The sequence below is a fragment of the Actinomadura luzonensis genome, from assembly GCF_022664455.2.
Lineage (GTDB): Bacteria > Actinomycetota > Actinomycetes > Streptosporangiales > Streptosporangiaceae > Nonomuraea > Nonomuraea luzonensis.
Map to the genome: position 1 here is coordinate 283,206 of NZ_JAKRKC020000001.1, position 109,990 is coordinate 393,195.

The window sequence follows — 109,990 nt, forward strand, 5'->3', positions numbered from 1 at the left end:
ACATGACGAAGATGTCCTGGCCGCGTTTCTTGCCCAGCTCCCACTGCTCGTTCCAGGCCATGCCGCGGGCCTCGACGGTGACGTTGAGCGGCTTCAGCGCGGCCTCCAGGCGGGTGGCGAGCAGCCGCCAGTCGGTGTCGCCCTCCCCGTACGTCAGCCGCAGCCGCAGCGGCCGCCCGCCCGGCCCGTAGCCGGCCCGGCGCAGCAGCCGCTCGGCGGCGGCGAGGTCCTGGCGCGGCACCCGGCCGGGGACGTGCCCCATCAGCCCTTCGGGGATGATGCCGCTGGCCGGGGAGCCGGCGCCCTTGAGGTCCTTGACGAGCCCGCGGTAGTCGACGGCCTTCTGCACCGCGCGCCGCACCCGCACGTCCTTCATGGGGCCGGCGGCGGTGTTGAACAGCAGCATCGCGGTCTGGAACGACGGCCGCTCGGAGGTGCGCACGCCGGGCGTGATCCTGGCCTTGGCGAACAGGCGGGGGTTGAGCCGCTCGACGAAGTCGACCTCGCCGCGCAGCAGCAGTTGCCAGGCGCGGTCGGCGTCGGGCACGACGCGGTACTTGACGCTGTTGTAGTGGGGTCTGTCCCAGCCGCCCCAGTACTTGTCGTACGCCTTGAGCGTGAGCTCCTCCTCCTTGCCCTTCTGCCAGCGCGCCACGGTGTACGGCCCGCTGCCGGCGTCCTTGCCCTGCCGGAAGTAGGCGGTGAGGTCGGGGGCGGCCTTGGTGTCGTAGATGTAGGCCGCGTACCCGGCCGAGGCGACGAGGTCGAGCGGCACCGGGTACTTGAGGGTGAACGTCACCGTGGCGGGGCCCTCGACGCGGATCGAGGAGACGGCGTCCCAGATGTAGGACGCGCCGGCCTTGGTCGCCATCGTGCGTTCGATGGACGCCTTGACCGCCGCGGCGTCGAGCGGCCGGCCGGTGTGGAAGGTGACGCCGGCGCGCAGGTTGAAGGTCCAGGTGCGGCCGTCGGCGGAGGCGCGCCAGGAGGTGGCGAGGCGCGGGGTGGACTTCTTGGTGACGGGGTTCCAGAGGGTGAGCGTCTCGTAGACGTTCTGGAAGGCGACGATCTCGTTGGAGTAGGACTTGCCGGGGTCCCACTCGGTGATGATGTCGAGGTTCTTGACGTAGACGAACGGCGCCTCGCCCGCGGGGGCCCGGGCCGGCTCCGGGGGTGAGGAGCAGGCCGCGAGAAGCGCCAGCGCGGCGGCCGCGGCGAGACGACGGCGCAACGCATCTCCCTCTGTCAGCGATGTGTCTCGGGCAACCTACTTCAAGATCATGAAAACCGGTGACACACGTCCAAAAGTCCCGAAAAATTGGGCAATTCAGTGATCGGATTGCTATTCTCGGGGCCTGTCCCGTCCGGGGTTGCCACCAGGGGACCAGGACCGGAGTGAGGTGCCATGGGTCGTAGCCGGACGATCCGCATGAAGATCATCGGACTACTGCTGGTGCCGCTGGCCTCCATGGTGGTGTTGTGGGGAGTCATCACCGCCGTCACCGCGACCGAGAGTTTGGAGCTGCGCGAATACAAGACACTCTGGACGAACCTGCGCCATCCCGCGTACAAACTGATCAGCGAGATTCAGCGTGAGCGTCTGGTCTCGGCCAAGCTCCTGCGCCACACGGCCGGCGCCGCCACCGTGGCCGCGCAGCGGACCCGCACCGACGCCGCACGGGACACGTTCAGGCAGCTCTCCAGCACGACCAAGAACCGATCGGAAGAGATCCGGACACAGGTGGACGCGGTGTACACGCAGCTCGACAGGCTCGACGCGATCAGGGGAGAGATCGACACGGGCCTGTCCGACCGTCTGCACACCGTGGAGGCGTACAACGCGATCATCGACACGGTCTTCGGCCTGCACCGGCACGTCGCGCTCATCGACGACATCCCGATCTACGAGCAGTCGCGCGTGGTCATCGACCTCGGCTACGCCAAGGAGCTGCTGACCCGGGAGCAGGCCATCGCGCTCGGCCCGGTCACCGAGAACGAGCGCCGGCTCTTCACCCAGATCGTGGGCAACCGGCGCTTCCTCGTCGACCAGTCGCTCGGCGAGCTCGACCGGCCGCTGCGGGACGCCAACGTGGTGCTCATCTCCTCCCCCGCCTACCAGCGCATGCGGATGATGGAGGACCAGATCATCGCCGGCCGGGTGCCGCGGAGCTGGCTCGACACGACCGACGCGCTGGCCAGGTCGTTCCAGTCGTCGCTCATGCAGGCCAGCGCCACGCTGAACGCGCGCGCCGAGCCGGTCGCGGACGAGGTGCTGCGGCGGGCGTTCATGCTGGCGGGCCTGTGCCTGGCGCTGGTGGTCGTGTCGATCGCGTTCTCGCTGCGGATGGGCAACCGGCTGTCGAAGGAGCTGGGCTCGCTGCGGCTGGCCGCGCTGGAGGTGGCCCAGGAGCGGCTGCCCCAGGTGGTGGCCAAGCTGCGGAGGGGCGAGAAGGTCGAGCTGCCGGAGCTGTCGGTGCCGAGCACCACCACCGAGATCGACGACGTCGGCCAGGCGTTCTCCACCGTCCAGCAGACCGCCGTGGAGGCCGCGGTCGGCCAGGCGCAGCTCAGCGAGGGCGTCGGGCACGTCTTCCGCAACCTGGCCCGGCGCAGCCAGGCGCTGCTGCACCGCCAGCGCATCCAGCTCCAGGACATGCAGCACCGGGCGACCGAGCCGGACGCCCTGGAGGACCTGTTCAAGCTCGACCACCTGACGACGCGCATGCGCCGCCACGCGGAGGGCCTGATCATCCTGTCCGGCGCCACCCCGGGCCGCGGCTGGAGCAGGCCGGTGCCGCTGCTCGACGTGGCGCGCGGCGCGGCGGCCGAGGTCGAGGACTACCAGCGGGTCACCGTCGAGCCGATGCCGGCCAAGCGCCTGGCCGGGCCCGTCGTCGGCGACGTGATCCACCTGATCGCCGAGCTCATCGAGAACGCGACCGTCTACTCCCCCGAGAAGACGCCGGTCATCGTGCGCGGGGAGACCGCGGCCCGCGGCTTCGTCTTCGAGGTCGAGGACCGCGGGTTCGGGATGAGCCCCGAGGAGCTGGCCGAGTACAACGCGCGGCTGGCCAGCCCACCGGAGTTCGACCTGGCCGACAGCGACCGGCTCGGCCTGTTCGTCGTCTCCCGCCTGGCCGCCAGGCACGACATCCGCGTGACCTTGCGCGGTTCACCATATGGAGGGACCACCGCGATCGTGTTGATCCCGGAAGAGCACGTGGCCGAGCCCGAGGCTCCCGCCGAGGAGCCCAAGCGCCCCATGCGGGTGGTGCGGAGTGAGTGACGAGCGCTGGCTGGACGAGGACGCCGGTCCGATCGTCCCCGCCTACCTGCTGACCCGGGGCCGCACGGTGCCCGCGAGCGAGGCGATCGACCTCATCGCGGTGATCATCACCGCCGGCGGCCTCACCCCGCCCGTGGGCCTCGGCCCCGAGCACCTGATCATCCTGCAGAAGTGCACGAGACCGACCCGCCTCGTGGACGTGGCCGCCGAGCTGAACCTGCCCATCGGCGTGGTCCGCGTGCTGGTGGGCGACCTCTACGCGCAGGAGCTCGTGCAGGTCGAGCACCCGCCGCCCGCGCCGGACGCGAAGGTCCTGCTGGAAGTGATCAGCGGGCTGAAGGCGCTGTGAGCGCCCGGCGGTTGAGCCGCCCGTAGACGAGGGCGAACGCCGTGGCCAGGACGCCGGCCACGGCGGCCGCCCCGAAGACCCACTGGTAGCCGGGCACGCCGGGCCGGGCGGCGAGGACGGCCGCGATCACCGCGCCGGAGACGCTGCCGCCGACGATCCGCACCAGCGCGTTCACGCCCGCCGCCACGGCGGTCTTGCCGGGGTCCACGTGCTCGACGGCCATCGTGCCGAGGGCCGCGTAGCCGATGCCGAGGCCGATGCCCATGAGCGAGGCGGCCACGTACAGGTGGACGGGGGCGTCGTGCAGGACCACCAGCCACAGGGCGGCCAGCGCGGTGACGGCGGAGCCCGCCGCGACCATCGTGGAGGCGGCGAAGCGGCGCATGAACCGGCCCGCGAACAACGAGATCACCAGCATGAACAGGGTGCTCGGCAGCAGGTAGAGCCCGACCTGGAGGGTCGAGGCGGAGAACCCGGCGGGCGACTGCGCGTAACCGGACATCCCGGTCAGCAGCGTGAAGAACCCGAACCCGAGCAGCATCGAGGCGACGGTCGCGCCCACCGTGCCCCGGTGCACCAGCATCGCCATCTCCACCAGCGGCTCGGCGACCCGGCGCTCCACCGCCACCCACACCGCCGCGAGCGCCACCGCGGCGGCGAACAGGCCCAGCACGCCCGGCGAGGTCCAGCCCCACGAGCCGCCCTCGCTGACGGCCAGCAGCAGCGCCACCAGCCAGGCCGCCATGAGCGCGCCGCCCAGCAGGTCGGGACGGCCCCGCCCGGCGGGCGCCCGGTCGCGGACGAGGACGGCGACCACGATCGCGGCCACCAGCGAGATCCCGCCGATGATCCAGAACACCAGGTGCCAGTCCCCCGACGCGAGGCCGGCCAGGATCATGCCGCCGCCGCTGCCGAAGCCCATCGTCGCGCTGACCACCCCGATGCCGGTCGCGAGCTGGTTGCGCGGCAGCACGTCGCGCACCACCCCGATCGACAGCGGCACCAGCGCGGCCACCGCTCCCTGCAGCACGCGGGCGGCCACCAGCCACGGCAGGGAGGGCGCCAGGGCCGCCATGACCGAGCCGGCCACCAGCAGGGCGAGCGCCGCGAGGATCACCGGGCGCCTGCCGTACATGTCGCCGAAGCGCGACAGCAGGGGCGTGGCCACGGCGGCGACCAGCAGGCTCAGGGTCAGCGTCCAGGTCACGGCCGCCAGCGAGGTGTGCAGCTCGCGTTGCAGGACGGGCAGCAGGGGCACCACGGCGGTGTTCTGCAACGCGGCGATGGAGGCGGCGAAGGCCAGGGCGACCACGCCGGGCCAGGGGTTCGCGGTCGGCGTCGCGCGTGGCGCGGCCGTCGTCACTGTCGCCATCTCGGCTCCTTTAGATACCTTGGGTAAGTAACCGAGGCACGACTATACATACGTAAGTTAGGTAAGTAAACCGATGGACGCAGATCTCGCCAGGACGGTGGCCGCCTTCCGCACGATCACGGCCTCGCTCAAGAGCGCCAAGACCCACGAGCGGCTGACCGAGGCCGCGGGCGTCCGCCTGGACCGGCCCGACGTGCAGATCCTCGTCCACCTCCTCGACGCGGGCGAGCCCCGCAGGATCGGCGCGATCGCCACCGGCCTCCAGGTCGAGAGCCCCCACGTCACCCGGCACGTGGCGGCGCTGGAGCAGCGCGGGCTGGTCGAGCGGGTCCGCGACCCCGACGACGGGCGGGCCTGGCGCATCGGCCTCACCGAGGCGGGCGCGACGGCCGCGGGCAAGTGCCAGCAGGTGACCTCGGAGTGGTTCGCGGGCGCGATGGCGAAGTGGCCGGAGGAGGACCGCGCCGAGCTGCGGCGGCTGCTGGAGCGCCTGTCGGACGACGTCGTCGCGCACCTCCGCGAGCAGGGGGCGGCTACGTGAGGACGTCCTCCGCGCGGTGACAGGCCACCTGGCGGCCGGCCAGCTCCCTGAGCGCGGGCGGCCGCTCGCACTGCGGCGCGGCCAGCGGGCAGCGCAGCCGGTACGGGCAGCCGGTCGCGGCCGGCACGGCCTCGGTCCGCCCGTTCGCGGCCGGCGGCGGCCCGCCGAGCCGCGGCACCGCGTCACGCAGGGCCCTCGTGTACGGGTGCGCCGGCCGCGCCAGCAGCTCCGCCGTCGGCCCCGACTCCACCACCCGCCCGGCGAACAACACGTGCGAGGTCCGGCACAGCCGCTCCACCACGGCGAGGTTGTGGGTGATGAGCAGGCGCTCGGTGTCGAGCCCGGCGAGCAGGTCGAGGATCCGCGCCTGCACCGTCACGTCCAGGGCGCTGGTCGGCTCGTCGAGGATGAGCAGGCGGGGGCCGACCGCGAGGGCGCGGGCGATGACCACGCGCTGCCGCTGGCCGCCGGAGAGCTGGTGCGGGCGGCGGCCGGCCAGCTCGGGGTCCAGGCCGACCTGTTCCAGCAGCTCCCCCACCCGGGAACGCTCGGCGCGCGGCAGGGCCTCGGCGACGGACGCGCCGATCCGCATGCGGGGGTCGAGGGCCTCGGCCTGGAAGACGGGCTGGACGTCCTTCCGGAACGTCCGCATGTCCGCTTTTTTGAGCGTCTGGTCGCCGTACCAGATATTTCCGGACATGGGGGTGAGCAGGCCCAGGAACGCCCGCGCCAGCGTCGTCTTGCCCGACCCGCTCTCCCCGATCAGCCCGACCCCGCCCGCCACGATGTCGAGGCTGACGTCGTGCACCACGGGACGCCCGCCGTACCCGAGGGTCACGCGCTCGGCTCTGAGCAGGGTCACGGCAGCGCCTCCAGCAGCTCGCGCGTGTACGGATGGGACGGCTCGGCCAGCACCCGCGCCGCCGGCCCCGACTCGACCACCGCGCCGTCCTTCATCACCAGCACCCGGTCGGCGATCGTGGAGACCAGGGCCAGGTCGTGCGAGACGAGCAGCAGCGCGAGGCCGCGCTCGGCGCGCAGCCGGCGCAGCACGGCGACCACCTCGGCCTGCACGGTCACGTCGAGCGCGCTGGTCGGCTCGTCGGCCAGGACGACCTCCGCGCCGAGCGCGATCGCCAGCGCGATCGCGAAACGCTGGGCCTGCCCGCCGGAGATCTCGTGCGGGTAGCGGCGCAGCAGCCCGGGGTCGAGCAGCACGGCCCGCATCGCCTCGGCCATGGCCGCCTCGCCCGCCTCCCTGCCGTGCAGCCGCAGCGCCCGCCGCATGAGCACGCCGAGCCGGGTGGCGGGGCCGAGCGCGGCCTGCGGCGACTGGATCACCAGCGCCGCCCTGGCCCCGCGCAGCTCGCGCAGGCGGCGCGGCGGCGCGCTCAGCACGTCCACGCCGCACACCCGGACCGAGCCGGTCACCTCGGCGTCGGTGAGCAGGCCGAGCAGCGCGAGCAGCGTCGTCGACTTGCCCGACCCGCTCTCCCCCACGATCGCCACGCACTCGCCCGCGGCCACGTCCAGCTCGGGCACGCCGGCGACGACCCGGCCGCCGTAGCTCACCCTGAGGTCGCGCACCTCGATCACTTCACGGCCCTCCGCGGGTCGAGGGCGTTGCGCAGCCCCTCGCCGAGCACGTTGAACGCGAACGCCGTCACGAGGATCGCCAGGCCGGGGAAGGTCACCACCCACCAGTTCGTGGTGAAGTACGACTGCCCCTGCTGCACCATCAGCCCCCACTCCGCGGTCGGCTCCTGCGCGCCCAGCCCCAGGTACGACAGCGCCGCCGAGGTCAGCGTCACACCGCCCGCGTCCAGCGAGATCTGCACCAGGACGGGGGTCAGCGAGTTCGGCAGCACGTGCCGCAGGACGATCAGCGGCGCGGGCACGCCGAGGCAGCGCGCGGCGTCCACGTACGGGCGGGTGGCGATCGAGGCGGCGGCGGAGGCGGCCAGGCGGGCGTACCAGGGCCACCAGGTGACCGCGATGGCCAGCACGACCGTGTTCACGCCGGGCTGCAGCACGACCGCCAGGGCCAGGGAGAGCAGCAGCGCGGGGAAGGCCAGGAACACGTCCGTGACCCGCATGATCACATCCCGCAGCAGGCCGCCCGCGTATCCGGCGACCACGCCGAGCGCCACCCCGGCGGCGGCCGAGACGGCGAGCACCGCGACCGCGACGGACAGCGAGGTGCGGGCGCCGTAGAGGATCTGGCTGAGCACGTCGCGGCCGACCTTGTCGGTGCCGAACCAGTGCGCGCCGCCCGGCGGCAGCAGCGCCTCCAGCGGCCGCGGGTCGGGCGGGTAGGGCGCCAGCCACGGCGCGAGGACCGCGGCCAGCGCCAGCAGCACGACGACCACCGCGCCCGCGGCGGCCAGCCGGTCGGGCAGCCGGGGCAGCGTGCGCCGCAGCGGGGTCCCGGTCACCGGGCCCTCACCCGCGGGTCCACGACGCCCTGGAGCAGGTCCACGATGAGGTTGGCCAGCGTGTACACGAGCGCGACCAGCAGCGTCACGCCCGCGATGGCCGGGGTGTCCAGCGCCTTGATCGACTCGGCGGCGTAGCGGCCGAGCCCGGGCCAGTTGAAGACCGCCTCGACGAGGAAGCCGTTGACGATCGAGTACGCGAACACCAGGGCCACGATCGACAACACCGGCGCCAGCGACGGCCGCAGCGCGAACCTGGTGAGGATGGCCGTCTCGCCGAACCCGAGCGCCCGCTCCATCCGCGCGTGGTCCTGGCCGGACTCCTCGATGAGCGTCGCCCGGGTCATCTGGGCGATCACGCCGGCGGGGTAGGCGGCCACCACGAGCGCGGGCAGCACCAGATGCCGCAGGGTGCTGGTGAGGATCGGCCAGTTGCCGGTGATGAGGGCGTCGACGATCGTGATGTTCGTCCACAGGGTGAGCGGGCTGGTGGTGTCGAGCGTGGCGTCGTACTCGCCGGCGATCGGGAACCAGCCCAGGTTGGTCGCGAAGACCAGTTGCAGGGTCAGCGCCAGCCAGAAGACCGGCACGGAGACCGCGAGCATGCTGGTGAGCCGCACGCCGAGGTCCGGCAGCCGCCGCTTGAAGCGGGCGGCGAGCACGCCGACCGGCACCCCGACGACGATCGCCAGCACCAGCGCCGCGCCGACCAGCTCCAGCGAGGCCGGGAAGGCCAGGTAGAGGTCGTCGCGGACCGGCTGCCGGGTGCGCAGGCTGGTGCCCCAGTCGCCGGTCACCAGGTCGCGGACGTAGGCGAGGAGCTGCGCCGGCAGCGGGTCGTCCAGCCCGAACCGCTCGCGGGCGGCGGCGAGCTGCTCGGGCGTGGCCTTCGGGCCGGCGTAGGCGACCGCGGGATCGCCCGGCACCAGCCGCATCACGGCGAAGGTGAGCACGACCACGCCGGCCACGACCAGGAGGGCCTGGCCGAGCCGGCGGGCCAGATGACGGGCCATGGGTCAGGCTGCGCGCTTCAGGTCGTAGAAGAAGACCACGTTGGGGTAGGCGGGGTTGTCCACGTACCCCTCGACGTCGGCGGCCAGCGCGCGCTGGTAGGTCTGCACGTACGGCACCGCCACCGCCGCCTTCTCCTCGATGATCTTCTTCTGCAGGTCCTGGTAGGTCTCGTCGGCCTTGACCTGGTTGGTCGCGGTCAGCTCGGGCAGCGCGTCGATGCTCGCGTCGATCTGGGCGTCCTTCAGGTACGACAGGTTGAACTGCGGCTTGTCGGCGCTCCTGAACACGTTGAGGAACCACGAGTAGGCGTCCGGGTAGTCCGGGTACCAGTACATGACGAAGATGTCCTGGCCCTGCTTCTTGCCCAGGTCCCACTGCGCGTTCCAGGTCATCGGCTTGGCCTGGAGCGTGACGTTGAGCTTCTGCAGCGCCGAGCTGAGCAGCGTGACCAGCAGCTTCTGGTCGTCGTCGCCCTGGGCGTAGGTGAGGGTGAGCTTCAGCTCGGGGTTGTCGGGGCCGTAGCCGGCCGCCTCCAGGAGCTGCTGGGCCTTGGCCAGGTCCTGCTTGGGCTGCAGCCCGGCGACGTGGCCGAGCAGGCCCTCCGGCACCAGGCCGCTGGCCTTCTGCGCCGAGCCCTTGAGCGCGGCCACCAGGCCGTCGTAGTCGATGGCCGCCTGGAGCGCCTGGCGCACCCGCTCGTCCTTCGCCGGGCCGGAGGCGGTGTTGAACAGCACCAGCAGGTTCTGGAACGACGGCGACTGCGAGGTGCGCACGTTCTCCGTCGCGCCGGCCTGCTGGAAGAGCTGCGGGTTGAGCCGCTGGACGAAGCTCACCTCGCCGCGCTGCAGGAGCTGCCAGGCCGTGGTGATCTCCGGGGTGACGCGGAAGGCGACCTTCTTGTACTGCTCCGGCTTCCAGCCGCCCCAGTAGCCGTCGAACGCCTTCAGCGTCAGCTCGGTCTCCTTGCCCTTCTGCCAGGAGTCGATCGTGTACGGGCCGGTGCCGGCGTCCTTCTCCCCGTCGGGGTCCACCGCGTCCACGTCGTAGATGTAGGCGGCGTAGCCGGAGGAGGCGATGAGGTCGAGCGGGGCCGGGTACTTGAGCTTGAACGTCAGCGTCGTGTCGTCCGGGGCCTCGATGGTGTCCACGGCGTCCCAGATGTAGGCGGCGCCGCCCTTCTTGTCGATCGTCCGCTCGATGGCCTTCTTGGCGGCGGCGGCCGTCATCGGGGCGCCGGAGTGGAACTTGACGCCCGGCCGCAGCTCGAACGTCCACTGCTTGCCGCCGTCGGCCGAGGTCCACTCCGTGGCGAGGCGCGGCTCGGCCTTGCGGGTCTGGGAGTTGTACCTGGTCAGGCCCTCGTAGATGTTGTTCAGCGCGACTATCTCGTTGGAGTAGGAGGTCGCCGGGTCCCAGTCGGTGATGACGTCGAGGTTGGGCACGTACACGAAGGTCTCGTCGTTGGCCGTGCCGCCGGACGGGCCGCTCGGGCTGGGGCCACCGCTTTGCTGGGGCGCGGGCGTGCCGCCGGCGCCGCGCACCTGGCCGCCCGCGCACGCGGAGGCGGTCAGGGCCAGGACACCGGTGAGCCCGGCGACGAGCAGACGCTTGTGCCAGCGCATGGTGGGGGGATCCTTCCGTTTCTTCACCGGGCGAGGGGTCCGGCTGCTTTGACGTGTACCCGCACGGCGGGCTCGGAGAGGTAGCTGAGCGGCACCTCCAGGAGATCGACGATCTCCACGAGGGCAGGGTCCGCCCCGGCCGCCACGGCTCGCGCCGCCGCCTCCTCCTTGGCCCTTTCGATGGCCTTCGACCGGCTATCTCCCGCAGGCAAGATCGTATCGACTCTGCCGCTCGCCAGCGCGATCGCGGCCCCGACGGCGTTGGCGACCTCGGCGTGCTCCGGGCGGATCACCTCGCCCGCCCCGGGCACCCGGGCGGGCAGCACGAACGCCCCGCCACCCACCGCGACCAGCGGCCGGTCGGCCCGGCCGAGCGCCATCCGGTCCACCGCGTCGGCGATCCGCGCGTCCGCGACGGCCAGCGCCCTTTGCAGCATGTCGGCGATTGCTGCCGAGGTGTCAACCCGCCAGCCGGTGACGTGCGGCGGGGTACGGCCGGCGGCCACGGCGGCGTCGGTCAGGGTCGGCGTGCTCCCGCCGAGGACCAGGGCCTCCTCCGCGATGCGGTAGCCGACCGAGTCCGGCCCGACACCGTGCTCGCGTACGACGGTGCCGCCGCCGAGCGCGATGGCCAGGATGTCCGGCATGCGGAAGTTGGTGAGCACGCCGCCGATCTCGACCGCCGCCGCCGACTCGCGCGGGAACCCGCCGGCCAGCACGCCGAGGTCGGTGGAGGTGCCGCCGACGTCCACGACGATCGCGTCGGCCGCGCCCGACAGGTACGCCGCCCCGCGCAGCGAGTTCGCCGGGCCCGAGCCGATCGTGGCGACCGGCAGCCGGGCGGCGTGCTCCAGCGTCATGAGCGTGCCGTCGTTCTGCGCCAGGTACGGCCGGGCGCCGAGGCCCCGCTCGGCCAGCGCGGCCGCCAGCGCGCCCGTCACGTGCGCGGCGACCCCGTACAGGGCGGCGTTCAGCACGGTCGCGTTCTCGCGCTCCAGCAGGCCGAGCGAGCCGATCTCGTGGCTGAGCGAGACCGGCAGGCCGTACTCGGCGGCGACCAGCTCCCCCACCAGCCGCTCGTGCTCGCCGCTCGCCGGGCTGAACACGCCGGTGACCGCCACCGCCTCCGCCTCGACGCCGTCGAGGAAGCGGCGGACGGCGTCCAGGCCGGGCGGGGCCAGCTCGCGGCCGTCCACGTAGTGGCCGCCGGGCAGGACCGCCTCCCCCGCGGAGACGGCCTTGCGCAGGTCCTCCGGCCAGCCGGTGAGCGGGGGGACGCCGGTCGTGGCGGGCGCGCCGAGCCGCAGCACGGCGACCCGGCCGAGGGCGCGGCGCTCCAGGATCGCGTTGGTGGCGTGCGTGGTGCCGAGCATGACGCGGGCCACGCGCCGCGCGGCGTCCGGCACCTGCGTGAGCACGGCGTCCAGGGCGGCCCGCAGGCCCTCCGTCACGTCGGGGGTGGTCGGGCGCTTGGCCTTGGCGATCACCCGGCCGGCCGGGTCCAGCACCACGGCGTCGGTGTTGGTGCCGCCGACGTCGATCCCGATCCTCAGGTCAGCCACGCGCGGTCAGCTCCTCCACCGGGACGTAGTCCAGCTCGTAGCCGAAGGCCCGCGGCCCGGCCGTCCCCAGGCCCTTCGGCGTGCGCCAGAGCGGGTCGCAGGGCCAAGCCAGCACGGTCACGCGCTGGCCGTAGCGCAGGCCCTCGGTCTGGATCGCGGCGGCGGTCTCGGTGTCGACGACCGTGATCAGGTCGGGCACCATCGCGAGCGGGCGGCCGTCCTCGACCGCGACCAGGTTCTCGTTCTGCAGCTCCAGCACCAGCGTGCGGCCCCGGTCCTCGCCGGTGCCCTCGATCGTCGCCGTGCCGCGGACGAAGCCGCCCGTGGTGCGGCGCTCGACGTCGGTGAGCTTGCCGGTGACCAGGCGGGCCGCCCCGAGCCGGTCCTGGAGCGCGCGCAGCGGGTCGGCGGCCCCCTCGGTGGCGCGGCCGATCTCCAGGGCGCGGGTGACCGTGCCCTCGATGACCGCGCCGCGCGCGCCGGCCGCCGTCAGCACGTAGTCGGCCATCAGCGCGGACGAGCCGGCCGCCACGCACACCGCCCTGGCCAGGCGCTCGGACCAGAGGCCGTCCACGGGGCGGATGGTGACCACGTTGCCCTGGACGTCCGACATGATCACCAGGTCGGCCGGCAGGCCCGCGACGTACATGGAGACCATCTGCACCTCGGGGAAGGCCCGGCCCATGCCGTCGGCGTCGAGCAGCGGCAGGCCGAGCTGGGCGGCCCAGGCGACCGGGGCGACGCCGTTGGAGCCGCCGATCTCGGAGGACATCACCGCGCCCGGCGGCCGGCCGAAGAGCCGTTCGACCTCCTCGGCGATGCGTCTGGGCTCGTCCTCGCTGTGGATCATCTCGTGGCTGACGGTCGGCGCGCCGATCCCGGACAGCGGCACCACCAGGGCGTCCTCGGGGAGGTCGGCCAGGCCGACCAGCGGGACGGGGCCGTACTCGCGGACGGCCCTGACGGCCGCGAGCGATCCGGTGCGCACGTCTCCCCCGCCGCCGGTGCCGAGGACGGCGCAGCCGCGGGCGAGGGCCGGGATGTCGCCGGCGTCGAGCGCCGCGTGAGTGCTGGCATCAATGCTCATTTGGCGACACAACCAACCACATAGCCGCTCATTCCGCCAGTCCACCGCGTGTCGCTGAGGTAAACGCCCCCCATGGAACGGATTCCGTCCTGTCGGCCCCGCCTGGTATGTGTGGACCGACACGAGGGAGGTCGCATGCGGATCTCGGTGGCCGCCGACAGCAGGGACGGCGTGGCCGAACGGGTCGTGAGCGAGCTGCGGCGGCGCGGCCACGAGGTGCTCACGCACGGCGCGCTCGCCGACGGCGAGCACGGCGAGCGGGGCGTCGAGCAGGGCGGCGAGCAGGGCGACGGCGAGCGTGACGACTGGGCGTGGGCCTGCGAGCGGGCCGCCCGCGACGTCGCCGAGGGCCGCGCCGAGCAGGCCGTCGTGTGCTGCTGGACCGGCACCGGCGCCTCGATCGCCGCCAACAAGGTGCCCGGCGTGCGCGCCGCGCTGTGCGTCGACGCCTACACCGCCGACGGGGCCCGCAAGTGGAACGACGCCAACGTGCTCGCCCTGAGCCTGCGGCTGACCTCCGACGTGGTGCTCGACGAGATCCTCGACGCCTGGCTGGCGGGCCGCCCCAGCACCGACCCCGCCGACGTCGCCAACATCGCCCACCTGGAGCAGATATGAGCGAGGACGTCCCCGGCCCGTACGGGCTGCACTGCACCCACTGCGGCGAGAACGCCCTGGAGGCCGGCTTCATCATGGACTCCGGCGAGAGCAGCAGGGGCTTCGCCCGGTGGGTCGAGGGCGCGCTCGAACGCGGCATCTTCGGCGGCGCCAAGCTGATGGGCCGCCCCCGGTGGGAGATCGAGGCCTACCGCTGCCGCGAGTGCCACCACCTGGAGCTCTTCACCCGGCACCCCGCCTGAGGGCCGCCGCCGACTCGGTGCGGGCCGGGAAGCGGGCCGGGGAGTGGGCCGGGAAATCGTCGGCCGCGGCGTCTAGGGTGCTGGCATGACCGACGTGCTGCTCCGCGGCGGGCTCCCCTGGGGGCTCGGGTCACCCGCCGACGTCCTCGTCCGCGACGGCCTGATCCACGCCGTCGGCCCCGCTCTCGCCGCCCCGGGCGCGCGGGTGATCGACATCACCGGCCAGCTCGTGCTGCCCGGCCTGGTCGAGGCGCACTGCCACCTCGACAAGACCCTGTACGGCGGCCCGTGGGTGCCCCACTCCGCCGACGACAGCCTGGCCGGCCGCATCGGCAACGACCTCGGCCGCCGCGCCGAGCTGGGCGTGCCCGACCCCGGTCGCATCACCGCCCTGCTGGAGCGCATGAGCGCGGCCGGCACCACCCACGTCCGCACCCACACCGACGTCGACCCGCACGTGGGGCTGCGCGGCGTCGAGGCCGTGCGCGAGGCCGCCGCCCGCGTGCCCGGGATCGAGGTGCGCCAGGTCGCCTTCCCGCAGCACGGCCTGCTGACCAACCCCGGCACCGCCGAGCTGCTGGAGGAGGCGCTGAAGAGCGGCGTGGAGGCGGTGGGCGGGCTCGACCCGGCCGGCGTCGACCGCGATCCGGTGCGCCACCTCGACCTGATCTTCGGCCTGGCCGAGCGGTACGGCGCGCACGTCGACATCCACCTGCACGACGGCGGCACGCTCGGCGGCTGGGAGCTGGAGCTGATCATCGAGCGGGCCAAGGCGCTGGGGCTGGGCGGGCGCGTGACGGTGAGCCACGCGTACGCGCTGGGCCAGCTCGACGAGGCCCACCAGGACCGGCTGGTCCACGGGCTGGCCGAGGCGGGCGTCGCGCTGGTCACCGCCGCCGTCTACAGCTTCCCGGTGCCGCCGGTGAAGAAGCTGCGGGCCGCCGGCGTCACGCTCGCCTGCGGGCACGACGGCATCCGTGACCTCTGGGGGCCGTACGGCAGCGGTGACATGCTGGAGCGGGCCATGCACGTGGCCTACCGCAGCACCTTCCGCAGGGACGAGGACATCGAGCTGGCGCTGGAGGCCGCCACGTTCGGCGGGGCGCGGGCGCTCGGGCTGGAGCGCTACGGGCTGGCCGAGGGCGACCGGGCCGACCTGGTCGTGCTGCCGTGCGGCGGCCCGGCGGAGGCCGTGGTCGTCCACCCTGCGCGCACTCTGGTCATGAAGGACGGCGTCGTCCTGCACAATTGACCGGCGGGACCATCGAAAGGCAGGCAAGTGCTCTCTATTCACCAGCGGATCGCCGCGGAGCTCGGCGTACGCGACGGGCAGGTGCAGGCGGCCGTCGAGCTGCTCGACGGCGGCGCGACCGTGCCGTTCATCGCGCGATACCGCAAAGAGGTCACCGGCGCGCTCGACGACGCGCAGCTGCGCACGCTGGAGGAGCGGCTGCGCTACCTGCGTGAGCTGGAGGAGCGCCGCACGGCGATCCTGGAGTCGATCGAGTCCCAGGGCAAGCTCGACGACGCGCTGCGCGAGCAGATCATGGCGGCCGAGACCAAGGCCCGGCTGGAGGACATCTACCTCCCCTACAAGCCCAAGCGGCGCACCAAGGCGCAGATCGCCCGCGAGCTGGGCCTCGAACCGCTGGCCGACCGGCTGCTCGCCGACCCGGCGCTCGACCCGGCCGCGACGGCCGCCGAGTTCGTCACCGAGGGCGTCGCCGACGCGGGCGCGGCGCTGGAGGGCGCGCGGGCCATCCTCATCGAGCGCTTCGCCGAGGACGCCGACCTCATCGGCGGCCTGCGCGAGCAGCTCTGGAACCGCGGGCGGCTGGTGTCCAAGGTGCGCGAGGGCAAGGAGGAGGCGGGGGCCAAGTTCGCCGACTACTTCGAGTTCGGCGAGCCGTTCACCAAGCTGCCCTCCCACCGCGTCCTCGCCATGTTCCGGGGCGAGAAGGAGGAGATCCTCAGCGTCGCGCTGGAGCCCGACGACAGCCCCGACTACGAGCTGCGCATCGCCTCCCGGTTCGGCATCTCCGACCAGGGGCGGCCGGCCGACAAGTGGCTGACCGAGACCGTGCGCTGGGCCTGGCGCACCCGCATCCTCGTGCACCTCGGCATCGACCTGCGGATGCGGCTGTGGCAGGCGGCCGAGGACGAGGCGGTGCGGGTGTTCGCCGCCAACCTGCGCGACCTGCTGCTGGCCGCGCCGGCCGGCACCCGTACGACGATGGGGCTCGACCCCGGCCTGCGCACCGGCGTGAAGGTCGCCGTGGTCGACGCCACCGGCAAGGTCGTCGACACCGCCACCATCTACCCGCACGAGCCCAAGCGGCAGTGGGACCAGTCGCTGGCCGTGCTCGGGGCGCTCGCGCAGCGGCACGGCGTCGAGCTGATCGCCATCGGCAACGGCACCGCCTCGCGCGAGACCGACAAGCTGGCCGGCGAGCTGTGCAAGCACATGCCCGGGCTCACCAAGATCGTGGTGTCGGAGGCGGGGGCGTCGGTCTACTCCGCCTCGGCCTACGCCTCCCAGGAGCTGCCCGAGCTCGACGTGTCGCTGCGCGGCGCGGTCTCCATCGCCCGCCGCCTCCAGGACCCGCTGGCCGAGCTGGTCAAGATCGACCCCAAGTCGATCGGCGTCGGCCAGTACCAGCACGACCTGGCCGAGACCAAGCTGTCGCGCTCGCTCGACGCCGTGGTGGAGGACTGCGTCAACGCCGTCGGCGTGGACGTCAACACCGCCTCCGCGCCGCTGCTGACCCGCGTGTCGGGCATCGGGTCCACGCTGGCCGAGAGCATCGTCCGGCATCGCGACGCCAACGGCCCCTTCCGCGCCCGCACCGCGCTGAAGGAGGTGCCGCGGCTCGGGCCGAAGGCGTTCGAGCAGTGCGCGGGCTTCCTGCGCATCCGCGGCGGCGACGACCCGCTCGACGTCTCCAGCGTGCACCCCGAGTCCTACCCGGTGGTGCGCCGCATCCTCGACACGGTCAAGACCGACCTCCCGTCGCTCATCGGCAACACGGCGGCGCTGCGCTCGCTGCGGCCCGGCGACTTCACCGACGACACCTTCGGCCTGCCGACGGTCACCGACATCCTGCGCGAGCTGGAGAAGCCCGGCCGCGACCCGCGTCCCGCCTTCAAGACCGCCACCTTCAAGGAGGGCGTCGAGAAGATCTCCGACCTGGCGTCCGGGATGATCCTGGAGGGCGTGGTCACCAACGTGGCCGCCTTCGGCGCCTTCGTCGACGTCGGCGTCCACCAGGACGGGCTGGTGCACGTGTCGGCCATGTCGCGCACGTTCGTCAAGGACCCGCGTGACGTGGTGAAGCCGGGGGACATCGTCCGGGTGAAGGTGCTGGACGTGGACATCCCGCGCAAGCGCATCTCCCTGACGCTGCGCCTCGAGGACGACACCACCGCCCAGCACGACGGCGCCCGCCGCCCCAACGGCGGCCGTGGTGAGGGCGCCCGTGGTGACGGCGCTCGTGGTGATGGCGCCCGGGGCGACGGCGCTCGCGGCCAGGGTCAGGGTCAGGGCCGGGGTCAAGGCGGGCGCGACGGCCAGCGTGACGGGCAGCGCGACGGCCAACGTGACGGCCAGCGCGGCGGACAGCGTGAGGGCCAGCGCGGCGGGCAGCGCGGCGGGCAGCGCGGCGGACAGCGTGAGGGCCAGCGCGGCGGGCAGCGTGACGGGCAGCGTGACGGCCAGCGTGACGGCCAGCGCGGTGGTGCTGACGGCGGGCGGGGGCGCGGCGACGGCGGGCGCGGCGGCGGCCAGCGCCGCCAGGGCAGCCCGGCCCCCACCGGCGCCATGGCCGAAGCCCTCCGCAAGGCCGGCCTGACAGGCGGCGACAACCGCTGACCACCCCCGGCCGCCCCAGCCGCCCCAGCCGCCCCTGTCGCCGCTGACAGTGCCGGCAGCCGGGCAGCCTCGGCGGCCGTCCTCCCAGGACGGCCGCCGACCGTGAGAAGAGGCGCGTGTGCCCACCCTCCTCGCCGAGCTCCTCGACCCGCACAAGAGGTCGGATCATCTGTACGGCGTCGCCGACGTCGAGGAGCCGTGGCACCTGTACGAGATCGACCTCGCCGCCGGCGACTGGGCCGGCGCCGCCGACAACGGCGTCGCCCTCCAGTGGCGCGCCGACACCCACCTGCTGAAGTACGAGCTCTGGGACGGCCCGCCCCCGCCGCTCACCACCTGGGACGCGACCTGGTCGGGGAGCGTGCGCATGGGCTGCGGGAGGGTGTCGGCCCTGAGCGGTCACGGCGGCGGCGTGTTCTCGGGGGCGGAGTTCGATCTGGGCCGGCGGGAGGCCGTCTGGCAGGTCAGGGTCCACCGCAAGTCCCTCGGCCACGAGGAGTTCACGGCTGAGCTCGTCGGCTGCACGGTGTTCAAGATCCAGTTCTGGGCGGCGCCGCCGGGCCGGTGAGCGGCGGCGGGGCGTTACGGTCGGAGGGTGAGCACTTCGACGTTCAGCACGGCGATCACGCAGGCCCGCGACCTGCTGAGGTGGCGTTCCCCGCTCCGGACCGAGCTGTGGGCGGCCCGGCTGGCGGGCGCGCTGGAGCCGGACCAGGCGGAGCCGTTCCTGCGGGAGCTGGTCGCGGACGGCGGTTCGGAGGCCCGCCTGACACTTGCCGCCCTGGCCGCGGTCACCGCCCCGGCCCATCACCCCGTCCTTGACCTGGGCCCTGACCCCGTCCCCGGCGGTGAGCCGGGCGGCGACGACGACAACGACAGCGTGACGGCCACGTCGGACGTCGCGGCGGCCGTTCGGCGGGCGGCGGCCGGGGCGCTGGACACGTTGCCGGAGTGGGCGCGGCGCATGGGGCGGGTGACCTGCGAGGGCGCCTGGTACGGCAAGGCGGACCCGTACGGCGAGCAGGTCCTCGCGGCGCTGAACTTCCGCTACGAGAACGGCAAGGAGCCGCACGTCCTGGTGGTCGGCATCGACCAGCCGCACGGCGGCCTCGCGGTGGACGCCCTGGTCGAGGAGGTCAAGTTCCTCGATGACCTCGGGCTGGCGGCGGCCGAGCCCGGGGTGGTCGCGGGACGGGTGCTGGACGCGTTCGAGCTGGGTGACCGCATCCTCGGGACGCCGGTGGCGGACACGCTGCCCGGGGTCCGTCCCCTGGCGGTGGCGCGGGCGGCCGGGGTTCCGGGGCTCGTGCGTGGTCCCGGCGACGACACTGCGGAGCGCTTCGCGGAGCTGCTGCCCGGCCTGCCGGGGGCGGGGGAGGCGTTCGCGAAGCTAATGGAGTTCGTCGGGGACCGGCCGCTGTGGTGGAGCCCGGCACGGGTGTCGCGGTTCCTGACGGTGTGGCTGCCGCGTGAGGCGATCCTGTCGGACGCGGCGGTCGCGGCGATGCCGGAGGTGGTGCGCGCCTGGACGCGCTTCCACGGCGACCAGCCCGCGGTGCTGCGGCGGATCGACGAGGACGCGCCGCGCCTGCCCGCCCTGATGGCCGACGACTCCTTGGCGAGCCTGGGCAAACGCCTGGCCAGGCAACCACGCGACTAGCGTTGCGGCGCGGCCCCTCTCGAATCAAGGGCGGATCCCCCGAAGGGCAGGCTCGTCAGGGACGGGCGCGTCAAAGACGGGCGCGGCCGGCCCGAGCGGCCGGGAGCGCCTCCGGAGCCAGGCCCGGCGCCAGGCCCGGAGCTGGCGACGGCCCGGCTCCGAGGGCCGCAGACGGCCGCGAGCCGCAGGGGACCGGGCAAGGGCCGGAGGCGGCTCGCTGGGCCGGACGCGGCTCGCTGGGCCGGACGCGGCTCGCTGGGCCGGACGCGGCTCGCTGGGCCGGACGCGGCTCGCTGGGCCGGACGCGGCTCGCTGGGCCGGACGCGGCTTGCTGGGCCGGACGCGGCTCGCTGGGCCGGGCGTGGAGGAGGGGAGGGTGTCAGGGGGTGAGGCGGCGGCGCAGCAGGCAGAACTCGTTGCCTTCCGGGTCGGCCAGCACGTGCCAGCTCTCCTCCCCCGTCTGCCCGACGTCCGCCGGCCGGGCCCCGAGGTCGAGCAGCCGTTTCAGCTCCTCGTCCTGGTCCCGGTCGGTCGCGTTGACGTCGAAGTGCAGCCGCAGCTTCTCGGTCTTGGGCTGGTCGGTGCGGGAGAAGACGATGGTCGGCTGGAGGCCGCCCCAGCCGGCCTCCGGCCCGATCTCGACGTCGTCCTCCTCGCGTCCGAGGACCTGGTAGCCCAGCACGTCACACCAGAACGCCGCCAGCCGCTCGGGCTCCCGGCAGTCGATCACGAGTTCACTGATCCGGCACGCCATGTCGCAGTTCTACCCGATCATCCGGTCAGAAGGCGTACCGGATGCGGCAGTACGGCAGTTTCGCCTCGATGAGCTCGGTGAGCGCGGCGACGTACCGGCCCTTGTGCCCGGTCTTGTAGCGGACGTTCCAGCCGCCGGTCTGCGACCGTTTCGGCTGCTGGAGCTCCGGCTGCCACAACACGTCCTCGGCCTTCGGGTGCCAGCCCAGGTTGACCTCGTGCAGCCGGTCGTTGTGGGTGAGGAAGATGACCTCGGCGGCGAGCTGGGCCTTGGCCTGCGGGCCGAGGCCGGCGTCGAGCTGGTCGAGCAGCTCGGCCCAGCTCTCCAGCCAGCCCTCCCGCACCACGACGGGGCTGAAGTTGACGTGCACCTCATAGCCGGCGGCGACGAAGTCGTCGATCGCGGCGATGCGTTCGGCGATGGAGGAGGTGCGGATGTCGAGCAGCTTGGAGTCGGCGGCGGGCATGAGGCTGAAGCGGACGCGGGTGCGGCCGCGCGGGTCCCAGTCGAGCAGGTCGCGGTTGACGTACTTGGTGGCGAAGCTGGCCTTGGCGTTGGGCAGGTCGCGGAACAGCCGCACCAGGTCGAGCACGTTGTCGGAGATCGTGGCGTCCAGCGAGCAGTCGGAGTTCTCGCCGATGTCGTAGACCCAGGCGGACGGGTCGACCTGGTTGGGCTCGGGCTTGACGCCCTGGCGGCCGGCGTGGCGGCGCACGTACCCGAGGATCTTGTCGATGTTGGCGAACACCGTGATCGGGTTGCTGTAGCCCTTGCGGCGCGGCACGTAGCAGTAGGCGCAGGCCATGGCGCAGCCGTTGGCGGTGGAGGGCGCGATCCAGTCGGCGGAGCGGCCGTTGGGGCGGGCGGTCAGCGACTTCTTGATGCCGAGCACCAGCGCCTCGGTCTTGATGCGCACCCAGCGGGCGACGTTGGTCTCGTCGCCGTACAGCTCGGGGATGCGGTGGTGGCTCTCGATCTCGACCAGCTCGGCGTCGGGGAAGCGGTCGAGGATCTCACGCCCGCGCGGCAGCCGCGCCGCCTCGGGCTCGACGTAGATGCGCCGGATGTCGAGCAGCCGCTGCGTCTGCATGCTCACCCCTCCCCCGGCTGGTCCACGGGACAAGCGTATGCGGTCCGGGAGGCGAGTTGCCAGGTCAGGACGGGTGTGCCGCATCGGCGGCAGTGCTCGCGCCGGTAGACCCAGCGCTCGTCGGGGTGGCCGGGATCGCTGACGACCTGCCCGGCGTCGCGCCCGAGGGCGAGGTACGCGGCCGCCGCGTCCCACAGCCGCCCGGCCCGCTCCGCGCCGACGTCGCGGACGCCGGGATGCAGGCCGACGAGGAACAGCAGCTCGGCCCGCCAGGCGTTGCCGATGCCCGCCCACACCTTCTGGTCGAGGATCGCCGCGCCGACCGGTCCGCCGAACGCGTCCAGCCGCCGCACGGCCTCGTCCCTGGAGGCGTCGGGGCGCAGCGGGTCGGGGCCGAGCGAGTCGCGGAGCGCCGCCACCTCCGCCGGTCCGTACGTCTCGCACTGGATGGGCGCGATGAGGTCGAACGCGACGTCGTCGGCGGCCAGCCGCAGCCGGGTCCCGCGCCGGGGCTCCTCGCCGGGGTCGTCGTAGCGCAGGAAGATGCCCCGCATGCCCAGGTGCACGTGGATGGCCGGGGCGTCCGCGAAGTGGTAGAGCAGGTGCTTGCCCAGGGCCTCGACGCGGGCCAGCGTCCGCCCGTCGTAGGGCCGCGCGTCGAACCGGCCCTGCGGCCCCGACGCCCGCAGCGCCCGCCCGCCCAGCGCCGCCTGTTGCTCGTCGGCGTGGCGATGAATGAGATGTCCCTCCGGCACACCCCTCCCCTACCCCGTGAGCTGCGACGATGCCGTCCGGGACGACTTGGCCGGGCCGCTCGGGTCGCGGGGCTCATCCGCGGCCCGCGGGCCGGGGCCGGCGGGGAGGCGCCGGGGGCCGGTCCGGGTTCTCCCCGCCCGGCCGGCTGAGGAGCTGGGCGGCGGCGCTGGAGAGGAGCATGTCGAGGGCGGTCGGGTAGGCGCTGTCGTTCATGCGGGCCACCAGGAGCGGGGCGGTGGCGGCGATGTGGGGGTGGGTGGCGGCGGGCAGGCGGGCGTAGGTGTCGCGCCAGACCTCCTCGTCGGCCTCGCGGGCGGCGGGCGGCAGGGCCAGGGTGGCGGCGTCCAGGATGGAGAAGGCGAGGCTCTGGTCGATGAAGGCGTGGTAGATGCGGACCGCGTCGGCGTCGGCGAAGCCGGCGCCGCGCAGGATGCCGAGGATGATCTCGTCGGTGGCGACCTCGTTGGGGCGGCCGGTGACGCGGCTGGCGGTCAGCACGGCGGCCTGCGGGTGCGTCAGGTACGCGTGGTGGATGCGCAGCCCCAGCTCCCGCAGGTCGGCCCGCCAGTCGCCGGACGGCGACCAGCCGTCCATCGCGTGCCCGAACAGCTCGTCGGCGATGGCGAGGACCAGGTCGTCCATGCCGCTGAAGTACCGGTAGACGGCGCTGGCGTCGGCGCCGAGGGCGAGGCCGAGGCGGCGGGCGGTGAGGCCGGCGGCGCCGTGCTCGCGCAGCATGCGGAGAGCTGTCTCCACGATGAGCTGATGGGTGAGGACCTGTCCGTGTTTGGTCGGCCGGCGTCGTCTGCGCGCCGCCTCCGGCACCACTCGCTTGGCCATCGTGGGCCCTCCTTATGCCAACGCCATTGACGTTGATGAGCGTAGTGCAGTTGGATTAACGACACAGCCCCCCAAATGCGTATAAAGGGGATTTTTCGTCATGCGTATCCTTCTTGTGGGAGCCGGCGGGGTGGGAACCGCCATCACCCGTATCGCCGCCCGCCGTCCGTTCTTCGAGCACATGGTCGTCGCCGACTACGACCTCCCCCGCGCCAAGGCGGCCGTCGCCGCCCTGGGCGCGGCGGCCGGCCGGTTCACCCCGGCCAGGGTGGACGCCGCCGACCGGGCCGCCGTCGCCGCGCTGCTCCGCGAGCACCGCTGCGACGTGCTGCTCAACGCCACCGACCCGCGTTTCGTGCTGCCGCTCTTCGACGCCGCCCTCGCGGCGGAGGCCGACTACCTCGACATGGCGATGTCGATGTCCCGGCCGCACCCGGAGCGGCCGTACCAGGAGGTCGGGATCAAGCTGGGCGACGAGCAGTTCGCCCGCGCGGCCGAGTGGGCCGCCTCGGGCCGGCTGGCGCTGGTCGGCATGGGCGTGGAGCCCGGCCTGGCCGACGTCTTCGCCCGCTACGCCGCCGACGAGCTGTTCGACGAGATCGAGGAGATCGGCATCCGCGACGGCGCCAACCTCACCGTCGAGGGCTACGACTTCGCCCCGTCGTTCTCCATCTGGACCACGATCGAGGAGTGCCTCAACCCGCCGGTCATCTACGAGAAGGACCGCGGCTGGTACACCACCGAGCCGTTCAGCGAGCCGGAGGTCTTCGACTTCCCCGAGGGCATCGGCCCGGTCGAGTGCGTGAACGTGGAGCACGAGGAGGTGCTGCTGGTCCCGCGCTGGGTGGACGCCCGCCGGGTCACCTTCAAGTACGGCCTCGGCGAGGAGTTCATCGGCACCCTGAAGACCCTGCACGCGCTCGGCGTGGACCGCACCGAGCCGGTCCCGGTGCGCGGCGACCACGGCGGCACGGTACGGGTCTCGCCGCGCGACGTGGTGGCCGCCGTGCTGCCCGACCCGGCCGAGCTGGGCGACCTCATGCGCGGCAAGACCTGCGCGGGCACCTGGGTGAAGGGCGTCAAGGACGGCCGGCCGCGCGAGGTGTACCTGTACCACGTGGTGGACAACCAGTGGTCGATGCGCGAGTACGGCTCCCAGGCCGTCGTCTGGCAGACCGCCGTCAACCCGGTGGTCGCCCTGGAGCTGCTGGCCGACGGGGCGTGGAAGGGCGCCGGGGTGCTGGGCCCCGAGGCGTTCGAGCCGCGCCCGTTCCTGGACCTGCTGGTCGAGTACGGCTCACCGTGGGGTCTCCGGGAGCAGTGAAAGCGGTTGCTGGATCATAAAAGGGCGACAACCGTACAGCGGAGGTAAGCCCCTTGAGCAGCATCGCCGACGACCCCGACCGCGCGCCCGCCCGATCCCACCTGTACGCCATGGGCATGTCGGAGGAGGAGATGCGCCGGCCCGTGGTCGGCATCGCCTCCACCTGGACCGGCACCATGCCCTGCAACCTCACCCACCGCGAGCTGGCCGCCCACGTCGCCGAGGGGGTGCGGGCGGCGGGCGGCACGCCGATGGAGTTCAACACCATCGCGGTCTCCGACAATCTCACCATGCACACCCCGGGCATGCGCGCCTCGCTCGTCAGCCGGGAGGTCATCGCCGACTCGATCGAGCTGATGGGCCGCGCCCACGGCTTCGACGCGCTGGTGGCGATCGTCGGCTGCGACAAGACCGTGCCCGCCGCGATCATGGCGCTGGCCCGGCTGGACGTGCCGTCCGTGGTGCTCTACAGCGGCACGATGATGCCGGGCCGGTGGCGCGGCCGGGACGTGACGATCCAGGACATGTGGGAGGCGCTGGGCGAGCGCGAGGTCGGCCGGCTGGACCAGGCCGACCTGGACGACCTGGCCCGGCACGCCTGCCCCGGCGCGGGCACCTGCGCCGCCCAGTACACCGCCAACACCATGGGCGGCGTGGCCGACTTCCTCGGCCTCGCGCCGTTCGGGGTCGGCGACATCCCGGCCGAGGCCGCGGAGAAGAACGCCGCGGCGCGGCGGGTCGGCGAGATCGCCATGGAGGCGCTGGCCCGCGACGCCCGGCCGTCCCGGGTGCTGACCGCGGACGCCCTGCACAACGCGATCGTCTCGGTGGCCGCGATGGGCGGCTCCACGAACGCCGTGCTGCACCTGCTGGCCATCGCCCGCGAGGCCGGGCTGCCGCTGGTCATCGACGAGATCGGCGAGATCTGCCGGCGGGTCCCGATCATCACGGGGCTGAAGCCGAGCGGCGGCCCGTACACGGCGCTGGACCTGTGGCGGGCGGGCGGCACCTCGCTCGTGGCGCGGCGGCTGCTGGAGGCCGGGCTGCTGCGCGAGGACGTCACGCTGGTGGACGGCCGCAGCCTCGCCGACGTGGCCGCCGACGCGGAGGAGACGCCGGGCCAGCAGGTCGTGGCGGACGCGGAGCGGCCGTTCAAGGCGCGCGGGGCGCTGGCGATCCTGCGCGGCTCGCTCGCGCCGGACGGCTGCGTGCTCAAGCTCGGCGGCAAGGACGACTTCCGGCACGAGGGCCCGGCCAGGGTCTTCGACTCCGAGAACGACTGCTACCGGGCGATCCAGGACGGCCGGATCGTGGCGGGCGACGTCATCGTGGTCCGGTACGAGGGCCCGGCGGGCGGCCCCGGCATGCGGGAGATGCTCTCCATCACCGGGCCGCTGGTCGGGCGCGGGCTCGGCACGTCGGTGGCGCTCGTCACCGACGGCCGCTTCAGCGGCGTCTCGCACGGCCTGGTGATCGGCCACGTGACGCCGGAGGCCTACCACGGCGGCCCGATCGCCCTGGTGCGGGACGGCGACACCGTGGTGATCGACAGCGCGGCCGGGACGCTGGACCTGCTGGTGCCGGAGGAGGAGCTGGCGGCGCGCCGGGCCGCGTGGCGGCGGCCGGAGCGGGAGGTCGAGCGGGGCGTGCTGACCAAGTACGTCAGGACCGTGGGGTCGGCCTCCGACGGCGCGGTCACCGCTTGACGGCGGCTATGCTGCGCATTGACGTTTCGGTCATGCCTTATAGGCGGGCATGCCCTCCCCAGGTGACGCGAAGGAGACTTGCGCGATGTACAAGGAGTTCGCCGTCGAGGCCGTGATGTGGGTCGTCCCGGTCGTCGTGCTGATCGGGGTGGCGCTCCTCGTCACCGCGTGAGCCCCGCAGGGGGCCGGCCGATCGCCCGGCCCCCTGGTCCACGCTCAGCGGTAGTACTTGTACGACACGTTCGTACGGGCGTACGGGCGTCCCTCGATGCGGCCGTCCAGGGCGGCGTTGTAGAGGTCGGCCAGCCTGGCGGTGCGCACGGTGCAGGCGGCGTAGCGGACCCGGTAGGGCCGGATGGTGCCGACGTAGTCGTAGCAGGTGCCGGCGCTGCGACCGTCGATGCTGAGCCGGGCGTTCAGGCGCACGTTGTAGAGGTACTTGCCGGAGACGTTCCTGATCCGGACCTTGATCTTGCACGTGTCCTCGCACCTGCCGAAGCTGACCTTCGTGCGGATGAGCTGGGCGGAGGACGTCGCGGCGGCGGCGGGCGCGGCGATGAGGGTGGTCGCGGCGGCCGCGGCTAAAGCGGTGGCGGCGAGGCGTCTGAACATGGTTCCCCCTGTGGTTGAGAGATCGTCGCTCCCCCCTGACGGCAGCGACTCGTACCTGTCCGACTACTACCTGATCTCGGACAGGTCATCGTGGGCGGTCGAAGATCCGATATAGAACGGTTATCCGCTTATATCGCCCTTATCCCGCTAAGTGTCGCTACGACGCCCAGGCCAGCAGCGGCGCCCCCCTCTTCAGCCGTTTCAGCGCCTGCTTCTCCAACTGCCGGATGCGCTCCCGGGTCAGCCCCAGCCGCGCCCCGATCTCCGTGTACGTCTGCACCTCCTGCCCGCTCAGCCCGTACCGCAGCCGGATGATGAACTGCTCGCGCGGCGGCAGCGTCGTGACCACCTGGTGCAGGTCCTCGCTCATCGCGCGGCGCTCGGTCCACTCCTGCACCTGGAGGCCGTCGTCGTCCGCGATCATGTCGCCGATGCGCCCCTCGCCGTGCTCCCCGACCGGGACGTCCAGGCTGACCATGTCCTGGCCGAGCGCCCGTAACGAGGCGACCTGGGCGAGGCTGCGCTCGGCCGTGCCGGCCAGCTCGGCGTCGGTCGGGTCCCTCCCCAGCTCGGTGGCGAGCTGCCGCTCCACCCTGATCAGCCGCGACAGCTCCTCGGCCACGTGGACCGGCAGCCGCACGGTCCTGCTCTTGTCGTGGATCCCGCGCTCGATGGCCTGCCGGATCCACCACATCCCGTACGTGGAGAACTTGTAACCCTTGCGGTAGTCGAACTTCTCCACCGCCCTGATCAGTCCGAGATTGCCCTCCTGGATGATGTCGAGCAGGGGCAGCCCGCGGAAGGAGTAGCGCCGCGCGGTCGCCACCACCAGCCGCAGGTTTGACCTGATGAGCAGGTCCTTGGCGCGCTGTCCGTCCAGCGCCACGAGTTCGAGCTCCGGCGTCGAGGCGCCGCGCTCGATCAGATGGCCTGCGTACAGTCCTGCCTCGATCCGCCGGGCGAGGTCGACTTCGTCCGCGGCGGAGAGCAAGGGGGTCTTTCCGATCTGCTCCAGGTACATGCCGAGCAGATCAGGCTCTTCGGCCGACATGCCGGGGCACTACCCGGTAAACGGCGGCGAATGCCCCTCTTCGTTCAGTTCGGCGATGGCCAGCTCCGCTGTGCTGCGGATGTCGAAGAACTTGTCCAGCGCGGTGATCGCGAACAGGTGCTTGCACCGGCCGTTGAGCCCCGACAGCAGCAGCCGGCCGCCGGACGCGGTGACCGCCTTGTGCAGGTAGACCAGCACGGACAGGCCCGAGGAGTCGCACACGCTGACGGCCTGCATGTCGATGACGAGCAGCGGGGGCTGGGTGAGGTCGAGCGCCTTGGTGACGCGGTCACGCACCTCGGCCGCCGAGCCGAAGTCGAAGTCTCCTGTCAGCCTCGCGATGACGCAGGGTCCCTGGAGCCCGAGGCTTATCGACAGCGCCTGCTCCGAAGTCACCCAGCTCCACCTACCCGCGTCGCTCTCCCGATCCACATACTTTACGAGAAGTAGCGCTTCGGGTTGAACACCAGCATCTGCTCGATCTGGTCGTCGGTCACACCCGAGTCGAGCAGTGCGGCCAAGACGTCGTCGTGGATGTGATCGTAGCGCCAGTTCGGCGCCATCGCCCGGCGAGTCTCCTCCCAGGCGCCGCCGAAATAGTCCATGAAGCAGGCGGTGTCGTGGCTGAGCACCATGCGGTCGGCGTAACCGCGCTGGCACAGGGCCGCGATGGTGGCCACGCGCTGCGGCGTCGGGTTGTAGAGGTCGAGGCCGAACCGGTCCATGCCGAGCGTGGCGCCGGTGTCGGCCAGGCGCATGAGGTAGTCGAGGTCGTTGCTGTCGCCGGCGTGGCCGACCACCACCTTCGTCAGGTCCACGCCCTCCTTGGCGAACAGGTCGAGCGCGATCAGCCCCGACCGCGCGGCCGCGTTGGTGTGGACGGTGATCGGCGCGCCGGTGCGCACGTGGGTGCGCGCGACGGCCCTGGCGATGCGCTCGACGCCGGGCGTCAGGCCCTTCTCCTCGACCACGCACTTGAGGAAGGCCGCCTTGACGCCGGTGTCGGCGATGCCGTCGGTGAGGTCGCGGACGAAGTCGTCCACCATCGGGTCCGGCAGGTCGGGCGACAGGGCGGGGCCGCGGTACTCGTACTGGTGGGGCAGCTCCTCGAAGGCGTAGATGCCGGTGGCGACGACGATGTGGAGGCCGGGCACCTGCTCGGCGACGCGCTGGATGCGCGGCAGGTAACGGCCGAGGCCCCACACCGTCGGGTCCACGATCGTGCGCACGCCCTTCGCGGTCAGCGCGTTGAGCTTGGTGACGGCGTCGGCGACCCGTTCCTCCTCGTCCCACCAGGCGCCTTTGCCGTAGTTGTCGAGGTGTTCGGTGGAGACGACGAAGACGTGCTCGTGCATGAGGGTCTGGCCGAGGTCTTCGACGTCCACGGGGCCGCGGACGGTCTGCACGGTGGGCATGGCGCCTCCATACCGGCTGGTCGGTTTGCGCCAAAGTAGACGTCCGGAAGTCCGGCGTCAATGAGCGGCGCCGGACAGCTTGCGGCGGTAGAGCGGCGCGGGCGGCCCCAGCCGGTCGCCGGCCACCGCCGCCGCCACCCGCGCCGCCGCGCCGGGCAGGAAGGGCGCCAGCTCGGCGGCGAGGTCGCGGCAGGCGCGGACGAGCGTGCCGAGCGAGCGCTCCCGCGCCGCGCCGGCCTGCCGCCAGGGCTGCTCGCGGTCGACGTACCGGTTGGCCTCCTCGACGATCGTCCACACGGCCGCGGCGGCGCGGCGGAAGTCGAAGTCCGCGAGGGCCGCGTGCACCTCGCCCGGCACCGCGCCGGACACCCCGGCCAGGGCGTCGCCGTCCGGGACGTGCCCGTCGAGGAACCGGCACACCATCGTCACCACCCGGTTGACCAGGTTGCCGAGGCCGTTGGCCAGGTCCTCGTCGTGCCGGGCGGCCAGGCGGCGCTCGGTGAAGTCGGCGTCGCCCACGCGGGGCACCTCGCGCAGCAGCCACCAGCGCACCGCGTCCGTCCCGTACGCCGCCACGAGCGCCACCGGGTCCACCGCCCCGTCCGCCGACTTGCTGATCTTGCGGCCGTCCACCGTGAGGTAGTCGTGCACGAGGAGGTCCGTCGGCAGCGGCAGCCCGGCCGACAGCAGCATCGCCGGCCAGTACACCGCGTGGAACCTGATCACGCCCTTGCCCATGAGGTGCGCCTTGCGCGGCTCGCGCACCCACCAGCGCTCGTACTCGGCGCCCTCCAGGGCGGTGACGTAGTTGGCGAGCGCGTCCCACCACACGTAGATCACCTGGCCGGGGTCGCCGGGCACCGGGATGCCCCAGCCGCGGGCGCGGGCGGCCGAGCGCGAGACGCTGATGTCGGCGAGGCCCGCCTCGACGAACGCCAGCACCTCGTTGCGCCGCGCGGCCGGCTCGACGCGCAGCCGCCCGCCGCGGATCAGCTCGGCGAGGGCGTCCTGGTAGCGGGAGAGCCGGAAGAACCAGTTCTCCTCCGACACCTCCTGCAGCGGCTCCCGGTGGCCGTCGGGGCAGGGGCCCTCCGGGTAGAACTGCTCGCAGCCGACGCAGTAGAGCCCGTCGTAGTGCCGCCGGTAGAGGTCGTGCCCGACGGCCCGCCAGATCCGCTCCACGCCCGGCCGGTGGCCGGGATGGCCGCTGGTGCGGACGAACGCGTCGAACGACAGCGCGAGCGGGCCGCGCAGCCCCTCGAACGCGGCGGCGTTGCGGTCGACCAGCTCGCGCACCGGCACGCCCTCGGCCTCGGCGGCCAGCACGTTCTTCAGCGAGTTGTCGTCGGTGCCGGTCTGGAAGCGCACCGGCTCGCCGCGCCGCCGGTGGTGCCTGGCCAGCACGTCGGCCTGCACCAGTTCGAGGGCGTGCCCCAGGTGGGGGCGGGCGTTGACGTAGGGGATGGTGGTCGTGATGTACATCGGGTGCCTCCCGTGGGGCCCCGGACACGACGAGAGGCCCCGGTTCGCAGGGCCTCAACGTGGACGTCGCCGGTGAACCCCGCTAGGGGGCCATCATCACCGGTGCGTACGTCATGCACCCATGCTAGCCGCGCAGCCCCCGGCCGGGCGAGGCGATAAACCCGCCTCGAACCCGCCTCAGCGCGGCGCGGGCCGGTGCCGCGCCAGCCAGGCGACGACCCCCACCGCGAACACCGCCAGCCCGGCCACCACGGACGCGAGCGGCAGCGTGGCCGCCAGCACCAGGCACAGCGCCAGCCCCAGCACCGGCACGACCTTCGGCGGCGCGCCCTCGGCGCGGCTCAGCGTGTACGCGCTGGCGTTGGCGAGCGCGTAGTAGACCAGCACCCCGAACGAGGAGAACCCGATCGCGCCGCGCAGGTCGGCCACCAGCAGCAGCACGACCACGGCCGCGCCCACCGCCAGCTCGGCCCGCCTCGGCACCTGCCGGACCGGGTCGACCGCGGCCAGCACGCCCGGCAGGTCGCGCTCGCGGGCCATGGCCAGCACCGTGCGCGAGACGCCGAGCAGCAGCGCCAGCAGCGCCCCGAGCGCCGCCACCGCGGCCCCCGTCTGCACGACCGGCACCAGCCAGGCGGCGCCCGCCCGCCGGACCAGGTCGGCCAGCGGCGCGGCGGACCTGGCCAGCGGCCCGTCGCCGAGCACGCGCAGCGCCGCGAAGGCGACCAGCGCGTAGACGACGAGGGTGACGCCGAGCGCGACGGTGACGGCCCTCGGGATGGTGCGGGCCGGGTCGCGGACCTCCTCGCCGAGCGTCGCGATGCGGGCGTAGCCGGCGAAGGCGAAGAAGAGCAGGCCGCCACCCTGGAGCACGCCCCGCAGGTCGAAGCCCGGCGGCTCGGTGAGCGGGGCGTAGGCGACCCAGGACTCGGTGACGCCGCTGGTCAGGCCCGCGACGACCACGGCGGCCAGGACCGCCAGCACGAACGCCACCAGCACCCGCGCCACCCCGGCCGAGCGCTGCACGCCGTACAGGTTGAGCACGGTCAGGGCCACGACCGCGCCGATCGCCAGCGGCCGGGCCAGGGCGGGGGCCGCGTACGCGCCGAAGGTGAGCGCCATCGCGGCGCAGGAGGCCGTCTTGCCGACCGTGAAGCCCCAGCCCGCGAGGTAGCCCCACAGGTGGCCGAGCCGCCGCCGGCCGTAGACGTAGGTGCCGCCGGACTCGGGGTAGAGCGCGGCCAGGCGGGCGGAGGACGTGGCGTTGCAGTAGGCGACCACGGCGGCGAGCGCGAGGGAGAGCGGCAGCCACGGCCCGGCGGCCGCCGCGGCCGGGGCGAAGGCGGCGAAGACGCCCGCGCCGATCATCGCGCTCAGCCCCACGACGACCGCGTCGGCGGTGCCGAGCCGCCGCGCCAGCTCTTCGGGCATGCCCGCCTCCTCACCTCCGGCTGATCCGCGGGCACCACTCTGCCGTATCGGGCCGACAGAACGCGGCCGGGAGGCGTCCGCCAGATGGACCGGAAGGGTCAGGCTCGGAAGGGTCAGGCTCGCAAGGGTCAGGCGTCGCCCTGCGGGGCGGGGACCACCAGGACCGGGCGGCGCGCGTGGTGGAGGACGCGGTCGGAGGTGCTGCCCAGCAGCAGCGAGCGCACCCCGCCGAGCCCGCGGGTGCCGGTCACGATGAGCGTGGCGCCGAGCTCGTCGGCCACATCCACGATCGTCGCCCACACGGCCACCGCGTCGGACTCGCACCGCGGCGTGGCCTCAAGACCGGCCTGTCTGGCCAGGTCGGCGCCCCGCTGCGCCAGCTCGCTCATCGCCTGCCCGATCGCCTCGTCGCCGGCCCCGTCGCCGTCGATGGTCAGCATGAGGCCCGCCGACGCCCGGGCCGAGCTCATCGCCAGCCGCTCCCACACCGTCAGCACGACGGCCCGCTCGCCCTTGAACATCTGGCCGGCGAAGGCGATGGCGGCCTTGGCGTCGTCGGAGCCGTCGTACGCAATCAGGATCGTCATGCCAGCACTCTTTCCCTGCCTGCGGCTTTCACGCCTGGCGGACTGCCGGGCGGGCGGCCAGGGCGCGTCCCGCCACCGGCCGCAGCAGCGACATCCCGGCCAGCGCCAGCACCCCCAGCTCGGTCACCACGACGGTCCGCTGGATGAGCCCGGCGGGGATGTCGTCGTTGGTGAGCGGGATGCCGAACATGCGCACCACGTACGGGACCACGACCAGCACCAGCGCCCCGAGCGCCACCAGGCACAGCACCCGCACCGCGCGGGCGTACCTGATCCTGGCCCTGGCCAGCAGCAGCCCCGCCACCGGCATCATCAGGAAGGCGGCGAAGGCGGCGTAGCGGTGGATGCCGCCCGACAACGACAACGGCACGCCCGGCCGGTCGGTGGGGAAGGCCCCGATGAGGAACATGCTCGCGCCCCACGCCAGCAGCAGCCCCACGACCCACCGGTTGCCCCCGGCCCGGCGCATCGCCTCCGCGATGAGCGTCGAGCCCACCGCGAACAGGGTCAGCGAGGCCGGCAGCAGCCAGCCGGACTGCTGGAAGGCGTACTCGCTGATCACGGTGTGCATCGGGTCGAGCCCCGCCTCGGCGTGCAGGGTGAGCATGGCGCCGGTCCCGGCGCCGACGGTCGCGAATCCACTGACGAGCAATCCCTTCATGCCTCTTAAGCTCGTGGAACGCGGCTTCCCGGAGTATCGGAGATCGGCCCGAAGCGGCCCTGAAGCTCCCCCTAGTACTTAAGTCTCGACATATCGGGATCAGGCGTACTGACCTGGGAGAAGAGGACCCTGGGTAGGGTTGCCCCCCTCAGGGTGGGCAGGGTTCGCCCTGATTTGACTTAGAGCGCACTCCAAGGCCCAAGCTGGATCCACAGCACTCACCCGGGACCTCGGCGTCCTGGACGAACAAGATCGACGCCTACAGGGGGATGGCATGAACAAGCGCACTCTCGGCACCGGCGGACCGGAGGTCTCCGAGCTCGGCCTCGGCTGCATGGGCATGTCCGAGTTCTACGGCCCGGCCGACGAGAAGGAGTCGATCGCGGTCATCCACCGCGCGCTCGACCTCGGCATCGACTTCCTGGACACGGCCGACATGTACGGCAGGGGCGCCAACGAGGAGCTGGTCGGCCGCGCCATCAGGGACCGGCGGGACGAGGTCGTGCTGGCCACCAAGTTCGGCGTGCGGCGCGAGGGCGCCTCCCGCTCCATCGAGAACAGCCCCGACTACATCCGCTCCGCCTGCGACGCCTCGCTGCGCCGCCTCGGCGTGGACCACATCGACCTCTACTACATGCACCGCCGCAACCCGGACGTGCCCATCGAGGAGTCGGTCGGGGCCATGGCCGACCTCGTCCGGGCGGGCAAGGTGCGCCACCTCGGCCTGTCGGAGGTGAGCGCGGAGACGCTGCGCGCGGCGGCCGCCGTGCACCCGATCGCGGCGCTGCAGAGCGAGTACTCGCTGTTCACGCGGGGCCTGGAGGCGGAGATCCTGCCGGCGGCCCGCGAGCTCGGCATCGCGCTGGTGGCGTACTCGCCGATCAGCAGGGGCCTGCTCACCGGCGCGATGCCGGTCGCCGACGAGCTGCCGGCCGACGACTTCCGCCGCCACTTCCCGCGCCTGTCGGGCGAGAACGCCGAGCACAACGCCCGGCTGGTGGCCGAGGTCAAGCGCGTCGCCGACGCGGCCGGCATCACGGTGGCGCAGCTCGCGCTGGCCTGGGTGCTCGCCCAGGGCGAGGACGTCGTGCCGATCCCCGGCACCAAGCGCCTGGCGTACCTGGAGGAGAACGCGGCGGCGGCCGACGTCACGCTCACCGCCGAGCAGCTCGCCGCGCTGGCCGCGGCCGTGCCCGCGGACGCGGTGGCCGGTCAGCGCTACCCCAGCATGGCGGAGGTCGAGCGCTGACCCGCGGCTCGCGGGGAGCTGGTCGAGCGCGGTCAGCCGGCGGCTCGCGGGGCGGCGGCCCGGTCGAAGTAGGCGCGGACGACGGTCGCGCCCGGCCGGGTGTGGACGCGTACGAGGTCGGCGAGCAGGTTGACGATGAGCAGGCCGCGCGAGCCCGGCAGGCGCGGGTCGACCGGCCTGCGCCCCGCCAGCGGGTCGCGGATGTGGCCCCGGTCGCTCACCTCGCACACCAGCCGATCGTCCTCGGCCCACACCCGGATCGTGCCGGCCCCGCCGCCGTGGTCGAGGCTGTTGGCGCCCAGCTCGGCGACGACCAGCCGGATGTCGTCGAGCCGGTCGCCGGCGAAGCCCAGCAGGGCGGCCCGGCGCGTGGCGAGGTGGCGCGCCGCCGACAGGTTGGTGTGGTCGAAGCGCAGGGCGAGGTATTCGGCCGGCTCGGGGAAGGGCCGGTTGTGCTCCTCGACCACCTGGCCGGGCGCGTAGTGGGCGCTGGGGCGCTCGCCCTCGTCGTCCCACAGCACCGGGTGGGTGCGCGTGGCCTCCTCGACGACCTCGGGGGTCAGCGCGGCCACGTCGTACGGGCACAGGATCGTGACGTGCCGCCCGGCGAAGGACAGGTTGATCAGCGCCTCGTGCTGCGCGCAGGCCGGGTATTCGGTCGCCGAGCGGCCGGGCCAGATGGGCTCGCCGATGATGCGCACGCGCCCGCCGGGGTGCGCGTCGGCGAAGTCGTGCAGGACGGCGGGCAGGATGCGCCCGGGGTTGCGCCCGGCCCGGCTCATGTCGACCAGTCGCACGGCGGCGGCGTCGGCGCCGAGCCCGTCGGCGATCAGCGCGAGGTTGGCGGCGGGCGCGGCGACCGCGACCGGCTCCCCCGCCGTCAGGCCCGCGCGCACGAAGGCCGTCGTGGCCGCGACGTACTCCCCTGAGCTGCGGTAGAACAGCGCAGGGTGCGAGAAGGGTCCGGCGAGCGTCATCGCCTCCCACGCTACCCAACGCTGATGAGTTCATGGCCAACAGTTGGGTACCACTTAGGTTGTGAAGAGAGTCCAGGTCATTCTCCGCCCCCGTCCGGTCCGCCGACCGGAGCCCCTAGATCTGCGGACCCCTTCCGGGCGACGGCTCCCGTTCTGAGCGTGCCGAACCTATGCTCGGACCATGTCGGATTTGCACATGCTGGTCTCCGATGAGGACCGTGAGCGGACGACCAAGCAGCTCCAGCAGGCTTTCGCCGAGGGCCGTCTCACGCGCCCGGAGCTGGAGGAGCGCATCGGGCTGGCCCTGACCGCCAGGACCTACGGCGACCTGCTGGGCCTGATCACCGATCTGCCGGCCGCGCAGGCCGTCCCCGCGCCCGAGGACGTGGTCGAGCTGGAGACGAAGAACGACCACGTCAAGCGCTCCGGCGACTGGGCGGTGCCGCGCCGGCTGCGGGTGGTCTCCAAGTACGGCGGCGTCGACCTCGACCTGTCCGAGGCGGTCATCCCTCACCCAGTGGTGGAGATCGACCTGGAGCTGGCCTACGGCTCCGCCAAGATCGTGCTGCCCGAGGGCGGCACGGCGAACGTGGACGGCGTCCGCAGCGACTGGGGCCGCGTCTCGACCGGCGACGTCCCCGGCCGCCCGCGGGCCGGCGCCGTGCACGTGGTGATCACCGGCACCGCCAAGTACGGCGGGGTCAGCGTGCGCTACCCGCGCAAGCGCTGGTTCACCCACTGATGGAACAGCGCGATGTGGTGCTCGCTCGGCACCAGCACCCCGCCCTCCCGGTAGGCGCGTGACGACATGCCGGGCTGGGTCCGCTCGCAGGCGTCGAAGTCCTGCTCGTTGACCCGGTGGAACAGCTCGACCGACCGCGACAGGTCGGCTCCCGAGGCCACCACGCCGGGGTGGTAGAGCCAGTCGCACTCGACGAGCGTGCGGTCCACGGCCAGCGGGAACATCCGGTGCAGGATCACGTGGTCGGGCACCAGGTTGACGAACACCTGCGGCTTGACGGTGATCGCGTAGTAGCGGCGGTCCTGCTCGGGTGACACGCCGGGCAGCTTGCCGAAGCCGGGGCCGCCGTCCACGGTGAAGCCCTCGGCGCGCTCGGCGAACTCGGCGCCGTGGCCGACGTAGTACTGGGCCGCGTAGCCTCCCGCGAACTCCGGCAGCACGGCGACCAGCTCCGGGTGGATGGTCGCGCAGTGGTAGCACTCCATGAAGTTCTCGACGATGAGCTTCCAGTTGGCCCGGACGTCGTAGCTGACGCGGCGGCCGAGCGCGAGGCCGTCCACCTGGTAGCGCTCGATGGCGGCGGGGTCGCCGAGCCGTTCGGTGGCCGCGCCGGTGACGCTCTCCTCGAACGAGGGCGGCTCCGCGGCCAGGCACACCCAGGCGTAGCCGAGCCATTCGCGGAGGTGGACGGGGATGAGGCCGTGGGCGACGCGGTCGACGTCGGGCATCCTGGCGAGATTGGGGGCGGCGGCCAGGTGGCCGTCGAGGTCGTAGGACCAGGCGTGGTAGGCGCACCGGATCGTCCGCCTGACCTCGCCGGCCGGCTCGTCGCAGAGCCGGGCGCCGCGGTGCCGGCAGACGTTGAGGAAGGCCCGCAGCCGGTGGTCGCGGCCGCGGACCACGAGCACGTTCTCCCTGCCCACCTGGACGGTCCTGAACGATCCCGGGCGCGGCGCGTCCTCGCCGCGCACGGCGCAGAACCAGAGGCTTTCGAAGATCTTGGCCTGTTCGTCGGCGAAGACGTCCGGGTCGGAGTAGGAGCGGCCGGGGAGCGTGGGGATCAGGCTCGACGTGGTGGTCAACCGGCACCGCCTTGTTGCGTATCACGCGACGAGTTGCTCTATATGCGACATCGTTAGCGGGCCGTCAGGAGGCTGTCAAGAGGTACGTGCTGGCCCGGCGCAACCAGGCGGTGTTGAGCCAGGTGGCCAGCCGGTCGGGGACCAGCCCGGCGGCGGGCCGGTGCATGTCGGTCAGCTCGGTCGCGGCCAGCCGGGCCGGCCGGCGGGCGACCTTCGCCCGGGCGCGCTCGTAGCCGCGCAGGTCGCCGAGCGAGCGGGCGAGCAGCCAGGCGTCCTCCAATGCCTGGTTGGCGCCCTGGGCCATGGTGGGCGGCATGGTGTGGGCGGCGTCGCCGGCCAGCGTGGTCGGGCCCTTGCCCCACACGTCCCTGACGGGCTGGCGGTAGTGCGGGAAGAAGTCGGGGTCGGACAGGTGCTCCAGCACCGCCGGCACCGGGTCGGCCCAGCCGCCGAAGCGCTCGCGCAGCCGCTCGGCGACGTGCGGGTCGCCGGCCCACAGCGGCTCGCCGGGCGCCGAGCGCACGTCGAACCACCACAGCAGCCGGCCCTCGCCCGCCGGGATCAGCCCGCACAGCCCCTTCACGCCGGACATCATGACCGCCGCCGACCCCTCGGTCAGCGCCGTGGGCACGGTGAGGAAGCCCTGCCAGGTGACCCAGCGGGTCAGCTCGGCCGGGTCCTCGCCCCACAGGGCCCCGCGCACCACCGAGCGCCGGCCGTCCGCGCCCACCAGCACGTCGCCGCGCACGGTGGTGCCGTCGGCCAGCCGCGCCTCGGCCCGCCCGGGGTCCACGTGCTCGACGCGGGCCCCGTAGGTGACCGGGACGCCCTCGGCGAGCAGTTCGACCAGCTCGCCGCGGGCGACGTGCACGGTGGGGTGCCCGTACCTGCGCTCGGCGGCCGTCAGGTCGACGGTGACCAGCCTGCGGCCGTCGGAGCCCCAGGACTCCAGGGTCTCCAGCCGCCGCCCGATCCTGGTGTGGTCGGCCTTGAGCTCGTCGAGGATGCCGGTGCTGCCCGGCCAGAGCGTGACCGAGCCGCCGGCGGTGCGGGGGCCGGGGGACTCCTCGTACACCTCGGCCTCGTGGCCGGCGGCGAGCAGGCCGCGCGCGAGCGCGAGACCCGCGACGCCCGCGCCCACCACTATTACTCTCATAACGTTCCCTGATTGTGAGACTCGGGATATCAGATACTAGGAGTATCAATATGTCCGCGCGCGGCCGCAAGCCCGACCCCACGGTCGATCACCGCATCAGGCAGGCCGCGGCCCGGCTGGTGCTCACCCATGGCTTCGACTTCACCATGGACGACGTCGCCGAGGCCGCAGGCGTGGGCCGGGCGAGCGTGTTCCGCCGCTACCCCACCAAACGCGACATGCTCCTCCAGACCCTCGCCGGCTTCATGAACACCCACGTCGCGATCCCCGACACCGGCTCGCTGGAGGGCGACCTGCGCGTGGTGGTCACCGACACGCTGGCCCTCTGGCACCGGCCCGGGATCTCCCGCATGGCCCGGCAGGTCTACGCCGAGGCGGGCCGCGACCCGGCGGTGGCCGAGATCATCCGCACCGGCATGCGCAACAGGATGGAGCGGTCGTGGGTGGTCTACGAGCGCGCGATCGAGCGCGGCGAGCTGCCGCCGAACGCCGACCTGTGGCTGCTCACGGACCTGTTCTCCGGTCTCGTGGCCTATCGCGGCCTGCTCGACCTGCCCTTTCCCGAGCCCGAGGAGATCGTGCACGTCCTGCTTCACGGCTTTACGCCGGCTTGATGCCTGTGGTGTTAGCGGGGTGCAAGTGGGGATCAAGTCCTGATTTCTAGTGTTATTTTCGTTCGCTCAACCACTTCGAAGGGCACCGGAAATGACTCCCCCTCGCCGTCGGCTGGCCATCGCCGCCGCGACGCTCACCCTTGCTGTTCTCGGCACCACCGCCTGCGGCGCGCTGGGCCAGACGGTCGACTGCAACACCGCGGCCAACGAGGCCACCAAGATCATGACGGACTGGAGCTCCGAGGTCACCAAGAACGCGGCCGACACCAAGGCCGTCGGCACCGCCTCGGCCACCGCCGCCGACAAGACCAAGACGCTCGCCGGCAAGTACGACGGCGAGGTCGCCGCCGCGCTGAACGAGCTCGCGGCCGGTTTCGAGACCCTGGAGAAGGGCGACCTGTCGGCGGTGACGGAGTTCACCGGCAAGATGAACGGCTTCTCCAGCAAGATCACCGCCGCCTGCACCTGACCGCCGGTCCCGCGGCCGCCGTATCGCCTGTGGGGGGCAGGCCGGCACGGCGGCCGCGCCACTTTCGCGCGGTTTCGTTCTAGTCTTGTCGCCCGTGACGGCTGAGACCGACGTGGCGACGGACAGCGCCGCTCCCCCCGCATGGCGGGCCTGGACGGCCCGCTCCCTCTCCGGCCACCGGCCGCGCGTCGGCGCGATGGCGCTGCTCGCGGCGGTGGCCTACGCCGTGCTCGGGCTGGTGAAGCTCGCCACGTTCCGGGCGACCACGTTCGACCTGGTGATCGTGGACCAGGCGGTGCGCAACTACGCCGCCTTCCGGCCGCCGCACATCCCCGTCCTCGGCATGTTCCACGGGCGCGGGATGGACTACCTGCAGCTCGCCGACCACTTCTCGCCGATCTACGCGCTGCTGGCCCCGCTCTACTGGATCCACGACGGGCCGGAGACGCTGGTTTTGGCGCAGGCGGCGCTGTTCGCCGCGGCCGTGCCGTTCCTGTGGAACTACACCAGGCGGGTGCTCGGGGTCGCGCCCGCCTACCTGGTGGCGGCGGCGTACGCGCTGTCGTGGCCGGTCGCGCAGGCCGTGGCCTTCGACGCGCACGAGGTCATGTTCGTCCCCCTGCTCACCGCGATCATGATCGAGCGCCACCACGCGGGCAAGGAGCTGCCCGCCTTCCTCGCGATGCTCGGGCTCCTCCTGGTCAAGGAGGACATGGGGCTCATGGTCGCCGGGGCCGGGCTGTGCCTGTTCGTCATGGGCGAGCGGTGGAAGGGCGTGCTGTGCGCCGTGTTCGGCGTCGGGGCCGTGCTGCTCATCCGCGGGCTGGTCACCTCCGTCTTCGGCGGCAGCGCGCAGGACTTCTGGGCCTACGGGCACCTCGGCCCCGACCTGCCGGGCGCGGTCGTCGGCATCGCCCGCGACCCGCTGGGCGCGCTGCTGCTGCCGTTCAGCGAGGAGGCCAAGGTCGACACGCTGTTCCTGCTGGCCTGGCCCACGCTCATGCTCTGCCTGCTCTCGCCGCTGTCGCTGGCGGCGCTGCCGCACGTGCTGGAGCGCATGTTCTCGGACCGCTCGCAGTGGTGGCAGGCCGACTTCCAGTACAGCGCGTTCACCGTGGTGATCCTGTTCTGCGCGGGCGTGGACGGCCTGGCCCGGCTGCTGCGGTGGCTCGACCGCGCCGACGACACCGCGCTCAGGCTGGCCTGGTCGGCGGCGGTCTGCGCGGTGGCGCTCACGCTCGTGCCGAAGTTCGCCTTCGACCAGCTCTACCACCCGTCCTTCTACAAGGAGCCCAAGGCGGCCGCCGCGGCCGAGGCGGTCAGCAAGGTCCCCGACGGCGTCGTCGTCGAGGCGCCCAACGCGGTCGGGCCCGCGCTCACCTCCCGCGCCACGGTCCTGCTGTGGTCGCCCACCTCGCACAACGCGCCCTGGGTGATCGCCGACACCGCCCGCTGGGACTTCCCCTTCGGCTCGTTCGAGCAGCAGGTCGCCAAGGTCGGCGAATTGCTCGGGCAGGGCTACGTGAAAGTCTTCGAACGCGACGGCTACGTGGTGCTGCGCCGCTGATCGCGGGCCCGCTCGTAGGCCGAGCCGAACCCCGCCAGCACGATCGGCCACGACCCGGCGGCGGGCGGCGTCGAGCGGTTGTGCGCCGCGATCGACTCGCGCAGCTCCGCGTCGGCGCACAGCCGCGCCACCGCCCGCGCCAGGTCGCCGAGGCTGCGCCCGAGCAGCCCCTCGACGCCGTCGGCGACGAAGTCGGCCACCCCGCTCTGCGCCCGCGCCACCACCGGCACCCCCGCCGCGCGCGCCTCCAGCGCCGCGATGCCGAACGACTCGCGCGGCGCGGGCGCCACGAACACGTCGGCCGACTCCAGGACCTTCGCGATCTGCTCGCGGCTGTAGCGGCCCGGCAGCGACACCCACCCGGCCATGCCGTGCCGGGCCAGGAAGCGCTCCATCTGGCCCCTGGCGGGACCGTCGCCGACGATCGTGGCCCGCATGGGGATCGAGGCGGGCACCCGCTCCCGGGCCGCCTGGAGCAGCCTCAGCAGCCGGACGGGCTGCTTGCGCGGCGCGAGCCGGCCCACCGCCACCACGTGCACCTCCTCCCGCCGGTCGGACGCGCCGGGCGGCGGCGCCCACCCCGACAGATCGAGGCCGTTGGAGACCACCCGGACCGGCACCCGGGGCCCGGCGACCGCGCGGATCGGCGCGGCCGCGGCGTTGCTGACCGTGGTGGCCACCAGCCCCCACCGCTGCCACCCGTACGCGGCCCGCAGCAGCCGGTAGAGCGCGCGCGTCAGCGGGTCCCACATGCTGTGGACGGTCACCACGCACGGCGCGCCCGCCCGCGCCGCCGCCCGCACGCCCATCCACGCGAACGGCGAGACCGCCCCCGTGTGCACGTGCACCACGTCGGGCCGCCCGGCGGCGATCCACCGCGTGAGGTGGCCGACGCCGCGCGGATGGACCGGCAGGTCGAAGGGCATCCTGGCGACGATGCGGCGCACGCCCTCCAGCGGCTCGCCGCGGGTCGCCGTGGCCACCGTCACCTCGTGGCCGGCGGCGCGCTGCATGCGCACCAGATCGGCCACCTGGACCTCGATCCCCCCGAGTCGCGGCAGGTAACAGTCGCTCACGTGAAAGATCCGCACCCCTCCCAGACTAATCTGGGCGTGTGCCTCCACGTACCGCTGTGTTCTTCCATGCCCACCCCGACGACGAGGCCCTGCTGACGGCGGGCACCATGGCGATGCTCGCGGCCGAGGGACACCGCGTGGTGCTGGTCACCGCCACCGCGGGCGAGCGCGGCCTGGCCGACATGGCGCCGGGCGAGGCGCTGGGCGAGACCAGGATGAAGGAGCTCTATCAGTCGGCCGCCGTCCTCGGCTGCGCCCGCGTCGAATGCCTCGGCTACGGCGACTCGGGCCTCAGCCCCAAGGGCGGCAGCGCCGAGGAACGGCCCGACAACGCCTTCATCGACGCCGACACCGAGGAGGCCGCCAAGGCCCTCGCCGCGATCCTCCAGGAGGAGCAGGCCGACCTGCTGGCCATCTACGACCCGGCCGGCGGCTACGGCCACCCCGACCACGTGCAGGTGCACCGGGTGGGCCGGCGGGCCGCCGAGATCGCCGGCACCGGCATCGTCCTGGAGGCCACCGTCAACCGCGACCCGCTGGTGCGGCTGCTGCGGCTCGCGGGCCGGTTCTACCGGTTCCCGCCCGAGTTCGACGTGCGCACCTTCGAGAGCGCGTACTCGCCGGGCGAGGCCATCACCCACCGCGTCAACGTGCGCCGCTACACCCGCCAGAAGCGGGCCGCGATGGCCGCCCACGCCTCCCAGGCCAGCGGCGGCGACAGCGACCGCACGCTCGCCGTCATGCTGAAGGTCCCGCGCCCGCTCTACCGCCTGGTCTTCGGCACCGAGTGGTACGTGCGCCGCGACCTGCCGCCGGGCGCGCGGCTGCGTCATCCCTTCGACGGGTGGCCCACGTAGTACCTCCGGGGGACGAGCGGCCCGGCCGGAAGGGTGCAGACTGGACCGCGATGAAGAACAAGTGGCTGCAGATCGTCCTGTCCGTGCTGTCGCTGGCGCTGGCCGTGCTGCTCGTGGTGTACCTGCCGCAGATCGTGCGGGCGCTCACGGGCAAGCCCGTGTCGTGGGCCGAGATCGGCGCGGTGTTCGGCGCGCTCGGGGCCGGCGAGATCGCCCTGATGACGGCGCTGTGGCTGCTGAGCCTGCTGGCGTACACGTTCGTGCTGACCAACTCGCTGCCCGGGCTGACCAACCTGCAGGGCCTGACGCTCAACGCGGCCGGCAGCGCGGTCAGCAACCTGCTGCCCTTCGGCGGCGCGGTGGGCGTGGCGCTGTCGTTCGCCATGACGCGGGGCTGGGGCTTCGGCAACCGCGCGATCGTGGTGATGACGCTGGTCAGCGGCATCTGGAACACGTTGTTCCGGTTCATCCTGCCGGCGGTCGGCATCATCGCGCTGCTCGTGGCGGGCGAGGCCCCCAACTCCACCGTCGCCAACGCGGGCTGGAGCGGCGCGCTCGCCATCCTGGCGCTGTGCGCGGCCGTGGCCGCCGCCCTCTACTGGGACCGCGCCGCCGCCGTGCTCGGCCGCGCCCTCGACGCCGTCACCAGGCTGCTGCGGCTGCGCGTGCACGCCTCCGAGCACTTCCACAAGCTGCGCGCCGACACCGCCGAGATCGTCCGCACCCGCTCGCTCGGGCTGTCGCTCGGCATGGTGTTCTTCCTCGGCTTCCAGTGGGCGATCATGGCGGCCTGCATGTGGGCCACCGGCGCCTGGCCCGGGCTCGCCCAGTCGATCGCCGTCTTCGCCCTGTCGCGGGTGCTCACCAGCGCGCTGGTGACGCCCAGCGGGGCCGGGATCATGGAGAGCGGGGTGGTGTTCCTGCTCACCGCCGCCTTCCACGTGCCGGCCGCTCCGGCCACCGCGACCGCACTGCTTTTCGGCTTCTGGACTTACACTATCGAGATCCCGTTCGGCGGCCTGGCCCTGGGCGCGTGGGCGCTGCTGCGCAGGCGCGGCGGCCGGAACGCCGGCGCGGAGTCCCCGTCAGCGATCTCGAAGGCCCCCCAGTGACAATCCCAAACCCATCAAAGACCTTGTGCGTGATTCGTAGGCCCGCATAGCGTGGCGGCTGAAATGGTGGCGTTCCGAGTTCTGGGGCCAGTCGAGGCGTACGAACACGACGACGAGCTCGACCTGGGCGGGTTGCGGCAGCGAGCCGTCCTCGCCCGACTCCTCGTGGCCAGGGGTCAGGTCGTCCCGGTTGACACGCTTCTTTACGACCTGTGGGACGACGACGCGGCCAAGGGCGCGCAGTCGGGCCTGCAGGTCTACATCTCGCGCCTGCGCCGGGTGCTGGAGCCGGGCCGCCCGCGCGGCGGCCCCAACCGCCTGCTGGTGACCGTGGCCTCCGGCTACGCCCTGCGGGTGGCCTCCGACCAGGTCGACGCGCTGCGCTTCGAGCAGCTCGTCCGGGCGGCGGGCGAGCACCTGGAGGAGGGCGACCCGCAGTCCGCCCGCGGCCGCCTGGAGAAGGCGCTCGGGCTGTGGCGCGGCACCCCCTACTCCGACTTCGCCGACCAGCCCTGGGCCGAGGCCGAGGTCAACCGGCTGACCGAGCTGCGCCTGGTGGCGCGCGAGCGGCACGCCGACACCGGGCTGCGCCTCGGCCTGCACGCCGAGACCGTGCCCGACCTGGAGGCGCTGACCACCGAGCACCCGCTGCGCGAGGAGGGCTGGCGGCTGCTGGCGCTCGGCCTCTACCGCTGCGGGCGGCAGGGCGACGCGCTGGCCGCGCTGCGCCGCGCCAGGAACATCCTGGCCGACGAGCTCGGCATCGACCCGGGCCCGGCGCTGCGCAAGCTGGAGTCCGACATCCTGGCCCAGTCGCCCGAGCTGGACCTCGCGGTCCCGGCCCGGCCCGTCCGGCCCGTGCCGGCGGCCGGCGACACCTGGCCGCCCCGCCCGGCCGCGGCGGTCGAGCCGCCGCCGCTGGAGCCCGAGCCGTTCGTCGGCCGCGACGCCGAGCTGTCCCGGCTCACCACCGCGGCCTCGCGCACCGGCCGGTTCCAGGTCGCCGTCGTCACCGGCGTGGCGGGCGCGGGCAAGACCACGCTGCTGCGCCGCCTGGAGGGCCGGCTCGCGGCCGACGGGTGGACCACCGCCTCCGGCGCCTGCCCCGACTCCAGCGCCACCCCGCCCGGCTGGGCCTGGGTCGAGATCCTGCGCACGCTCATCGGCATGACCGGCCCGGGCGAGTACGCCCAGCTCCTCGCCCCGCTGCTGGACGACGCCGCGCCCGACCCCGACGAGGACGAGGTCTCCGGCGGCTTCCGGCTGCACCGGGCGGTCGGCGGCTACCTCGCCGGCGTCGCCCGCCGCGGCCCGGTGCTGCTCACCCTGGAGGACCTCCACTGGGCCGACGACCAGACCCTCGCCCTGCTGCGCGCGCTGCCCAGCCTGCTGGCCACGAGCCGGGTGATGCTGGTCGTGACGTGCCGCGAGAGCGAGCTGGACGACGCCCAGTCCGACGTGCTGGCCTCGCTGGCCCGGCTGGGCCCGGTGCGGGTGAGCCTGTCCGGGCTCGACCCGAAGGCCGTGGCCGAGCTGGTGCGGGCCACGTGCGTGCGCGAGATCGACGAGGACGCGGTCGAGTCCATCGTCGAGCGCACCGGCGGCAACCCGTTCTTCGTGCGCGAGACCGTGCGCCTGCTCGACTCCGAGGGCGCGGCCGACCGGGCGAGCGCCACGGAGGTCCTGTCGCAGGTGCCCTCCGGCGTGCGCGACGTGCTGCGCAGGCGCATCTCGCGGCTGCCGTCCGGGGCGCAGCAGATCCTGCTGCAGGCCGCGGTGATCGGCCGCGACGTCGACCTCGACGTGCTGATCGCGGTCGCCGCCGGCGACGAGGACGCCGTCATCGAGGCGGTCGAGGCCGCGCTGCTGGCCGGGCTGGTCACCGAGCCGGGCCCCGGGCTGCTGCGCTTCGACCACGACCTGGTGCGCGACACCCTCTACTCCGACGCCTCCCGCCTCCGCCGCACCCGGCTGCACGCCTCCGTGGCGGCGGTCATCGAGCAGCGCACGCCCTCCGACGTGGCGGCGCTCGCCCACCACTACTTCCTGGCCGACACGGCCGAGAAGGCGGTCCACTACGCGGGCCTCGCCGCCGAGCAGGCCGAGCGGCGCTTCGCCCACCGCGAGGCGGCCCAGCTGTGGGAGCAGGCGATCGCCGCGTTCGACCGCTCGCGCGGCGACGAGCACGGCGAGCAGCCGGAGCGGGCCAAGGAGCGGCTGCGGCTCATGCTGCGCCAGATCAGGGCGCTCGCGGTGTGCGGCGACATGCACGCGGCGCGGCTGCTGCGGCGCCAGGCCATGGACGCGGCGCTGCCGCTCGGCGACCTGGAGATCACCGCGAAGGTGGCGGCCTCGCTGGCCGTGCCGCACAAGGGCATGACGCGCGACTTCACCCGTACGGCGTGGGAGATCGTGGACGTCACCGAGCGGGCGCTGATCGAGCTGCCCGCCGGCGAGCAGCGGCTGCGGGCGAGCCTGCTGACCACGCTGGCGCTGGAGCTGGAGGGCTCCTCCTCGCCCGAGCGCGGGCGCGAGGCGTCGCTCCAGGCGCTGGAGCTGGCCCGGCAGAGCGGCGACCCGACCCTGATCGCGGCGGCGCTCAGCGGGCGGCTGCGGCAGTCGTACGACATCCCGGCCGTGGACGCGCGCGAGAGCATCGGCCGCGAGCTGCTGGAGATGGCCCAGCGCTCGGGGCAGATGGCCACGCAGGCGCTGGCCCACCTGGTGCTGATGGAGTGCGCGGCGGCGCGCGGCGACTTCGCGGTGGCCGACCAGCACGCCGCCGCCGCCGACAAGCTGGCCAAGCAGTACGACCTGTCGGCCCCGGCCGCGGTGGTCGTCTGGTACGGCGGCATGCGGCAGATGATCACCGGCGACTACGCGGCGGCCGAGCGCACCTACCGCGAGGCGGCCAGGATGACCGCCCGCGCCGGCATGCTGGAGGGCCGCCAGGACCTCCCGCTGATCACCACGTTCTGCCTGCACCTGGTCGACGGGCGGGCGGCCGAGACGGTCGACCTGCTCGCCGACAAGCACCACCGGGGCGCGAAGTGGACGATGGACGCCTACGCCCTGGCGCTGGCCTCGGCCGGGCACCTGGCCGACGCCAAGGCGGTGGCCGCCACCCGGCCGCCGGTGCGTCCCGACTTCCTGTACGAGCTGGCGATGACCTGGCGGGCGCTGGCCGGCATGCTGCTCGACGACCGGGAGCGGATGGTCGACTGCTACGACAAGCTGAAGCCGTTCTCCGACCGGGTGGCGGGCGCGGGCACGGGCGTGGTCGCGTTGTGGCCGGTGGCGCTGACGCTCGGCGACCTCGCCATCCGCCTCGGGCAGCCGGACGCGGCCCGCGAGCACTACAAGAAGGCGCTGGAGGTGGCCGAGCGGGTGGGCGTGCCGCGCTGGGTGGAGGCGGCGCAGCGCTCGGTCGCCGACTCGTCCGGCGAGGGCTGAGGAGCTGACGCCGGGGGTGAGGGGCGGTCAGCAGCTCACCTGGAAGCGGTCGCTCGCGACGGTGGCGGCGCCCTCGGCGATCACCTCGACCCGGTACCAGCCGGGGTTGCCGGAGATCCGGGGCCGCCACTCGACCTGGCGCTCGGCGCTCGCGAAGCCGCTGTGCTCCGACAGGTAGGTGCGCCAGGTCTTGGTGGCGGGGCTCCAGCGGGCCAGCCGCCAGCGGTAGAGCACGCCCTGGCCGGGGGCGGCCTCGGCGAGCACGCTGCGGGCGACGTACGACTTGGCGCAGCCGGCCGCGCCGTCGGCCACGGCGGCGACGGCGACCGCGCCGGCGCGGGCCTGCGGGTGCGTGACGGCGGCCTGTGTTGTAACGCCGGCCTGTGCTGAAACGCCGGCCTGGGCCGGGGCGGCGGCGCGGGCGGCGTGGGCGGCGGGCTGGGCGAGGGGCCGGGAGATCGGCACTTCGCGGGCCGACAACGTCACGGTCCGGGTGGGCGCCGCCGCCGCCGGGCCGGCGCTGTCGTAGGCGGAGAGGCCGACGTAGGCGCTGGTGAAGGCCAGCGCGGCCACGAAGAGCTTGGCCGCGTTCGCGGTGCCGCTGGCCAGGACGGCCGCACTTCTCGTCGTCGACATCGTCAACACCCCTTCTTGCTCACGCCTAGAGTGGAGCGGGGCGGTTGAGCGGCGCTTGTCCGCTGGTTGCACCTTTTGCGGCGCGCTTGCAGGCGGGTGTGGCACTTACTTGCAGGGTGAAATAAGGTTAGGCTGACCTAACGGTCTGACCCGCGGCTGGTGGAGGGATGGTGAGCCGTCACATGAGGCGAGCGATGACCGCCGTCCCCGCCCCCGACACGCCCTACTGGCTCGACCTGCCGTACTGGCTGGTGGGCGTCGTCCTCATCCTCGCGCTGTTCGGCGCGTTCCAGGTCTACTACTGGGTCGGCCGCAGGCTCGGCGAGAAGCTCTACGACTCGCGCGTCGGGCGCAAGGTCGGCCGCGCGCGCATCGAGGCGGTCGAGCGGGTCGTCGAGAAGTGGGGCGCGCTCGCCGTCTACGGCTGCTTCTGGGTGCCGGGGCTGCGCCACACCCTGCCCTGGGTCGCGGGCGCCCTCCGCGTCTCCTACCCCTGGTACGTCGTCGCGAGCGCGCTCGGCTGCCTGACCTGGGCGCCGCTGTGGTGGTTCGGCGGCGCGGCCGCGGTGTGGGCCTGGCTGCGGCTCGCCGCGCGCTCCCCCGTCGCCGCCGTGGCCGTGGCCGTGCTGGCGGCGGCCGCGGTGGCCGGCTTCGTGGCCTGGCGCAGGAGGCGGCGGCGCGCCGCCGCGGGCGACGCGGCGGGCAACGACGCCGTCGCCGCCTGACCTCAGGCCCGCTCCACCGGCTCGCGCCCGGCGGCGCTGCCGCTCCGGTCGTCGATGACGGCCTCGGGCGCGCTCCTCCGCACGGTCTCGATGCCGTTGACGCAGGCGGCCTTGGACGTGAACCCCTCGCCCACCGCCAGCGTCTGCCCGTTGCCCGCGACCAGCGCGAACCGGTAGCCGCCCCGCCCGTCCTCGGTGATGATGAACCTGCCCGCCACGGTCCTTCCCCCTTCGATCCACCATTCATTTACCCCCACCGGATGGGGCTTTATGGCGTGACAGGGCAAACGAACCCTTGATCTCCTGCCACCATGTTCGTCATGCGTATTGCGGGATTGATGGGCTCTGCCGCGCTCGCCGTGCTTGTGGGCTTCTCCACCCCGGCCGTCGCGGCCGACGCGCCCACGGTGGCGGCGGGCGAGGCGTACGTGGTCGACTCGGCGGGAACGATCCACCTCGGCAAGCGGCAGACGCGGCGGGTGCCGGTGGCGAGCCTGGTCAAGGTCATGACCGCGTACGTCGTGCTGCGCGAGGCCGGCCTCGGCGACACGATCACGATCACCGGCGCCGACGTCAAGTACGCCGCCAAGGGCGGCGCGACCACGGCCGGGCTGCGCGAGGGCGAGCGCCTGACGGTCCGGGACCTGCTGTACGGGCTGCTGCTGCCCTCCGGCGCCGACGCGGCCAACGCCCTGGCCCGCCGCTACGGCCCCGGCAAGGCCGCGTTCGTCGCCAAGATGAACCGCACCGCCCGCGCCCTCGGCCTGGCCGACACCCGCTACACCAACGCCGACGGCCTGCCCGCGCCCGCGAACGGCGGCTGGTCCACCGCCGCCGACCAGGTCAAGCTGGCCCAGCGGGCGCTGGCGAACGGCACGTTCCGCTCGCTGGTCGGCACCCGCACGCACAAGGTCGCCAAGACCTCCGTGCACCGCGCGCACACCTGGCACAACTCCAACAAGCTGCTGTCGCGCTCGCCGGACGTGCTCGGCGTCAAGACCGGCTACACCAAGGCGGCCGGTTACTGCCTGCTGTTCGCCGGCGAGCGCAACGGCCGGCAGGTGGTGGGCGTGCTGCTCGGCGACAGCAGCGCGGAGCGCCGCTTCACCACCGCCGAGCGGCTGCTCGACTACGCCGGGGAGCAGATCGCGTTCGGCTGACCGGCCGCCCCCGGCCGTAGGATCGAAGGGCGGAGACGGGGGCGGTCATGAGACCCTTCGAGATCCTTCTGCTCGCCGCCGACCTGGTGGCGTTCGTCGCGCTCCTCGCCCGGCGGCCGGCCGTCGTCCCGGCGGCCCCGGCGGCGGCGCTCGCGCAGCTCGCCGTGGAGGGCTACCGCTGGCAGCTCGTGCCGGCGTACGGGCTGGCCGCCGCTCTCACCGTCGCCCTCGCCGTCGAACTCATCGCCGCCCGCACCGCCGCCTGGGCCGCGCGGCGGTCGCGGCTCCCCCGCCGGGCGCGCGCCGCCGGGGCCGCGCTCGCCGCGCTGACGCTGCTCGCCGGGGCGGGCCTGCCGATCGTGCTGCCGGTCTTCCGCCTTCCGGAGCCGGGCGGCCCGTACGGCATCGGCACCCTGGTCTACCACTGGACCGACGACGTGCGCCCCGAGGTGTTCACCGCCGGCCGCGGCGACCGGCGCGAGGTCATGGCGCAGGTGTGGTACCCGGCCAGGCCGGCTCCTGACGCGCCGCGGGCGCCGTACCTGGACGAGCCGGAGTCGCTGACGGGCGGGGTGTCCCGGGTGTCGGGGCTGCCGCCGTTCGTCTTCGGCCACCTGCGCTACGTCATCTCCCACGCCGTGCGGGGCGCGCCGCCGCTGGCCGGGCGGTACCCGGTGCTGGTCTTCCTGGCCGGGCGGATGGGGGTGCGGCAGGTGAACACGTTCCAGGTCGAGGAGCTGGTGTCCCGGGGGTACGTGGTGGCGGGGATCGACCAGCCGTACGCGTCCGCCGCCGTGGCCTTCCCCGACGGGCGGCGCGCGCTCCACGACCCGCGCATGGACGGGCGCGCCTTCCAGGACGCGCACATCCCGTTCCTGGCCGGGGACGTCACGCTGGCCCTCGACCGGCTGGCCGCGATCGACCGGGCCGACCCCCGGCGGCTGCTGACCGGGCACCTGGACCTGGCCCGCGCCGGGCTGTTCGGCCACTCGCTGGGCGCGATCGTCGGCGCGCGGGCGTGCCTGGCCGAGCCGCGGCTGCGCGCCTGCCTGCTGGAGGACGCGCACGTGCCCCCGGAGGTGGTCCGCGCGAGGCCGGCGGTGCCGACGATGTGGATCACCCGGGACGCCGCCACCATGCGGCTGGAGCGCGCCCGGTTCGGCGGCTGGCCGGAGCAGGCCGTCCTCGAGCACCAGGCCACCATGCGCGCGGCCTACGCCGGGCTCCGCGCGCAGGGCTACTTCGTCGAGGTGCCCGGCATGTTCCACCTGGACATGACCGACGGGCCGCTCATGTCGCCGCTGTCGGGCCTGATCGGGCTGTCGGGGCCGATCGGCGTGGCCCGCGCGCACGAGATCGTCCGGGCGTACTCGGTGGCCTTCTTCGACCGGCAGCTCAAGGGCTCGGCCGCGCCCCTGCCGGTCTTTCCTGAGGCCCGCGTGCGGAGCCGCGACGGGCGGGCCGGCTAGCCGAACGTCATCCGGCCGGTGCCGCTCAGCCGCTCCAGCCCCTGCGTGGCGCAGCCGATGAGCCCGGCGTCGGGCATGAGGCCGCCGGCGGTCGGGCGGCCCTTGAGCGGGCCGTAGGTGACCGTGCCGCCGAGCAGGGTGTCGGCCGGGCGGTGGGTGGCGAGGCTGCCCTCGCTGCCGCGGATCCTGGAGCTGCCGAGCGGGCGGCCGTCCCAGCCGAACCAGACGACGACCGCGCGGCCGCGCACGTGGCGGGCGCTGGTGCAGGAGATGTCGGCGGTGGCGCGCAGGGAGACCCAGCCGGAGCGCAGCGCGCCGGCCGAGCCGTCCGGCGAGACGCAGCCGGTGAGCTGGAGGTTGCCCCGCACGGTGACGGGCCGCGGCGTCAGCCCGACGCGCGGGGCGAAGGTCAGCGGGCGGCCGGGCGGGGTGGCCACCGCGCAGGTGAGGGCCGCCGGCGGGGCCAGGACGGGGACGGCGCCCGGGGTCAGCGGGCCGCCCGCCGCGGCCGCCACTGCGATGATCCAGGCCAGGTCCATGTGCCCCTCCGGCGCGAACTCAACGTGAAGTGCCGGTCACATTGTGCAGCATCAGGCGGTGCGGCACGCCGGATCCAGGCGGTCGGCCGTCCAGCGGAGCGAGTGCGCCAGCCGCACCCGCACGCCGGCCCTGGCCCGGCCGGGGCGGTGCGGCCGGCGCGGCGCGTCCGGCAGGGCCGCGCCGAGCGAACCCCGGTGGCCCATCGCGCTCTCGTGGGCGAGGACTTGCATGGCGTCCATGACTACCTCCTTCTTAATCCATTAAGAGCTTAATCCATTAAGAAGAGGACGGCAAGGCCGCCCGGGTACGGTGGGACGCATGCCCAAGGTCACCCTCCAGACGATCGCCGACCGGCTGGGCGTGTCCCGGGCCACCGTCTCCTACGCCTTCTCCCGCCCCGACCAGCTCAGCGAAGGGCTGCGGCAGCGCATCCTCCAGGTCGCCGACGAGCTGGGTTACGCCGGGCCCAACCCCACGGCCCGCAGCCTGCGGCTCGGCCGGGCCGGCGCGCTCGGGCTGATCTTCACCGAGACGCTGGCGTACGCGTTCGCCGACCCGTACTCGATCGGGTTCCTCCAGGGGCTGGCCACGGCCGCCGAGGACGCCGGGGCAGGGCTGCTCATCCTGCCCCTGCCGCACGGCGACCGGCGCAGCGAGACGGTCCGCGACGCGGTGGTCGACTCCTTCTGCGTGATGTCGCTGCCCGACGGGCACCCGGCGATGGCCGAGGTGCTGGCCAGGAAGCTGCCCGTGGTGATCGTCGACGAGCCGTACGTGCCGGGGCACCCGTTCGTCGGCACCGACGAGCCGGCTGCGGGGGCGGCGGCCGCCCGCCACGTGCTGGAGCTGGGGCACCGCCGCGTCGGCGTGGTCATGGCGGGCCTGCACGAGGACGGCCACACCGGCTGGTCCGGCCGCGAGCGGCAGGAGGGCGCGGTGTTCGCCGCCATGCGCGCGCGGCGGGGCGGCTACCAGCGCGCCTGCGAGGAGGCCGGCCTCGACTGGTGGGGCGGGGTGCCGTTCTACGAGGTGGCGCGCAACTCGCGCGAGGCGGGCCGCCGGGCGGGGCACGCGCTGCTCGGCCGCGACCCCCGGCCCACGGCGGTGCTCGCCAACACCGACGTGCTGGCGCTCGGCGTCCTCGACGCGGCCGCCGACCTCGGGCTCGACGTGCCGGGCGAGCTGTCGGTGGTGGGCTTCTCCGACAGCGCGGCCGAGGAGGCCGGGCTGACCACCGTCCGGCAGGCCAGGCAGGAGATCGGCGAGACGGCGGGCCGCCTGCTGCTGTCCGGCGCGCTCCTGTCCGGCGCGGCCGCGGGGCGGCCCGCCGCCGCGGAGCCCGAGCGGCTGATCCTCCCCCATCGGCTGATCGTCCGCGCCACCACCGCGCCGCCGCCTCCCGAGGGGCGGCGCTGACCTGACCTGTGGCTCAGTCTTGGGCCGCCAACTTGTGAAGATTAAACTCGCGAACCCGGTTTGCGCCGCCGCCTCCGCCGGTAGGGTTGGAATCCCTCCTATGAAGGACAGCCATGGCGGAATTCATCGAGGTCCGCACCACGGTCGAAGGTCACGAGAAGGCGGCCGCTCTGGCGCACGAGATCCTGGGCGCGGGCCTCGCGACCTCCATCGACATCGACGAAGTCTCCTCCTCCGCCGGCACTGCCCGCTGGCAGCTCACCCTCATCACCACCGGCGTCCAGGCGCCGGAGATGGAGGAGCTGATCAGGGCCTCGGGCGACGCCGGCCCGATCGACAGCCGGCCGGTCACCCACGACATCGACAGCTATCCCGACTGGCTGCCCGACCACCCCTGACCGGGCTCCTCCACCCGCTCAGCGCTTGCCGCCGCCGCTGACCGCCCGGCGGTGGAAGGTCTGCGCCCCGGCGCGGTGCACCGCGGCCTTGACCAGGCCGAAGATCGCCCCCTGCACGGTCGCGGCGACGAGGATCTCCGTCCATCCGCGCTCCAGGTCGTCGGCGTCCGGCGCGTCGTCCTGCCCCGACGCCAGCTTCCACACCCGCTTGAACAGCGAAGCGGCCAGCGTGGCGCTGAGCATGCCCATCCCCAGCGATACGGCTTTCTCCACGGGTCTCATCTCACCTCTCCTCACGACGGTGTCTGCCCGTGCCCCGTGTCAGCCGTCTAAACGCGCTGCTCCCGTTCCAGCGTCAGGCCGTGGCAGGCGATGGCCGCGGCGGCGACCACGTTGAGCGAGTCGACGCCCGCCGCCATGGCGGCCGCGCTCATGCGGATGCACACCGCCCGGTCGGCCTCCCGCAGCCAGTGCGAGGACAGGCCGTCGCCCTCGGCGCCGAGCAGCAGCGCCATGCGCTCGGCGCGCTCGACGGCCTCCAGCGGGACGGCGCTCTGGTCGGGCGTCAGCGCGAGGGTGACGAAGCCCGCCTCGCGCAGCCGGGACAGGCCGTCGAACCAGTCGTCCATCCGGGCGTACGGGATCGAGAAGACCGCGCCCATCGAGACCTTCACCGCCCGCCGGTAGAGCGGGTCGGCGCAGCGCGGCGAGAGCAGGACGCCGTCCACGCCGAGCGCGGCCGCCGAGCGGAAGATGGCGCCCACGTTGCTGTGGTCGACCAGGTCCTCCAGCACCAGCAGGCGGCGGGCCGGGCCCTTCAGCAGGCTCTCGACGGACGGCAGCGGCAGACGTTCCATGGAGGCCAGGGCGCCGCGGTGCACCTGGAAGCCGGCGATGCCGGACATGAGCTCGTCGCTCACCACGTACACGAGGGCGTCGCCGAGGACGTCGGCCAGGGAGGGCAGCCAGCGGCGGGTGGTCAGGACCGAGCGGATCGGGTAGCCGGCGCCGATGGCGCGCCTGATGACCTTCTCGCCCTCGGCGAGGAAGAGGCCGCGCTCGGCCTCCAGGCTCTTGCGCAGCTCCACGTCGCGCAGCCGGGTGTAGTCGGACAGGCGCGGGTCGGCGGCGTCGGTGACGTACTCAAGCACCCCTCGATACTGCCAGCGCTCAGGAGCCGTCCCGCACCGGCGGGCGGCGCCGCAGGAGCTGCCACGACAGCGCGTAGCAGGCGAGGACGAGGCACAGGCCGACGACCGTGCCCGCGCCGGTCTTGGTGAGCACGCTGGGCAGGCCGAGCGCCGGGCTGGGCTCGTCCACCAGGGGCCAGAGGAGGGCCCCGGCGACGACGCCCCCCGCGCAGGCCGCGAGGACCACCCGGCGGGTCGTGGCGGAGAGCGCCAGCCGCTCCGGCAGGGGGGCGGGCCGCATCCTGGCCAGGCCGCGCCACGCCCACCACACGACCACGGCCAGGCCGGCCGCCGAGGAGGCGTACTGCAGGAGGCGGAAGAGCGGCAGCGCCCCGAGCACCTCGGCCGACAGCCACGCGCCCCACCGGACGGCCCCGGTGGAGTGGGTGAAGGAGTCCCAGACGACGTGCGTGGCGGCGCCGATCACCGCGCCGGCCGCGACGGGCAGCGGGCGGAGCCGGGCGGGGGCGAGCAGCGCGGCCCGCCCGGCGAGCCCGGGCGGCAGCAGGGCGGTCAGGGGATCGCGCAGGACGCGGTGGAACAGCACCACCAGCAGCGCCGCCGCGGCCAGGTCGAGGGTGAGGACGCCGGTCCAGGAGTGCCAGTCGGCGTAGACGGGCAGGAACGGCAGGAAGATCGGCAGGTCGGGGGCCATCGCGCCGGCGGCCAGCGCCCACGGGTCGGCCAGGCGGCGCACCCGGGCGGCCGAGACCAGCGGCAGCACCGCCGCCACATGGGCGGGCGTGAACGGCATGTCCCCTCCCCCTCGTTTGATCACCCTATCGGCCGATCTTGCCCATCCTTTGCCGGGATCGACCGCGATCACGTACGGTACTGGGTACGTCACTCATCGTCGCCGACGGCCGGGCGGCTGCGGAGTTCGGGAGGTCTTCGGTGCCTGACCAGCGGATTCACGAACGTCCGGCCGTGTCGGCCGAGTGGCTGGGCGACGCCCGCGCGGCCCGCGTCCTGTCCCTGGTCACCCTCGCCTGGCTCGGCGTGGAGAGCACGCTCGGCCTGGCGGCCGGGGTGTCGGCGCACTCGGTCGCGCTCATGGGATGGGCGCTGTCGGCTTTGGTGGAGGCGGCGGCCAGCCTGATCGTGGTGTGGCGGTTCACCGGCTCGCGCACGTTGTCGCCGCGCGCGGAGGGCTCGGCGCGGCGGGCGGTCGCGGTGAGCTTCTGGCTGCTGGCCCCCTACCTGGTGGTGCACGTGGCCTACGACCTGGGCGAGGGGCAGCGCTCGGCGCCGAGCGCGCTCGGCCTCGCGGTGACCGCGGTCAGCCTGGCCGGCATGCCGGTGCTGGGCCTGGCCAAGCGGCGGCTCGGCCGGCGGCTCGGCTCGCCGGCGACGGCCGGCGAGGGCACCCAGAACCTCATCTGCGGGGCCATGGCGGCCGGCGTGCTGGCCGGGCTGTGGCTCAACACGCTGGGCTGGTGGTGGGCCGACCCGGCGATGGCGCTGGCGCTGGCGGCGGTCGCGGCGCGCGAGGGCGCCCGGGCCTGGCACGGCCACGCCTGCTGCCACTGATCCACACGGCCCGCGGCAGGCCGCTGACCTCGTACGGTCGCGGGTGCTTACACCTGCTGTCACCGGTCCCGCAGCGGCCTCGCGCGGTCACAGCACGTGATCACCGCACCAAAAGGGGTGTTTTGCACCACTGACTGCACCGAGTATCGTTCCCGGAGTATTGCGGAGCAACTCCCGCTAGGGTCTCCGAGAGGTCTCGACACACCTAAGAGGACATCGTGGGGCGACACCGCACAGACGAGCTCGACGGCGGATACCGGGCCGGCGACCCCCCCTCACGGCGGCGGGCGCGCACCAGCCGGGGCCGCGTGCTCGTCCCGCTGGCCGGCGCCGTGGCGCTGGCCGTGCTCCTCGGTGTGGCCGCGTTCGTCATCTTCAACCGCGAGCACGACTGCTCCAGCGGCAAGCTCGCGCTGCGCGTGGTGGCGACCCCCGACATCCAGCCGGCGCTCAGCAAGATCGCGGGCAACTACAACAAGGCCATGCACTCAGTCGACAGCAAGTGCGTGGACGTGACGGTGGTCAAGGAGGCCGCGGCGCGGACGGCCAACGCGCTGGCCGCGGGCAAGGCGAGCGCCGACCTGTGGGTGGCCGACTCCAGCCTGCTGCTGGAGAGCATGCGCGCGGCCGACGCCGCCGGGGCGCTGCCGCGTCCTGACGGCTCCGTCGCGCTCTCCCCCGTCGTGCTGGCCACGGCCAAGACCTCCGCGGCGAAGCTGGAGGGCACGCTCAAGCCGAGCTGGACCGCCATGGTCGAGGCCGCGAACGTGGCCAACGTGGACGGCCCCGGCAGGAAGGTCCGGGTGCTCGCCCTCGACCCGCAGAAGAACTCCGCGGGCCTGGCCGCCCTGCTGGCCGCGGCCGGCGCCGCGAAGGCGGCCAAGCAGGACAAGGCGCTCGTCGGCGCGCTGAAGGAGCTGTCGGGCCAGCTCGCCTCCGACCCGGCCGCGCTGCTGGCCAGCCTGACCGTCAAGTCGGGCAGCCGGGTGCCGGTGGGCGTCGCCTCCGAGCAGGCCGTCTACGCCCACAACGCGCGCAAGCCGGAGTCGCCGGTCGTCGCCCTCTACCCCCAGGAGGGCACGCTCAGCCTCGACTACCCGCTGACGGTCCTGACCAAGGACCCCGCGACGCTCAAGGCCGTCGCGGACTTCAAGAAGGACCTGGCCGGCGGGGCGGCGGAGAAGGTCCTGCGCGACGCCGGGTTCCGCAGCGCCGACGGCAAGGCGGGCGACGGGCTGTCGAAGGAGAAGGGCTTCACGCCGGAGGCGCCGCGCGCTCTGGAGCCGCCCGACGCGGCGACCGTCGCGCGGATGGTGCAGACCTGGTCCCGGCTCAACCTCGGCACCCGCCTGCTGACGCTGCTCGACGTGTCGGGGACGATGGCGCTGCCGGTGCCGGGCACCGGCATGACCCGCATGCAGGCCATCAACAAGATCGCCACCGAGGGGCTGGGCCTCTTCCCCGCCGACTCCGAGCTGGGGCTGTGGACGTTCTCCACCCACCTCGACGGGCGCGGCAAGGACTGGAAGGAGCTGGTGTCGGTCGGCCCGGTCAGCGAGCCGATCAACGGCACGCTGCGCAAGGACATCCTGGTCAGGACCTTCGCCCAGATCCAGGCCAAGGCGACCGGCGACACCGGGCTGAACGACACGGTGAAGGCCGCCTACACGCAGCTCAGCAAGACGTACAAGGAAGACAAGATCAACACCCTGCTGATCCTGACGGACGGCGCGGGCAACGACGACCCCGACGGCGGCCTGTCCAACGCCGGGCTGCTCCAGTACCTGAGGAGCGCCTACAACCCGAAGCGGCCGATCAGCATCCTGCTCATCGCCTTCGGGCCGGAGGCCGAGAAGGGCAAGCAGCAGATGGACGCGGTGGCCAAGGCCACGGGCGGCGAGGCGTACATCGCCAAGGACGTCCTCCAGGTCCGCGACTTCTTCCTCCAGGGCATGGAACGCCGGCTCTGCACGCCGAACTGCGACGGCTGACCTGAACTCATGCCCATCGGGCATGACGGGCGAACCCTCACAAAAGGGGGCGCGTCCTCTCCGCGTGGGGCTCACGTGCCCGTCTACCCGGGGGAGGAAATCCGTGCCTGGATGGCCGACCGTCGATCGCGCCGCCGACCACGACCTGGTGGAGGCGTTGCGGCGTACGGACACCGACGCTCCCGCCACGCTCTACGACTCCTACGGCGAGCGGCTGCACGACTACGCCTACTGCCTGACCGGCGAGCCCGACCTGGCCGCCGACGCCGTGCACGACGCCCTCGTGACCGCCCAGGGCTGGGTGGAGCGGCTGAAGGAGCCCGGCCGGCTGCGGGCCTGGCTGTACGCGCTGACCAGGGCCCAGGTCGGGGCCCGGCTGGCGCACCGCGGCGCGCCGCCGCGCGGCCTGCCGCTGCCCGACCCGGCCGAGCAGGAGGACCCCGAGCTGGCCGACCTGGTGCACGAGACGCTGGGCGAGCTGGCCGCCGCCGACCGCGAGGTGGTGGTGCTGTCGCTGCGCCACGGCCTCACCCCGTCCGAGGCCGGCGCGGTGCTGGCGCTGACCTCGCGGCAGGCGGCGGCCCGGCTGGCCAAGGCCCGCGACCACCTGGAGATCGCCGCCGCCGCCGTGGTGCTGGCGAGGACCGGCCGGGCGCACTGCCCGGACCTGTCGGCGATGGTCGACTCCTGGGAGGGACCCCTCACCCCGCTGCTGCGCAGGCGGTTGGCCGGGCACATCGGCGGCTGCGAGGTGTGCACCGAGCGGCGGCGCCGGCAGGTGGACGGCGCGCGCCTGCTCGACCTGGTGCCGGTCGGCTACCCGCCGCTCTCGCTGCGCCGCCGGGTGGTCGAGACCTGCGTGAGCCCGGAGCGCGACCAGGCCAGGACGCTGATCATGGATCGCGGGGACAACTTCGACCGGACCGGGTTCCCGGCGCCGGGCGCGCGCGGCCGGGCCCGCCGGCGCGCGCCGCGCCGCCTCGCGCCGGTGGTGCTGGCCGGCGCGTGCGTGCTGGCCGCGACGGGCGCGGTCGTGGTGATCAACGGTGGTGCGGCGGCGGACAAGACGGCGCTGCGGTTCGCGCCGGCCTCGCCGGAGCCGTCCGCGCCGCCCGCCGATCCCGGCACCGGCGCCGATCCCGGCACCGGCGACAGCGGCAGCCCGGCCCCGATCCGGTGCCCGACCAGGACGGGGTGACGCCGTCGCCGAGCGTCCGCGCCCCGGTCCACCCGGGCGGCCGGCCCGCCGCCACCCGCCCGGCGGCGCGGCCCGCGACGCTGCCGAGCCGCGCCCCGGCGCGCACCACGCGCCGCCCGGTGCCGGCCGCCCGGCTGAGCGCGTCCTGCCCGGGCGGCATCGAGACCGCGGCGCGGATCGGGCTGAGCGCCCGCGGCGCGACGGTGTCGTGGGTGGCGACGGCCGCGCACGGCCTGGAGGTCTCCCCCGCGAGCGGGTCGATCAAGGCCGGCGGCTCGGTGCGGATCTGGGTGACGGTGACGGACCCCACCGCGGCGGGCGCCGGCCGGGTGGCGTTCACCTCGAACGGCGGCACCGTGAGCTGCGCGCTGACCTGGGCCGGCGAGGACGGCCACCAGCCGGAGGCGTCCGGCCCGCCGGACGACGGCCCGGCGGCCACCCCGTCCGAGCCCGCCGCCTCCCCGTCCGGAATGGCGTCTTCGGCCATTGATGACATGCACGGGGAATAAAGCGGGCACTAACTCACAGCAGATACACATCTGAGCGACAAACGGGGATAAAACGGACCCCGGCTCGTGAACACCGGGCTACATAGGGCATTCTGGTGTGCTTGGGGACGGCGCCGGGCCCGGAATCGCTTGACCGTGTGCTGAAAGTCACACGAGAAATTCCATCCTGCCGGTAAACCGGAGCACGTCGCCAAGCGTCGGCATTGACGTGTCCGGGCGCGGATTGATCCCATGAACTGGCGATCAGCCGTGCTGTTACCAGTCGAAGAGCAGGAGAGAACCGGGAGATGCTCAAGCAACACCGCAGGGCCCTCGCCTGGCTGGTGGGGCTGGCCTGCGTCGCCGGAGCGGTGGTGGCGCTGTTCGACATCCAGACGCCGCTGCGCCCGTTCCTGATCTCCCTGTTCCTGCTGGTGGTGCCGGGAGCGGCGGTGGTGGGACTGTTGCGTGATCGTGATCCCCTCGCCGCACTGTCCGTCGGAGCCGCGGCAAGCCTCGTCATGAACGTCCTGCTCGCCGAGGCCATGCTCCTCTTCGGCGCCTGGTCGCCGAGGGCCGGCGTGGCGACCGTCGCCGTGCTGGGCGGATTCATGTACGTGCTCCGTGTCTTGTACCGGGGGAAGAGCATGCAGACCGAACAGGGGGCCAGGACAAGGTGAACATCCAGGTAGTTCGGCCGGGTGAGCTCGGCGAGTCCGAGCGGGCCCGATGGCGTGAGCTGCAGAAGGCCGACCCGAGTCTGGACAATCCGTTCCTGTCGGTCGAGTTCGCCGTCGCCATGGACCGCTTGCGCGACTACGTGAGGGTGGCGGTCGTCAGCGACGGCGGGCGCATCGCCGGCTTCTTCCCCTACGAGCGTCACAGCTTCGGCATCGGCAAGCCGCTCGGCGGCTTCCTCACCACGTGCCACGGCCTGATCTCCGCGCCCGGCCTCAAGGTCGACGCCAAGGCCCTGCTGCGGGCCTGCAAGCTCAGCGTCTTCGACTTCGATCACATGGTGGCCGGGCAGCCGACGTTCGCGCCGTACGAGCAGGACGTGCGCCCGGCCCCCGTGATGGACTTCACCCAGGGTTTCGACGCCTGGCTCGACCAGGTGAAGAGCAACTCGCCGAAGAACCTCAAGACCGTTCGTTACAAGGAGCGCAAGCTCGGCCGCGAGCAGGGCGAGCTGCGCTTCGAATGGTCCACGCCCGACCCGGAGGTCCTGCGGGTCCTGCTGGCGTGGAAGTCGGATCAGTACCGGCGCACCGGCCGGGTGGACAGGTTCGCCCAGCCCTGGATCGTCGAGCTGACCGAGATGATGCATGCCGAGAACGCATCGGACTTCGCGGGCGTCCTGACCATGCTCTATGCCGGTGACGTGCCGGTGGCCGGGCATTTCGGCCTCCGCACGGCGACCACGCTTGTAGGGTGGTTCCCCGCCTACGACACCGAGTACGCCCGCTACTCGCCCGGCATCGTCCACCACCTGCAGATGGCCGAGGCCGCCGCGAAGTCGGGCCTGCACATGGTGGACATGGGCAAGGGCGGCAAGGAGTACAAGGACTGGCTCAAGAGCGGCACGCTGTACGTCGCCGAGGGCCGGGTCTCGCGGCCGTCGGCGTCGGCGGCCGTCCACTGGATGGGCAGAACTCCCTTCAACAAAGCCCGAACAATTGTCATGGATCGACCGTCTCTCTATAGAGCGGCCGATCGTGTCCTCAAGGGCTTCGGTCGGGTGCGCACCTCGATGCAGCAGCAACAGGAGTCACCCAACGCAGTAGCGAACGAAGCGACGGGAGCGCGCTGAACGCTCCCAGCAGCAGCCCGGCACCCACACACCCTCACTCCACAGGACCCTCCGATGCACCCTTCACCGGCATCGCCGTCCCCGCAGCACCCGGGGGCGGTTCAGGCCGGCTCGCAAGGGAGGGTCCCGGAAGGATATCCCTCGCCATGAGTCCCGAGATCACCAAGCACAACGGCAAGGTTCACTCCTCGCCCCTCCGTTCCATGCCGCCGCCCAGCAGCTTCACGCCCGTCACCCCGCACCTGGCCATTTCCCCGACGGTGAGCGTGGTCGTCCCGGCGATGAACGAGGCGGAGAACCTGCCGCACGTCTTCGCCACCATCCCGCAGTGGATCGACGAGATCGTGCTCGTCGACGGCAACTCCACCGACGACACGGTGGCGGTGGCCAAGCGCCTGCGCCCCAACGTCAAGGTGGTCACCCAGACCGGCAAGGGCAAGGGCGACGCCCTCGCGGCCGGCTTCGCCGCCTGCACCAGCGACATCATCGTGATGATCGACGCCGACGGCTCGACCGACGGCCGCGAGATCATCAACTTCGTGGGCGCGCTGGTGACCGGCGCCGACTTCGTGAAGGGCTCGCGCTACGCCTCGGGTGGCGGCAGCGACGACCTGACGCTCAACCGGCGTCTGGGCAACAAAGTCCTCACCGGCATCGTCAACGTCATGTACAACACCAAGTACACCGACCTCTGCTACGGCTACAACGCCTTCTGGGCCCGCCACCTCGACGTGCTCAACCTCGACTGCGACGGTTTCGAGGTCGAGACGCTGATGAACGTCAGGGCGGCCAAGGCCGGTCTCAAGGTGCACGAGGTGCCGAGCCACGAGCGCAACCGCATTCACGGCGAGAGCAACCTGCACGTCGTCCGCGACGGTTTCCGCGTGCTCAAGACCATCTTGAAGGAGTGGCGCCGCCAGCCCGGCTCCCCGCAGCCCGAGCCCACCGCCCGGCCCGCCGCCGACCGGGGCGTCGCGTAATCATCCTGAAGAGGAACGTTGTGAACACGTCTGTTGTCATCTGCGTCTACACCGAGGAACGGTGGGAGGACATCAGGCAGGCAGTCGAGTCGGTCGAGAACCAGACACGCCCGGCGTACGAGCTGATCCTGGTGGTCGACCACAACCCCGACCTGCATCTCAAGCTGAAGCGCGAGTACCCGCAGGCCATCGTCGTGGAGAACACTCACGAGAAGGGGCTGTCCGGCGGCAAGAACACCGGCGTCGACACCGCGGGGGGCGAGATCGTCGCCTTCCTCGACGACGACGCGGTCGCCGATCCGGGCTGGCTGGAGGCTTTGGAGGAGGGCTTCCAGGAACCCGGCGTGGTGGGCGTGGGCGGCCGCACCGAGCCCTTGTGGGCCTCGGGGCGGCGGCCCGGCTGGTTCCCCTACGAGTTCGACTGGACGGTCGGCTGCACGTACCGCGGCATGCCCGCGGTGCGCGCGCCGATCCGCAACGTCATGGGCGGCAACGCGGCCTTCCTGCGCGACGCCGTGTCCGAGGTGGGCGGCTTCCACAGCGGCATCGGGCGCAGCGTGCAAGGACGCAAGTCGCGCCCGCTGGGCTGCGAGGAGACGGAGTTCTGCATCCGGCTGAGCCAGCGCAAGCCCGGCTCGGTCATGTTGTTCGAGCCGCGCGCGGTCATCGGGCACAAGGTGTCCACGCAGCGGGAGCGCTTCGCGTACTTCAGGTCGCGCTGCTACGCCGAGGGGCTGTCGAAGGCCCTGGTCACGCAGGAGGTCGGCACCCAGGACGGGCTGTCCAGCGAGCGCGCGCACGCGCTCAAGACGCTCCCGCTGGGCGCGCTCCGCGGCATCGGCGAGGCGCTGCGCGGCGACCTCGGCGGGCTCGGCCGGGCCGCCGCGATCGTCATCGGGCTGGCCTGGACCACCTGGGGCTACGTGGTGGGCTCGGCGCGGCTGAAGGTGGCCCGATCATGATCCGCGTCCCGATCCTGATGTACCACTCCGTCACCGACACGCCCAACGACGAGACCAGGCCCCACGCGGTCCGCCCCGCCGACCTGGAGGAGCAGCTCGACTACCTGAAGGGCGCCGGCTTCACGCCGCTCACCCTGGGCGACCTGGTGGCCGCGCTCAACAAGATCGACGGGCACGCCGTGCCGGACAAGCCGGTCGTGCTGACCTTCGACGACGGCTACGCCGACTTCCACGGCCAGGCGCTGCCGCTCCTGGAACGTCACGGCTTCCCCGCCACGGTCTTCCTGACCAGCGGCTGGGTCGCCGACGCGGGCGAGGAGGCCGCGGGCCGCCCCCTGGACGCCATGCTGTCCTGGGGGCAGGCCCGCGAGCTGGCCCAGACCGGCATCGAGATCGGCGGCCACAGCCACAGCCACCCGCAGCTCGACCAGCTCCCCGACGAGGAGCTGCGCAACGAGCTGCGCAGGAACAAGGGCCTGCTGGAGGAGAAGATCGGCGCGCCGGTCGCCACCATGGCCTACCCGTACGGGTACTCCAGCGCCCGCGTCCGCCGCGAGGTCCGCAAGGCCGGCTATTTCGCCGCTTGCGCCGTGAGCAACACGATCGCCGCGGACCGGCACGACATGCTCGCCATCCCCCGGTTGACGGTCGGCAAGGGCCAGACCATCAACATGTTCAAGCGCGCCGTCGAAGGCAACGCCGTACCCCTCATCTACCTGCGCGAGCGCATCCTCACCAAGGGGTACGCGGTCGTGCGGCGCACGAGGTACGGGCTGCAGCGGGTGCGCGGAAATGTCTGACGTCCGGGCCAGGATCCTCCGCGACCTGCGCAACCCGCTGTTCCGCCAGGGCTACGCGCTCATGGCCAACACCGTCGTCACCGGCGTGCTGGGCATGGGCTACTGGCTGCTGGCGGCGCACTACTACACGCCCGAGGAGTTCGGGCGCGGGCAGGCCGTCATCACCGCGATGCGGCTGTTCGCGTCCCTGACCGCGCTCGGCTTCGTCGGCGCGCTGGCCCGCTTCCTGCCGGTGGCGGGCCGCCGCACCCCTGACCTCATCCTCAGGGGGTACGGGCTGGCCGCCGCCACCGGGGGGGTGGCGGCGCTCGGCTTCCTGCTGACCCTGCCGATGTGGGGGCGGACGTACCAGGTGCTCGGCGGGTTCGGGCCGGGGTTGTTCTTCCTCGGCTCGGTGCTCGTGTGGGCAGTGTTCACGTTGCAGGACGTGGTGCTGACCGGGCTGCGCCGGGCCACCCTGGTGCCGCTCAACAACCTTGTCTTCGGCGTCGTCAAGATGGGGCTGCTGGTCGCGCTGGCGGGCGCGCTGCCCGAGGGCGGCATCTTCGTCTCCTGGATGATCCCGACGGCGCTCGCGCTCATCCCGGTCAACTGGGTGATCTTCGGCCTCGTCGTGCCGCGGCACGTCAAGCAGGCCGACCCGGCGCAGGAGCCGCCGCGGCTGCGCGAGGTCGGGCGCTTCCTCGCGGGCGACTTCCCCGGGACGCTGTCGATCCTCGCGATCGTCTACCTGGTGCCCGTGGTCGTCGCCACGCAGGTGGGCGAGGCCACGTTCGGGCGCTTCTCGATGGCCCACACGCTGGCCAGCATGATCGAGCTGCTGGCCATGAACATGGCCGTGTCGCTGACCGTCGAGGGCTCCTTCGACCGGGCCAGGCTGGCCGAGAACTGCCGGCGGGCGCTGCGGCGGGCGTTCATGATCGTGACCCCGATCATCGCGGTGGCGATCCTCGGCGCGCCGCTGATCCTGACCATCTTCGGCTCGGACTTCGCCGAGGAGGGCACGCTGCTGCTGCGGCTGATGGCGCTGGCCGTGCTGCCGCGGGTGCTGATCGAGGTGTACCTGAGCGCGCTGCGGGCGCAGAGCAGGGCGCGGTCGCTGGCGACCGTGCAGATCGGGCTCGCGGTGCTCGTGCTGGTGTCGACGGTGGCACTGTTCCCGTTCGCGAGCGTGAACGCGGTGGGGTTCGGGCTGCTCTTCAGCGAGTTGCTCGTGGCGCTTTTGATCTTCGGAAAACTACGTAAAATTCTCAAATACGACGAATCCGGGCGGGAACCTGTCACCCAGGGGTTGTCCGGGGCCTCATGATGGTCAGCGTGAGGCAACGGGACGGCGATGGCATGACAAAGGGGAGCATCGGCTCCTCGGACGTGCGTGGGGACAAGGAGGATTCGAACGTGCCCTTCGATCCGGACGCTACGGGGGTCATCCCCAAGCTGACGTTCGACGAGGAGCCGTCCGGGCCCGTTCCCGAGGCGAGCGGGGAGGAGCCCGCCGACGTCCCCGACGGTGCGCCCGCCGACGACGCCGGCGACGACCGCGCCGCCGACCAGACCACCACCTTCCGCATCCCGGGGCCCGTGCACATCGGGCACCCGCCCACGGCGGAGGAGGCGGCCGACCCGGCTGTCGCCGGCACGGTCTCCATGCCCGTCCAGCGGCCCGAGGACGACCCGGGGGCCGCGCCGAAGGTCTCCGGCCCTTCCGGCCCGGACGCCGACGCCGAGCGGCCCAGGGAGGCGCGGGCGGCGTCCGAGGCCGCCGCCACCAACCCGGCCCTCCGGCGCCCGCCGGGCGGCGCGGCCCGCGGCGACGCGCCCTCCGCCGCCACGACCACCCGCCCCGCTCCCAAGCCGCCCACCCGTAAGACAGGCGGGTCGAAGGCGAGCCCGTCCAAGGGCGAGGCGTCCAAGACGGAGACCCCCAGGACCGAGGCTCCCCAGGGGGAGGCTCCCAAGACCGAGGCTCGCAAGGGCGAGGCTCCCAAGACCGAGGTGTCCGGGGCCGAGGCGTCCAGGGCCGGCGCGCCCACGACTGCGGCGCCCACGGCTGCGGCGTCCACGGGCGAAGGGGTCACGGCCAAGGGGGCCACGGCTGCGGTCTCCGAGGCCGAGGAGGCCACGGCGCAGGAGTCGAAGGGGGAAGCGCCCGCAGCGGCGTCGGGGGCGTCGTCGTCCCCGACGGCGGCGGAGACGACGCGCGCCGTGCCCAAGCCTCCCGTCCGCCTGGGGAAGGCGCCCGTCGGCGGCGGGAAGGCGCCGGGCAGCGGCACCAAGCCGTCCGCCGACGCCACGAAGCCACCCACCGACGCCCCTGAGCCGCCCGCGGACGCCCCTGAGCCGCCCTCGAACGCCACGAAGACGTCCGCCGACGGCACGGGCGCGCCTGCGGGCGACGACGTGAAGACGCCGGCCGGCGGCGCCGGGCAGCCCGCCGACGCCGGGAGCGCGCCCGCTGAGGGCGGGAAGACGGCCGTGGGCGGTTCCTCGACGGCTGCTGCTGCCGAGCAGGACCGGCCTGCCTCGGAGCGGCCCGCTGACGAGACGACGGCCCCTGGCAAGACAAGCGCGGCGGCGAAGAGCGGCAGCGCCCCCGGCGCGGCGGCCGGCGCGGCGTCCGCGTCGCAGACCCCCGGGTCGCAGACGTCCGCCGCGGCGCCGGCCGCTCCCGTCGCCCCCACGCCCGCGAAAGCCCCGAGCGCACCCGGAACTCCCGCGCCCGAGAAGTCCCCGGCGGCACGCGCGACCCCAGCCGCTCCGGTGGCCCCAGCTCCGGCCCCGTCCGTTCCTGTGGCCCCGGGGGCTCCGGGAGGGGCCGCGACGGCTTCGGGAACGGCGTCGGGGGCGGTCCCGGCGGAGGCCCCGACGCGGGTGCCGACGCCGGCGCCCGCGCGGCCGCAGGGCGGGAAGGCCGGACGGCTGGCGGCGTTGCTGGCGAGCGCGCCCAAGTGGCTGCCCGTCGTGCTGGTGCTGGAGGGCCTGGTCATGTACGTCCTCGCCCTCAAGGCGCCCCCCGGGCCCTTGCGCGGCGTGGACCCGGCCGCCATCGACGGTCTCGGCCTGATCTCGGCCCTGCCGGCCACGGCGTTCCTGGCGATCATCATCATGCTCGTGTCGTTCTTCGTCACGGTCGCCCAGAGCACCGACCGCAAGTTCCTGCTGCTGTTCCAGATCGCCGCCATCACCTTCGCGCTGCACGGCGCGGGCGCGCTGGTGGCGGCGGAGCCGCGCTTCCCGACGGCGTACATCCACGCCGGTTTCGTGGAGTTCATCAGCCGCACCGGCGAGTCGGCGATCAGCATCGACGCCCGCATGGGCTGGCCGGGCTTCTTCGCGTTGTTCGCGTTCGTGACGAAGGCCGCCGGCATCCACGACATGACGACGATCCTGCAGTGGACGCCGCTCCTGTCGAACCTGCTGTACCTGCTGCCGTTCGTGCTGATCCTGCGTCAGGTGGTGGCGACGACGCGGGCCCGCTGGTTCGCGGCGCTGCTGTTCGTGCTGGTGCAGTGGATCGGCCAGGACTACTTCTCGCCGCAGGGTTTCACGTTCGCGCTGTACCTGGCGTGGGTGGCGATCCTGCTGCGCTGGTTCGGGCGGGTGGAGCCGCGCACCGAGCCGGTCGCGCCGAAGGGCCTGCGCAAGCTGCTCGGCCGGCTGGACGCGATGATGCCGGGCGAGCTGGCCAACACCGGCACCTACCGGGCCGACAAGCTGCTCATGCTCCTGATGCTGATCGCGCTGTTCCTGGCGGCGGTGGCCTCGCACCAGATCACGCCGTTCATGATGCTCGGCGTGCTGACGGCGTTCCTGATCTTCAAGCGGACGTCGCTGACCTGGGCGCTGCCGTTCTTCCTCGGGCTGGCGGTGCTGGCCTGGATCAGCTACATGACGGTGGGCTTCTGGTCGAGCCAGATCGACGCGATCTTCGGCGGCCTCGGCAACATCCTGCAGAACCTCCGCAGCAACACCGGCGACCGCATCGAGGGCAGCGACCCGGCGCACGCCCTGGTGCTCCAGGCCCGGCTGGGCATCCTCGTGGTGATCCTCAGCCTGGCGGCGACCGGTCTGCTGCGGCGGCTGCGGCGCGGGGTGTTCGACCGTTCGGCGCTGATCCTGCTGTGCGTGCCGGTGCTGGCGCTCGGCCTGCAGAGCTACGGCGGCGAGATCGGCCTGCGGATCTACATGTTCGCGCTGCCGGGGGCCTGCCTGCTGGCCGCGTACGCGTTCTTCCCGAATCTGCCGGCCGACAGCGCGGACGTGCGCGAGGAGACCGTGCCGCTGCGCAAGCGGAACGTGCGCTTCGACCCGCGGCTCACCAAGAAGCTCTCGGTGGTGCTGGCGGCCTGCTTCGCGGTGTTGTTCGCCTTCGCGTTCCTGCTGGCCCGCTACGGCAACGAGAAGTTCGAGCGGGTCACCACGGGCGAGGTGGCGGCCATGCACTACGTGTACGAGCACGACAAGCCGAGCGCCCGCGTGCTCTACCTGGTGCCGAAGGTCGGCAACGAGGTCACCCCGACCATGCCGTGGGGCGAGCGGGACATCGAGATCGTCAACTTCAACGTGCAGGCGCTCGTCCACAAGGACCCGACGATCATCGCGGACGCGGTCAAGACGCTGCAGGAGCAGCCGCGGAACTCGTACCTGATGGTGAGCCGCGGCCAGGTGAGCTACCTGCAGCTCAACGAGGGCTACCCGGCCGACTGGGGCGAGCGGTTCCGGGCGGCGCTGGACGCCTCGCCGGACCTCAAGCGGGTCTACGCGAACGACGACGCGGCGCTCTACACGTGGAAGAAGTTCGTGCGCGGCACGGAGACGCCGGAGCCGAGGCCGTACAAGTCGGCCCGCGGTGAGCCCACCTCGCCGTGGACGCCGGTCGGCATCGCGGCGCTGGGTGTGACGTGGGTGACGCTGCTCACGTACGAGATCATCCGGCTCAACGGGCCGAACCGGGCCAGGAGGACCCGCAAACGGCTGCTCTACCTGGCGGTCCCGGCGTTCGCGGTGGCGTTCGCGGTGATCATCGAGCGGTTCATCTACATCGCACAAAATAACTGAATTCACAGGAAACCCTCAGGATGTGCGGGATGATGACCTGCGATGAGGACACAGCAGACACATCCCGCAATCCCGGACGCACCAACGGCCACCCGACGGACGACCGCACGCATCGCGTCGGTGGACGCCCTGAGAGGCTTCGCGCTGCTGGGCATCCTCGTCGTGAACATCGCCTTCCTGGCCTCCGGCTACCGGATGGCCGGGCAGGCGGAGCCGGCGTTCGACGGCCCGCTCGACTGGGGCGCGCGCTGGACCGTGACGCTGCTCGCGGAGAACAAGTTCTACCTGCTGTTCTCCTTCCTGTTCGGCTACAGCTTCACGCTCCAGCTCGACTCGGCCGCCCGGCAGGGCCGCCGGTTCGTGCCGATGTTCCTGCGCCGGCTCGGCGGGCTGCTGCTGCTCGGCCTGGCGCACGCGGTGCTGCTGTTCCCCGGTGACATCCTGACGACGTACGCGGCGGCCGGCCTCGCCCTGCTGGTGCTGCGCAGGATCACGCCCCGGGCGGCGGTCCTGCTGGCCGTGGGCCTGACGGCGCTCCTCGCGCTCGCCTTCGCGGCGCTCGCCGCGCTCACCGCGGCCGGGCTGGACCTGACCCACACCGTCGCCGACACCGCCGCCGAGGCCGCCCGCTCGGACGCGGCGCTGAGCGGCGGGATCTGGCAGATCGTGGCCGAGCACGTGCGCAAGCTGTCGCTGATCCTGCTCCTGCGCGTGTTCTTCCAGGGCCCGGCCGTGCTGGCCGCCTGCCTGATCGGGCTGGCGGTGGGCAAGCTCGGCGTCCTCCGCGACCTGTCCGCGCACCGGGCCGCGCTCCGCAGGCTCCAGTGGACGGGCTTCACGGTCGGCCTGTCCGGGTCGCTGTTCTACACCGCCTCGGCCTGGAACGGCACCGTGCACAAGTTCTGGGGCGAGGCCGTGGACCTGCTCACGGCGCCGCTGCTGGCGGCGGCGTACGCGGCCACATTCCTGCGGCTGCTGCCGTACGTGCCGCGCGTGGCCCGCGCGCTCGCCGCCCCCGGCCGGATGGCCCTGTCGAACTACCTCGCGCAGTCGCTGATCTGCGCACTGATCTTCACCGGGTACGGCCTCGCCCTCGTGGACCGGGTCAGCCCGCCGCTGGAGGTGCTGATCGCCTGCGGCGTCTTCGTCTGCCAGGTGCTCTACAGCCATTGGTGGCTGAAGCGGCACCGGTACGGGCCGGTGGAGTGGTGGCTGCGCTACCTCACGTACTGGCGCCGGCCCGCCCCGAAGGCCGGCCGGCACGCGGCGCCCGACACCGGCCGGGCTACGCGCCGCCCCGGCCCGACCACTTGACCTCGTACGGGGCGAAGGCGACCTGGCGGCCGTCGACGGTGGCGGTGAGCTGCTCGCCCGTCGTGTTGACCAGCACCATCTGGCGTTCCTGGCCGAGCGCCTTCACCCGCGGGTCGGAGACCTGCACGTCGGTCAGCCGCACCCCGCCGGGGAACCACTTGGTGAACCCGCTCAGCAGCCCCGCCATCGGCATCTCGTCGCCCGTCTTGGGCGTCCACAGGCAGCCGGGGCAGTCGCCGGCGTCCTTCTGCTGAGGGTTCCAGTACAGGGCCGTCGTCACGCCGCTCCTGGCGAACTCCATGAGGGCCGCCGCCTGCACCGCCGTGCGCTTCTCCTCGCTCCAGCCGGCGTTCTCCGGCTCGACGTACCACTCGGCCCACCACACCGGCAGGTCGCCGCTCTGCTGCCGCAGCCAGGCGGTGATCGCGCTGAACTTGCCGAGGGCGGCGAAGTCGTCGGGAACGTTCCCATTGTCGCTCGTCATGGTGGCGCCGTCCACGACGATGAAGTCGGCGCCCTTCTTGTGCTCGATCCAGTACGTGATCGCGTCGAGGGCGCGCTGGTCGACGGTGCCCCACGGCCCGCTCAGCTCGGCGCCCGCGGCGGGGCCCGCGCCGCTGGCGATCGACATGTACGGCCCGCCCACCTGGATGCCCGGGTCGACCTGCTTCAGCGCGTCGTAGACCTTGTTGTACATCTCGGTGTAGCCGCGGGCGTCCCACTGGTTGGTGGCCGGGTCCCAGAAGCCCTTGAACTCGTTCCACACCATGAAGTGCTTGACCGTCGGGTACTGCCTGGCCACCCGCGCCGCCAGCTTGGCGAAGTCGTCGAAGTGCTCGGGCTCGGGCGCGACCGTGTGGTTCTTGCTCCAGTCCGTGCGCCCGGCCTGCCCGCCCTTCATCCAGTCGGGCGCGCAGCACAGCGTGATGACCGGCAGCGACCGCGACGAGGCCATGAACGTCAGCCGCCGGTTGAGGTCGCGGAAGTTGAGCTGGCCGGGGCTCGGCTCGGGGTTGCCCACGCCCCAGCCCATGATGTGCTGGTTCTGCAGCATCGGCACCCGGCCGAGCAGGCCCCTGGCCTGCTCGGCGACGTTCTCGGGCTCGGTGTCGGCGCTGTACTGGGTGTGCGTGACGCCCCAGCGCGGCCAGGCCGCCAGCGCGGGCGGCGCCTCCAGGGAGGGCGCGGGCGCGGCGGGCTGGGCGGTGGCCATCTCGCCGCCGGCCGAGGCGACCTCCTCGCGCGCCTTCGACCGCATCGAGGCGTACACCATGATGCTCACCACCAGGACGACCGCGAGGACCCCCCCTCCCACGGCGATGGGCCAGGGCGATCGTCGGCGCGCGTGCCGGCCGTCGGAGGGGATCACGGAGGGCTCCTCACGGAAGTTCGCGGAAGACGGACGAGGGCCGGGCCAGGCCCGGCCCTCATTAAACTAATCGCTCCGCTTGCGTGCGACTTGCCGTCGTCCCCTATTCGGCCTGCGGCTCGACCTTCGGCGGACGCTGGCCGCCGGCCGGGCCCGGCACCCCCGCGTAGCGGTACGGCACCGGCTGCCGGCCCGGCTGGACGACGAGGAGCGTGCCGGGCGTGTCGGTGTAGAAGGCGGACTCGACGGCGGCGGCCACGTCCTCGGCCGTGAGCAGCGGGAACCCGGCGCTGGTGAACATCTCCCTGGCCGCGGCGACGAGCGGCGTGTCGGTGAAGCCGGGGCAGACCGCGCTGATGCGGATGTTGCGGGCGGCCAGCGGCTCGGCCAGCGCCCGGACCAGGCCGACCACGGCGTGCTTGGTCATGGTGTAGATCGGGTCGCCGGCGAAGCCGACGAGCCCGGCGAGGGACGCGGTGACCACGATCGCGCCGCCGCCGGAGCGTTCGAGCAGCGGCACGGCGGCGCGGGCGCCGAACACCACGCCGTCCATGTTGACGCCCACGACCTGGCGGTAGCGGGCCAGGTCGAAGTCGGCGAGGTCGACCCGGCCGGTCATGCCGGCGTTGAGGTGCACGAGGTCGAGCCGGCCGTAGCGGCGCTCGGCCAGCGCCACGGCCTCCAGGGACGCCTCCTCGGTGCTGACGTCGGCGGACAGCCACGCGCCGTCGATCTCCTTCGCCAGCCGCTCGGCGCCCTCGGCGTCGAGGTCGACGAGGACGCACCGGGCGCCGGCCGCCGACAGGCGCCGCGCGGTGGCGGCGCCGATGCCGCTCGCCGCTCCGGTGATCAGTGCAACTGTGCTCATGACGCTCCCTGGGGTCGGGCGGTCCTGACGGGCTCTCGGACGGGCGGGCTCGGGCGTGGTCCTGGGCGTGATCCCGGGCGTGATCGGGCGTGATCCTGGGCGGGGTCTCGGGCGCGGGCTGCGGTGGGTCAGAGCTGGTCGAGCGTGCGGTGGGCGCGCGCGATCAGCGTCGGCACGGCCGCGCCGATCCGGTCGAACCCCTCCCCCACGGTCTTACCCTGGCGGAAGCGCGCGTGGATACCCTCGATGATGACCGCCAGCTTGAAGTTGCCGAAGGCCACGTAGAAGCCGAGGTCGCCGATCTCGCGCCCGGACGCCTTGGCGTAGTGGGCGGCGAACTCGGCGGCGTCGAGGAAGCCGGGCGCCAGCGTGGCGTCGCCGGAGACCGGGATGCCGGCCCGCTCGTCGTCGCCCCTGCTGTGCCAGTACGTCAGCGTCAGCCCGAGGTCGGCCAGCGGATCGCCGAGCGTGGACATCTCCCAGTCCACCACGGCCAGGATCTCCAGGTCGCCGGGCCGGACGAGGGTGTTGTCGAGCCGGTAGTCGCCGTGCACGAGCGTGCCGGGGGCCTCCGGGGGCAGCCGGTCGCGCAGCCGCCGGACGAGCCGGTCGTACTCCGGCAGGTCGGCCGTCTTCGACCGCTCCCACTGCTGGGACCAGCGGTCGAGCTGGCGGGCCAGGTAGCCCTCGGGCCGCCCGAAGTCGCCGAGCCCCACCTCGCGGTAGTCCACGGCGTGGATGGCGGCCAGCACCTCGGCCAGCCGCTCCGACAGCCGCCGCACCTGCTCGGGCGCGGGGTCGCCGAGTTCGTCCCTGGTGCGCACGGCGGTGCCGGGGACGTGGCCCATCAGGTAGAACGGGGCGCCGATCACGTCCTCGTCGGCGCAGAAGGCGACGGGCTCGGGCACCGGAACCGGGGTCGGCGCGAGCGCGGAGATGACGCGCCACTCGCGGCGCATGTCGTGGGCGGTGGGCAGCACGTGCCCGAGCGGCGGGCGGCGCAGCACGAGCCGCCGCTCGCGGGCCTCCACCAGGTAGGTGAGGTTGGACCTGCCGCCCGAGATGAGGGAGACTGCCAGGGGCTCGCCGGCGTCCGGCACGTTGCGGCCCATCCACTCGACCAGGCGGGGCCGGTCGATGCCAGGTACGGTCATGGACACACATTAGAACGTCACTCGGTGCTGAGGGCTAGCTGAGAGTTGTGTAACGTTCCGGACCTGCGTGGATGAGCATGGCGTGAGATCCTTTAACCTGGGCATTACACGTCTGATCCCACGCTGGACCCAGAGTGCGGCCGTCAGTAGGAGCTCATGCGCGTCACCCTTGCCCTCCCTCGTGAGCTGGGAGCGTCCGAAGTGAGCCGATGGCGGGCTCTGCAGGAGTCCGACCCCGCCTTCGACAATCCCTTCCTGTCCCCCGAGTTCACCCTCACGGTGGGCGAGCTTCGTGATCTCGTGCAGGTCGCCGTCCTGTACGACGGGCCGGAGATCGTCGGGTTCTTCCCCTTCGAACGCCACCCGATGGGCATCGGCAAGCCGGTCGCGGCCGGCCTCACCGACGCGCAGGGGCTGGTCCACGTGAAGGACCTGGAGATCGACGCGCGCCGGCTGATCAAGGACTGCGGCCTCGCCGTCTACGAGTTCGACCACCTGGTGTCCGGCCAGCCGCTCATGGGCCCGCGCAGCGAGCGCTTCCCGTCGCCGATCATCGACCTGCGCGACGGCTACGAGCGCTACACGGCGTTCCTGAAGGACAACTCCGGCAAGACGTACAAGAGCACCCTGGCGAAGTCGCGCAAGCTCGAGCGCGAGGCGGGCACGCTGCGCCACGAGTACGCCGTCACCTCGCTGGAGCCGCTGCGCACGCTGCTCGGCTGGAAGACCGACCAGTACCGGCGCACCGGCCGCACCGACCGCTTCGCCCACCAGTGGATCGTCGAGCTGGTCGAGCGGCTGCTGGCCACCCAGACCGACTCCTTCGCGGGCGTGCTCGACATGGTCTACGCCGGCGACCGGCCGGTGGCCGGGCACTTCGGCGTGCGCACCCGCACCACGCTGGCCGGCTGGTTCCCCGCCTACGACACCGCTTTCGCCAAGTACTCCCCCGGCCTCATCCAGCACCTGGCGATGGCCGAGAAGGCCGCCGCGGCCGGGATCGAGGTGATCGACATGGGGCGCGGGCAGAAGGAGTACAAGGACAAGCTCAAGACCGGCGAGCTGGAGGTGGCCGAGGGCCGCGTGGCCAGGGCCAGCGCGGCGGCGGGCGTGCACTGGATGATGCGCGTGCCGGTGCGCAAGACCCGGGCGACCGTCATGGCCAATCCGCTGCTTCTCAAAACAGCTGACAAGGCATTGAAAACCTACGGGCGCTTCCGTACCGTCATACAGCGGTGAAACACATCGCAGAGCGCACGGGTCGTCGCTGCCTGCCGCTCCCGTCCAACCGCCTCGGTCTCTATCTGGCGCTGCGGCACTGGTGCACGCCCGGGCAGCGGCTGCTCATGTCGCCGATCTCGGCCGACGAGATCCTCTTCCTGGTGCTCGCCGCGGGGCTGCGGCCGGTGATCGCGCCGCTGGACCCCCGCGACGGCAACATCGACGCCGCCCGCGCCGACCTCGCGACGGTCGACGCCGTCCTGACGACCAACCTCTACGGCCTGCCCGACCGGGTCCCCGCGTTCGCCGGCAAGATCGTCATCGAGGACGTCGCGCACGCCATGGAGACGAGCCTCGGCGGGCGCCCGCTCGGCACGTTCGGCCAGGCCGGCGTCTTCAGCCTCTCCAAGCACCCGGGCGCGGGCTCGGGCGGCGTGCTGGCGGTCGCGGACGAAGCCGACCTGCGGGCCCTCGAACAGGCCCGCGACGAGCTGCTGGCCCCCGGCTCCCTGCGCGCCGACCTGCTGTCGGTGACCACCTCGATGGCCCGGCACGCGGCGCTCCGGCTCGGCCTGGCGCGCCCGGCGCTCGCCGTGTCCCGCCTGCTCGGGCTGGAGGAGGAGCGCGAGGGGTTCCGCATCGCGCTCGACCCCGACCGGCTGGACCTCGCGCTCAAGGAGATCCCCGAGCTGCCGCCGTTCGACCCGTGGGTCCGCGCCGACCTGCACCCCTACCGGTCGCGCCGGGGCCGGCTGGTGCGCTGGTACCAGGCGCGGCGGGTGGCGAAGGTGCCCGGCGAGCGGGCCAGGCGGCTGGCGGGCGTGGCCCGGCTGGCCGAGCTGCCGAGCGTCGCGCCGGCCGTGCGCGAGCACGCGGACCAGCCGCTGTTCCGCGTCCCGCTGCTGGTGCGCGACCGCGACGCGGCCATCGCCGAGCTGGAGCGGCGCGGCGTCCCCACCGGCTACCTGTACGACCCGCCCTACGACGACTACGCCCCCGGCTACGCCGAGCCGTCCCCCGACCCCGCCCAGGCGCGCTGGTGGGCCCGGCACGTGCTCCCGGTGGACCCGGTGTACGTCCACCGCTCCCTGCCCGTCCTGCGCGCCCTGGAGCCCGCTACGGCGCCGCCGCCGCCGTCTCCCTGACGATCGCGGCGAGCGCCCGGCAGCCGCGCCGGACGTCGCCCAGCGAGGCCGAGCCGTACCCGATCACCAGGCCGTGCAGCCGCTCGGCGCCGTGGTGGTGGCGGCCGGTGGCGTCGAGCAGGATGCCGCGCTCCCTGGCGCGCGCGACCACGGCGGGCACCACGGCGGCGGGCAGCTCCGCCAGGACGTGCAGCCCGGCCGTGTCGCCGCGCAGCCGGCAGACCGGCCCCAGCAGCTCGACCACGGCGGCGCGGCGGCGGGCGTACTCCAGGCGCATGCGGCGCAGGTGCCGGTCGAGGTCGCCGCGCTCCAGCAGGGTCGCCACCGCGTGCTGGACGGGGCCGCTGGTGCGGTCGGCGACCGCGCTCCGCAGCGCGGCGATGCGCTCGACCAGCTCGGGCGCGGCGACCAGCCAGCCGACGCCGACGTCCGGCGAGAGGGTCTTCGACAACGTGCCGAGCAGGACCACGCGGGACGGGTCGAGGCCGTAGAGCGCGGGCAGCGGGGCGACGTCGTAGCGGAACTCGGCGTCGTAGTCGTCCTCGACGATCGTCGCGCCGGTGCTCCTGGCCCAGGCCAGCAGCCGCTCGCGGCGCGGGATCGGCAGCCGGCCGCCGAGCGGGTACTGGTGGGCGGGGGTGGTGTAGAGCACGCGCAGGTCGCCGGGCAGGCCGTCGACGATCACGCCGTGCTCGTCGACCGGGCAGGGCACCAGCTCGGCGCCGCGCGCGGCGAGGACCGTGCGCGCCACGTGGTAGCCGGGGTCCTCCACCCCGGCGCGGGCCCCCGGGCCGAGCAGCGCGAGCGCGCACAGGTCGAGGCCGTTGCCGGTGCCCCGGGTGACCAGGACGTTCTCCGGGCCCACGGCCATGCCTCTGGCCCTCCGCAGGTGGTCGGCGAGCAGTTCGCGAAGGCGCGGCAGGCCGTGCGGGTCGGGGTCGGCGCCGGGCGGCAGGTCGGCGGCCCGGCGCCAGGCGCGCCGCCACGCGGCGTGGTCGTAGTCGCGCACCCAGGGGCGGCCCGCGGTGAGGTCGATGAAGGAGCCCGCGGGCTCGGGCGGCGCGGGCTCGTACGGGGCCTCCCGCGGCGGCGTCACGGCCTCCATGTCGGCCACGAACGTGCCGGAGCCGTGCCGCCCGTCCAGCCACCCCTCGGCGTAGAGCTGCTGGTACGCCTCGGTGACGACGGTCCTGCTCACCTTGAGCTGGGCGGCCAGGGCCCGGCTGGACGGCAGCCGCTCGCCGGGCGCGAGCGCGCCGCCCAGCATGGCCTGCCGCAGCCAGCCGGCGAGCTGGGCGGTGAGCGGTTCGGCGGCCTCCCGCGAGAGGGAGACCGGCAGGTCGATGGAGCTACGCACGCAAGTGGTCCCTTGGAAGGGGTGGATAGTGGCCATCCAGGTTAGGTCCACTTCGCCCGTACGGTCGAATCATGCTCTCCGCCACTCCCCGCACCACGCTCGGGCGCTCCAAGGAGCGCGGCAGCACCGACAGGGACGACCTGTACGAGGTGCTCGACACCGGCCTGATCTGTCACCTGGGCGTCGTCGTGGACGGCTGCCCGATGGTCGTGCCCACCGGCTACGGCCGCCTGGGCGAGACCCTCTACCTGCACGGCTCCACCGGCGCCCGGTCGCTGCGCGCGGCCGGCGGGGGCGAGGTGTGCGTCACGGTCACGCACCTGGACGGCGTCGTGCTGGCCCGCTCGATCTTCCACCACTCGGTCAACTACCGCTCCGCGATCGTGTACGGCCGCGCCCGGCTCGTCACGGACGACGACGAGCGCCTGGCCGGCCTGCGGGCCCTGTCCGAGCGGCTGGCCCCCGGCCAGTGGGACTACGTGCGGCGGCCGAACCGCAAGGAGCTGGCCGCCACGGCCGTGCTGGCGCTGTCGCTGGAGGAGGCGTCGGTCAAGCTGCGCCGCGGCGGGCCGGTGGACGAGGAGGAGGACTACGGCCTGCCGGTCTGGGCGGGCGTGCTGCCGCTGGTCACCGCGTGGGGGACGCCCGAACCCGATCCGCTGCTCCCAGAAGGTATCGATCCGCCGGTTCACATCCTCCATCGGGAGTAGTTCCATAAATCAGGTGCCCCCCTGGCAAACCCGCGTCCTTGATCGCACGTCTCATCAGGTGGGCCGGACCCTGATGGGAGATGGCATATGGAGTGGACCGCTCCCGGCTACACGCAGATCAAGCAGCTCGGCGCGGGCGCCGGCGGGCGCGTCGTGCTCGCCGTGCACGACGAGACCGGGGTCAAGGTCGCGATCAAGTACCTCGCCCCCCGGCTGCTGGGCGACCCGGCGGCGGTGGCCAGGTTCCAGTCGGAGGCCCGGCTGCTGACCACGCTGCGCCACCCCCACATCGCCACGATGTGGGAGTACATCCAGGACGGCGGCGGCGCGGCCATCGTCATGGAGCTGGTCAACGGCGTGCCGCTGCGCGCCCTGCTGCGCGAGCACGGCGCGACCGAGCCGGAGGCGGCGCTGGCCGTGCTCAAGGGCTCCCTGCTCGGCCTGGCCAAGGCGCACGCCATGGGCGTCGTGCACCGCGACTACAAGCCCGAGAACGTGCTCGTCAGGGACGACGGGGTCAGCAAGCTCGTCGACTTCGGCATCGCGGTGCGGCACGGCGCGGCCGGCACGCCGGAGGGCACGCCGCCGTACATGGCGCCGGAGCTGTGGGAGGGGCGGCCCGCCTCGCCCTCGACCGACGTCTACGCCGCCACCGCCGTCTTCTTCGAGTGCCTGACCGGGCACCGGCCCTACCGCTCGACCGAGCTCAGCGTGCTCGGCTACCAGCACGTGCACGCGCCGGTGCCCTTCCACGACGCGCCCGCGCCGGTGCGCGAGCTGGTCAGGCGCGGCATGGCCAAGGACCCGGCGCAGCGGCCGGCGGGCGCGGAGGCGTTCGTGGCCGAGCTGGAGGCGACGGCCGCGGCGGCGTACGGGGAGGACTGGGAGGAGCGCGGCCGGCGGCGGCTGGCCGCCCTGGTGGGTCTGCTGGCGTTGCTGCTGCCGCAGCCGACGGGCGCCGCGCCGGAGGTGTCCACGTCGTTCGCGCGGACCGTCTTCCGTGAGTTCCGCTCGCGCATGAGCTCGACCGCCGCCCGGGTGGCGATGGGCGGCGGGCTGGCCGCGGCCGTCGCGGTGACGTCGGTGGTGCTGCTGGCCGGTCGCGAACGGCCGCCGTCCGCCGGTCGGCGCGGCCGCGGTCGTGCCGCCCACCAGCCTCACCCCGGAGGCCGCCGCCGCGCCGCCGACGGCCTCGCCCACGCCGCCCGGGGAGACGCCCTCGGGGACGCCTGCGGAGACGCCGGAGTCGACTCCCGCGCCGCCGCCGGCCGTGGCGAGCCCGCCGGGCACGCCCGAGGCCGTCGTGCCCGTGGACGACACCTCCGGGCCGCCGCGCACCTCGTCGCCGCCGACCGCCCCGCCGACCGCCCCGCCAACCACCGCCCCGCCGACCGCCCTCCCGCCGACGGCCCCTCCGCCGTCGCGGAGGCCCACGACGCGGCCCCCGACCCGGGTCCCCACGCGCACCCCGACACGGACGCCCGTACGGACGCCGACACCCACTCCGACTCCGACTCCGACGCCCACCCCGACCCCCACGCCGACCCCCACGCCGACGCCGACGCCCACCGTGACCGTGCCGCGGCCGCCCGCCGTGCTGGCACTGAACCTCGGCGGCCTCGCCGTGGACGCCGACGGCGTGGCCGGCGCGACGCTCACCGTCCGGGCGAACGGCCCCGGCCCCGTCGCCGTCACCGCCGCCTGGTCGGCCCCCGGCACCGCCGGCCGCACCCAGAGCCTGGTGCTGCGCGGCTCGACGGCCTACACGCGCACCCTGTCCTGGCCGATCGGCGAGCGCCCCTGCGGCAGCACGGTCACGCTGACCGTCACCACGTCGCCGGCGGCCCCCGGCGGCGCCAGGACCGCCTCGGTGGCCGTGCCGCCCTGCCCGGCCGAGGTGACCGGCCTGCGCGTCGCCCTCGACTTCCCCGCCGCGCCGGCCCGCGCCGCGCAGGCGGCGATCAGGGTGACGGCGAGCGGCCCCGGCGCGATCCCGGTGCAGGCCAGGTTCGCGGTGGACGGCGAGCCCGTCGGCAGCCGCGGCGCCACCTTGTCCGGCCGCACCTCCTACGCGCGCACGCTCACCTACGCCCTCCGCTCGCGGCCCTGCGGCTCGACGGTGTCGGTCCAGGTGACGGCGGGCGGCCGGACGGCCGCCGCCAGGACCTCGGTGAGCTGCCCGCCCGCGGTGCGCCAGGTCTCCGTCCTGCGGGCGAGCGCGGGCGACGGCGTCACGGCCACCGTCCGGGTGCTCACCTCGAACCGGCAGCCCGTGCGCCTCACCGTCAGGTACGCGAGCGGCGAGGGCGGCGGCACGCGGTCGGCGACCCTGTCGGGCGGCACCTCGTACGTGCGGACCTTCTCCTTCCCGGTCAAGCTCGGCTGCGGCGCGAAGTGGTCGGTGACCGCCTCGACCGACCCGGCCGCGGCGAACGGCGGCGACACGGCGAGCGGCGTCACCGCCGGCTGCCCGCGCGAGGACCCGCCCTCGCAGGAGCCCCCCACCAAGGAGCCCCCTACCAAGGAGCCTCAGAAGACCCCCAGCCCCACACCGAAACCTGAGACTTCCGACACACCGGCAGAGATCGACTGAAATCGTCATCCACACTTATCCCCATAACTGCTGGGAATCCGGTTCGGTCCCGTTAAGCTACGGACCGTTTGATGCGGGTGGGGGCCCACACAGCCAAGAGGAGACCGTATGTACGGCGAGGGCCAATGGGGGGTCCCCGGCTACACCGAGGTTCGCGAGCTGGGCTCGGGAGCCGCCGGCCGGGTCGTGCTGGCCACACGTGACCACGACGGGGCCGAGGTGGCCATCAAGTACCTCAGTGACGAGCTGAGGGCCGACATGGGCTTCGTCGCCCGCTTCCGGCACGAGGCCCGCCTGCTGGGCACGCTGCAGAGCGCGCACCACGCCCGCCTCATCGACTACGTCGAGTCCGGGTACGGCGCGGCGATCGTCATGGAGCTGATCAACGGCGTCTCGCTGCGCGAGATCCTGCGCTCGCAGGGCCCGACCGGCCCCGAGGCCGCGCTGACCGTGCTCAAGGGCTCCCTCCGCGGCCTCGCCTCGGCGCACGCGATCGGCGTCGTGCACCGCGACTTCAAGCCCGAGAACGTCATGGTGCAGGAGGACGGCAGCAGCAAGCTGGTCGACTTCGGCATCGCGGTCCGCGCGGGCGAGGAGGCCGGCGCGGCGGGCACGCCGCCGTACATGGCGCCCGAGCAGTGGTCAGGCTCGCCCGCCGGCCCCGCCACCGACGTGTACGCCGCCACGGTCGTCTTCTTCGAGTGCCTGACCGGCGCCCGCCCCTTCCGCGCGCCGAACCTGGCCGCGCTGGCCCGCCAGCACCAGAGCGCGCCGGTCCCGGCCGAGGAGGTGCCGGCGGCGCTGCAGGGCCTCGTCGAGCGCGGCATGGCCAAGGACCCCGCCGAGCGGCCGCCGTCGGCGGAGGCGTTCCTGACCGAGCTGGAGGCCGTCGCGGCCGGCGCGTACGGGCCGGACTGGGAGGAGCGCGGACGCCGCCGCCTGGCCGCCCTTGCCGGGCTGCTCGTGATGCTCTTCCCGAGCGCGCTGGAGGAGCCGGTCGAGACGGAGACCGCGTTCACCGAGACGCGTTTCCCCGACCCGGCGGGGCTGCTGCGCAAGCTGCCCGCCAAGATCGCCATGGCGGCCGTCGGGGCCGCCGTGCTGATCGGCGCGGCCGTGTTCGTGGTCACGTCGTCGGCCGACGAGCCCGCGCTCTCGGCGGGCACCACGAAGGTCACCCCCAGCGCGGCCCCGCCCGCGACGGAGGAGCCCGACGTGCCGGAGGAGAGCGCGGAGCCCACGCCGGAGGAGACCACCGACGAGCCGGACCCGACGCCGACGGCCACCGCCCCGCAGAGCCAGGCGCCCCAGACCGCGCCCCAGACCGCGCCCCAAACTGGGCGGCCCACCGCCGCGCCCACCCGCACCAGCGCCCGTCCCCGGCCCACCCGGAGCCCGATCAGGACCCCGTCCAGGACCCGCAAGCCCACGGCGGCCTCGTCAGAGACGGCCGAGCCCGACGAGAGCGGCAAGGTGGACGTGCCGACCGACACCCGCCGCCCGAGCACGCCCGCGCCGACGCGCAGCACCGGCTCGCCGACCACCCGCCCGCCGCGGCCCACCTCGGAGCCGCCCAGCTCGTCCCAGCCGCCCACCTCCCAGCCGCCGACCGACCCGACCGGCGACGGCACGCCGAGCGAGGACCCGCGGATCGACCGCGGCGGCGAGGCCCCTGCCGCGCTGCTCGCGGCCGGGCTGGTGACGTCCGGCGCGGTGCCCGTCACACTGGCGGTGCGCCGCCGGATGGCGGGCCGCCACAGAAGGAAGCGCTAGACGCGCCGGGGGGCGACGGGGATGAACAACCCTGGGCACGGTATCGCCGGTTTCCGGCTCACCGAGCACACCTGGATGACCGAGCTCGGCAACTGGATCGACGCGATCTCACCCGACGGCCGCAGGGCGGGCGCCCTGCTGTTCGACGCCCGGCTCATCGGGCTGCCCGGCGTGCGCGAGCGGGTGGTGGCGGCGGTCATGGCCGACCAGCGGCTGGTGCTGGGCGGGCTCGGCGGCCTGATCCCGGTCGCGGACGTCGTCGCGGCCGGCGAGCAGGTGTGGCTGCTCACCGGCCAGGCGGTCAGCCCGACGCTGGCCGACCTCCTGACCGGCGGCCCGGTCGACCCGGCCGGCGCGGCCTCGGCCCTGGTGGAGACCGCGAGCACGCTGGTCGCGCTGCACGCGGCCGGGGTCACGCACGGCTCGGTGCACCCGGGCACGGTGGTCGTCACGGCCGAGGGCGCGGCGCTGCTGTCGGAGCGCGGCCTGTCGGACGCCATCCGCGGCCACGTCTCGCCGCCCGAGCGGGACGCGGCCGGGTGGGCGGCGCTGGCCCGCGGGCTGGCCGCCTCCTTCGGCGGCCGGGCCCGCAGGCGGCCGCGCTGTTCGAGCGGGTGGCGCCACGGCCGGCACGCTGGGCCTGGCCGCGGCGGCGACACGCTGCTCGCCGAGCAGGCCGTGCTGCACCGGCGGGGCGGTCAGCCGGGCCGGGCTGGGCCGCGCGGCGCGCTCGCGCTCGGCCTTCGCGCAGCCGCCGGCGCACGCCGCGCCGCCCGTCCCGTCCCCGCCGAGGGACGAGGGCGACATCGTGACGCTGCTGCACGTCCCGGCGCGTTCGGCGGGCCCGGTGCGGTTCGGGCCGGGCATCGACACGCAGGAGCAGCGGCCGGAGACCACGGCGGAGCGGATCTGGCGCTCCGGGCGGGGCGAGCCGGGCGGCGCGACCCGCGCGACCCGCGCGACCGGCCGCGGCGGCCGGGCGTCCAGGTCGCGGCGGTGGCGCACGCTCTCCGCGGCCGCGCTGTTCGCGGTGATCATGGCAGGGGCGGTCCTGGCCTGGTTCAAGCTGAGCGACGCGCCGGACCTGGTGGTGGCGTCGGCGGAGGTCAAGGCGGCCAAGAAGTCGTACGGCTGCGACGGCACGGCGCTGCTCACCGCCACGGTCGTGACGAACGGCGCCCCCGGCGAGATCGCCTACGAGTGGCACAAGAACCTGGACAAGGACGTCGTCAGGGGCACGCTGCAGACGCGCTCGGGCCAGACGTCGTACCAGCTCCCGCTGCGCTGGTCGCTGCACGGCAAGAGCACCGCCAAGGCCACGGCCACGCTGCGGATCCTCGCCCCGGGGCCGGCCCGCACGGCGAAGGCGAGCTTCACCTACAAGTGCTGATGCCCGTCCAGCAATGCATATCAAAGCGGTTCTTACTAATCTGGCGAACATGACCACCCAGACCCCCGCGGGCTGGTATCCGGACCCCTATGGCGAGCCCAAGCTCCGCTGGTGGGACGGCAACCAGTGGACCGACGCCACCCACGCCCAGGAGCAGGGGCCCGCTCAGCCCCAGCCCCAGCAGCCCCAGCAGGCCCAGCCGCAGCCGGCCTCCGGCCCCCAGCAGCAGGCCCCGCACGACTGGTCGGCGACCCCGGCGAACCCCACGCTCCAGTACGGCCGGCCGACCTACGGGCAGACGGCCTACGGCCAGCCGGCGCCCACGCAGCCGAACTGGGGCGGCGGCGGACCGGCCTACCCGCCGCCGCCTCCGCCGAAGCAGGGCAACCCGCTGCCGTGGGTGTTCGGCGGCCTGGCGGCGCTCGTGGTGGTCGCGCTGCTCGTGGCGGGCGGGATCTTCCTGCTCAACCGGGGCGGCGAGGACCCGGCCGCGCTGCCGCAGCCGGGCGACACGTACGTGCCGCAGGACCCGCCGAGCAGCGAGCCGCAGCCCAGCCGGCCCTCGCCCGGGCAGAGCGCGGGCCCGCCGCCGCAGCCGCAGGACGGCCGGATCAACGACTCCCAGGCCGGCCTCTCCTTCGAGGTGCCGAAGGACTGGAAGGTGCCTCCGCAGATCAACCCGGACAACCCGCCGCCGACCCGGCAGCTCTGGACGGCGGGCGTGGAGGCCGTCGCCCAGGAGAACTACGACGGCAAGGACGGCAACTGGGTGGGCAACATCAACACGGGCGTGCTCAACGAGCTCTACCCCTACACGGGCGTCGCCGGGCTGCGCGCCACCGCGCAGGCGGTCTTCATGGACTTCGCCCCCCAGTTCTACTCGGTGCCGCACGAGAGCAAGGTCGTGACCGACAAGGCCATCAAGGTCGGCGACCGCGACGCCTGGCTGCTGCAGTTCGAGATGGACTTCACGAAGGAGTCGGAGGCCAACGGCTACAAGTGGAAGAAGGAGAACGGCGCGATCGTGCTCATGGATCGCGGCAACGGCGAGCGGCCGGCCATCCTGTACGTCTCCGTGCCGGACAATCTGGGCACCGACGTCCTCGGGAAGGTCCTCTCCTCGCTCAAGCCCGCATGACCAGTGGCACTAGGCTGGTGGGGTACAAGCGGGCGGATCGCTCCGAGCCGCTGGGCGAGGAGATCGTATGAGTGACTTGCTGGTCTGGATCGACTGCGAGATGACCGGGCTCGACCTCGGGCGCGACGCGCTGGTCGAGGTGGCGTGCGTCATCACCGACAGCGAGCTCAATCAGCTCGACGCGGGCATCGACGTGATCATCAAACCGCCGCCGGAGTCGCTGGAGCAGATGTCGCAGGTGGTGCGCGAGATGCACACCGCCTCCGGGCTGCTGCCCGAGCTGGCCGGCGGGATGACGCTGGCGGAGGCCGAGTCGCTCGTGCTCGACTACATCCGCCGCCACGTGCCCGAGCCGAAGAAGGCGCCGCTGTGCGGCAACTCCATCGGCACCGACCGCACGTTCCTCGCCCGCGACATGCCCGGGGTGGACGGTTATCTGCACTACCGGATGATCGACGTCTCGTCGATCAAGGAGCTGGTCCGCCGGTGGTACCCGCGGGTCTACTTCGCCGCCCCCGAGAAGCAGGGCGGGCACCGGGCGCTGGCCGACATCACGGAGAGCATCAGGGAGCTGCGCTACTACCGGGCGGCGATCTTCGTGGAGCAGCCTGGGCCCGATTCGCTCACAGCGAGATCACTCGCCGAGCGTGTCAGCGGATAAGGAGTGGCGTAAAGACTCCCGAACCCCGCTACACTTTTCCTGTGCCGCCTCGCGAGGGGCGGTCATGGTGGGTGTAGCTCAGTTGGCAGAGCACCAGGTTGTGGTCCTGGGTGTCGAGGGTTCAAGTCCCTTCACTCACCCCAAGCGAAACGACGGCCGGTCCTTCGGGATCGGCCGTCGTTGTTTTTCTCCCGACAATCGCCCCCAAAACACGACAATGCGGGTTATGCTCGCTGTCTACCGCTAACGCCGGAAGCACGGGGGCCTCGGCGATCGATCTGACCGTCCCCCCGGAGGCCGGATGAGAGTCGACGACACAACGTTCGATAGCGTGTTCACGTCCCTGAGCAAGCGCGAGATCGAGGTCATGGACCTCATCGCCACCGGCCAGTCCAACGGCCAGATAGCGCAGCGCCTGTTCCTCAGCGAGAAGACCGTCAAGAACCACGTCAACCGGATCTACGCCAAGCTCGGCGTGGACAGCCGCGTCACCGCCATCGGGCTCTGGCGCTCACGACGCCAGTAGCGGACCGGGCACCACCGCGGGGGGCGCTGGCCTTTCAGGCGCGGAAGGCCAGCGCCGACACCCCCGCGCGTCTCAGGCGCCGGGCTTGATGCGGCGGCCGGTGACGCGGGACGGGACGATCTTGAGGTACTGCTCGCGCTCGCCGCCCGCCCACGGCTCGACGCCCGTGGCCGCCGCCGCCTGCTCCTCCTCGGCCGTCACGTGGTGCAGCCCGCCCTGCACCAGCACGCTCCACCCGCCCCTGGTCAGCTCCTCGATGCGGTCGACCTCGAAGGCGACCTTGTACTCGACGTCCGCCACGCCGGTCCGCAGGTCCTCGTCGGTGGAGCCGCCGGTGGCGGTGCGGAAGACGACCGCCCCGTCCAGCAGCCGGAAGTTGACCGGCAGCACGGTGAGCCCATAGCGGCCCTCGAAGGCGATGCGGCCCACGCCGCCGGGCTCCAGCAGGCGCAGGCACTCCTTCTCGTCCAGCACCAGCAGCTCGGCGCGGGCGGAGGCCGGGCCGGCGCCCGCGGGCGTGTCGGCGTCCTCGCCGAGCAGCGCCTCCACGCTCGTCTCCAGCGCCCCGGCGAGCCGGGCCAGGGCCTCGCGCACCGGCACCCCGGGTTGTCCTTCGAGGCAGGCGACGTAGGCGGCCTCGACGCCCGCCCGCTCCGCCAGCTCCTCGTGGGTCAGGCCGAGCGCGGCCCGCCGTTCGGCGATGCGGCGGCCGAGACGCTCGATGGTGGTCACTTGCTGAGACATCGGTGATCTCCTCCCACGGATCACCGTAGTCGTTTCTCCCTGCCGGTTGGCAAAGGGGGGCTTTCTTCTCGCGGTGGTTTAACCGACGCTGACGGAGTCATAGGAGTCCATGGCGCTGTTGAGGGGGAGGAAAACGGTCATGGTGCGGAGAACACGGGTGGTCGTGGTGGGTGCGGGCTTCGCCGGGCTGGCGGCGACCCGGGAGCTGGCCCGGGGCGGGGCGCTGGTGACGCTCGTCGACCGGAACCCGTATTCGACCTTCCAGCCGCTGCTCTACCAGGTGGCCACGGCCGGCATGGGCACCGCCGACGTCTCCTACCCCGTCAGGACGTACGCCGCCAAGTGGCCGAACGTGCGGGCGCGCCGGGCCGGGCTCAGCAAGGTGCTGGCGGACGAGCGGCGGGTGGAGCTCGACGACGGCACCTCCGTCGACTACGACTACCTGGTGGTGGCCACGGGCGTGACCACGAACTGGCTCAACGTGCCGGGCGCCAGGGAGAACGCGCTGCCCATCTACTCCCTGAACGACGCCACCACCCTGCGCCGGCGGCTCCAGCACTACCTGGAGGACACCGCGGCCGGGCGGCGCGAGACCACGAACGTGGTGGTGGTGGGCGCGGGCGCGACCGGCGTGGAGGTGGCCGGCACGCTGGCCGAGCTGCGCCGGCGCACGCTGCCCCTCACGCATCCGGAGATCCGGCCGGAGCAGACGAGCGTGACGCTGGTGGAGCGCTTCGACTACGTGCTGGCCCCGTACAAGCCGCGGCTGCGGCAGGCGGCGGAGGCGGCGCTGCGCAAGCGGGGCGTGCAGATGCGGCTCGGCTCCACGGTGGCCTCGGTCGAGGCGGACGCCGTGGTGCTGCAGGACGGCACCCGGCTGCCGAGCGACGTGACCGTGTGGGCGCTCGGCGTCACCGCGCCCGACCAGGTGGCCGACTGGGGGCTGCCGCAGACCAAGGGCGGGCGGGTGTCGCTCACCGAGGCGCTGAACGTGCCGCACCACCCGGAGATCTTCGTGGCCGGCGACCTGGCCGCGCCGCCGAAGCCGCTGCCCCAGCTCGCCCAGCCGGCGATCCAGATGGGCAAGCACGTGGGGCGGCAGATCCTGGCCGCGGCCCAGGGCCGGCCGCTGCGGCCGTTCCGCTACAGCGACCCCGGCATCATGGCGACCGTGGGCAAGGCCGAGGCCGTGCTGGAGCGGCCGAGCGGGCTCACCGTGCGCGGGTTCCCCGCCTGGCTGGTGTGGATCTTCATCCACATCGCGTACCTGCTGGGCGGGCGCAACCGGGTGAGCGTGCTGCTCAACTTCTTCTACCGCTACTTCGGGCCGCGCCGCACCGCCACCAGCATCAGCCAGTGACCGCCGCTCAGCCGCCGGCGGGCGCGTCCGGCCGGCCGCCGAGCGCGGCCGTCAGGGCGCGGAGGCCGTGGTCGAGGTCGGGCTCCGGGATGTTGAGCGCGGGACGCAGGCGCACCGAGCGGGGGCCGCAGGGCAGCACGAGCACGCCGTGCTCCTCGCGCAGCCGCGACACCAGGGCGTCCCTGGCGGCCGGGTCCGGCAGGTCGAAGGCGGCCATCAGGCCGCGTCCGCGCACGCCGGAGACCGTCTCCGGGTGCTCGGCCTCCAGCTTGACCAGGCGTTCGAGCAGCACGTGGCCGAGCGCGGCGGCGCGCTCGATCAGGCCGTCGCGCTCGACGATCTCCAGGATGCCGCGGCTGCGGACCATGTCCACCAGCCCGCCGCCCCACGTGGAGTTGATCCGCCCGCTGACCTGGAACACGTTGCCGGGCACCTCGTCCACCCTGCGGCCGGCCATGATGCCGCCGACCTGGACCTTCTTGGCGAACGCCACGATGTCGGGCTCCAGCCCGAGCTGCTGGTAGGCCCACGCGGTGCCGGTGGTGCCGCCGCCGGTCTGGACCTCGTCCAGGACGAACAGGGCGTCGTGCTCGTGGCACAGGTGCTGCATGGCCTGGAGGAACTGCGGGCGCATGTGGTTGTCGCCGCCCTCGCCCTGGATGGGCTCGGCGATGAAGCAGGCGATGTCGTGCGGGTGGCGTTCGAAGGCGGCGCGCGCCTGCGCGAGCGCGCGCTCCTCGGCCGCCTCGACGTCGCCGTGGTGCACGGCGGGCACGTCGATGCGCGGCCAGTCGAACTTCGGGAAGCGGTCGGTCTTGCCCGGCTCGGTGTTGGTCAGGCTCAGGGTGTAGCCGCTGCGGCCGTGGAAGGCGCGCGTGAGGTGCAGGACCTTGGTGCCGAGGTCGCGGGAGCGGCCGGCGGCCTCGTTGCGGCGGCTCTTCCAGTCGAAGGCCGTCTTGAGCGCGTTCTCCACGGCGAGGGCGCCGCCCTCGACGAAGAACAGGTGCGGCAGCGCGGGGTCGCCGAGCACGCGGGTGAAGGTCTCGACGAAGTCGGCCAGGTGCTCGGTGTACATGTCGGGGTTGGCCGGCTTGTTGCGCGCGACCTGGCCGAGGAGCTGGACGAAGGCGGGGTCGAAGGGCGGGTTCACGCCCAGCGGGGCGGAGGCGAAGAAGGTGTAGAAGTCGAGGTAGCGGCGGCCGTCGCGGGCGTCGACGAGCCAGGAGCCGCGGCTTCGCTCCAGGTCGAGCACGAGGCGGTAGCCGTCGACGAGCAGGTGGCGGGCAAGGCGGGTGTGTACGTCCATGTCGCCTCCACTGTGGGCAGATGGGTCACGCGTTTCTCCGGCGAAGCGCCGACACATACGTAAAATTTACGGTACATCTACCCACGAAGTGAAGTTCTTCAAGCCCGCCTCTCGCGTGTCAGCCCTGCGAGTAGACCACGATGGACACCGCGATGTACTGCACGAGGTAGGCGGCGAGCGTGCAGGCGTGGAAGACCTCATGGAAGCCGAACCAGCGGGGTGAGGGGTCGGGGCGGCGCAGCCCGTAGACGACGGCGCCGGCCGAGTAGAGGACGCCGCCCACCGCCACGAGCACGACGGCGGCCACGCCCGCGCCCTCCAGGAGCTGCGGCATCACGAAGATCGCGGTCCAGCCGAGCAGCAGGTAGAGCGAGGTGGACAGCCAGCGCGGCGCGTCCCGCCAGAAGAGCCGGAACAGCACGCCCGCGAGCGCCCCGCCCCAGATGACGGCGAGCACCGCCACCCGCGCCGCGCCGTTCAGGGCCAGCAGCGCGAACGGCGTGTAGGTGCCCGCGATGATCAGGTAGATGTTGGCGTGGTCGAAGCGTTGCAGGACGACGGCCAGCTTCGGGCCGAGCGTGCTGCGGTGGTAGGTCGCCGAGATGCCGAACAACAGCCCCGAGGTGATCGCGTAGACGGCGGAGGCCAGGCGGGCCTGGAGCGTCGGGCCGAGCGCCACGAGCACGAAGCCCGCGATCAGGGCCACGGGCAGCGCGCCCGCGTGCAGCCAACCGCGCAGCCGGGGCTTAACGGTCAAGGTGGTCATATAACCTACGGTACCGTAGGTTAGAGCCCGCTGAGGAAGCGGACGGCGATGGGCACGGCGGCTCCGCGCCCCGATCCGCCGTGCCGGACGAACACGCAGAAGGCCAGGTCGTCGCGGTAGCCGATGAACCAGGCGTGCGGCTCGCCGTCCACCACCTCGGCGGTGCCGGTCTTGCCCGCCACGCCCTCCGGCAGGCCCTGTCCCGAGGCCGTGCCGTGGTCCACGACGGCGCTCATCATGTCGCGCAGCGCCCGCACGACGCCCTCGTCCATGCGGGCGTCGGCGCTGGTGACGCCGTCGACGCGGCGCACCTGCTCCTTCGACAGCAGCCGGGGCGAACGCCAGGTGCCGCTCTGCACGGCGGCGGCCAGCGCGGCCATGCACAGCGGCGTCGTGACGACCTCGCCCTGGCCGATGACGTCCTCGGCGAAGGCGTCGGTGTCCGTGGTCTCCGGGACGGTTCCGCAGCTCCCGCCGATGCCGGTCACCACCGGCCGGCCGAACCCCCACTCGGCCGCGGTCTCCGCCAGCTCCGCCGAGGTCAGCCGGGTGGTCGCCTGCTCGACGAAGGTGGTGTTGCAGGAGTGGGCGAAGGCGTCGGTGAAGGTGATCACGCCCCGGTCCACGTCGCCGTCGTTGTGCACGGTGCGGAAGCCGGGCACGGTGTACGAGCCGGGGCACGGCACCTCGGCCTGCGGGTCGAGCCCGCTCTTGAGCAGCGCCGCCGCGGTGATCGTCTTGAACACCGAGCCGGGCGGGAAGACGTCGCGGACCGCGCTGTAGCTGTCCTTGAGCCGGTCGGCCAGGCCGAGGATCTCGCCGGTGCTGGGCCGGACGACCACGATGGTGGAGTCGTCCACGGCGTCCAGCGCGCGGGCGGCGGCGGCCTGGACCGCCCGCGAGAGCGTGGTGCGCTCGACGTTCGCCTCGGGCTTGCGGCTGAGCAGCGCCCGGTCCGGCTGCCCCGGCGTCTTCAGCAGCAGCTCCCAGCCCTGGTGGGCCTCGCTGAACTCGGGCTTCAGCGGGTCGAGGTAGGCGTCGGCGTAGCTGTCGTGCGGGATGCGGGCGCCCTCGCTGGTCACGAACTCGGCCGTGGTCGTGTCGATCTCGCCGAGCTCCAGCCGGGCGCCCTCGGTGAGCAGCGGGTGCAACGTCTGGGGCGTCCACAGGACGCGCCACGCGCGGTCCCTGACGGCCAGCCGCAACGTGCTGTCGAACGGCCACGACCCCAGCTCGGCCAGCGTGCGCACGCCCGCGAACGGCACCTCGGCCGACTCCTCCCCCGTGCTCCTGAGCTGCCCGGGCGTCAGCGCGATCGCCTCGACGTGCAGTGCCTCCGACAGCTCGCGGTGGCGGGCGACGAAGTCCGCGGGCGGCCGGTGCACCAGCCGCTCCATGGCGAGGACGTCCCCTTTGCGCCAGGCCGCGAAGTAGGCCGCCGCCGTCTCCGCCGCGCTGCCCCTGACCCGGCTGGACGCCATGACGGCGAACGCGCCCGCGCCGACTATCGCGGCGACCGCGACAACGAGCACAATCAGCCTTCTCCGTCGCATACGGTTTCTCCCGGGAGGGATCAGCGTGACACGTGGACAGCGGGAACCGGCGCCTGGGGTCTATCCGGTGACGTTCGGCGAGGTCGAACTCCTCCGGGACCTGGACAGGCAGGACGGCTGGGTGCTGTCCAAGGATGGCGTACCTCAGTCGTATGTGGATCTCAAAGACCCCACATTCCTGGAATTCGAGTACGTACGTCTCATGGCGGACGTGATCGACCTCCTCCGTGACGGACCGCTCAACTGCGTGCACATCGGCGGCGGCGCCTGCAGCATCCCGCGCTACGTCACCGCCACCCGCCCCGGCTCCCGGCACATCGTGATCGAGCCCGACGGGCTCCTCGTCAATCTGGTACGCGAGCAACTCGACCTGCGTTCGGTGCCGCGGCTGAAGGTGATCGTGGAGGGCGGCCGCTCCGGCGCCGGCAAGGTCTGGGACGACACCGCCGACCTGGTGGTCCTGGACGCCTTCAGCGGCGCCACGATGCCGGTCGAGCTGGCCACCGCCGAGTACATGGGCGACCTGGTTCGCGTGCTGCGCCCGGACGGCACGCTGCTGGTCAACCTGGCCGACGGCAAGGGCCTGGCCTTCGCCCGGCGCCTGCTGGCGACCGTGACCGGGGCGTTCCGGCACGTGGCGCTGCTGGCCGAGCCGGGCATCCTGCGGGGGCGGCGCTTCGGCAACCTCATCGTCGCCGCCTCCCGCGCGGAGCTGCCGGTCGACCTGCTGACCCGCCGCGCGGCGGGCGGCCTCACCCAGGCCCGCTGCGTGCACGGCGAGGCGCTGACCCACTTCATCGCCGGCGCGGCCCCCATCAGGGACGGCGACCACGTGCTGGCCCCGGTGCCGCCGCCCGCGGTCTTCGGCTGAGCGTCAGCCGCCGAGCGGCTGGGCGGCCGAGCGGCCGGGCGTCAGCCGCCGAGCGGCTGGGCGGCGGCGGTCTGCCGCCAGATGAGGCCGTCGCGCAGCACCAGCGTGCCGTAGGTCGCGACGCGGTTGCCGCCGACCGTCATCCGGGCGTGGTAGAGGATCACGTCGCCCGTGGTGCGGACCGAGACCAGCTCGTCCACGTGCGGCCCGGCCTTGAGATAGGCGGCGAACAGCTCCTCGATCTCGGCCGGGCCCCTCGCCACCCGGTCGAAGCGGACCACTTCGGCCTCGGGGTGGTACTGGGCCAGCAGGGCCTGGAGGTCCTGGGCGGCGATGGCGGCGAGCTGGCGGTCGAACACGTTCTCAGGGGAGGTCATGCGGCACCTTCGGCGGCGGCGGGTCGGGGGCGGAGCAGGTCGTGGCCGACTTGGGCGGCGGCGTACGCCAGGATCAGCGGCAGCGCGGCCGCGGTGGGCAGCGCGGCGGTGGCGAGCGTGAGTGCGGCGGCGGCCAGGCGGAGCACGGCCGCGCGGCGGTCGCCGGAGCACAGGTGCTGGACGCCGAGCACGGCGAGCACCAGCGCGGCGGGCAGGCCGACCGCCCAGCTCGTGCCGCCCGGGTGGGCGAGGACGTGCTCGATGCCGATCCCGTACGCGACCAGGCCGAGCGACAGCGGCAGGTGGGAGTAGACCCAGACCTGCCCGGCGAGCCGGGTGCGCAGCACCACGGACTCGTCGATGTGCCCGAAGTACAGCCACCAGAAGCCCATCGCGATCGCCACCCCGGCCAGGGCGATCGCCAGCGTGCCGGGGGTGACGGCGTGGCCCTTGAGCCCAGTGACCACGGCCGCGACGACCTCGCCGAGCACGATCACCACGAACAGGCCGAACCGTTCGGGCAGGTGCTCGGTCTGCGGCGGCAGCTTGCCCTGGTGGCGACGGGTCAGCAGCGGGGTGGCGAGGTCGACGACCATGGCCACGGCCCAGAACGCGTACCGCTGCGGCGGCTCGACGGCGAGCGAGGCCAGCCAGCCGAGCGCGGCGACGGCGAACCCGGCGGCATAGCGCACGGTCAGCGGGCGGGCCTCGGGCACGTGCCGGCCGGCCCGCAGGTAGGCGACGACGAGCAGCAGCCGCGCCGCCACGTAGGCGACCGCGAACAGCCCCGAGCGCTCTTCGAGGTCGCCCACGCTGGCGGCCATGGCCGCCACGGCGAGGATCTGCGGCAGCGCGAGCAGGCGGTGGCTGACGTCGTCGGTGTCGAACCGGTTGGCGTAGAAGACGTAGCCCGCCCAGGCCCACCAGACCGGGACGAACAGGCCCACGTAGGCGAGCAGGCCGCCGCCGGCGAGCACGTCGGCCAGCTCGGCGACCGCCACCACGAACACCAGGTCGTACAGGAGCTCCAGCCAGGTGGCGCGGCGGTGCGCCTGCTCGAAGAGCCGTAATCGGGGTGGCTGCCACTGGCGGCTGTCACTGGTCATGCGGTGCCGTCCTCCTGCGCTGTGTAATTGTGTAATTGTCGCACGAGGAGGGCGGGCGGGTGATCAGCGGAGGCTGAGGCAGGCGACCCGGTCACCGGCCTGGCCGGCCTGCGGGCCGCTGGTCACCGTCGGGCCGGCGTGGATCACCAGGGAGCCGGGCAGGCGGCCGGCCGTGAGCCCCTGCTCGTGGCGGACGGTGGCGCGGCCCGAGCCCTCGCCGTCGGTGGTGACGTCGAGCCAGTACTCGCTGGCCGCGTCGACCTGGCCGGGGTGGTGCTGGAAGTGCGGCCCGGCCTCGTCGGGCTCGCGGCCGCACGCCTTGGCGTGCAGGTGGGCGCCGTAGCGGCGGCCGGGCAGCAGGCCCTCGACGACGAGCGAGGCGCGGCTCTGCCCCGCCGACGACTCGACGGTGACGCTGGCCTGCGCGCCCGCCGGCACCAGCTTGCGGTCGTAGGCGATGGCGCGGGTGTCGGAGCCGGTGAACTCGCCCGCCCCGGACAGGCTGACCACGTCGCCGGCCGGACCGGTCTCCTCGGAGGAGGTGGCGCGCGGGCTCGGGCCCTTGGCCTGCATGGGGGCGGGCGGCCCGGCGCAGCCGGCGGCGGCGAGCAGGACGAGCAGGGACGCGGGCACGCGCATGTGAACTCCCCAAGGGACGGGACCCGGCGGCTTCCGAGAGGCCACCCACTCTAACGAGTGACCACGACACTACGGGGAGTATTGGCGGGAGTGCCCCTCAGGCGCCGTGCTCGGCGGCGACGGCGTCGATGAGCGCGGCCAGCGTGAAGTCGAGGCCGGTGAGCCCGCCCTGGTCGTGCGTGGTGAGCGCGAAGTGCAGGGTGCGCCAGCGGATGTCGATGTCGGGATGGTGGTTCAGCTTCTCGGCCTGGACCGCGACCGCGTCCACGATGCGGATGGCCGTGGGGAAGTCGGGCGCGGTGACGCTGCGCCGGATCTCGTCGCCCTCGCGCCGCCAGGCGGGCAGCTCCTTGAGCCTGCTCTCGACGTCCATGCGGCCACCCTATTCCCGCGCGCCCGAGCCGTGACCGGGATGTGGCCCCCTTGCCTAGAACGACTTTCTAGAAGCAGAGTTGGTCCCATGATTGAGGAGTACGCGGACCGCGTCTGGCGCGGCGAGTCGGACGACAGCATCGTGGACGCGGGCCTGGCCGGCTCCGGCGTCCACCCGATCGCCGACGGCCTCGGCTGGTGGCAGGGGTTCGGCAACGTCATCTGCCTGGCCACCGAGGGCGAGCTGATCCTGTTCGACACCAGCAGCCCGCTGTCGGCCGCCAAGCTCCACGAGGACGTGCGGAGCTGGAGCCGCGCGCCGCTCACCACCGCGTTCTACTCCCACGGGCACATCGACCACGTCTTCGGCGTCGGGCCGTTCGAGGAGCAGGGGCCGCGCGCCACCGTCTACGCCCACGAGGCCGTCGGCGACCGGTTCCGCCGCTACGTGCTCACCAACGGCTACAACGCCGTCATCAACCGCCGCCAGTTCCAGGCCGACAACCTCCGCTGGCCGGCCGAGTACCGCCACCCCGACGTGACCTACCGCGACGCGCTGACCGTCCGGCGCGGCGGGCTCACCTTCGAGCTCACCCACGCCAAGGGCGAGACCGACGACGCCACCGTCGGCTACGTGCCCGAGCACCGGCTCCTGCTGCCCGGCGACCTGTTCATCTGGGTGACGCCCAACTGCGGCAACCCGCAGAAGGTGCAGCGCTACCCGCGCGAATGGGTGCACGCCCTGCGGCGGATGGCCGCCATGGACGCCGAGATCATGCTGCCCAGCCATGGCGCCCCGATCTTCGGCCGGGACCGGATCAGGCAGGCCCTGCTGGAGACCGCCGAATGGCTGGAGTCGCTGGTCACGCAGACCCTCGACCTGCTCAACGCCGGGGCGCGGCTGGACGAGATCGTGCACGCCGTCCGCCCGCCCGCGCACCTGGCCGACCGGCCCTACCTGCGGGCGCGCTACGACGAGCCCGAGTTCGTCGTCCGTAACCTGTGGCGGCTCTACGGCGGCTGGTACGACGGCAACCCCGCCACCCTCAAGCCCGCCCCCGACGCCGTGCTCGCCGCGGCGGTCGCCGAGCTGACGGGGGGCCCCGGCGCGCTCGCGGACGCCGCGCTCAAGGCGTTGTCCGGCGGGGACGAGCGCCTGGCCGGCCACCTGGCCGAGATGGCCGCCCTGGCCGCCCCCGACGACCCCGGCGTGCACCGGGTGCGCGCGGAGGTGTTCGGGACCCGCGCGGCGAACGAGCGCTCGCTCATGGCCAGGGGCATCTTCGCCTGGGCCGCCGCCGAGTCCGGGAAGCGCTCCTGAACCCGTTACCGTGGGGTGCCGTGGAACGCATCATCGGGGTCGGCGTCGTGCTCACCGCGCCGGACGGGCGCATCCTGCTGGGTGAGCGGGTCAAGGCGGGCGAGCCGCCGTCGTGGTGCCTGCCGGGCGGGGCCGTGGAGCCCGGCGAGAGCTTCGAGGCGGCGGCGGCGCGCGAGCTGCGCGAGGAGACCGGCGTGTCCGACGCCGGCCCGCCCCGGGTCACCGCCGTCGTGCTCGACCACCCCGGCGACGGGGCGGTGCGGGTGACCGCGGCGGTGACCATGGAGCTGCGCTCGGGCGAGCCCGCGGTCACCGAGCCGCACGTGTTCCGGTCCTGGCGCTGGTTCTCGCCGGGCGCGCTGCCGTCGCCGCTGTTCCCGGCGACGGCGCGCGTCCTCGCTCCCGGAGAGGGGCACTACCGGGTGAGGTGACGCTCAGCCGAAGTGGGCGCGGGTCTCGGCGAAGGCCGCGTCCGTGCCCTCCAGTGCCCGCGCCACGTCCTGCTCGGTGTGGGCGGCCGACAGGAACCAGTTGTGCCACGGGTGCAGGTACACCCCGTGGCGGAGGCACGCGTCGCTCCAGTGCATGGCCACCGACAGGTCGGCGTCGCCGTCGAAGCTCAGCCACGGGATCGTCACGGGACCGGTCTGGTTGATCACGAAGCCGTGCGCCTTGGCCTGCGCGTACAGGCCCTCGCGGAGCTGGGCGCCGGCCCGCTCCATGGCCGCGATGCCGTCCGTGTCGCGCAGGGTCTCGATGGTGGCCCTGGCCGCCGCCATCGGCACCGCCGAGAACCAGAACGAGCCGGTCGAGTACAACGTCTGCGCGGGCCCGCGCAACGCGTCGGTGCCGGTCACGGCGGCGATCGGGTAGCCGTTGGCCATCGCCTTGGACCAGGCCGTCAGGTCGGGACGCACCCCGTACGGCTCCCACGAGCCGCGCAGGTCGATCCGGAACCCGGCCCGCACGTCGTCGATCACCAGCGCCGCGCCGATCCGGTCGGCCAGCGCCCGGGCGCCGCGCGCGAAGGCCGGCTCCACCAGCTCCTGGTCCTCGAACGAGTCGTGCTTGAACGGCGTCACGATGATCGCCGCCACGTCCCCCTCGACGGTGGCCGCGGCGGCCTCCAGCGACTCCAGCGAGTTGTAGGTGAACTCGACCAGGTCGGCCCGCTCGTTCGGCGTGGTGCCCGCCGGGGAGGGCGTGCACCAGGGGTCGGCCCCGTGGTAGGCGCCGTGCGCCATCAGCACCTTGGTGCGGCCGGTGGCGGCGCGGGCCACCATGAGGGCCTGGGTGGTGGCGTCGGTGCCGTTCTTGGAGAACATCGCCCAGTCGGCGCTCGGGATCAGGTCCACCAGCAGCTCGGCCAGCTCCACCATGACCGCGCCCGGGCCGTTCAGGCAGTCGCCGAGCGCGGCCTGGCGGGCGGCGGCCGCCTCCACGCGCGGGTGCCGGTGGCCCAGCACGACCGGGCCCCAGCTGCACATGAAGTCGATGTACTCGCGCCCGTCGGCGTCCCACTGACGGCAGCCCTCGCCGCGTTCGAAGAACTGGGGGAAGCCGGGGGCGAACAGGGCCGCGTTGAGGTGGCCGTACATGCCGCCGGGGACGACTTTCGCGGCCCGCGCGCGCAGGTCGGCGTCTTTCATGACAACATCCTTAGCGTCGATTCGAGGTCGGTGAGGCCGGCGTCGGAGCCTAGGCCGGTGGCGACGCGGGCGGCGGCGGCGGTGCCCCAGCGGGCGGCCGTCAGCACGTCCTCGCCGTGCAGCAGGCCGGTCAGGAAGCCGGCGCAGTAGGCGTCGCCGCAGCCGGTGGTGTCGGCGACCTCCGTCTTCATGGCCGGCACCCGTTCCGCGCCGCCGGCGGTGACGACGAGGCTGCCCTCCTCGCCCAGCGTGACGAGCACGCCGCGCGGGCCGTCGGCCAGCAGCTCGCGGGCCGCCTCCGCGGCGTCGGCGGCGCCGGTCATGTGGCGGGCCTGCGACTCGTTGGGCAGCACGTAGTCCACGTGCGGCAGGAACGCCCTGGCCATCTTCAGCAGGTCGGGCAGCTCCGACAGCAGGTCCATCGTGACGATCGCGCCGGCGGCGCGCACCTCGTCCAGGAGCGCGAAGAAGGCCGGGTCGCCGAGGCCGAACGTGACGTCCATGCCGCCGAGGTGGATGCCCCGGGCGCGGCGGAGCACGCCGGGGTCGAGGTCGGCGGGGGCGACGGAGAGGTTGGCGCCGGGCACGTGGAAGCTGGGGCGCCCGCCGTCGGGCCTGATGGGCAGGATCGAGGCGGCGGTCGCCTCCCCCGCCCTGCGCCGCAGGCACGAGGTGTCCACGCCGTGCTTGGCCAGCACCATGAGCAGGAAGTCGGCGAGCTCGTCGTCGCCGATCGCGCCCATGGTGACGACGTCGTTGCCCAGCTTGACCAGGTCCACCGCGGTGCCCGCGGCGGCGCCGGCCGCGGTGAGCCGGATCTGGTCGACCAGCACGGTGTCCTGGCCCTCGGGGATGTGCTCGACGGGCCTGGCGAGAATGTCGACGATGTGGACGCCGACGGTGACGACGGTCATAGTCTAAATAGACAGACGTCCGAATAAAACGTCAAGGGAGGGCTCGATGCCGAAGATCGTCGATCACGACGAGCGCAGGCGCGAGGTGCTGTCGGCGGCCCGCCGGGTGATCGTCAGGGACGGCATCGACGCCGCGACCACCCGGGCCATCGCCAAGGAGGCCGGCTACTCCAACGGCGTGCTCGCCCACTACTTCGCCGACAAGGACGAGATCCTGCTCTCGGCGCTGCGCCAGTCGCACCAGCGCATCAGGGAGCGGCTGACCGGCAAGGTGGCGGGCGTGACCGGCCTCGCCGCGCTGCGCGAGCTGCTGCTGGACAACCTGCCGCTGGACGCCGAGCGCACCCAGGAGTCGCGGCTGGAGGTCAGCTTCTGGAGCCGCAGCCTCGCCTCCGAGCGGCTGGCCGAGGTGCAGCGGACCGAGGCGGGCGAGCTGCGCGCGGCCGTCCGCGAGCTGCTGCGCCAGGCCAGGGACGCGGGCGAGCTGCGCGCCGGCGACCATCCGGACGACAGCCTGGACGACCTGGCGGAGCACCTGCTCGCCCTCATGGACGGCCTCAGCCTGCACCTGCTGCTCTACCCGGGCCGGCTGACCCGGGTGGACGTCGAGCGGCTGATGCTGCGCGCCGTCGACCGCCTCTGAGGGCCGGCGATTGCCGGTCGTCGGACGACCGACTACATTGCGCGGGTATGGACGACCTCCGCGAGCAGCTCTGCGCGTACGGCCGCCGCGCCGTCGAGCTCGGCCTGGTCATCGGCACCTCGGGCAACCTCAGCGCGCGCCGCGGCGACCTGGTGGCCGTCACCCCGTCGGGGGTGGCGCTCGACCGGCTCACGCCCGGGTCCTGCCCGGTGGTCGACGTCGAGGGCCACCTGGTGGAGGGCGACCTGCAGCCCTCCAGCGAGACGCCCATGCACCTGGCGATCTACCGGAGCACCGGCGCGCAGGCCGTGGTGCACACCCACTCGGTGTTCGGCACGGTGGTGGCGACGACGATGAGCGAGCTGCCGCCGGTGCACTACAACGCGCTGCTGCTGGGCGGCGTGGTCAAGGTCGCCGAGTACGCCACGTACGGCACGCCCGAGCTGGCCGCCAACGTGCGCGAGGCGCTGGCGGGCAAGCAGGCCGCCCTGCTCGCCAACCACGGCGGGGTGACCATCGGGCCGGGCCTGGAGCAGGCGTTCGAGGCGACGCGGCTGCTGGAGTGGCTGTGCGAGGTCTACGTCCGGGGGCTGGGCGTCGGCAAGCCGGTCGTCCTGACGGACGAGCAGCTCGCCGCCGTGGTCGAGCGGTCGCTCAACCCGCCGTCGTTCCCCCGCCGCCCCTGACGGCCCGCCTTCCCGCGACTGGCGAGCCGATCTACGGGTAGAGGCCGCTCTTCCCAAGCCAGTCGCGAGAAAGGAACGATCATGGCCGGACAGGCCAACTCCCGAGACGTCGTCCAGCGGCCCGACGGCACCTGGGCGGTGACCAAGCCCGGCTCCGAGCGGGCGCTCCACACGGCCGGCACGCAGGCCGAGGCGGTGGAGCGGGCCCGCGAGCTGCTGCACCGGGACGGCGGCGGCGAGCTGCGCATCCACGGCACCGACGGCAAGGTGCGCGACCAGCGCACCATCGCCCCCGGCAACGACCCCACTCCCCCGAAGGGCTGACGCCCAGCCCCGCTGCCCCTGGCGCTCCCGGCGCCCCTACCCCAGGGCCGCCTTCTCGGCCAGGCCGAGCGGCAGGCCGCCGGACCCCGCGATGCGGTCGTGGAAGTCCTTCAGCGGCCCCTGGAACGACTGCCGGACGCGGTCGATCTCGATGGCCCCCGTCAGGTAGGACGGCGCCTGGGTGGGCCAGGCGCAGTAGCGGCTGACCTCGCCCTGCGCGGTGCCGGGCGACAGCGACGCCTTGGTGGCCATGAACGTCTCGGCCTCCTCGACCGACATGTCCTCGCAGTGCAGCGCGGTGTCGACGACGATCCGCGCGGCGCGGAAGATGCGGCAGTCGAGGTGGGCGAGCTCGGTCGCCGGGGTGTCGAAGTAGCCCTGCTCGTGCAGGAGCTTCTCGACGTACAGGGCCCAGCCCTCGGTGAAGTACGGGGTCCGGAAGACCTTGCGGACCGTGCGGGGGTTGCCCGCCATGTACGACAGGTGCCAGTGGTGGCCGGGGTAGGCCTCGTGGACGGCGATCGAGGGCATCTGGGCCCGCGAGTTCGTCCGCAGCCGCTGGCGCACCTGCTCCTCGGTGAAGTCGTCCGGCGTGTACGGCACGAAGAACACGCCGGTGCGCGAGCCGGCCAGCGGCGGCGGCGCGAGGTAGTGGGCGACGGCCAGGATCGGCCGGGTGTACTCGGCGGAGGGCAGCACCTGGCACTCCTCGCCGTCGGCGAAGGTGACCAGGTCGCGCTCCTTGACGAAGTCGCGGGCCCGCAGGGTCTCGGCCTCGTACTCGGCGCGCATGTCGGCGAGGGTCGGCGGGTGGTCGTCCATCAGGGACTCCATGGCCGCCCGCCAGTCCTGGCTCCCGTTGACGCCGACCGCGACCTCGCGCATCCTGGCGTCCAGCTCGGCCCAGGCGGCCTTGCCCTTCTCGTGCAGCTCGGCGGCGCCGTAGCCGAGCAGCTCGCGCTCGCGCAGCAGCGTGGAGTAGAGCTTCTCCCCCATGCGCCAGGTGCCGCCGCACTCGTAGCCCTCCAGGAAGGCCACGAGCTCGTCGAAGGCGCGGGCGGCGGGCTCGGCGGCCTCGGCCAGCTTGGCGCGGAGCCCGTCGTCCCCGACCATGCCGGGGATCGTCCTGGTGAGGAAGTTGCGGCCGGTGCGGGCCTGGCCGAGGCCGCGCTGGACGAGCAGCGGGGCGGCGAGGCCGGGGTCGAGGTTGGCGCGGCAGGCGGCGAGCACGCCGGGCACCTCGGCCAGCCGGGCGATGGCGGCGGCCACCAGTTCGGGCTCCGGCTGCAGCCGGCGCTGGAACGGGGTGTACATCGCGGCGAAGACCGGCGAGAGGTAGGCGGCCGGGTCGCGCCGCCACTCGGGCCAGGACGCGAGCGCGACCGAGCCCCTGAGCTGGGACAGGACGAGGTCCCTGTCGATCTCGTCGTCGAGGGAGGCGGCGGGCAGGGCGGCGAGCCGGTCGAGCCAGCGGGCCTCCTCGCGTTCGCGGGCGGTCCAGCCGTCGGCGGTGAAGTCGCCTAGGGTGTGATCGTAGCCGTCCGCTCCCAGCAGGCTGGCGAGCACGGGACGGTCGGAAAAGTACCACTTGAGAAACTCGTCCACCGCTGCACCTTATCCTGAGCGAATGCCCCTGCAGATCACCGGCGCGCTCGGCGACCCCGACCTCCTTCGCCTCCCCTGGGACGTCCCCCTGCAAGACTGGCCGCAGCACCACCTGGTCGATCTGCCGCGCGGCATCTCGCGGCACGTGGTGCGCTTCGCCCGGCTCCAGGGCAAGGTGTACGCGATCAAGGAGATCAGCGAGCGGTACGCCAGGCGGGAGTACCAGCTCCTGTGGGACCTGGCCCGGCTCGACGCCCCCTCGGTCGAGCCGGTCGCGTACGTCACCGGCCGCGAGGACGGCCTGGACGCCGCCCTGATCACCCGGCACCTGCAGTTCTCGCTGCCCTACCGCGCGGTCATGTCCGGCACCCTCCGCCCCGACACCCTCACCCGCCTGCTGGACGCCCTGGCCGTGCTGCTGGTGCGGCTGCACCTCACCGGCTTCTACTGGGGCGACTGCTCGCTGTCCAACACGCTCTTCCGGCGGGACGCGGGCGCGTTCGCGGCGTACCTGGTGGACGCCGAGACCGGCGAGATGCACCCGATGATCAGCGAGGGCCAGCGGCTCACCGACATCGACGTGGCCCACACCAACATCTTCGGCGAGATGCTGGACCTGGAGGCCGGCGGGCTGCTGCACCCGTCGATCGACCCCATGGACACCGCCGAGGACATCGTCGCCCGCTACCACCGCCTCTGGGCCGAGCTGAACGACAGCGAGATCATCGAGGAGGTGGACTGGCACCGCGTGGAGCAGCGCATCAGGCGGCTCAACCTGCTCGGCTTCGACGTCGCCGAGATGATGGTGCGGCGCAAGGTCGGCACCGGCCGGCTCATCGTGCGGCCGAAGGTCGTCGACGCCGGCCACCACCAGCGGCGGCTGCTCCGGCTGACCGGCCTCGACGTCGAGGAGAACCAGGCCCGGCGGCTGCTCAACGACCTCGACGGCTTCCGGGTGGCCAAGGGCCTGCGGCACGAGGACGAGGCGATCGTGGCGCACCGGTGGCTGGCCGAGGTGTTCAGCCCGACGGTGGACGCGATCCCGGCCGAGCTGCGCGGGAAGCTGGAGCCCGCGCAGCTCTTCCACGAGCTGCTCGACCACCGCTGGTACCTGTCCGAGCAGGCGGGCGCCGACGTCGGGATGGCCACGGCGGTGAAGTCGTACGTGGACAACGTGCTCGTGCACAAGCCCGACGAGAAGGCGCTGCTCCCGGACGAACCGGGCCGGTGACCCCTTCGGCCGGTCAGTACGCCACGGTGATGCGCCCGCGCGGGTGGGTGCCGCGCTCCAGCTCGTCGCCGACGGCCGCCGCGTAGTCCTCGGCGGAGATGAAGCTGCGGCCCTCGGAGTCGCTGAGCAGGTCCTCGTGGCCGATGCGGTAGATGCCGGTGCGGCTGCCGGGAGCGATCTCGGCGGCCGGCGAGATGTAGGTCCAGTCGAGGTCGTCGACCTGGCGGAGCAGGCGGAGGACCTCGCGGGCGGCCAGCGCCTCCCTCTTGTAGATCTCCGGGAAGTCGGGCGTGTCGACCAGGTCGAGGCCCGGGGCCACCTTGAGGCTGCCCGCGCCGCCGACGACGATCAGCCGGCGCACCCCGGCCTCGCGGGCGCCGTCGACCAGCGCGCGGTTGGCCTCCAGGAACGGGCCTTCTGGGTCGGTGCCGTCGCGCGGCGGCGCGATGGCCGAGACGATCGCGTCGTGCCCCTTGGCCAGGGTGGCGGTGTCGCGGACGTCGCCCTTGACCGGGCCGCCCGTGCGGCTGACGCCGGTCACCTCGTGCCCGCGGTCGGTGAGCTCTGCGACGATGCGCTGGCCGATCATGCCGGTCGCGCCAAAGACGAGGATCTTCATGCGGCCAAGAGTATCCATCGGATACTGGTTACTTCATCGTGCTATAAGTACCTTATGGATACCGGCGATGTCTTCGACCCCAACTGTCCCACTCGCGTGGTCTTGGACCGTATCGGGGACAAATGGTCGATGCTCGTGCTGCTCAGCCTCAAAGGCGGGCCGATGCGCTTCACGCAGCTCCGTTCCCGCATCGGGGGCGTCACGCCGAAGGTGCTCACGCAGACCCTGCGCGCCATGGAGCAGGACGGGCTGCTGACGCGGGAGGTCTTCGCGGAGGTGCCGCCGCGGGTGGAGTACACGCTGACCGGCCTCGGGCGGTCGCTGCACGGGCCGCTGTCGGTGGTGGCCACGTGGGCCGAGCAGAATGTTGCGGAAATCCTCCGGTGCCGCGAGAAATTTTCGTGAATCTAACAATTGCCCGCGCTTGGGATTGCTTTTCTCCGCCATAGCCGTACAAAACCTTAACTCCAGCGACTGATCACGCTTCGAGGCGGTTCCATCCCTCTACGCTGTCTCCGTCCCACCAACGGCGAGGGAGGTCACGTGCTCGGAATCGACACCTGCCTGGCTGAGGTCATGGCCATACCGGGGGCGCTGGACGCCATGCTGGTGGACAACACCAGCGGGATGGCGGTCGCCTTCAGCCAGGCCTCCGGCGTCGACGCCGACCGCTCGGCCGCCGCGCTCACCGAGGCGCTGCGCGCCACGACCGACGGGCTGGCCCGGACCTGTCCGGGCGACGTCGTACGCATCGACGACATGATGGTCACCACGGACAAGGGCCACCATCTGCTCCGGCTGATGGAGACCGTGTTCGAGGGGCCGCTCGTCATCTACGTGCGCCTGGACCTGGAGCGCTCCAACCTCGCTCTGGCCCGGCACCGTCTCCAGTCCATCGCCGGCCGCTTGACGACGTGACCCATGACCAGGCTGGACACCCTCCTCGCCGGGCTCGCCCGAGAACGCTCGACGGGCGCGCTCCGGGTCGGCCGCAGCGGCACCATCTTCCTGTCGGACGGGCGCGTGACGTACATGGAGTGCGCCCAGGTGCCGAGCCTCGAGCGGCTGCTCACCGCCAGGGGGCGGATGACGGAGGCGGCGCTCCGCGCGGTGCAGGCCGAGGGCGGCTGCGCACGGCTGCTCCAGGAGGGCTCGCTCACCCAGGGCGAGCTGCAGTACGCCGTCCTCGGCGCGGTGCTCGACGCCGCCTTCTTCCTGCTGCCCATGAACGGGACCCGGCCCAAGTTCCGTCCCGGCGAGGAGCACTGGCTCGGCGGGCAGTGGTTCTTCGACGTGGCGGGGCTGGTGCGCGAGTGCGCGCGGCGGCGGGCCCAGCTCGCCACCGTCTGGCCCGCGGCCGACGTGGACGTCAGCCCGGTGCGGCCGGTCGCCGCGCTGCCCGGGCACGGGGTGACGCTCGACCGGGTCCAGTGGGAGGTGCTGGTCCGGGCCGACCACAAGGCGACGCCGCTGGAGCTGGCCAAGCAGGTCGGCCGGTCGGGCTACTCGGTGCTGCTGGCGGTGCGGCGGCTGGCCGCCGCCGGGCTGCTGGCCGCCCCGGACCCGCAGCCGGCCGAGGACGAGGCGCGGCTGCCGAAGCGGGCGCGCGGCGAGCTGCCGCGACCGCCCCACCATCCGGAGGCCCCGCGGTTGCCCGCAGGGCCGCCCATCACGGGGGACCCGACCGATATAGCGCTGCTGTTGCGGCTGAAGAAGGCGCTAGAGGAGCTGTCGTGAGGTTTCCCTCACTCAGGAGGAGGCCACGGGTGGAACTGAGCCAAGAGGTTCTGGAGGAGATGACGCTCCTGCGCGAGCGCACTCCGGACGTGAGCGGGAGCGTCGCCTGCACCGTGGACGGCCTGCAGGTGGCCTGCGACCTGCCCGACGAGATCGGCGAGCAGGCGGCGGCCCTGGCCGCGGCGCTGCTCGCCATGAGCAGGCGCATGCTGATCATGACGCATCAGGGCGCCTTCGAGGAGACGCTGATCTCCGGCACCGCCGGCTTCGTGGCCTTCTACGCGGCCGGCCCCACGATCGTCCTCACAGTCCTGGCCGGGCCCGGCACGAACGTCGGGCTCCTGCGGCTGGAGGGCAGGAAGACGGCCGCCGCGGTGGCGGCCGTCGCAGCACGCAAGCACTGACCCATCCCGGCAGAGAAGGAGGAATCATGGCAGGCATGGACGTCTCTCTCAAGGAGATGATGACGATCGACGGTGCGGTCGGCGCGGCTGTCGTCGACTACGGCAGCGGCATGGCGCTCGGCACCCTCGGCGGTTCGAAGGACCTGGACCTCCAGGTCGCCGCCGCGGGCAACACCGAGGTCGTCAAGGCGAAGCTGCGGACGATGGACTCGCTGGGCCTCAAGGAGAGCATCGAGGACATCCTGATCACGCTGAGCGGGCAGTACCACATCATCCGCCCGATCACGGGCCGCAGCGGCAAGGGGCTGTTCCTCTACCTGGCGCTCGACCGGGGGCGGGCCAACCTGGCCATGGCCCGCCACCAACTTCGCGGCATCGAGGAGAAGCTGGAGGTCTGACGCCGTCCGCCCGTGGCCCGCGCCCCCGATCCAGGGGTGCGGGCCGCGTCGTGCCGTCGCTCAGGCGCTCGTGAGCTTGGTGATCTCGGCGGCGATGTCGGGCCAGAGCGCGCGCGGCAGGTCGTGCCCCATGCCCGGGTAGGTCACCAGCCGGGCGCCGGGGATCGCGGCGGCCGTGGCCTGGCCGCCCGCGAGCGGGACGAGCTGGTCGGCCTCGCCGTGCAGCACCAGCGTGGGCACGCGCACCCGGCCGAGGGCCTCCACCCGGCTGCCCGACGCCATGATCGCGGCGAGCTGGCGGCCGGTGCCCGCCGGGTCGAAGCAGCGGTCGTAGGCCAGCCCGGCGAGCGTGGTGACGCGCTCGCGGTCCAGCTCGTAGCCCGGCGACCCGATGACGGACCAGGTCCGCACCGCCTGCTCCAGCACGCCGTCGCGGTCGGCGGCGGGGCGGGCCATGAGGATGGCGGCGGCCTCCTGCGTCGGCGGGGCGATCTCCGGGCCCGGGGTGGACATGATGGAGGTCAGGCTCAGCACGCGCTCCGGATGGCGGACGGCCAGCGCCTGGGCGATCATCCCGCCCATCGAGGCGCCCACCACGTGAGCCCGCGGCCAGCCGAGGGCGTCCATGAGGCCGGCCGTGTCGTCGGCCATGTCGTCCAGCAGGTACGGCGGAGCCGTCCCCATGCCGGGCAGGCCGGCCTCCGCGAAGTGCGTGGACAGGCCGGCGTCGCGGTTGTCGAACCGGACGACGTGGTGCCCCTGCTCGGCCAGGAGCTCGCAGAACTCCTCGTCCCAGTGGATGAGCTGGGCGCCGAGGCCCATGATGAGGAGGAGCGGGCGGCCTTCTGGCGCGCCGAAGCTCTCGTAGGCGATGTCGATGCCGTTGGCGGTTACGCGGGTGGTCACCCGACCAGAATGTCATTCTGGTCCGGCGTCCGTAAAGGGTGACAGGCCGGTGTCAGCCCCTGGTCACCAGCCGGCGGAGGCGGTCGCCGCCCAGCACGACGCCGCCGCCCGCGAGGGCCAGCACGAACGACAGCAGCATGCCGGCCACGCCGGTGCCGGCCTCCTTCGCCTCCACGGCGGCCGGGGCGGCCTGGGTGTGGCGGCCGACGACGGTCTCGACGCCCGCGCGCCCGCCGGGGGCGGCGGCGACGGCCTTGCCCGCGGCGGCCCGCCCGTCCTCCGCCTCCGCCCGCGCTGCCTCCGCGGCGGCGTCGTCGGCGGCGTCGGCGGCGGCGTCGTCGTCCGCGGCGGCTACGGGCTCGGCGGCCTCGGCGGCCTTCTCCTGCGGCTGCTCCGCCGCCATCGGCTTGGCGGCCGGCTGCTCCGCCTTCTCCTCGGCGAGCACCTTCGGCGGCTCGGCCGGGTTGTCGTCGCGCTCGGACCAGGCGCCGGTGGAGAAGGCGACCGGGTAGTTCTTCTTGCCGACGCCGTCGCCCCACTTGGTGATGACATAGTCGATCTTGATGTGGCCCTCGCCGCCGATGCCGTCCACGCCCAGGGTGTCGGAGTTGAACCTGCCCCCGGTCAGCTCGGCGAAGGTCTTGGCGTCCAGGTCGAGCATGACGCCGCGGCTGGAGGGCTCGCCGGGGCCGCGGTCGCCGACGAAGAAGGGCATCTTCTTGCCCTCGTACATCACGTAGCCCTCGGTCAGCAGGGGCCAGCTCGGGCTGGCGGCCAGCCCCTTCTGCATCGGCTTGCCGCTGGCCGGCAGGCCGGTGTCGCCGGCCCGACCGGAGGAGTCGTCCCAGAAGTAGGAGGCCGTGGTCGAGCCCTCGAGCAGGATCTTCTCGTCGGTGTCAGCGTGGGCGGGGGTGCAGACGGCGGTGAGCGCGCCGATCGAGCAGGCGGTGAGCACGGCGAACGAACGCAGGCCGAAATGGGCAGACATGGAGCAGTGAGGTCCTTCGCGAGGGGACGGGGAGACACGCTCAGGGAAGAAGGGCGCAGCCGGGGAGGACACCTGACGGGGGAGGCTGCGCGGAGCGCGGAGAGAACCTGGAGGCGGGGCCGCTCAGCGGGCGGCCGGCACTACACAGTCCGGGAGGGGGCACTCTGGAATGGCGACGCGTG

Annotated in this window: 111 protein-coding genes, 1 tRNA gene and 1 pseudogene (1 of these 113 running past the window's edge); 61 read left to right on the top strand and 52 right to left on the bottom strand. The window is 73.2% G+C overall.

The window, feature by feature from the left end; genetic code table 11:
• On the bottom strand, positions 1-1,231 hold the 5' portion of the coding sequence (locus MF672_RS01340; RefSeq protein ID WP_242381066.1) for an ABC transporter substrate-binding protein. It extends 329 nt beyond the left edge of the window; 1,231 of the gene's 1,560 nt are visible here — the first part of the coding sequence; its start codon is at positions 1,229-1,231; the stop codon falls past the left edge of the window.
• A gap of 198 nt (positions 1,232-1,429) precedes the next feature.
• Between MF672_RS01340 and MF672_RS01345 the strand changes: the two genes are divergently transcribed.
• Together MF672_RS01345 and MF672_RS01350 are read left to right on the top strand one after the other, a co-directional pair.
• Positions 1,430-3,286 (top strand): sensor histidine kinase, encoded by a 1,857-nt coding sequence (locus MF672_RS01345; RefSeq protein WP_247815127.1) that lies wholly within the window; start codon positions 1,430-1,432, stop codon positions 3,284-3,286.
• Positions 3,279-3,635 (top strand): DUF742 domain-containing protein, encoded by a 357-nt coding sequence (locus MF672_RS01350; protein WP_242381064.1) that lies wholly within the window; start codon positions 3,279-3,281, stop codon positions 3,633-3,635. Before MF672_RS01345 ends, MF672_RS01350 begins: the two co-directional genes overlap by 8 nt.
• On the opposite strand, the gene MF672_RS01355 is transcribed toward MF672_RS01350, so the two are convergent.
• Positions 3,613-5,007: an MFS transporter gene (locus MF672_RS01355; RefSeq protein ID WP_242381063.1), complete on the bottom strand. Its 1,395-nt coding sequence runs from the start codon at positions 5,005-5,007 to the stop codon at positions 3,613-3,615. The genes MF672_RS01350 and MF672_RS01355 overlap by 23 nt on opposite strands.
• 73 nt (positions 5,008-5,080) lie before the next feature.
• Here MF672_RS01355 and MF672_RS01360 point away from each other — a divergent pair, with 73 nt between their 5' ends.
• Positions 5,081-5,548: a MarR family winged helix-turn-helix transcriptional regulator gene (locus MF672_RS01360; protein ID WP_242381062.1), complete on the top strand. Its 468-nt coding sequence runs from the start codon at positions 5,081-5,083 to the stop codon at positions 5,546-5,548.
• Here MF672_RS01360 and MF672_RS01365 read toward each other — a convergent pair.
• The 7 genes from MF672_RS01365 to MF672_RS01395 are packed head-to-tail and all read right to left on the bottom strand — an operon-like array spanning position 5,541 to position 13,268.
• Entirely contained in the window at positions 5,541-6,410 is an 870-nt protein-coding gene (locus MF672_RS01365; RefSeq protein WP_242381061.1) for an ABC transporter ATP-binding protein, read from the bottom strand. The genes MF672_RS01360 and MF672_RS01365 overlap by 8 nt on opposite strands.
• A complete protein-coding gene (locus MF672_RS01370; protein ID WP_242381060.1) occupies positions 6,407-7,144 on the bottom strand; it encodes an ATP-binding cassette domain-containing protein in 738 nt (245 codons plus the stop codon). Before MF672_RS01370 ends, MF672_RS01365 begins: the two co-directional genes overlap by 4 nt.
• On the bottom strand, positions 7,141-7,983 hold the full coding sequence (locus tag MF672_RS01375; RefSeq protein ID WP_242381059.1) for an ABC transporter permease: 843 nt from the start codon (positions 7,981-7,983) through the stop codon (positions 7,141-7,143). The genes MF672_RS01370 and MF672_RS01375 overlap by 4 nt, the downstream gene beginning before the upstream one ends.
• Complete coding sequence (locus MF672_RS01380; protein ID WP_242381058.1) at positions 7,980-8,996, bottom strand: ABC transporter permease; 1,017 nt, start codon at positions 8,994-8,996, stop codon at positions 7,980-7,982. Before MF672_RS01380 ends, MF672_RS01375 begins: the two co-directional genes overlap by 4 nt.
• 3 nt (positions 8,997-8,999) lie before the next feature.
• Entirely contained in the window at positions 9,000-10,619 is a 1,620-nt protein-coding gene (locus tag MF672_RS01385; protein ID WP_242381057.1) for an ABC transporter substrate-binding protein, read from the bottom strand.
• Between the two features lie 23 nt (positions 10,620-10,642).
• Complete coding sequence (locus MF672_RS01390; RefSeq protein WP_242381056.1) at positions 10,643-12,181, bottom strand: hydantoinase/oxoprolinase N-terminal domain-containing protein; 1,539 nt, start codon at positions 12,179-12,181, stop codon at positions 10,643-10,645.
• Complete coding sequence (locus MF672_RS01395; protein ID WP_242381055.1) at positions 12,174-13,268, bottom strand: S-methyl thiohydantoin desulfurase family protein; 1,095 nt, start codon at positions 13,266-13,268, stop codon at positions 12,174-12,176. The genes MF672_RS01390 and MF672_RS01395 overlap by 8 nt, the downstream gene beginning before the upstream one ends.
• 135 nt (positions 13,269-13,403) lie before the next feature.
• Here MF672_RS01395 and MF672_RS01400 point away from each other — a divergent pair, with 135 nt between their 5' ends.
• The 6 genes from MF672_RS01400 (at position 13,404) to MF672_RS01425 (ending at position 19,656) form a co-directional block, all read left to right on the top strand.
• Positions 13,404-13,886, top strand: a complete 483-nt coding sequence (locus tag MF672_RS01400) for an RpiB/LacA/LacB family sugar-phosphate isomerase (RefSeq protein WP_242381054.1) — start codon at positions 13,404-13,406, stop codon at positions 13,884-13,886.
• A complete protein-coding gene (locus tag MF672_RS01405; protein WP_242381053.1) occupies positions 13,883-14,128 on the top strand; it encodes a hypothetical protein in 246 nt (81 codons plus the stop codon). The genes MF672_RS01400 and MF672_RS01405 overlap by 4 nt, the downstream gene beginning before the upstream one ends.
• Before the next feature lie 85 nt (positions 14,129-14,213).
• Complete coding sequence (locus MF672_RS01410) at positions 14,214-15,380, top strand: amidohydrolase (RefSeq protein ID WP_242381052.1); 1,167 nt, start codon at positions 14,214-14,216, stop codon at positions 15,378-15,380.
• A gap of 27 nt (positions 15,381-15,407) precedes the next feature.
• Positions 15,408-17,996: a Tex family protein gene (locus MF672_RS01415; protein ID WP_247815128.1), complete on the top strand. Its 2,589-nt coding sequence runs from the start codon at positions 15,408-15,410 to the stop codon at positions 17,994-17,996.
• A gap of 118 nt (positions 17,997-18,114) precedes the next feature.
• Positions 18,115-18,564, top strand: coding sequence for a hypothetical protein (locus MF672_RS01420; protein WP_242380904.1), 450 nt, complete (start codon positions 18,115-18,117; stop codon positions 18,562-18,564).
• Positions 18,565-18,591: 27 nt separating this feature from the next.
• Complete coding sequence (locus MF672_RS01425; protein WP_242380903.1) at positions 18,592-19,656, top strand: hypothetical protein; 1,065 nt, start codon at positions 18,592-18,594, stop codon at positions 19,654-19,656.
• A gap of 379 nt (positions 19,657-20,035) precedes the next feature.
• On the opposite strand, the gene MF672_RS01430 is transcribed toward MF672_RS01425, so the two are convergent.
• From MF672_RS01430 to MF672_RS01445, 4 genes are all read right to left on the bottom strand, one after another.
• Positions 20,036-20,410: a VOC family protein gene (locus MF672_RS01430; protein WP_242380902.1), complete on the bottom strand. Its 375-nt coding sequence runs from the start codon at positions 20,408-20,410 to the stop codon at positions 20,036-20,038.
• A 25-nt stretch (positions 20,411-20,435) separates the two neighbouring features.
• Entirely contained in the window at positions 20,436-21,500 is a 1,065-nt protein-coding gene (locus tag MF672_RS01435) for a spore photoproduct lyase family protein (protein WP_242380901.1), read from the bottom strand.
• 2 nt (positions 21,501-21,502) lie between these two features.
• Positions 21,503-22,255 (bottom strand): DNA-formamidopyrimidine glycosylase family protein, encoded by a 753-nt coding sequence (locus MF672_RS01440; protein WP_242380900.1) that lies wholly within the window; start codon positions 22,253-22,255, stop codon positions 21,503-21,505.
• A 73-nt stretch (positions 22,256-22,328) separates the two neighbouring features.
• On the bottom strand, positions 22,329-23,096 hold the full coding sequence (locus MF672_RS01445; RefSeq protein WP_242380899.1) for a TetR/AcrR family transcriptional regulator: 768 nt from the start codon (positions 23,094-23,096) through the stop codon (positions 22,329-22,331).
• Positions 23,097-23,196: 100 nt separating this feature from the next.
• On the opposite strand from MF672_RS01445, the gene MF672_RS01450 reads away from it, so the two are divergent.
• From MF672_RS01450 to MF672_RS51190, 3 genes are read left to right on the top strand one after another with little or no spacing between them, the layout of a single operon-like run.
• Positions 23,197-24,420 carry a saccharopine dehydrogenase family protein gene (locus tag MF672_RS01450; protein WP_242380898.1) on the top strand — a complete coding sequence of 408 codons (1,224 nt, stop codon included), beginning with the start codon at positions 23,197-23,199 and terminating at the stop codon, positions 24,418-24,420.
• Positions 24,421-24,473: 53 nt separating this feature from the next.
• Positions 24,474-26,126 carry a dihydroxy-acid dehydratase gene (gene ilvD / locus MF672_RS01455; RefSeq protein WP_242380897.1) on the top strand — a complete coding sequence of 551 codons (1,653 nt, stop codon included), beginning with the start codon at positions 24,474-24,476 and terminating at the stop codon, positions 26,124-26,126.
• 49 nt (positions 26,127-26,175) lie between these two features.
• Positions 26,176-26,298 (top strand): hypothetical protein, encoded by a 123-nt coding sequence (locus MF672_RS51190; protein ID WP_302893140.1) that lies wholly within the window; start codon positions 26,176-26,178, stop codon positions 26,296-26,298.
• 44 nt (positions 26,299-26,342) lie between these two features.
• Here MF672_RS51190 and MF672_RS01460 read toward each other — a convergent pair whose 3' ends face one another.
• From MF672_RS01460 to MF672_RS01495, 8 genes are all read right to left on the bottom strand, one after another.
• The gene (locus MF672_RS01460; protein WP_242380896.1) at positions 26,343-26,738 is read right to left on the bottom strand and encodes a hypothetical protein; all 396 of its coding nucleotides are present in this window, start codon (positions 26,736-26,738) and stop codon (positions 26,343-26,345) included.
• Positions 26,739-26,895: 157 nt separating this feature from the next.
• Positions 26,896-27,789 (bottom strand): sigma-70 family RNA polymerase sigma factor, encoded by an 894-nt coding sequence (locus MF672_RS01465; protein WP_242380895.1) that lies wholly within the window; start codon positions 27,787-27,789, stop codon positions 26,896-26,898.
• A gap of 9 nt (positions 27,790-27,798) precedes the next feature.
• The gene (locus tag MF672_RS01470) at positions 27,799-28,185 is read right to left on the bottom strand and encodes an STAS domain-containing protein (RefSeq protein ID WP_242380894.1); all 387 of its coding nucleotides are present in this window, start codon (positions 28,183-28,185) and stop codon (positions 27,799-27,801) included.
• Between the two features lie 41 nt (positions 28,186-28,226).
• On the bottom strand, positions 28,227-29,204 hold the full coding sequence (locus MF672_RS01475; RefSeq protein ID WP_242380893.1) for a phosphotriesterase family protein: 978 nt from the start codon (positions 29,202-29,204) through the stop codon (positions 28,227-28,229).
• 57 nt (positions 29,205-29,261) lie between these two features.
• On the bottom strand, positions 29,262-30,686 hold the full coding sequence (locus tag MF672_RS01480; RefSeq protein ID WP_242380892.1) for a methionine--tRNA ligase: 1,425 nt from the start codon (positions 30,684-30,686) through the stop codon (positions 29,262-29,264).
• A gap of 177 nt (positions 30,687-30,863) precedes the next feature.
• Positions 30,864-32,117: an APC family permease gene (locus tag MF672_RS01485; RefSeq protein WP_242380891.1), complete on the bottom strand. Its 1,254-nt coding sequence runs from the start codon at positions 32,115-32,117 to the stop codon at positions 30,864-30,866.
• Between the two features lie 128 nt (positions 32,118-32,245).
• Positions 32,246-32,704: a universal stress protein gene (locus MF672_RS01490; RefSeq protein ID WP_242380890.1), complete on the bottom strand. Its 459-nt coding sequence runs from the start codon at positions 32,702-32,704 to the stop codon at positions 32,246-32,248.
• A 28-nt stretch (positions 32,705-32,732) separates the two neighbouring features.
• Entirely contained in the window at positions 32,733-33,365 is a 633-nt protein-coding gene (locus MF672_RS01495) for a DUF998 domain-containing protein (RefSeq protein WP_242380889.1), read from the bottom strand.
• Positions 33,366-33,639: 274 nt separating this feature from the next.
• On the opposite strand from MF672_RS01495, the gene MF672_RS01500 reads away from it, so the two are divergent.
• Complete coding sequence (locus tag MF672_RS01500) at positions 33,640-34,614, top strand: aldo/keto reductase (RefSeq protein ID WP_242380888.1); 975 nt, start codon at positions 33,640-33,642, stop codon at positions 34,612-34,614.
• A gap of 32 nt (positions 34,615-34,646) precedes the next feature.
• Here the strand turns inward: MF672_RS01500 and MF672_RS01505 are convergent, their stop codons facing one another.
• Entirely contained in the window at positions 34,647-35,591 is a 945-nt protein-coding gene (locus tag MF672_RS01505; protein ID WP_242380887.1) for an anti-sigma factor RsbA family regulatory protein, read from the bottom strand.
• Positions 35,592-35,772: 181 nt separating this feature from the next.
• Between MF672_RS01505 and MF672_RS01510 the strand changes: the two genes are divergently transcribed.
• Positions 35,773-36,333, top strand: coding sequence for a DUF1707 SHOCT-like domain-containing protein (locus MF672_RS01510; RefSeq protein WP_242380886.1), 561 nt, complete (start codon positions 35,773-35,775; stop codon positions 36,331-36,333).
• Here the strand turns inward: MF672_RS01510 and MF672_RS01515 are convergent.
• Together MF672_RS01515 and MF672_RS01520 are read right to left on the bottom strand one after the other, a co-directional pair.
• Positions 36,303-37,415 carry an aromatic ring-hydroxylating oxygenase subunit alpha gene (locus MF672_RS01515; RefSeq protein ID WP_242380885.1) on the bottom strand — a complete coding sequence of 371 codons (1,113 nt, stop codon included), beginning with the start codon at positions 37,413-37,415 and terminating at the stop codon, positions 36,303-36,305. The two genes, MF672_RS01510 and MF672_RS01515, sit on opposite strands and share 31 nt — an antisense overlap.
• A 64-nt stretch (positions 37,416-37,479) precedes the next feature.
• Complete coding sequence (locus MF672_RS01520) at positions 37,480-38,571, bottom strand: FAD-dependent oxidoreductase (RefSeq protein WP_242380884.1); 1,092 nt, start codon at positions 38,569-38,571, stop codon at positions 37,480-37,482.
• Positions 38,572-38,621: 50 nt separating this feature from the next.
• Here MF672_RS01520 and MF672_RS01525 point away from each other — a divergent pair, with 50 nt between their 5' ends.
• From MF672_RS01525 to MF672_RS01535, 3 genes are all read left to right on the top strand, one after another.
• Positions 38,622-39,185, top strand: coding sequence for a TetR/AcrR family transcriptional regulator (locus MF672_RS01525; RefSeq protein ID WP_242380883.1), 564 nt, complete (start codon positions 38,622-38,624; stop codon positions 39,183-39,185).
• 91 nt (positions 39,186-39,276) lie between these two features.
• Positions 39,277-39,654, top strand: a complete 378-nt coding sequence (locus MF672_RS01530) for a DUF8711 family protein (protein ID WP_242380882.1) — start codon at positions 39,277-39,279, stop codon at positions 39,652-39,654.
• Between the two features lie 94 nt (positions 39,655-39,748).
• The gene (locus MF672_RS01535; RefSeq protein WP_242380881.1) at positions 39,749-41,221 is read left to right on the top strand and encodes a DUF2079 domain-containing protein; all 1,473 of its coding nucleotides are present in this window, start codon (positions 39,749-39,751) and stop codon (positions 41,219-41,221) included.
• Here MF672_RS01535 and MF672_RS01540 read toward each other — a convergent pair.
• Positions 41,200-42,312 carry a glycosyltransferase family 4 protein gene (locus tag MF672_RS01540; protein ID WP_242380880.1) on the bottom strand — a complete coding sequence of 371 codons (1,113 nt, stop codon included), beginning with the start codon at positions 42,310-42,312 and terminating at the stop codon, positions 41,200-41,202. The two genes, MF672_RS01535 and MF672_RS01540, sit on opposite strands and share 22 nt — an antisense overlap.
• A gap of 23 nt (positions 42,313-42,335) precedes the next feature.
• On the opposite strand from MF672_RS01540, the gene MF672_RS01545 reads away from it, so the two are divergent.
• From MF672_RS01545 to MF672_RS01555, 3 genes are all read left to right on the top strand, one after another.
• Positions 42,336-43,154, top strand: coding sequence for a PIG-L deacetylase family protein (locus tag MF672_RS01545; protein WP_242380879.1), 819 nt, complete (start codon positions 42,336-42,338; stop codon positions 43,152-43,154).
• Between the two features lie 50 nt (positions 43,155-43,204).
• Positions 43,205-44,266, top strand: coding sequence for a lysylphosphatidylglycerol synthase domain-containing protein (locus MF672_RS01550; RefSeq protein WP_242380878.1), 1,062 nt, complete (start codon positions 43,205-43,207; stop codon positions 44,264-44,266).
• A 63-nt stretch (positions 44,267-44,329) separates the two neighbouring features.
• Positions 44,330-47,719, top strand: a complete 3,390-nt coding sequence (locus tag MF672_RS01555) for an ATP-binding protein (RefSeq protein ID WP_242380877.1) — start codon at positions 44,330-44,332, stop codon at positions 47,717-47,719.
• Positions 47,720-47,746: 27 nt separating this feature from the next.
• Here MF672_RS01555 and MF672_RS01560 read toward each other — a convergent pair whose 3' ends face one another.
• Positions 47,747-48,355 (bottom strand): hypothetical protein, encoded by a 609-nt coding sequence (locus MF672_RS01560; protein ID WP_242380876.1) that lies wholly within the window; start codon positions 48,353-48,355, stop codon positions 47,747-47,749.
• Between the two features lie 182 nt (positions 48,356-48,537).
• Here MF672_RS01560 and MF672_RS01565 point away from each other — a divergent pair, with 182 nt between their 5' ends.
• Entirely contained in the window at positions 48,538-49,080 is a 543-nt protein-coding gene (locus MF672_RS01565; protein WP_242380875.1) for a DedA family protein, read from the top strand.
• Positions 49,081-49,082: 2 nt separating this feature from the next.
• On the opposite strand, the gene MF672_RS01570 is transcribed toward MF672_RS01565, so the two are convergent.
• Positions 49,083-49,298, bottom strand: a complete 216-nt coding sequence (locus tag MF672_RS01570) for a YegP family protein (RefSeq protein ID WP_242380874.1) — start codon at positions 49,296-49,298, stop codon at positions 49,083-49,085.
• 102 nt (positions 49,299-49,400) lie between these two features.
• Between MF672_RS01570 and MF672_RS01575 the strand changes: the two genes are divergently transcribed.
• Both MF672_RS01575 and MF672_RS01580 read left to right on the top strand, forming a co-directional pair.
• Positions 49,401-50,240, top strand: coding sequence for a D-alanyl-D-alanine carboxypeptidase family protein (locus MF672_RS01575; protein WP_242380873.1), 840 nt, complete (start codon positions 49,401-49,403; stop codon positions 50,238-50,240).
• 47 nt (positions 50,241-50,287) lie between these two features.
• Positions 50,288-51,709 carry an alpha/beta hydrolase family protein gene (locus MF672_RS01580; protein ID WP_247815129.1) on the top strand — a complete coding sequence of 474 codons (1,422 nt, stop codon included), beginning with the start codon at positions 50,288-50,290 and terminating at the stop codon, positions 51,707-51,709.
• Here the strand turns inward: MF672_RS01580 and MF672_RS01585 are convergent.
• Positions 51,706-52,248, bottom strand: a complete 543-nt coding sequence (locus tag MF672_RS01585) for a hypothetical protein (RefSeq protein WP_242383399.1) — start codon at positions 52,246-52,248, stop codon at positions 51,706-51,708. The two genes, MF672_RS01580 and MF672_RS01585, sit on opposite strands and share 4 nt — an antisense overlap.
• Before the next feature lie 51 nt (positions 52,249-52,299).
• Positions 52,300-52,488 (bottom strand): hypothetical protein, encoded by a 189-nt coding sequence (locus tag MF672_RS01590; RefSeq protein ID WP_242383400.1) that lies wholly within the window; start codon positions 52,486-52,488, stop codon positions 52,300-52,302.
• Positions 52,489-52,567: 79 nt separating this feature from the next.
• Here MF672_RS01590 and MF672_RS01595 point away from each other — a divergent pair, with 79 nt between their 5' ends.
• Positions 52,568-53,665 (top strand): LacI family DNA-binding transcriptional regulator, encoded by a 1,098-nt coding sequence (locus MF672_RS01595; protein WP_242383401.1) that lies wholly within the window; start codon positions 52,568-52,570, stop codon positions 53,663-53,665.
• Positions 53,666-53,778: 113 nt separating this feature from the next.
• The gene (locus MF672_RS01600) at positions 53,779-54,063 is read left to right on the top strand and encodes a hypothetical protein (RefSeq protein ID WP_242383402.1); all 285 of its coding nucleotides are present in this window, start codon (positions 53,779-53,781) and stop codon (positions 54,061-54,063) included.
• An 18-nt stretch (positions 54,064-54,081) separates the two neighbouring features.
• On the opposite strand, the gene MF672_RS01605 is transcribed toward MF672_RS01600, so the two are convergent.
• Genes MF672_RS01605 through MF672_RS01615 form a run of 3 tightly spaced genes read right to left on the bottom strand, consistent with a single transcriptional unit; the run spans position 54,082 to position 56,007 of the window.
• A complete protein-coding gene (locus tag MF672_RS01605) occupies positions 54,082-54,345 on the bottom strand; it encodes a DUF4235 domain-containing protein (RefSeq protein WP_242383403.1) in 264 nt (87 codons plus the stop codon).
• Positions 54,346-54,392: 47 nt separating this feature from the next.
• The gene (locus MF672_RS01610; RefSeq protein ID WP_242383404.1) at positions 54,393-55,214 is read right to left on the bottom strand and encodes a TrmH family RNA methyltransferase; all 822 of its coding nucleotides are present in this window, start codon (positions 55,212-55,214) and stop codon (positions 54,393-54,395) included.
• Positions 55,215-55,233: 19 nt separating this feature from the next.
• Positions 55,234-56,007 (bottom strand): DUF4184 family protein, encoded by a 774-nt coding sequence (locus tag MF672_RS01615; protein ID WP_242383405.1) that lies wholly within the window; start codon positions 56,005-56,007, stop codon positions 55,234-55,236.
• 140 nt (positions 56,008-56,147) lie between these two features.
• Between MF672_RS01615 and MF672_RS01620 the strand changes: the two genes are divergently transcribed.
• The 12 genes from MF672_RS01620 to MF672_RS01675 all read left to right on the top strand — a co-directional run bounded on the left by MF672_RS01620 (position 56,148) and on the right by MF672_RS01675 (position 71,384).
• Entirely contained in the window at positions 56,148-56,783 is a 636-nt protein-coding gene (locus MF672_RS01620; RefSeq protein WP_242383406.1) for a cation efflux transmembrane domain-containing protein, read from the top strand.
• Between the two features lie 218 nt (positions 56,784-57,001).
• Positions 57,002-58,774: a substrate-binding domain-containing protein gene (locus MF672_RS01625; RefSeq protein WP_242383407.1), complete on the top strand. Its 1,773-nt coding sequence runs from the start codon at positions 57,002-57,004 to the stop codon at positions 58,772-58,774.
• A gap of 103 nt (positions 58,775-58,877) precedes the next feature.
• Positions 58,878-59,972 carry an RNA polymerase sigma factor gene (locus tag MF672_RS01630; protein ID WP_247815130.1) on the top strand — a complete coding sequence of 365 codons (1,095 nt, stop codon included), beginning with the start codon at positions 58,878-58,880 and terminating at the stop codon, positions 59,970-59,972.
• A complete protein-coding gene (locus MF672_RS01635) occupies positions 59,951-60,481 on the top strand; it encodes a hypothetical protein (RefSeq protein WP_247815131.1) in 531 nt (176 codons plus the stop codon). The genes MF672_RS01630 and MF672_RS01635 overlap by 22 nt, the downstream gene beginning before the upstream one ends.
• Before the next feature lie 287 nt (positions 60,482-60,768).
• Complete coding sequence (locus MF672_RS01640; protein WP_242381940.1) at positions 60,769-61,140, top strand: hypothetical protein; 372 nt, start codon at positions 60,769-60,771, stop codon at positions 61,138-61,140.
• Positions 61,137-62,270 (top strand): GNAT family N-acetyltransferase, encoded by a 1,134-nt coding sequence (locus MF672_RS01645; protein WP_242381939.1) that lies wholly within the window; start codon positions 61,137-61,139, stop codon positions 62,268-62,270. The genes MF672_RS01640 and MF672_RS01645 overlap by 4 nt, the downstream gene beginning before the upstream one ends.
• A gap of 146 nt (positions 62,271-62,416) precedes the next feature.
• Entirely contained in the window at positions 62,417-63,250 is an 834-nt protein-coding gene (locus tag MF672_RS01650) for a glycosyltransferase family 2 protein (protein ID WP_242381938.1), read from the top strand.
• 20 nt (positions 63,251-63,270) lie between these two features.
• Positions 63,271-64,212 carry a glycosyltransferase family 2 protein gene (locus MF672_RS01655; protein WP_242381937.1) on the top strand — a complete coding sequence of 314 codons (942 nt, stop codon included), beginning with the start codon at positions 63,271-63,273 and terminating at the stop codon, positions 64,210-64,212.
• Positions 64,209-65,012: a polysaccharide deacetylase family protein gene (locus tag MF672_RS01660; protein WP_242381936.1), complete on the top strand. Its 804-nt coding sequence runs from the start codon at positions 64,209-64,211 to the stop codon at positions 65,010-65,012. Before MF672_RS01655 ends, MF672_RS01660 begins: the two co-directional genes overlap by 4 nt.
• The gene (locus MF672_RS01665) at positions 65,005-66,321 is read left to right on the top strand and encodes a lipopolysaccharide biosynthesis protein (RefSeq protein WP_242381935.1); all 1,317 of its coding nucleotides are present in this window, start codon (positions 65,005-65,007) and stop codon (positions 66,319-66,321) included. Before MF672_RS01660 ends, MF672_RS01665 begins: the two co-directional genes overlap by 8 nt.
• An 89-nt stretch (positions 66,322-66,410) precedes the next feature.
• A complete protein-coding gene (locus MF672_RS01670; RefSeq protein ID WP_242381934.1) occupies positions 66,411-70,070 on the top strand; it encodes a hypothetical protein in 3,660 nt (1,219 codons plus the stop codon).
• Positions 70,071-70,190: 120 nt separating this feature from the next.
• Entirely contained in the window at positions 70,191-71,384 is a 1,194-nt protein-coding gene (locus MF672_RS01675; RefSeq protein ID WP_242381933.1) for a DUF418 domain-containing protein, read from the top strand.
• On the opposite strand, the gene MF672_RS01680 is transcribed toward MF672_RS01675, so the two are convergent.
• The 3 genes from MF672_RS01680 to MF672_RS01690 all read right to left on the bottom strand — a co-directional run bounded on the left by MF672_RS01680 (position 71,356) and on the right by MF672_RS01690 (position 74,775).
• Positions 71,356-72,753 carry a glycoside hydrolase family protein gene (locus MF672_RS01680; protein ID WP_242381932.1) on the bottom strand — a complete coding sequence of 466 codons (1,398 nt, stop codon included), beginning with the start codon at positions 72,751-72,753 and terminating at the stop codon, positions 71,356-71,358. The genes MF672_RS01675 and MF672_RS01680 overlap by 29 nt on opposite strands.
• 103 nt (positions 72,754-72,856) lie before the next feature.
• A complete protein-coding gene (locus MF672_RS01685) occupies positions 72,857-73,621 on the bottom strand; it encodes an SDR family oxidoreductase (RefSeq protein ID WP_242381931.1) in 765 nt (254 codons plus the stop codon).
• A 128-nt stretch (positions 73,622-73,749) separates the two neighbouring features.
• On the bottom strand, positions 73,750-74,775 hold the full coding sequence (locus tag MF672_RS01690; RefSeq protein ID WP_242381930.1) for a phosphotransferase family protein: 1,026 nt from the start codon (positions 74,773-74,775) through the stop codon (positions 73,750-73,752).
• A gap of 201 nt (positions 74,776-74,976) precedes the next feature.
• Between MF672_RS01690 and MF672_RS01695 the strand changes: the two genes are divergently transcribed.
• Together MF672_RS01695 and MF672_RS01700 are read left to right on the top strand one after the other, a co-directional pair.
• A complete protein-coding gene (locus MF672_RS01695; protein ID WP_242381929.1) occupies positions 74,977-76,014 on the top strand; it encodes a GNAT family N-acetyltransferase in 1,038 nt (345 codons plus the stop codon).
• Entirely contained in the window at positions 76,011-77,141 is a 1,131-nt protein-coding gene (locus MF672_RS01700; RefSeq protein WP_242381928.1) for a DegT/DnrJ/EryC1/StrS family aminotransferase, read from the top strand. Before MF672_RS01695 ends, MF672_RS01700 begins: the two co-directional genes overlap by 4 nt.
• On the opposite strand, the gene pdxR is transcribed toward MF672_RS01700, so the two are convergent.
• Positions 77,113-78,498 carry a MocR-like pyridoxine biosynthesis transcription factor PdxR gene (gene pdxR, locus MF672_RS01705; protein WP_242381927.1) on the bottom strand — a complete coding sequence of 462 codons (1,386 nt, stop codon included), beginning with the start codon at positions 78,496-78,498 and terminating at the stop codon, positions 77,113-77,115. The genes MF672_RS01700 and pdxR overlap by 29 nt on opposite strands.
• Positions 78,499-78,569: 71 nt before the next feature.
• Here pdxR and MF672_RS01710 point away from each other — a divergent pair, with 71 nt between their 5' ends.
• Together MF672_RS01710 and MF672_RS51995 are read left to right on the top strand one after the other, a co-directional pair.
• Positions 78,570-79,208, top strand: a complete 639-nt coding sequence (locus tag MF672_RS01710; RefSeq protein ID WP_242381926.1) for a pyridoxamine 5'-phosphate oxidase family protein — start codon at positions 78,570-78,572, stop codon at positions 79,206-79,208.
• Between the two features lie 87 nt (positions 79,209-79,295).
• Positions 79,296-79,979: pseudogene (locus tag MF672_RS51995) on the top strand (serine/threonine-protein kinase); the annotation flags it as partial.
• Here MF672_RS51995 and MF672_RS01720 read toward each other — a convergent pair.
• Positions 79,928-80,227 (bottom strand): hypothetical protein, encoded by a 300-nt coding sequence (locus tag MF672_RS01720; RefSeq protein WP_247815133.1) that lies wholly within the window; start codon positions 80,225-80,227, stop codon positions 79,928-79,930. The pseudogene MF672_RS51995 and the gene MF672_RS01720 overlap by 52 nt on opposite strands.
• Positions 80,228-80,778: 551 nt before the next feature.
• On the opposite strand from MF672_RS01720, the gene MF672_RS01725 reads away from it, so the two are divergent.
• Together MF672_RS01725 and MF672_RS01730 are read left to right on the top strand one after the other, a co-directional pair.
• Complete coding sequence (locus MF672_RS01725; protein ID WP_242384003.1) at positions 80,779-81,801, top strand: hypothetical protein; 1,023 nt, start codon at positions 80,779-80,781, stop codon at positions 81,799-81,801.
• 108 nt (positions 81,802-81,909) lie between these two features.
• Positions 81,910-83,574, top strand: coding sequence for a serine/threonine protein kinase (locus MF672_RS01730; RefSeq protein WP_242384002.1), 1,665 nt, complete (start codon positions 81,910-81,912; stop codon positions 83,572-83,574).
• Positions 83,575-83,682: 108 nt separating this feature from the next.
• Here MF672_RS01730 and MF672_RS01735 read toward each other — a convergent pair whose 3' ends face one another.
• Positions 83,683-84,381: a hypothetical protein gene (locus MF672_RS01735; RefSeq protein WP_247815134.1), complete on the bottom strand. Its 699-nt coding sequence runs from the start codon at positions 84,379-84,381 to the stop codon at positions 83,683-83,685.
• Position 84,382: 1 nt separating this feature from the next.
• Between MF672_RS01735 and MF672_RS01740 the strand changes: the two genes are divergently transcribed.
• The 5 genes from MF672_RS01740 to MF672_RS01760 all read left to right on the top strand — a co-directional run bounded on the left by MF672_RS01740 (position 84,383) and on the right by MF672_RS01760 (position 87,289).
• Complete coding sequence (locus MF672_RS01740) at positions 84,383-84,964, top strand: hypothetical protein (protein WP_247815135.1); 582 nt, start codon at positions 84,383-84,385, stop codon at positions 84,962-84,964.
• Positions 84,965-85,013: 49 nt separating this feature from the next.
• The gene (locus MF672_RS01745) at positions 85,014-86,102 is read left to right on the top strand and encodes a DUF2510 domain-containing protein (protein ID WP_242379721.1); all 1,089 of its coding nucleotides are present in this window, start codon (positions 85,014-85,016) and stop codon (positions 86,100-86,102) included.
• A gap of 67 nt (positions 86,103-86,169) precedes the next feature.
• Positions 86,170-86,763: an oligoribonuclease gene (gene orn, locus MF672_RS01750; protein WP_242379724.1), complete on the top strand. Its 594-nt coding sequence runs from the start codon at positions 86,170-86,172 to the stop codon at positions 86,761-86,763.
• A 67-nt stretch (positions 86,764-86,830) separates the two neighbouring features.
• A tRNA-His gene (locus MF672_RS01755) sits at positions 86,831-86,906 on the top strand.
• A 188-nt stretch (positions 86,907-87,094) separates the two neighbouring features.
• Positions 87,095-87,289, top strand: a complete 195-nt coding sequence (locus MF672_RS01760) for a helix-turn-helix domain-containing protein (RefSeq protein WP_242379726.1) — start codon at positions 87,095-87,097, stop codon at positions 87,287-87,289.
• A 72-nt stretch (positions 87,290-87,361) separates the two neighbouring features.
• On the opposite strand, the gene MF672_RS01765 is transcribed toward MF672_RS01760, so the two are convergent.
• On the bottom strand, positions 87,362-88,033 hold the full coding sequence (locus MF672_RS01765; RefSeq protein ID WP_242379738.1) for a helix-turn-helix domain-containing protein: 672 nt from the start codon (positions 88,031-88,033) through the stop codon (positions 87,362-87,364).
• Positions 88,034-88,172: 139 nt separating this feature from the next.
• Between MF672_RS01765 and MF672_RS01770 the strand changes: the two genes are divergently transcribed.
• Complete coding sequence (locus MF672_RS01770; protein WP_242379740.1) at positions 88,173-89,393, top strand: NAD(P)/FAD-dependent oxidoreductase; 1,221 nt, start codon at positions 88,173-88,175, stop codon at positions 89,391-89,393.
• Positions 89,394-89,400: 7 nt separating this feature from the next.
• Here MF672_RS01770 and lat read toward each other — a convergent pair whose 3' ends face one another.
• The 3 genes from lat to MF672_RS01785 all read right to left on the bottom strand — a co-directional run bounded on the left by lat (position 89,401) and on the right by MF672_RS01785 (position 92,997).
• A complete protein-coding gene (gene lat, locus MF672_RS01775; protein WP_242379743.1) occupies positions 89,401-90,699 on the bottom strand; it encodes an L-lysine 6-transaminase in 1,299 nt (432 codons plus the stop codon).
• A gap of 118 nt (positions 90,700-90,817) precedes the next feature.
• Complete coding sequence (gene trhA, locus MF672_RS01780; protein ID WP_242379745.1) at positions 90,818-91,465, bottom strand: PAQR family membrane homeostasis protein TrhA; 648 nt, start codon at positions 91,463-91,465, stop codon at positions 90,818-90,820.
• Between the two features lie 20 nt (positions 91,466-91,485).
• Positions 91,486-92,997, bottom strand: coding sequence for a penicillin-binding transpeptidase domain-containing protein (locus MF672_RS01785; RefSeq protein WP_242379747.1), 1,512 nt, complete (start codon positions 92,995-92,997; stop codon positions 91,486-91,488).
• A 142-nt stretch (positions 92,998-93,139) separates the two neighbouring features.
• Here MF672_RS01785 and MF672_RS01790 point away from each other — a divergent pair, with 142 nt between their 5' ends.
• The gene (locus MF672_RS01790; RefSeq protein ID WP_242379827.1) at positions 93,140-93,889 is read left to right on the top strand and encodes a spermidine synthase; all 750 of its coding nucleotides are present in this window, start codon (positions 93,140-93,142) and stop codon (positions 93,887-93,889) included.
• 41 nt (positions 93,890-93,930) lie between these two features.
• Here the strand turns inward: MF672_RS01790 and MF672_RS01795 are convergent, their stop codons facing one another.
• The 4 genes from MF672_RS01795 to MF672_RS01810 all read right to left on the bottom strand — a co-directional run bounded on the left by MF672_RS01795 (position 93,931) and on the right by MF672_RS01810 (position 96,384).
• The gene (locus MF672_RS01795) at positions 93,931-94,266 is read right to left on the bottom strand and encodes a nuclear transport factor 2 family protein (RefSeq protein WP_242379749.1); all 336 of its coding nucleotides are present in this window, start codon (positions 94,264-94,266) and stop codon (positions 93,931-93,933) included.
• On the bottom strand, positions 94,263-95,372 hold the full coding sequence (locus MF672_RS01800) for a low temperature requirement protein A (protein WP_242379751.1): 1,110 nt from the start codon (positions 95,370-95,372) through the stop codon (positions 94,263-94,265). The genes MF672_RS01795 and MF672_RS01800 overlap by 4 nt, the downstream gene beginning before the upstream one ends.
• 63 nt (positions 95,373-95,435) lie before the next feature.
• Positions 95,436-96,011, bottom strand: a complete 576-nt coding sequence (locus tag MF672_RS01805; RefSeq protein WP_242379753.1) for a superoxide dismutase family protein — start codon at positions 96,009-96,011, stop codon at positions 95,436-95,438.
• A 97-nt stretch (positions 96,012-96,108) separates the two neighbouring features.
• Entirely contained in the window at positions 96,109-96,384 is a 276-nt protein-coding gene (locus tag MF672_RS01810) for a 4a-hydroxytetrahydrobiopterin dehydratase (protein ID WP_242379755.1), read from the bottom strand.
• A gap of 87 nt (positions 96,385-96,471) precedes the next feature.
• Between MF672_RS01810 and MF672_RS01815 the strand changes: the two genes are divergently transcribed.
• Both MF672_RS01815 and MF672_RS01820 read left to right on the top strand, forming a co-directional pair.
• Positions 96,472-97,704: an alkyl sulfatase dimerization domain-containing protein gene (locus MF672_RS01815; protein WP_242379757.1), complete on the top strand. Its 1,233-nt coding sequence runs from the start codon at positions 96,472-96,474 to the stop codon at positions 97,702-97,704.
• 20 nt (positions 97,705-97,724) lie between these two features.
• On the top strand, positions 97,725-98,135 hold the full coding sequence (locus tag MF672_RS01820; RefSeq protein ID WP_302893141.1) for a nucleotide triphosphate diphosphatase NUDT15: 411 nt from the start codon (positions 97,725-97,727) through the stop codon (positions 98,133-98,135).
• Positions 98,136-98,138: 3 nt separating this feature from the next.
• Here the strand turns inward: MF672_RS01820 and MF672_RS01825 are convergent, their stop codons facing one another.
• Entirely contained in the window at positions 98,139-99,353 is a 1,215-nt protein-coding gene (locus MF672_RS01825) for an aminotransferase class III-fold pyridoxal phosphate-dependent enzyme (RefSeq protein ID WP_242379760.1), read from the bottom strand.
• Positions 99,350-100,267, bottom strand: coding sequence for a carbohydrate kinase family protein (locus tag MF672_RS01830; RefSeq protein ID WP_242379762.1), 918 nt, complete (start codon positions 100,265-100,267; stop codon positions 99,350-99,352). Before MF672_RS01830 ends, MF672_RS01825 begins: the two co-directional genes overlap by 4 nt.
• A 46-nt stretch (positions 100,268-100,313) precedes the next feature.
• On the opposite strand from MF672_RS01830, the gene MF672_RS01835 reads away from it, so the two are divergent.
• The 3 genes from MF672_RS01835 (at position 100,314) to MF672_RS01845 (ending at position 101,920) form a co-directional block, all read left to right on the top strand.
• The gene (locus MF672_RS01835; RefSeq protein WP_242379764.1) at positions 100,314-100,910 is read left to right on the top strand and encodes a TetR/AcrR family transcriptional regulator; all 597 of its coding nucleotides are present in this window, start codon (positions 100,314-100,316) and stop codon (positions 100,908-100,910) included.
• 47 nt (positions 100,911-100,957) lie between these two features.
• Positions 100,958-101,596, top strand: coding sequence for a class II aldolase/adducin family protein (locus MF672_RS01840; RefSeq protein ID WP_242379766.1), 639 nt, complete (start codon positions 100,958-100,960; stop codon positions 101,594-101,596).
• Positions 101,597-101,677: 81 nt separating this feature from the next.
• Positions 101,678-101,920 (top strand): DUF2188 domain-containing protein, encoded by a 243-nt coding sequence (locus MF672_RS01845; protein ID WP_242379768.1) that lies wholly within the window; start codon positions 101,678-101,680, stop codon positions 101,918-101,920.
• Between the two features lie 36 nt (positions 101,921-101,956).
• Here the strand turns inward: MF672_RS01845 and MF672_RS01850 are convergent, their stop codons facing one another.
• Positions 101,957-103,525: a DUF885 domain-containing protein gene (locus tag MF672_RS01850; protein WP_242379770.1), complete on the bottom strand. Its 1,569-nt coding sequence runs from the start codon at positions 103,523-103,525 to the stop codon at positions 101,957-101,959.
• 22 nt (positions 103,526-103,547) lie between these two features.
• On the opposite strand from MF672_RS01850, the gene MF672_RS01855 reads away from it, so the two are divergent.
• Positions 103,548-104,756: a DUF4032 domain-containing protein gene (locus MF672_RS01855; RefSeq protein ID WP_242379773.1), complete on the top strand. Its 1,209-nt coding sequence runs from the start codon at positions 103,548-103,550 to the stop codon at positions 104,754-104,756.
• A 13-nt stretch (positions 104,757-104,769) separates the two neighbouring features.
• Here MF672_RS01855 and MF672_RS01860 read toward each other — a convergent pair whose 3' ends face one another.
• Entirely contained in the window at positions 104,770-105,375 is a 606-nt protein-coding gene (locus tag MF672_RS01860) for an NAD(P)-dependent oxidoreductase (RefSeq protein ID WP_242379775.1), read from the bottom strand.
• 102 nt (positions 105,376-105,477) lie between these two features.
• Here MF672_RS01860 and MF672_RS01865 point away from each other — a divergent pair, with 102 nt between their 5' ends.
• The 5 genes from MF672_RS01865 (at position 105,478) to MF672_RS01885 (ending at position 107,914) form a co-directional block, all read left to right on the top strand.
• Entirely contained in the window at positions 105,478-105,780 is a 303-nt protein-coding gene (locus MF672_RS01865; protein ID WP_247815136.1) for a winged helix-turn-helix transcriptional regulator, read from the top strand.
• 138 nt (positions 105,781-105,918) lie between these two features.
• A complete protein-coding gene (locus tag MF672_RS01870; protein WP_242379780.1) occupies positions 105,919-106,293 on the top strand; it encodes a roadblock/LC7 domain-containing protein in 375 nt (124 codons plus the stop codon).
• Positions 106,294-106,296: 3 nt separating this feature from the next.
• Positions 106,297-107,112, top strand: coding sequence for a DUF4388 domain-containing protein (locus tag MF672_RS01875; protein WP_242379790.1), 816 nt, complete (start codon positions 106,297-106,299; stop codon positions 107,110-107,112).
• A 29-nt stretch (positions 107,113-107,141) separates the two neighbouring features.
• The gene (locus tag MF672_RS01880) at positions 107,142-107,516 is read left to right on the top strand and encodes a roadblock/LC7 domain-containing protein (RefSeq protein ID WP_242379792.1); all 375 of its coding nucleotides are present in this window, start codon (positions 107,142-107,144) and stop codon (positions 107,514-107,516) included.
• A 26-nt stretch (positions 107,517-107,542) separates the two neighbouring features.
• Positions 107,543-107,914, top strand: coding sequence for a hypothetical protein (locus tag MF672_RS01885; protein WP_242379794.1), 372 nt, complete (start codon positions 107,543-107,545; stop codon positions 107,912-107,914).
• Positions 107,915-107,974: 60 nt separating this feature from the next.
• Here the strand turns inward: MF672_RS01885 and MF672_RS01890 are convergent, their stop codons facing one another.
• Both MF672_RS01890 and MF672_RS01895 read right to left on the bottom strand, forming a co-directional pair.
• The gene (locus MF672_RS01890; RefSeq protein WP_242379796.1) at positions 107,975-108,820 is read right to left on the bottom strand and encodes an alpha/beta hydrolase; all 846 of its coding nucleotides are present in this window, start codon (positions 108,818-108,820) and stop codon (positions 107,975-107,977) included.
• A gap of 52 nt (positions 108,821-108,872) precedes the next feature.
• Positions 108,873-109,808: a hypothetical protein gene (locus tag MF672_RS01895; RefSeq protein WP_242379799.1), complete on the bottom strand. Its 936-nt coding sequence runs from the start codon at positions 109,806-109,808 to the stop codon at positions 108,873-108,875.
• Between the last annotated feature and the right edge of the window lie 182 nt (positions 109,809-109,990).

What these genes read in the sequence shown, in the direction of transcription:
- MF672_RS01345 (WP_247815127.1), top strand. Translation starts at nt 1,430, where the DNA reads ATGAAGATCATCGGACTACTGCTGGTGCCGCTGGCCTCCATGGTGGTG.
- MF672_RS01355 (WP_242381063.1), bottom strand. Translation starts at nt 5,007, where the DNA reads ATGGCGACAGTGACGACGGCCGCGCCACGCGCGACGCCGACCGCGAAC.
- MF672_RS01360 (WP_242381062.1), top strand. Translation starts at nt 5,081, where the DNA reads ATGGACGCAGATCTCGCCAGGACGGTGGCCGCCTTCCGCACGATCACG.
- MF672_RS01380 (WP_242381058.1), bottom strand. Translation starts at nt 8,996, where the DNA reads ATGGCCCGTCATCTGGCCCGCCGGCTCGGCCAGGCCCTCCTGGTCGTG.
- MF672_RS01385 (WP_242381057.1), bottom strand. Translation starts at nt 10,619, where the DNA reads ATGCGCTGGCACAAGCGTCTGCTCGTCGCCGGGCTCACCGGTGTCCTG.
- MF672_RS01395 (WP_242381055.1), bottom strand. Translation starts at nt 13,268, where the DNA reads ATGAGCATTGATGCCAGCACTCACGCGGCGCTCGACGCCGGCGACATC.
- MF672_RS01400 (WP_242381054.1), top strand. Translation starts at nt 13,404, where the DNA reads ATGCGGATCTCGGTGGCCGCCGACAGCAGGGACGGCGTGGCCGAACGG.
- MF672_RS01405 (WP_242381053.1), top strand. Translation starts at nt 13,883, where the DNA reads ATGAGCGAGGACGTCCCCGGCCCGTACGGGCTGCACTGCACCCACTGC.
- MF672_RS01410 (WP_242381052.1), top strand. Translation starts at nt 14,214, where the DNA reads ATGACCGACGTGCTGCTCCGCGGCGGGCTCCCCTGGGGGCTCGGGTCA.
- MF672_RS01430 (WP_242380902.1), bottom strand. Translation starts at nt 20,410, where the DNA reads ATGGCGTGCCGGATCAGTGAACTCGTGATCGACTGCCGGGAGCCCGAG.
- MF672_RS01435 (WP_242380901.1), bottom strand. Translation starts at nt 21,500, where the DNA reads ATGCAGACGCAGCGGCTGCTCGACATCCGGCGCATCTACGTCGAGCCC.
- MF672_RS01445 (WP_242380899.1), bottom strand. Translation starts at nt 23,096, where the DNA reads ATGGCCAAGCGAGTGGTGCCGGAGGCGGCGCGCAGACGACGCCGGCCG.
- MF672_RS01450 (WP_242380898.1), top strand. Translation starts at nt 23,197, where the DNA reads ATGCGTATCCTTCTTGTGGGAGCCGGCGGGGTGGGAACCGCCATCACC.
- MF672_RS51190 (WP_302893140.1), top strand. Translation starts at nt 26,176, where the DNA reads ATGCCCTCCCCAGGTGACGCGAAGGAGACTTGCGCGATGTACAAGGAG.
- MF672_RS01460 (WP_242380896.1), bottom strand. Translation starts at nt 26,738, where the DNA reads ATGTTCAGACGCCTCGCCGCCACCGCTTTAGCCGCGGCCGCCGCGACC.
- MF672_RS01465 (WP_242380895.1), bottom strand. Translation starts at nt 27,789, where the DNA reads ATGTCGGCCGAAGAGCCTGATCTGCTCGGCATGTACCTGGAGCAGATC.
- MF672_RS01475 (WP_242380893.1), bottom strand. Translation starts at nt 29,204, where the DNA reads ATGCCCACCGTGCAGACCGTCCGCGGCCCCGTGGACGTCGAAGACCTC.
- MF672_RS01480 (WP_242380892.1), bottom strand. Translation starts at nt 30,686, where the DNA reads ATGTACATCACGACCACCATCCCCTACGTCAACGCCCGCCCCCACCTG.
- MF672_RS01485 (WP_242380891.1), bottom strand. Translation starts at nt 32,117, where the DNA reads ATGCCCGAAGAGCTGGCGCGGCGGCTCGGCACCGCCGACGCGGTCGTC.
- MF672_RS01490 (WP_242380890.1), bottom strand. Translation starts at nt 32,704, where the DNA reads ATGACGATCCTGATTGCGTACGACGGCTCCGACGACGCCAAGGCCGCC.
- MF672_RS01495 (WP_242380889.1), bottom strand. Translation starts at nt 33,365, where the DNA reads ATGAAGGGATTGCTCGTCAGTGGATTCGCGACCGTCGGCGCCGGGACC.
- MF672_RS01500 (WP_242380888.1), top strand. Translation starts at nt 33,640, where the DNA reads ATGAACAAGCGCACTCTCGGCACCGGCGGACCGGAGGTCTCCGAGCTC.
- MF672_RS01505 (WP_242380887.1), bottom strand. Translation starts at nt 35,591, where the DNA reads ATGACGCTCGCCGGACCCTTCTCGCACCCTGCGCTGTTCTACCGCAGC.
- MF672_RS01510 (WP_242380886.1), top strand. Translation starts at nt 35,773, where the DNA reads ATGTCGGATTTGCACATGCTGGTCTCCGATGAGGACCGTGAGCGGACG.
- MF672_RS01520 (WP_242380884.1), bottom strand. Translation starts at nt 38,571, where the DNA reads ATGAGAGTAATAGTGGTGGGCGCGGGCGTCGCGGGTCTCGCGCTCGCG.
- MF672_RS01525 (WP_242380883.1), top strand. Translation starts at nt 38,622, where the DNA reads ATGTCCGCGCGCGGCCGCAAGCCCGACCCCACGGTCGATCACCGCATC.
- MF672_RS01530 (WP_242380882.1), top strand. Translation starts at nt 39,277, where the DNA reads ATGACTCCCCCTCGCCGTCGGCTGGCCATCGCCGCCGCGACGCTCACC.
- MF672_RS01550 (WP_242380878.1), top strand. Translation starts at nt 43,205, where the DNA reads ATGAAGAACAAGTGGCTGCAGATCGTCCTGTCCGTGCTGTCGCTGGCG.
- MF672_RS01555 (WP_242380877.1), top strand. Translation starts at nt 44,330, where the DNA reads ATGGTGGCGTTCCGAGTTCTGGGGCCAGTCGAGGCGTACGAACACGAC.
- MF672_RS01560 (WP_242380876.1), bottom strand. Translation starts at nt 48,355, where the DNA reads ATGTCGACGACGAGAAGTGCGGCCGTCCTGGCCAGCGGCACCGCGAAC.
- MF672_RS01565 (WP_242380875.1), top strand. Translation starts at nt 48,538, where the DNA reads ATGAGGCGAGCGATGACCGCCGTCCCCGCCCCCGACACGCCCTACTGG.
- MF672_RS01575 (WP_242380873.1), top strand. Translation starts at nt 49,401, where the DNA reads ATGCGTATTGCGGGATTGATGGGCTCTGCCGCGCTCGCCGTGCTTGTG.
- MF672_RS01580 (WP_247815129.1), top strand. Translation starts at nt 50,288, where the DNA reads ATGAGACCCTTCGAGATCCTTCTGCTCGCCGCCGACCTGGTGGCGTTC.
- MF672_RS01585 (WP_242383399.1), bottom strand. Translation starts at nt 52,248, where the DNA reads ATGGACCTGGCCTGGATCATCGCAGTGGCGGCCGCGGCGGGCGGCCCG.
- MF672_RS01590 (WP_242383400.1), bottom strand. Translation starts at nt 52,488, where the DNA reads ATGGACGCCATGCAAGTCCTCGCCCACGAGAGCGCGATGGGCCACCGG.
- MF672_RS01595 (WP_242383401.1), top strand. Translation starts at nt 52,568, where the DNA reads ATGCCCAAGGTCACCCTCCAGACGATCGCCGACCGGCTGGGCGTGTCC.
- MF672_RS01600 (WP_242383402.1), top strand. Translation starts at nt 53,779, where the DNA reads ATGGCGGAATTCATCGAGGTCCGCACCACGGTCGAAGGTCACGAGAAG.
- MF672_RS01605 (WP_242383403.1), bottom strand. Translation starts at nt 54,345, where the DNA reads ATGAGACCCGTGGAGAAAGCCGTATCGCTGGGGATGGGCATGCTCAGC.
- MF672_RS01615 (WP_242383405.1), bottom strand. Translation starts at nt 56,007, where the DNA reads ATGCCGTTCACGCCCGCCCATGTGGCGGCGGTGCTGCCGCTGGTCTCG.
- MF672_RS01640 (WP_242381940.1), top strand. Translation starts at nt 60,769, where the DNA reads ATGCTCAAGCAACACCGCAGGGCCCTCGCCTGGCTGGTGGGGCTGGCC.
- MF672_RS01650 (WP_242381938.1), top strand. Translation starts at nt 62,417, where the DNA reads ATGAGTCCCGAGATCACCAAGCACAACGGCAAGGTTCACTCCTCGCCC.
- MF672_RS01660 (WP_242381936.1), top strand. Translation starts at nt 64,209, where the DNA reads ATGATCCGCGTCCCGATCCTGATGTACCACTCCGTCACCGACACGCCC.
- MF672_RS01665 (WP_242381935.1), top strand. Translation starts at nt 65,005, where the DNA reads ATGTCTGACGTCCGGGCCAGGATCCTCCGCGACCTGCGCAACCCGCTG.
- MF672_RS01685 (WP_242381931.1), bottom strand. Translation starts at nt 73,621, where the DNA reads ATGAGCACAGTTGCACTGATCACCGGAGCGGCGAGCGGCATCGGCGCC.
- MF672_RS01690 (WP_242381930.1), bottom strand. Translation starts at nt 74,775, where the DNA reads ATGACCGTACCTGGCATCGACCGGCCCCGCCTGGTCGAGTGGATGGGC.
- MF672_RS01710 (WP_242381926.1), top strand. Translation starts at nt 78,570, where the DNA reads ATGCTCTCCGCCACTCCCCGCACCACGCTCGGGCGCTCCAAGGAGCGC.
- MF672_RS01720 (WP_247815133.1), bottom strand. Translation starts at nt 80,227, where the DNA reads ATGCGCGAGCGGAACTCACGGAAGACGGTCCGCGCGAACGACGTGGAC.
- MF672_RS01730 (WP_242384002.1), top strand. Translation starts at nt 81,910, where the DNA reads ATGTACGGCGAGGGCCAATGGGGGGTCCCCGGCTACACCGAGGTTCGC.
- MF672_RS01735 (WP_247815134.1), bottom strand. Translation starts at nt 84,381, where the DNA reads ATGTCGCCCTCGTCCCTCGGCGGGGACGGGACGGGCGGCGCGGCGTGC.
- MF672_RS01745 (WP_242379721.1), top strand. Translation starts at nt 85,014, where the DNA reads ATGACCACCCAGACCCCCGCGGGCTGGTATCCGGACCCCTATGGCGAG.
- orn (WP_242379724.1), top strand. Translation starts at nt 86,170, where the DNA reads ATGAGTGACTTGCTGGTCTGGATCGACTGCGAGATGACCGGGCTCGAC.
- MF672_RS01765 (WP_242379738.1), bottom strand. Translation starts at nt 88,033, where the DNA reads ATGTCTCAGCAAGTGACCACCATCGAGCGTCTCGGCCGCCGCATCGCC.
- MF672_RS01770 (WP_242379740.1), top strand. Translation starts at nt 88,173, where the DNA reads ATGGTGCGGAGAACACGGGTGGTCGTGGTGGGTGCGGGCTTCGCCGGG.
- lat (WP_242379743.1), bottom strand. Translation starts at nt 90,699, where the DNA reads ATGGACGTACACACCCGCCTTGCCCGCCACCTGCTCGTCGACGGCTAC.
- trhA (WP_242379745.1), bottom strand. Translation starts at nt 91,465, where the DNA reads ATGACCACCTTGACCGTTAAGCCCCGGCTGCGCGGTTGGCTGCACGCG.
- MF672_RS01795 (WP_242379749.1), bottom strand. Translation starts at nt 94,266, where the DNA reads ATGACCTCCCCTGAGAACGTGTTCGACCGCCAGCTCGCCGCCATCGCC.
- MF672_RS01800 (WP_242379751.1), bottom strand. Translation starts at nt 95,372, where the DNA reads ATGACCAGTGACAGCCGCCAGTGGCAGCCACCCCGATTACGGCTCTTC.
- MF672_RS01805 (WP_242379753.1), bottom strand. Translation starts at nt 96,011, where the DNA reads ATGCGCGTGCCCGCGTCCCTGCTCGTCCTGCTCGCCGCCGCCGGCTGC.
- MF672_RS01810 (WP_242379755.1), bottom strand. Translation starts at nt 96,384, where the DNA reads ATGGACGTCGAGAGCAGGCTCAAGGAGCTGCCCGCCTGGCGGCGCGAG.
- MF672_RS01815 (WP_242379757.1), top strand. Translation starts at nt 96,472, where the DNA reads ATGATTGAGGAGTACGCGGACCGCGTCTGGCGCGGCGAGTCGGACGAC.
- MF672_RS01825 (WP_242379760.1), bottom strand. Translation starts at nt 99,353, where the DNA reads ATGAAAGACGCCGACCTGCGCGCGCGGGCCGCGAAAGTCGTCCCCGGC.
- MF672_RS01830 (WP_242379762.1), bottom strand. Translation starts at nt 100,267, where the DNA reads ATGACCGTCGTCACCGTCGGCGTCCACATCGTCGACATTCTCGCCAGG.
- MF672_RS01835 (WP_242379764.1), top strand. Translation starts at nt 100,314, where the DNA reads ATGCCGAAGATCGTCGATCACGACGAGCGCAGGCGCGAGGTGCTGTCG.
- MF672_RS01840 (WP_242379766.1), top strand. Translation starts at nt 100,958, where the DNA reads ATGGACGACCTCCGCGAGCAGCTCTGCGCGTACGGCCGCCGCGCCGTC.
- MF672_RS01845 (WP_242379768.1), top strand. Translation starts at nt 101,678, where the DNA reads ATGGCCGGACAGGCCAACTCCCGAGACGTCGTCCAGCGGCCCGACGGC.
- MF672_RS01855 (WP_242379773.1), top strand. Translation starts at nt 103,548, where the DNA reads ATGCCCCTGCAGATCACCGGCGCGCTCGGCGACCCCGACCTCCTTCGC.
- MF672_RS01860 (WP_242379775.1), bottom strand. Translation starts at nt 105,375, where the DNA reads ATGAAGATCCTCGTCTTTGGCGCGACCGGCATGATCGGCCAGCGCATC.
- MF672_RS01875 (WP_242379790.1), top strand. Translation starts at nt 106,297, where the DNA reads ATGACCAGGCTGGACACCCTCCTCGCCGGGCTCGCCCGAGAACGCTCG.
- MF672_RS01885 (WP_242379794.1), top strand. Translation starts at nt 107,543, where the DNA reads ATGGCAGGCATGGACGTCTCTCTCAAGGAGATGATGACGATCGACGGT.
- MF672_RS01895 (WP_242379799.1), bottom strand. Translation starts at nt 109,808, where the DNA reads ATGTCTGCCCATTTCGGCCTGCGTTCGTTCGCCGTGCTCACCGCCTGC.